Below are 115,343 nucleotides of genomic sequence, written 5' to 3'. Positions count from 1 at the left end.
CCTTGTGCCGAACTTGAGGATCGCAAGACGCGTTTTTCACGGGCGGACAGCGGAAATGGTCGTACCCGCATCCTGATGTGCATGAAGTGCATAGGCGTCCGCACGATTGTGTTGGCTATCAGTATAAGCGGGGTTTCTATCCGTGGCTAAATCACTCGACAGTTTCAACTGCCGGTCCGTCCTGACCGTCGACGGCAAGGACTATGTCTATTACAGCATCCCCAAGGCCGAGGCGAACGGTCTTGCCGGTGTCTCGAAGCTCCCCTACTCGATGAAGGTGCTTCTGGAAAACCTGCTGCGCAACGAAGATGGCCGTTCGGTCACCAAGGCCGATATCGAAGCCTGCGCCGCCTGGCTGGTCAACAAGGGCCTCACCGAAGCGGAAATCGCCTATCGCCCGGCCCGCGTGCTGATGCAGGACTTCACCGGCGTTCCCGCCGTGGTCGACCTCGCCGCGATGCGTGACGGCATCAAGAACCTTGGCGGCGATCCGGAAAAGATCAACCCGCTCGTTCCCGTCGACCTCGTCATCGACCACTCCGTCATCGTCGACGAATTCGGCACGCCGAACGCGTTTGCCCGCAACGTCGAGCTGGAATACCAGCGCAACGGCGAGCGCTACCGCTTCCTCAAGTGGGGTCAGCAGGCATTCAAGAACTTCCGCGTCGTTCCTCCGGGCACGGGCATCTGTCACCAGGTAAACTTCGAATATCTCGGCCAGACCGTCTGGACGAAGGACGAAGACGGCGAAACCATCGCCTATCCCGACACCTGCGTTGGCACGGACAGCCACACCACGATGATCAACGGCCTGGGCGTACTCGGCTGGGGCGTTGGCGGTATCGAAGCCGAAGCCGCCATGCTCGGCCAGCCGGTTTCGATGCTGCTGCCTGAGGTCATCGGCTTCAAGCTGACCGGCACGCTGAAGGAAGGCGTCACCGCGACCGACCTCGTTTTGACCGTCGTGCAGATGCTGCGCAAGAAGGGCGTCGTCTCGAAGTTCGTCGAATTCTTCGGCCCCGGCCTCGATACGCTGCCGGTCGCAGACCGCGCAACCATCGGCAACATGGGTCCGGAATATGGCGCGACCTGCGGCTTCTTCCCGGTAGACTCGGCCACCGTCGGCTACCTCAACATGTCGGGCCGCACCAAGGACCGCATCGCGCTGGTCGAAGCCTATTCGAAGGCTCAAGGCATGTGGCGCGACAATGACGGATCGCAGCTCGTCTTCACCGACACGCTGGAACTGGACCTCAACGACGTTGTGCCGTCCATGGCCGGCCCGAAGCGTCCGGAAGGCCGCCTCCCGCTCGAGACCATCGCACCGAACTTCGCGACGGCCCTCGAAAACGACTACAAGAAGCCGGGCCAGCTTTCCAACCGCTATGCGGTCGAAGGCACGGATTACGATCTCGGCCATGGTGACGTGGCAATCGCCGCCATCACCTCCTGCACCAACACCTCGAACCCGAGCGTGCTGATCGCAGCCGGCCTTCTCGCCCGCAACGCCGTTGCCAAGGGTCTGAAGTCCAAGCCGTGGGTCAAGACGTCGCTTGCACCGGGATCGCAGGTTGTTGGCGAATATCTCGAAAAGTCCGGTCTGCAGAAGGAACTCGACGCGCTCGGCTTCAACCTGGTTGGCTTCGGCTGCACCACCTGCATCGGCAATTCCGGCCCGCTGCCGGCGCCGATCTCGAAGACGATCAACGACAAGGGCCTGATCACCGCAGGCGTTCTGTCGGGCAACCGCAACTTCGAAGGCCGTATCTCGCCGGACGTGCAGGCAAACTACCTCGCCTCCCCGCCGCTCGTCGTTGCCTACGCGCTTGCCGGCTCTGTCCAGAAGGACCTGACCTCTGAACCGCTCGGCGAAGACCAGAACGGCAACCCGGTCTTCCTCAAGGACATCTGGCCGAGCTCTGCCGAAGTGCAGGAATTCATCCAGAAATACGTCACCCGCGAACTGTTTGAATCGCGTTATGCCGACGTCTTCAAGGGCGATGAAAACTGGCAGGCGGTTCAGGTTCCGGAAGGCCAGACCTACGCCTGGGATGACAAGTCGACCTACGTCCAGAACCCGCCTTACTTCGTCGGCATGGGCAAGACCGGCTCGGGTCTGAAGAACATCAAGGGCGCCCGCGTCCTCGGCCTCTTCGGCGACAAGATCACCACCGACCACATCTCTCCGGCCGGTTCGATCAAGGCAGCCTCCCCGGCTGGTGCTTATCTGACCGACAACGGCGTTGCCGTCGCCGACTTCAACCAGTACGGCACGCGCCGTGGCAACCACGAAGTCATGATGCGCGGCACCTTCGCCAACATCCGCATCCGCAACCACATGCTCGGCCCGAACGGCAAGGAAGGTGGCTACACCATCCACTATCCGTCCAAGGAAGAGCTGTCGATTTACGATGCCGCGATGAAGTACAAGGAAGAGGGCACACCGCTCGTCATCTTCGCTGGTGTCGAATATGGCAACGGTTCCTCGCGTGACTGGGCTGCCAAGGGCACCAACCTGCTTGGCGTCAAGGCTGTCATCGCCCAGTCCTTCGAGCGCATCCACCGCTCGAACCTCGTCGGCATGGGCGTCGTACCCTTCACCTTCGAGGATGGCACCACTTGGGCCTCGCTGAACCTGAAGGGCGACGAGATCGTCACGATCGAAGGCCTGGAAGGCGAGATCAAGCCGCGCGAGAAGAAGATCGCCAAGATCACTTACTCCGACGGCACCGAGAAGGACGTCCCGCTTCTCTGCCGCATCGATACGCTGGACGAAGTCACCTACATGAACAACGGTGGCATCCTGCAGACCGTTCTTCGCGATCTGGCCGCCTGATCAGAGCGACCTAAAACCGAAAGCCGCCGGAGCGATCCGGCGGCTTTTGCATGTCCAGCGCGCGACATAGCCAAGCAAATGTGATGCCGGACCTCTCACCCCATCGTGACTTTCCCGAAGTGCCATCTGGCGCTATCAGTCGGTGAGACAATCCCCAGGCCGCTATCCGGCAAAAGGTATGACACGAAAATCCATGGCGACAATGAAGAGCACATTTGCCGCGCTGGCGCAGGCCTTCATCGTCACGACAATAGTCTGGCTGCCATCGACTGCAGGGGCGGGCGAATTTGTGACGCCAAGTGGCGTGGTGGAGCTCTTTACCTCGCAAGGCTGCCGCTCTTGCCCACCGGCTGACCGCGCTTTCGAGAAGGTGGTCAAGCAGGGCAATGTGGTGGCCCTCTCCTACCACGTGGACTACTGGAACTATCTTGGCTGGGCCGACACCCTCGCCCGACCGGAAAATACCGAACGGCAATATGCCTATGCCAAAGCGTTTGGCCGCAGCGGTGTCTACACACCCCAGGCGATCATCAACGGGGTGGAGCATATCAAGGGAACGGATACTGCCGAAATCAACGGCCGCATTCGCAGCCTCAAGGACGAGGGCCATGGCCTCAGGGTTCCGGTCAATGCCACCCGCAAAGACGACCAGCTTTCAATCTCCATAGGTGCAGGCGCCGGCAAGGCAGACGTCGTCGTGGTCTATTTCCGCCAACACCAGACGGTGGAACTGGAGAAGGGCGAGAACGCCGGCCAGACTCTCGATTATTGGCATAGCGTCACCGATATCCAGACCGTGGGCATGTGGCGCGGTGAGCCGATCAATCTTGCATTGCCCGCCAAGGTGATGGGTTCCGACAAGAGTGACGGTTGTGCCATCCTCCTGCAGTCCGTGGATGATGAAGGAAACCCGACGGCGATCATCGGCGCGGCCATGATGATGAAAAAGCGCGCCATACGCTGATGGCTTCACTATGAGGCTGTGCGGTGCAAGTACGGCTGATAGACCCAGCGTTACCCAGGTGGTAATTGGAGCTTTTCGCTGTCACCTTGGAGGACTTGGTGTGGTCCGGCCTAAAGCATTGGGGGGCTGGGGGTAAGGGGTCAATGCGCCAGACCGGACCGTCTTGGCGCCTCGCGCCAACCAAGTTCGTTGTAACAATCGTGAATATGACGTCTGATTTGTTCAAATTGGGGCAGATCGGCAAGGCAAAATTCTGCCGCGTGACGGCTGTCACCTGAGACCTGACAAAAGCCCGGGATACCAGTCATGAGAAAGGCCGTCGTTGAACGCGACGGCCTTCAGGATGTCATTGATGCTCGGCTATCTCAGCGCTTGTCGGTGAGAAAGGCGCGGTAGAGGCTGTTATTCAGCCGATAGCGCGTCATAGGCGGCAACCGCCTTCACCGCACGGCTGCGGATGAGGGCAGCATCGTCGCCAGGCTTGTAGAGGCTGGACCCAAGGCCGAAGGCCCTGACGCCGACCTTCCAGTAATCGGCGAAGTTCGCATCCGAGACGCCACCGACGGCGCCGATCGGCAGGTTCGCCGGCAGGATCGCCTTGATCGCCGAAATGCCGGAGGGGCCGAGCACGCTGGCGGGGAAGAATTTCAGCGCCGCAGCACCGCTTTTTGCCGCAAGCAGAGCTTCGGTGGGGGTGAAGACGCCGGGCATCGTCACCATGCCGTGCGAGACCGCGCGGCTGATAACGCCGGGTTCGACATTCGGCGTTACCAGAAGATTGCCACCTGCATCGTTAAGCCTGTCGACCTGGGCCACCTCAAGCACGGTGCCCGCACCGATTAGAACGTGGCCGGGCGCGCGCTTGCGGGCCTTCTCGATCGAATTGAACGGATCCGGCGAGTTAAGCGGCACCTCGATGGCTTCGAAGCCGGCCTCGACAAGCGCATCGACCGTCGCCTCGATCTCTTCCGGCTTGATGCCACGCAGGATGGCAACGAGGTTGCGGCGAAGCGCCGGCCAGGCGACGGATGCGGTCATGGGTTCAGTCCTTGAATTCGTGATCAAACAGGGAGAGCGCCGACGCCAGGAGGCCTCGGCGCACCAGAAGCCCGCCGTCAAGCATCACGGCCTCACCGCCGGCGATGCCGATGGCGCGGGCGTAAAGCCGCGTCAGCTTGCCTGTGCCGATAATATAGGCCTTGCCGTAACGCACCAGATCGTCACGGATGGCGGCAACCTCTGCGCCGATCAGCATGCCGGAAAGCCGGGCGGCTGCATTCATCTTTTCGCCCGATGACAGCAGGCCTTCTGCGCGGATCGAGAACAAGCTTGCGGTCAGCGCGAAGCCTGGCTGCAAGGCTTGCGAGACGGCGGCGTCGAAAATCTCCGGATCGGCTTCAGCGTCGCTCTCTTCCGGCACGGAAAGGCGGAGAATCGACTGGCGGCTGATCAGTTGGAACAGTTCGCCGGTCATGACGGTGGAGAAGCGGCGCACATGCCCACCTTCGACCAGCGCCCACTTCGAATGGGTGCCGGGCAGGCAAAACAGTGCGGTGTCGAGACCCTGCTCAAGCGCGCCGGCAAGCTGAGTTTCCTCGCCGCGCATCACATCATACGCGCCCCCTGCCCGCTGGCAGACACCAGGCAGGATGTAGACCGTCCGGCTTGCGCCCTCAGGCCGGACTGCGTGCTGAAACAGCCCGATCAGAGGTGCCGGCGTTTCGACATAGGGGGCCTCTTTCCAGCCCGTGCGGGCGCCGGCCATGCCGGCAACGACGACGGGCAGATCAGAGGGTGCAGCGAGGGCCGAGAGATGGCCCTCGAGCACGGCGGGATAGGCATCCCTTTCCAGGGTGCCCATGCCTTCGGCGGACTGCCGTTCAGCGATGATCTCGCCATGGCTGTCTGTCAGCCAGAGACGCAGATTGCTTGTACCCCAGTCAACCAGGGCGGCGAACGGCTGTCCGGTCACGGCAGTCTCCTCAGGCGAGATCAGCCGGCAGCAGGGCAGCCGGGATATCCTGGAAGCAGACCGGCCGCAGGAAGCGACGGATCGACAGCGTGCCGACCGATGTGGCGCCGAAATTGGTCGAGGCCGGGTAAGGACCGCCATGCACCATGGAATCGGCAACCTCGACGCCTGTCGGGAAGCTGTTGGCGAGCACGCGGCCGGCCTTGCGCTCCAAGATCGGCATCAGACGCTTGCCAAGCGCTTCGTCACCGGCATCGATATGCAGCGACGCGGTGAGCTGACCCTGCAGGCTCCGCGCCATGGCCACCATCTCATCTTCGCTTTCCGCGATGACGATGAGGCCAAGCGGACCGAAGACCTCTTCGCCGAGCACGTGGTTGTCGAGCCACTCTTTTGCGGTCGTCTGGAACAGATACGGCGTGGCATTGCGCAGGTCGCAGGTCGATGTGAGGACCGAACGGACACCTTCGGTGCCGGCAATCCGGGTCGCCCCGTCACGGTAAGCCTTGGCGATGCCGTCGGTCAGCATGGTTTGCGGACCGACGCCACGCAGCGCCTCGGTTGCCGTTTCGACGAACTTGTCAGCATCGGCGCCCTTCAGGAGCACGACGATCCCCGGATTGGTGCAGAACTGGCCGGCACCCATGGTCAGCGAACCGACCCAGCCCTTGGCAATGCCTTCGCCACGCGCCGAAACTGCAGCGGGCAGCATGAACATCGGGTTGACCGAGCCAAGCTCGCCGAAGAAGGGGATCGGCTCCGGCCGCTGGGCGCAGAGATCAAAGAGGGCACGACCGCCGCCGAGCGAACCGGTGAAGCCGACAGCCTTGATCAGCGGATGCTGAACCAGCGCCACGCCGACCGTACGGCTTCCGCCGTGAACCAGCGAGAAGACGCCTGGATGAATGCCGCAGCGCTTGATCGCGGCATCTATGGCCGATGCGACGATTTCACCGGTGCCGGGATGTGCATCATGTGCCTTGACGACGACAGGGCAGCCCGCGGCCAGAGCAGCGGCGGTATCGCCACCGGCAGTCGAGAAAGCGAGCGGGAAGTTCGATGCACCGAAAACGGCGACCGGTCCGATCGGGCGCTGGACCATCTTCAGGTCCGGGCGCGGCAAAGGCTTGCGATCCGGCAGCGCCTCATCGTGGCGACGGTCGAGATAATCGCCCTTGCGGATATGCGCGGCAAACAGACGAAGCTGGCCGACGGTGCGCCCACGTTCGCCGATCAGGCGGGCTTCCGGCAGGCCGGTTTCCTGGCTGCCGATTTCGGTGATCGCATCACCGCGCGCATCGATTTCCTCAGCGATTGCATCAAGGAAGGCCGCACGCTCTTCACGCGTCGAATAGCCATAGGTCTCGAAAGCCTCTTCAGCGGCCTTGACCGCCTGATCCACCAGGGCAGGCGTGCCCTTGGAGAACGTGTGCGAGGGGCCCGTGGCCGGCGACGAGGCAAAGGTGTCCGTGCTGGCGATCCAGGTGCCGGCGATCAGGTGTTTTCCGGTCGGTGTATAGGCCATGAAAAGGGCCTCCTTTTCTTAGTCTTCGAAGGAAGCGACTACCTTTCGCTCCCCGCAGAGGAACGAATCCGCCACGATGCGCAGCGGCTGATAGTCAGTGTCGCTCTGGCGAGCGCGGATGAGCTTTGCGAAACGTTCGTAGATGCCCGCATATTCGCGATCCGGGCCCGACGCATGTTCCACGCCCCCGATATAGAGTTCCGAGCCGCCTTTTGAAAGACGCAGTTCGCCAGCATTTGTCTGGACGGTGATGTCCCAGGTCTGCGGGCCTTCCTGGCGCCAGTCGAATTCGGCAGAAATCGGCGCGCCATCGACTGTGCGCATGGCAATCGACGCGGCGATCGGCTGCTTCTTGTTTTCCGGAAACTCGATCACGGATTTCTCGACCATGATATGGCCGGGCACGATTTCGGTCAGAATGGACAGGGCGTTGATACCCGGATCGAACACCCCGAAACCGCCAGGCTCCCAGATCCAGTCCTGGCCGGGATGCCAGCGACGCACATCTTCCTTCCAGACGATCGAGATCGACTGGATGACCTTGTCGGAAAGCCACTGCCGCGCCGGCTCGACGCCGAGAGCGAACCGCGAATGCCAGGTCGCAAACAACGTGACACCGGCATCTTCGGCAAGCTTCGTCAGGGCTTCGGCTTCTCCCAGCGTCGTCGCCGGGGGCTTTTCCATCAGCACGTGACGACCGGCTGCAATGGCAGCCTTCGCCATGTCGAATCGGACTTCTGGCGGCGTGCAGAGAGATACGACCTTGATGTCCGGGCGCGCGGCCAGGAATGCATCGAAATCCGTGAAGTTCTCCGCACCTTCAACCTTTCCGTGGCGGCTGACCGCCACGGAGACGACGAAGTCATTGCCGCCTGCGATCGACGGAATGTGCTGATCACGGGCAATCTTGCCGATGCCGACGAGCGCGAGCGGAATGCGATCTGTCATCGTCAACTCCTCAGTGTGCGTCCTTGCCGACCGGCGAGCCGCGGCAACCCTTCAGGAAGTCGAAGTCGGCGCCCGTATCGGCACCCTCGACGTGATCGTGGAAGAGCTTGGCATAGCCGCTGGCCGGCGGCTCGACCGACGGACGCCAGGCCGCGAGACGGCGCTGCATTTCCTCTTCCGAAATGTCGAGGTGGATGCGACGGGCATCGACGTCGAGCTCGATGAAATCACCGTTCTGGACGATGGCGAGCGGACCGCCGCGCGCGGCTTCCGGCGAGGTGTGCAAAAGCACGGTGCCATAGGCGGTGCCCGACATGCGGGCGTCCGAGATGCGGACCATATCGGTGATGCCCTTGCGCAGAACCTTGGGCGGAAGACCCATGTTGCCGACCTCGGCCATGCCCGGATAACCGCGCGGACCACAGTTCTTCAGCACCATGACGCAGGTCTCGTCGATATCGAGTGCCTCGTCGTTGATCTTCGCCTTGTAGTCGTCGATGTCTTCGAAGACCACGGCCCGACCGCGATGCTTCATCAGGTGCTCGGAGGCCGCGGACGGCTTCAGCACGCAGCCCTTGGGCGCCAGATTGCCGCGCAGAACGACGATACCGCCCTGCTGCGTCAGCGCCTTCTCGACCGGCAGGATGACATCTTCGTTCCAGTTGCGAACGTCCTTGACTTCGTCCCAGATGCTCTCGCCCGATACGGTCAGCGCATCCTTGTGGAGCTTGCCGGCTTCGCCCAGGCGCTTGATGACGACGGGCAGGCCGCCGGCATAGAAGAACTCTTCCATCAGATACTTGCCCGACGGCATCAAGTTGACGATCGTCGGGATGTCGCGGCCGAGGCGGTCCCAGTCATCAAGCGTAAGATCGATGCCGACGCGGCCGGCCATGGCCAGAAGGTGCACGACCGCATTGGTCGAGCCGCCAATCGCGCCATTGACACGAATGGCGTTCTCGAAGGCTTCCTTGGTCATGATGTCGGAAGGCTTCAGGTCATCCTTGACCATCTGCACGATGCGACGGCCCGAAAGCTGCGCCATCACCTTGCGGCGGCTGTCGACGGCCGGGATCGCGGCATTGCCCGACAGCGCCATGCCGAGCGCCTCGACCATGGAAGCCATGGTGGAAGCGGTACCCATCGTGTTGCAGGTGCCGCTGGAGCGCGACATCGAGGCTTCCGCTTCGACGAATTCTTCCTGCGTCATCTCGCCGGCCTTCACGGCTTCGGAGAACTTCCACAGATGCGTGCCGGAGCCGACGCGCTCGCCACGGAAATAGCCGTTCAGCATCGGTCCGCCGGTTACGACGATCGACGGCAGATCGGTCGAGGCGGCGGCCATCACGAGCGATGGCGTGGTCTTGTCACAGCCGACGAGCAGGACAGCACCATCGATCGGCTGGCCGCGCATGGCTTCCTCGACAGCGAGCGCCGCGAGGTTGCGGTACATCATGGCGGTCGGGCGGAAGGTGTTTTCCGACGCGGAGAAGACCGGGATTTCGACCGGGAAACCACCAGCCTCCCAGACGCCGGCCTTCACCTTTTCAGCGAGCTCGCGCAGGTGGCCGTTGCACGGCGTCAGGTCCGACCAGGTGTTCAGGATGCCGATGACCGGACGGCCATCGAAGAGGTCATGCGGGTGACCCTGGTTTTTCATCCAGCCGCGGTGGTAGATCGTGTCGCGGGATGTCCCGCCGTACCAGTGCTGCGATCTCAGTTGGCGCGGCCAAGCCGCCGGTTTGAACTTGCTCATGGCTTTTTCGTCCTGTCTCTGTTGGATGGGCGGGTCGATGACCGATCCGCTCAGAGCATCTTGACCGTTACGGGTTCTGCTGCGGCACGGGCGAGCCGGTTGCGCAGTGGAAGACCGAATTGCGGGGATTGGATTTCGAAGACATCGCCTTCCTGCGTGACGAAGCCGTCGGCGACCGAGAGGGTCGCGGTGCCGTACATGTGCACATGCAGATCGCCGGGCTGGCAGAACAGCGCATACTTGAAATGGTGGTATTCGAGATTGGCGATGGTGTGGGACATGTTCGCCTCGCCGGAGACAAATGCCTTTTCCCAGGCCGTCTTGCCGTCGCGGAGAATGCGCGACACGCCCTCGACGTGATCCGGGAGCGGACCGACGAGGATCTCGGGACCGAAGGATGCCGGGCGCAGCTTCGAATGTGCGAGATAGAGATAGTTGATCTTCTCGGTGACGTGGTCGGAAAATTCGTTGGCGACCGAGAAGCCGAGACGATGCGCCGTGCCATCCTCACCGATGATGTAGTAGCCGGCCATTTCAGGCTCTTCACCGCCGTCGAGGGCAAAGGAGGGCGAGACGAGATCGTCACCCGGCGCAATCGCGTTGACGCCATTGCCCTTGTAGAACCATTCCGGCTGTACGCCGAATTCGCCGGGCTTCGGCTTGCCGCCTTCGATGCCCATGCGGAACATCTTCATGGAATCGCTCATGCCTGCGGTGTCGGCATGCATGCTGTCGCGCGCAGACGCCGAGCCCGTGTGGGTAAGGCCGGTTCCCGTGAGATACATATGTGCCGGATCCGGATGGCGGATCGGACAATCGAGCTTGCCGGCATCGAGAAGGGCCAGAAGATCGACGCTGTCGCCCTCGCCCTGCTTTTCGACGATGGCAGCGACAGAAGCCTTGGCGGCGATGGCTACCTTGGCCAGTTCGTATGTGGAGTTGAACCCCGGGACAAGGCGCGCGGCCTCACCCTGGCGGCAAATGACGCCGCCAGTCTTCAATTGCGAGAGAAACATAAGCCTATCCTCAGACTGCTTTGTTCTTGTTGTAAACGTCGAAGAAGACAGCAGCCAAAAGCACAAGACCCTTGATGAGCTGCTGGTAATCGATGCCGATCCCCATGATCGACATGCCGTTGTTCATGACACCCATGATGAAGGCGCCGATGACCGCACCGGTGATCTTGCCGACGCCGCCGGAAGCCGAAGCACCGCCGATGAAGCAGGCCGCGATGACGTCGAGCTCGAAGCCGACGCCGGCCTTCGGCGTTGCCGAATTCAGGCGCGCCGCGATGATCATGCCGGCGAGCGCTGCGAGCACGCCCATGTTGACGAAGGTCAGGAAGACAAGCTTTTCGGTGTTGATGCCCGAAAGCTTCGCCGCCTTTTCGTTGCCGCCAAGCGCATAGATGCGGCGACCGATGGTCGTGCGGCTCGTGACGAACGCATAAAGTGCAATCAGCACACCCATGACCACCAGAACGTTTGGCAGGCCGCGATAGGTCGCCAGCTGATATCCAAGGAAGATGGCAACGGCGCTGATGATGCCCATCTGCAGGACGAAGAATACGAAAGGCTCGTTCTCCGTGCCATGCTTGTCGTTCAGGCGGCGGTTCTTCATGCCGGAATAGATCGACAGGGCGACAAGGGCGACGATGACGATCAGTGCCACGTAATTCTTGATCAGGCTGGTGGCCGGATCGGTGAACGACAGGAAGTCAGGAATGAAGCCGGTCGACAGAAGCGTGAATTCTTTCGGGAACGGACCGATCGGGCGGCCCTCCAGCACGACATAGGTCAGACCGCGGAAAACCAACATGCCGGCAAGCGTCACGATGAAGGAGGGGATCTTCTGATAGGCCACCCAGTATCCCTGGGCCGCCCCCATCAGGCCGCCGAGCACCAGACACAGCGGCACCACGATCGAGAAATGCCAGCCCCACTTGACCAGCATGATGGCCGCGATCCCGCCGATAAAGGCAACGATGGAGCCGACAGAAAGGTCGATATGCCCGGCAACAATGATCAGCAGCATACCCAGCGCCATGATGACGATGAAGGAGTTCTGCAGCACGAGGTTGGTGATGTTGACAGGACGGAAGAGAACACCGTTGGTCAGCACCTGAAACAGCAGCATGATGACGACGAGTGCGAGCAGCAATCCGTATTCACGAATATTCTTGCGCAGATATTCGCCCACGGAGACCTTGGGGGTTTCGGTTCTTGTGTCGATGGCCATTAGTGTTTCTCCCCAGAGCGCATGATGGCACGCATGATGGACTCTTGGCTTGCTTCTTCCTTGGTGAGTTCCGCGACGATGCGTCCTTCGTTCATGACGTAGATGCGGTCGCAGGTGCCGAGCAGTTCGGGCATTTCCGATGAGATCATCAGAATGCCCTTACCTTCGGCGGCAAGCTGGTTGATGATGATATAGATTTCGAACTTTGCGCCGACATCGATGCCGCGCGTCGGCTCGTCCAGGATGAGGACTTCGGGGCTGGTAAACAGCCATTTCGACAGGACAACCTTCTGCTGGTTTCCGCCGGACAGATTGACGGTCTCCTGATAGATCGAATGCGAGCGGATGCGCAGCATCTGGCGATAGTCTGCGGCGACCTTGGCTTCCTTGCGATCGTCGATGACGCCACTCGTCGATACACCCTTCAGATTTGACAGGGTGGTGTTGTCCTTGATGTTGTTCTGCAGGACGAGACCGAGATGCTTGCGGTCCTCCGTCACGTAGGCAAGCCCGGCATCGATGGCCTTGGGGATGGTCGACACATCCACCGGCTTGCCATGCATCTTGACCTCACCGGTGATCTTGTGACCCCACGACTTGCCGAAGATGCTCATCGCGGTTTCGGTACGACCTGCGCCCATCAGCCCGGCAATGCCGACGACTTCGCCGGCGCGGACGTTGAACGAGACATCGCGCAGGAACTGGCGATCACGATGGTTCTGATGGAAGACGTTCCAGTTCTTGACCTCGAGAAGCATCTCGCCGATTTTCGGCTCGCGCTTCGGATAGCGGTCTTCCATGTCGCGACCGACCATGCCCTTGATGATCCGGTCTTCCGAGATTTCCTCGGTATGACAGTCCAGCGTTTCAACGGTGCCGCCATCGCGCAGAATGGTGATCTGGTCTGCAACCTTGCGAATTTCATTGAGCTTGTGGGAAATGATGATCGACGTCATGCCCTGCTTGCGGAATTCCATCAGCAGGGTCAGCAGCGCATCGGAATCCGTTTCGTTGAGCGATGCCGTCGGCTCGTCGAGGATCAGCAGGCGAACCTTTTTCGACAGCGCCTTGGCAATTTCAACCAACTGCTGCTTGCCCACACCGATATCGGTGATCCGGGTCGTCGGGGCATCCTTGAGGCCGACCTTTGCCAGCAGCTCCTTCGTCCGCGCAAAGGTCTGGGGCCAGTGGATGACGCCCTTTTCGGCGACTTCATTGCCGAGGAAAATGTTTTCGGCAATCGACAGAAGCGGCACGAGCGCCAGCTCCTGGTGAATGATGATGATGCCGAGCTCTTCACTGTCGGAAATCGTGCTGAAACGACGGGTTTCACCATCGTAGACGATCTCGCCCGTGTAGGTTCCGGCCGGGTAGACGCCGCTGAGTACCTTCATCAAGGTGGACTTACCGGCGCCGTTTTCGCCGACGAGTGCGTGGATTTCACCCTCGCGCACCTTGAAGCTGACATTGTCGAGCGCCTTGACGCCCGGGAATGTCTTCGTGATGCCGCGCATCTCGAGAATGATGTTGTCCATGTGCAGAATTCCAGCAGCCATCCAGCGACCTATAGTCTAGCCGGAGGCGCGAGCTCCCTCAATGCGTATAGGAAATGGGTCCGCGACGTATCGCGGACCCGGTAACGAAGCAGGGATCAGTTGTCGATCTGCTCTGCCGTGTAGTAACCGGCGCCGACCAGAACGTCCTTTGCATTGGCCTTGTCGACTGCGACCGGCTTCAGCAGGTAGGACGGCACGACCTTCACGCCGTTGTTGTAGGTCTTCTCGTCGTTCACTTCCGGAGCCTTGCCGCCCATGATCGCGTCAACCATCGAAACGGCAACCTTGGCCAGTTCGCGGGTGTCCTTGAACACGGTCGAGTACTGCTCGTCGGCCAGGATCGACTTGACAGACGGGAGTTCGGCGTCCTGACCGGTAACAACCGGCATGACCATGTCGCCAGAACCGTAGCCAACGCCCTTCAGAGCCGACAGGATGCCGATCGACAGGCCGTCATAAGGTGAAAGAGCGCCGTGCAGCTTGTCTTCGGTGTAGGTCGAGGAGAGCAGGTTTTCCATGCGCGCCTGTGCAACCGTACCGTCCCAACGCAGCGTGCCGACCTGGTCCATGCCCTGCTGGCCCGACTTGATGACGATGTCACCGCTGTCGATCATCGGCTGCAGAACAGACATTGCGCCGTCGTAGAAGAAGAAGGCGTTGTTGTCGTCCGGCGAGCCGCCGAAGAGTTCAACGTTCCACGGCTTGGTGTCCGGGAACTTGGCCTTGAGGCCGTCAACGAGGCTGGTTGCCTGGAGAACGCCGACCTGGAAGTTGTCGAAGGTGGCGTAGTAATCGACATTGCCGGAATCGCGGATCAGGCGGTCATAGGCGATAACCTTGACGCCAGCATCAGCGGCCTTCTGGAGAATGTCGGAAAGTGTGGTGCCGTCGATCGCGCCGATGACGAGAACCTTGGCACCCTTGGTGACCATGTTTTCGATCTGTGCGAGCTGGTTCGGAATGTCGTCGTCAGCAAACTGCAGGTCCGGGGTATAGCCGGCTTCCTTGAACAGCTTTTCCATGGTCTCACCATCGGAGATCCAGCGCGTGGACGTCTTTGTCGGCATCGAAATGCCGACCATACCCTTGTCCTGTGCAAAGGACATGGGCGCGAAAGATGCGATACCGATTGCAAGCGATGCAATCAGGGCGCCAAGTTTCTTCATGGTAACCTCCCTGGTTATACCGTGCGGAGCCAAGCTCCTCCTGGCGTCCGCTGAAACAAAGAACGAGCGACCAACAAGGCGGTCCCCCAGCTCCGCGGCGAGTCTTATCGCGCCCGACATACCGATCAAATGATTATTTTGACTTGTTGCATATCATAGTTGATATATCATTCATGGCAGAAACTCTTATCAATCGATTACAATCGAAACACTTCGCACTCGTGGCCTCGATTGCAGAGCTCGGCCAGCTCAGTCTTGCTGCCCAGGCACTGGCCCTGACACAGCCGGCAGCATCCCGGATGCTGAGCGAAATCGAGCGCTTTGTCGGTTCCGCCATTTTCACCAGAACGCCGAAGGGCATGGAGCCGACGACCATCGGCAGCGCTCTGGCGCGGCGCGCGCAGAACGTTCTGGAGGAGATACGCGAGGCCAGTCGCGAGGTGGAGGCCATACGTCGCGGTCTAACTGGCAAAGTGCGGCTCGGCGCCGTTACGGGCGGTGCGGTTGGTTATGTGGTTCCCGCCATCAAGGCGATGAAGGCGCGATCAGCCGAAGTTGAGATCCACGTGGATGTCGCCTCTAGCGCCGAACTAATCCGCAACCTCCTCTCAGGCCATTATGAATTTATCCTGGGCCGGGTGCCCCCGGGCATTGATGCGCGACAGTTCCACATCGAAGGCTCTGCGATGGAGGAAATGGAAATCGTTGTGCATCGCACGCATCCGCTGGCCAGCATGGACAGCCTTTGCCTATCCGATATGGCGCATTTCCCCTGGATCATGCAGGAACCGGGCACACCTTTGCGTCAGGCCGTCGAAGCCAATTTCATCGATGAAGGCGCGCCCTTGCCGCGCAACATCGTCAACACGACCTCGCTCTTGGTCATGATCGCCATGTTGGCATCCTCCAATGCCATTGCGCCAATGTCACGCGAGGTTTCTGACCTGCTCTGTCGTCAGACCTCGGTCGGCGATCTCCGTACACTGAAGGTGGAAACACCGATTATCGTCGCGCCCTATCATGTGATTTCCGTGCTCGGCAAACATCTGTCGCCCATGGCCTTGCATTTGCGCGACCTTTTGCTGGCAGATCTAGAGGCGCGCGGACGCTGACATATGTAAGGGGTCTGCGCTTGGCATCGGCTTGCTTTTTAATGATGGTCAGGCACACTGTCACCAATCCGTCACGAATTGCAGATGAGGAGCATCGATGACCGAGCCGCCTGAGGGGCAGCGTCGCGAGAGCGATGGCCAGGAAAGACCCGCAAGCGGGGTCGTGGATCTCACACTCTATCGGCAGTCCCTCGATCCCCTGCCCGTCACCTTCCACCGCCTCGAACTCGATGCGATCCTCTGGATTTACGGTCGCATGGTCGGCGAAGGCGAGTGGCGCGATTATGCGATCGACCACCTGAAGGACAAGGCAGTGTTCTCCGTGTTCAAACGCTCAGGTGAGTATCCTCTCTACCGTATAGAGAAGGACCCGAAACTCGCGGCCAAGCAGGGAGCGTTTTCGGTCGTCGCCACCGATGGCCGCATCCTCAAGCGGGGGCACGATTTGAAGCAAGTGCTCAAGGTGTTCGACAAGGCCCTCAAGGCACTGGATTGATCGTTACGACAGCGTACCCGGATAGGCTGCGGGATCGGCAGGCGTTGCAGTCCCTGCCCCAAGTTGCCGCTGCATGAAAACGGTATCCAGCCAACGGTCGAACTTGAACCCTGTGCCGGTCAGGCGGCCGGCATGGTCAAAGCCGCAAGATCGATGCACAGCGATCGATGCTTCGCTCGCACCACCGATAACGGCCACCATCTGACGGAACCCGAGTGCCGTGCAGCGATTGACGAGCGCGTGCAACAGCATCTTGCCGATACCCTTCCCGCGCGCCTCCGGCAAAATATAGATCGAGTCCTCCACCAGCCAGCGATAGGCGGGTCGGGTGCGAAAAGCCGAGGCATAGGCATAGCCGACGAGACGACCGGTGGCCTCGCTGCAGGCAATATAGGGATAGCCCTTGCTGATGATGGCTTCGTAGCGCGCGCGCATCTCTTGAAGGTCGGGGGCGCAAAGCTCGTAACTTGCGGTACCGGTTTCCACCGCATCACGATAGATGTCGGTCACGGCATCAAGGTCGGCCGGGATGAGATCGCGGATCAAAAACGTCATGCTGAATGCTCCAGTCAGTCACGACGTTTTCTCAAGGCAAATCTCCGCCTGCAAGTTCTATTGTACCCCACCGCCCGGATTGCGTGATTTCACCGCCGGCGGCCCTTGTGCGGCTTGACTCCCTGCAAAAACCTTGTCATCCCTCGCCGCGAAGAGGAATTCGGTCCATGCACGCTTTCGAGCAAGCCTTCTCGGTCGAACTTGACCTGCAGCCAAACGCTGCGGGATGCGCATGGCATTCTCTTGCATTCACGACCAAGGCCAAAACCACGACGAAAACCGTCTGACGTCTTCGGCCACCGCTCTCTCCCCGGCACGGCCGGGGACAAGGAAGGTTGCAGCCCTGTCGCAAGCTTCCCCTCACCATCCGCGGAGAGACAGAAAGAGAGCATAGACATGGGTTTCAAGATTGCAGTCGCAGGCGCAACCGGCAATGTCGGTCGCGAAATGCTGAACATCCTTTCCGAACGCGGTTTCCCGGCTTCGGAAGTGATCGCTCTGGCCTCGGCCCGCTCCCAGGGGACTGAGGTTTCCTTTGGCGACAAGGTGCTGAAGGTGCAGAACCTTGAGCACTACGATTTCTCCGACACCGACATTTGCCTGATGTCCGCCGGCGGCGAGACCTCCAAGAAGTGGTCGCCGAAGATCGGCGCGCAAGGCTGCGTTGTCATCGATAACTCGTCGGCCTGGCGCTACGACGCCGAGGTGCCACTGATCGTGCCGGAAGTTAATCCGGACGCCATCGCGGGCTTCAACAAGAAGAACATCATCGCCAACCCGAACTGCTCGACTGCGCAGCTCGTCGTTGCCCTGAAGCCGCTGCACGATGCCGCAAAGATCAAGCGCGTCGTCGTTTCGACCTATCAGTCGGTGTCCGGCGCCGGCAAGGAAGGCATGGACGAGCTCTTCACCCAGACCCGCGCCGTCTTCGTGGCTGATCCGGTCGAAAACAAGAAGTTCACCAAGCGCATCGCCTTCAACGTCATTCCGCATATCGATAGCTTCATGGAAGATGGCTACACGAAGGAAGAATGGAAGGTTCTCGCAGAGACCAAGAAGATGCTTGATCCGAAGATCAAGGTGACCTGCACGGCCGTGCGCGTGCCCGTGTTCATCGGCCACTCGGAATCCGTCAACATCGAGTTCGAAAACGAGATCACCGCCGACCAGGCGCGTGACATCCTGCGCGACGCGCCGGGTTGCCTCGTGATCGACAAGCACGAAAACGGTGGCTACATCACTCCGGTCGAATGCGCCGGCGAGGACGCGACCTTCATTTCGCGCATCCGCGAAGACGCGACCGTCGAAAACGGCCTCAACATGTGGGTCGTCTCCGACAACCTGCGCAAGGGTGCGGCTCTCAACGCGATCCAGATCGCAGAACTTCTGGTCAATCGCGGTCTTATCAAGCCGCGCGCCGCCGCCTGATTGAACCTTTTGGCATCCGCGGGAACACGCCATGCGGATGCCAATCCCGCAAAAGTGAAAACAATCCCTGAAAAAGCCAGGTTCTTGCCCCATGACACTGGCTTCAAACGCTGTCATTGTGCAGCACTTCCCAAGATAACGAAGAGGCATGGATGCGACTGACCTATTTCCTGTCGGCGGCTTTCCTTTCAACCACCGCCGTCCTTTCCACCGTTGGCACTGCACAGGCCGCCGCATGCAGCAACACCTCGGCCGGGTTTGATGACTGGAAGCAGGCCTTCACCCAGCAGGCGGCGTCCCAGGGGATCTCCGGTCGCACGCTCGACCGCGTCATGCCGGCGATCAGCTACAGCAACAGCACCATTCGGGCAGACCGCGGCCAGAAAAGCTTCAAGCTGAGCTTTGACCAATTCATGGAGAAGCGTGGTGGTCAGGTGATCATCAGCCGCGGCAAGACCATGAAGAAGAACAACGCGGCACTGTTCGCCAAGCTCGAGCAGAAATACGGCGTTCCCGCCGGACCTCTGATCGCCATCTGGGGCATGGAGACGGGCTTCGGCTCTTTCCTTGGCAAGGAACACACGCTGTCGGCCGTCGCCACGCTCGCTTTCGACTGCCGCCGCAGCGACTTCTTCACCGACCAGTTCTTCGCAGCCCTTCAGCTTGTCGAAGACGGCAATCTCGACGTGGCGGCGAAGGGTGCGGCGCATGGCGAAATCGGCCAGACACAGTTTCTGCCGCGCAACGTCATTCGCTTCGGCGTCGACGGTGACGGCGATGGCCATATCGACATGGTGCGTTCGCGCGCCGACGCTCTTGCATCGACCGCGAACTTCTTGCGCGGCCATGGCTGGCAGCCAGGCGCCGGCTATCAGCAGGGTGAGCCGAACTACGCCGCCATCCAGGGCTGGAATGCAGCAAGCGTCTACCAGCAGGCGATTGCCTATATCGGCGACAGAATAGACAATTGAGATTCCTGGATATCAGCTGACAGATTGAGGGCGGTGGGAGCGCAAGCTTCCGCCGCTTTTTTCTGGCCGATGAACAATAAGCCCTAAATTCATCAGGTTGCATGTTTTTCCAACTGATGCACTCATAAACTGCATTATGAGCTGCACTGGGGGAGATCAACCATGCTTCGCGCAACGATCAGCCAAACTGCCGCAATCTGTCTTCTTTTCCCGCTCACCGCTGGCGCTTCAGAACCTCTCGTCTATACGGATCAAGGGAAGAACTGGTCGGCCATGGACAGGGCGATGTACTATACCCAGGATCAGGGTTCTCGCCTGATGCCGCTCTCCTGGCTGAAGGCGCTGACCCTGCCAGACGGCTCGCCGTTCCTCAGTCAGTCGCTCAGCCGATATGGCTACCTGCCGATGACCGGCCCCAATCAGGGTCTACCGGTCGGTTTCACCAGCACTGGCCCTGCCGGTCGCGAACAGGTCGGGGTGACCTGTGCCGCCTGCCACACGCGCGAAATCCGGGTATCCGGGACGAAATACCGCGTGGATGGCGGACCCGCCCTTGTTGATTTCCATCGCCTGCTGGTCGATCTCGATGAAGCCACCCAGAAACTTGCCAATGACCCCGCCGCCTTCGACAGTTTTGCCAAGATTGTACTGGGCCCTGACTACGAGGACCCATCCAGCCGCGACCTGTTGAAACTGGAGTTCGATTTGTGGAGCAAACGGTTCCACGCGATCGTCAGCCGCGGCGTACCGAGTGAACCGTGGGGCGTTGGGCGACTTGATGCCGTTGGGATGATCTTCAATCGACTGACGGGTCTCGACCTGGGCGAAACTTCGGATCGGATCATCGAGGCAAACATTCAGTCAGCCGATGCGCCTGTCCGCTATCCGTTTCTCTGGAATGCCGCAGTCCAGGATCGGACCCAGTGGCCGGGCTTTGCCGCAAATGGAAGCGACATCCTCGGCCTCGCCCGCAATGTCGGGGAAGTCTACGGTGTTTTCGGTGAGTTTACGCCGGTCAAGGATTCCTGGTCCTTGTTGGGTATCGATTACCTCAAGGGCAATTCGGTCAATTTCTCGGGATTGTCGACATTGGAAGGCCTGATCAAGAAACTTGGGCCCCCTGCCTATCCCTTCCCTATCGACAAGGCGCTGGCCCAAAAGGGGGAAGCCGTCTTCAAGGCTCCCGGCCCATGGGGGAGCTGCGAGGACTGTCACGGTCAACGCCCAGGCACCCCATCTCTCGGAAACAAGACCTGGGCTACGCCCCTGGTGGATACAGGGACTGACAGCCACCAATATGATGTGCTCAGCTGGGTGGCGCATCCCGGCGTCATGACCGGCGCCCGCATACCATTTCTCAGCGAACGGCTTGCTGAGACATCTCCGGCGATCGACATTTTGACCGTGGCTGTAGAAGGCAGCATTCTGCAACACTACGCTCCCTGGATTTTCGATCTGCGGCTGAAACAGACCGACGCTGTTGAAGTCGCCCTCGACAAGGATCTCAGTGCACTTCTGCCTGAGCTTTATCTCCCCAAAGACCTGAGAGAACTTCGGAATGCCTTTCCGCGATCGCAGGGACTAGGCCTTGCTGATGCGCAACGATCCGCTGTGCCGCCAGCAGAATCGACATCAAAGGTCCCGGAATCGGCAAACTCTCCCACCACTCAGTTCAAGTATGAATCCCGTGTGCTCTACGGCATCTGGGCGACGGCGCCCTACCTTCACAACGGGTCTGTGCCGACGCTGTCGGATCTTCTCAAAGCGGTCGATCAGAGGCCAGAGAAATTTGAAAGTGGCGCGGACTACGACCCAGTCATGGTGGGATTGGCAGCCACTCAGAGCGGACTTCACTCCATCACGGTGACAACGGATTGCACGGAGCGCAATTCCGGCAACAGCCGTTGTGGCCATGAGTTCGGGACGGATCTTTCAGCAGAAGACAAGACTGCGCTACTTGAGTATCTCAAAACACTCTGAGCATGATTTGAACTCAGCTATGACGAAGCCTCCCACGGAAACGTGGGCGGCCACGCACTGTGATTATCTGCTTCCGCGGAAGCTCACGCAGCAGGATCCATACGGAGAAAATCCTGGGACTTCGGATCCATCAGCCACAATTCGCCATTGCTGATATCGAACCATGCACCGTGGATGCGCAGCTTCTGGGCCTCTTCCAACGCCTTGACGTATGGGAATGTCCGCAGATTGGCGATGGAGTTCCGGATCGAAATCCGCTCCAGCGCCGTCTGACGCTCGCCCGAGGTCATTTCGGAATTGCCCTGGATCTGCTCAGCGGCAGGTTTAACCAGGTTCATCCACTTGCCGATGAAATCGCCGGGTGAGAGTGGCTCGGCGTTTGGATCAAGCGCTGCCGTGATACCACCGCAGCGGCCATGCCCCATGACGATGATGTCCTTGACACGCAACGCCTGGACCGCAAATTCAAGGGCGGCCGATGTCGAGTGATACTGACCATCCGGCTCGTAAGGCGGCACCATATTGGCGACGTTGCGGACGACGAACAATTCGCCAGGGCCGGCATCGAAGATCATTTCGGGAGCTGCGCGGGAATCGCAGCAGGCAACCACAAGCGTGTGTGGCTTCTGTCCCTGTTCGGCAAGCTGTCGATAGCGGTCCCGCTGATCGACGTACCGACCACTCATGAAATCGCGATAACCGGTGAGGAGGGCTTCGGGAAACGTGTTCATGCTTTCGCCTTAGCGCGGGATAGGCATCAAGGCAACCGCTACCTCAATTGTCGGTGCGATCTCGTCACCGCCTTGCGGGGTTGCAACAGATTGCGGACCTGAACCGTGGCCATCGGCCTGTGAAGACTGGCGGCTTCGCGCGCCAGCTCCAACTCCCCGGCGCCATCCCTCGCCGAGCGCGAAATGACCTCGAAAATGCTGGCCGTGGCCTTCTCCAGCGCCCGTTCGTCGGCGTCGCCGGCCAACAGCCGGGCGAGATAGACAGCGGCGAAAAGATCACCCGTTCCGCTCGGCGGATGGTCGAGCTTCCGGTGCTCCGCCAAAAGGCAGCGCTTTGCCTGAACCAGCAGGTTCCCCAGACCGCCCGCCATCATCGAATGCGCTGACGTGACCACCACGCGGTCGATCTCCAGCCGGCGTGCCGCATCGATCGTGCCCAGGGTGTCGGACAGGGTCTGTCCCGTCAGCCATTCAAGTTCAAACCGGTTCGGGGTCGCGATATCGGCGATAGGAAGAAGATGATCGCGGATCGCTATTGCCGTTGGCTCAGGTATATAGAGGCCACCCTGATCGCCCAAGACAGGATCGCAGAGATAGAGCGCATCCGGATTGGCGCGCTTGACGGCACCGATGAGTGCGGCAACGGCTTCCGGCTGACCCTTCGAGCCAAAATAGCCGGTGAGAACGGCGCGGACCTCACCAAGCCATGGTGCCCGGGACAGGTCCTCCATGGCGCGGGCGAAATCTCCATCATCGAAGACGAGCCGTGTTGACGGCCCATGGCCCGGATGCCAGGGCATGACGACCGTCGGCACGGACCAGACCCGATGTCCAAGCGTCTCAAGCGCAAACACGGCCGCGCGATTGCCCACGGAGCCACGCATGACCTGGCTGGAAACTACGATGACGGCGTCCGATCGACTTTCACTCATATTCGACTTTTCCCAGTTCTTGGGCGATGATTGCATCAAATTGCACTCTGTCGGGTGCAATTCTTCCAAATTTTCGTGCCGATTGATCAAATTTGATGCGGATTTCGCCCTACATTGGGTCCATACACACTTCGGCAAAACATTTTGATGAACATAGCCGAAAAATCAGCCCTAGGGAGACATGCATGGACACGAAGGCTATCAGTGACCGAGACGCACTGCTTCGATCCGCCGACGAGATGACATCCAAGCAGGCCGGGAATACGATCAATCCCTCGCTTATCTTCGGGCGAGCGAGCAATGACGACCTCGGACGTTACTCGGCCGAAGGCCTTGCAAAGGCATCGATGCGGGCTGCCCAAGACATCGCGGCCTGGGACCGGCAATCTCCGCATGTGGCCATTTCGACCGTCGAAGGCGTTGCACCGGACGATGTTTCCGTCAGCGTCCTCTCCATCGTCGACTACAACAAGTCCTTCCTCTACGACAGCGTCATGGGCGAGGTAACGAGCCTCTATCGCGACATCTACATGGCGATCCACCCGATCCTGGCGATACTGCCCCAGGGTGAAGTCTTGCTGGCGAACCCGGACTCCGACCCGGAGGGCGCCATCAAGGTCAGCTATATTCAGCTGCATCTGGCACCTCTGACGGAAGAACAGGCCGCCAATGTGAAGGAACGGCTGCTACACGTGCTCGGTCAGGTGAAGGTAACTTCACGTGACTGGAAGCCCATGCTTTCCCTCTTGGAAACGGCGCTTTCGGAACTGCGCCAGCTCTCTGCTGGCCGCCTCGAAGCAGACCGCGACGAAGCGATTGCGTTCCTCGAATGGCTGCGCAACAACAATTTCACCTTCCTCGGCATGCGGGAATACAATTACACCGGCGACGGCGAGAACGCGACGGTCGAGCGCGACAAGGGCAGCGGTCTCGGCATTCTGTCGGATCCGAATGTTCTGGTGCTGCGCCAGGGACAAAGCCAGGTCACGACAACACCGGAAATCCTCGCCTTCCTGCAGGGCCCGGATTTCTTGATTGTGACCAAGGCAAACGTGAAATCGGTCGTGCACCGGCGCGCCTATATGGACTATGTCGGCATCAAGCGCTTCGGGCCTGATGGCAAGGTGGTTGGCGAACTGCGCATCGTCGGCCTTTTCACCTCCACGGCTTACACCCGCTCGGTCAACCAGATCCCGCTGCTGCGCGCCAAGGTCGAGAAGGTCGTTTCCTATTTCGATTTCGACCCGCGAAGCCATTCCGGCAGAACGCTGCAGAACACGCTGGAGAACTATCCGCGCGATGATCTTTTCCAGATCACCACGGACATGCTGGCGCGCTTTGCCGAACAGATCAACGATCTGGCCGAGCGCCCGCGTGTTCGCGTCCTGCCACGCATCGACCGGTTCGACAGGTTCGTGTCGCTGATCGTCTATGTTCCGCGCGAGGACTACAATTCCTCGGTTCGCGAGCGCATCGGCACCTATTTCCAGTCAGTCTATGACGGGCATGTCTCGGCTTATTATCCGGCGTTCCCAGAAGGCGGGGTCGCGCGCGTGCACATCATTATAGGCCGCCGCGGTGGATCGACGCCGGAGATCCCGCAAGAGACACTGGAAGAGGCAGTCCGGCGCATCACCGCACGGTGGAGCGATCGCTTCTTGGCGCTCGCAGGCAACGGCAGCGTCAGTCTTCAGGTGAGCCAGGCCTTCGAGGAAGCCTATTCCGCCGATGAAGCCGTGGCCGAGCTGCATCACATCGAGGCCTGCCTCTCCGGCGCACCGCTTTCCATCGCCTTTCGTCAGCAAAACGACGGCAGTGGCAATGCACTGTTCCTGAAGATCTACCACGCCGCCGACCATCTGCCGCTCTCGCGCCGCGTGCCGCTGCTCGAAAACCTGGGTTTCAGCGTCATCAGCGAGCGGACATTCGATATTGGCGTCAAGTCCGCAACCGGCGTGGATCGCGGCACGGTGGTTCTGCACGACATGGAACTCGAGGTAGCCGGCGACACTGCTTTCGACGCGGGCCGCCAGGGCGCGGCGATCGAAGAGACCTTCATTGCCGCCTTCGTCGGCAGCGTCGACAATGACAGCTTCAACCGCCTGGTACTGAGGGCAGGGGTCTCGGCCCGCGAAGCCTCCGTTCTGCGCGCCTATGCCGCCTACCTCCGCCAGGCCGGCTCGGTCTATTCCCCGGAGTATATATCCGAAACGCTGTCCAAGCATCCGGCGATCGCTGCCGATCTCGTCCGTCTCTTCAAGGCGAGTTTTGATCCGGCTCTCAACGCTAGGAAACGCGATGCTGAGCTCAGTGCCTGCAGGGAAGCGTTGGAGACGGAACTCGGCAAGGTGCCAATCCTCGACGAAGATCGCATCCTGCGGCGTCTGATCAACACGATCGACGCGACCCTGCGCACCAACTTCTTCCAGAAGGGCTATCGCGAGAGTGAACGGCCGATGCTGGCCTTCAAGTTCGATCCGCACAAGCTGGAAGGTCTGCCCGAGCCACGCCCCTTCCGCGAAATCTTCGTCTACGGCGTCGAGGTCGAGGGCGTGCACCTGCGCTTCGGCAAAGTCGCCCGTGGCGGCTTGCGCTGGTCCGACCGGGCCCAGGACTACCGGACGGAAGTGCTGGGCCTGGTGAAGGCGCAGCAGGTCAAGAATGCCGTGATCGTGCCCGTGGGCGCCAAGGGCGGCTTCTATCCGAAGCTCCTGCCGGCGCCGAGCAATCGCGAGGCCTGGCTTGCGGCCGGCACCGAAGCCTACAAAACCTACATCCGCACACTGCTGTCGATCACCGACAACATCGTCGGCGGTGAGGTGGTGCCGCCGGCAGACACACTCCGCCCCGATGGCGACGATCCGTATTTCGTCGTTGCCGCCGACAAGGGCACGGCAACCTTCTCTGACACGGCAAACGGCCTGGCGCAGGCCGCCGGCTTCTGGCTCGATGACGCCTTCGCGTCAGGCGGTTCCGCCGGATATGACCACAAGAAGATGGGCATCACCGCCCGCGGCGCCTGGGAAACCGTGAAGCGGCATTTTCGCGAGATGGAAATCGATATCCAGACGACCCCCTTCACCGTCGCCGGCGTCGGTGACATGTCGGGCGATGTCTTCGGCAACGGTATGCTCCTGTCGAGGGCGATCAAGCTCGTCGCAGCCTTCGATCACCGCGACATCTTCATCGATCCGAACCCGGTGCCGGAGGCCTCCTTCGTGGAGCGCCAGCGCATGTTCAACCTGCCGCGCTCCAGCTGGCAGGACTATGATCGCACACAGCTTTCTCCGGGCGGCATGATCATTTCGCGCCAGGAAAAATCCGTGACGTTGACGCCCGAGGCGGCAGCGGCCATCGGCCTGGACAACCTTGTCGCAACGCCCTTCGACATCATGACCGCCATTCTGAAGGCGCCCGTCGATCTGCTCTGGTTCGGCGGTATCGGCACCTACATCAAGGGACCGAGCGAAACGGATGCCGAAGTCGGCGATCGGGCAAACGACCCGATCCGCGTCAATGCGACCGACGTCCGCGCCAAGGTGATCGGCGAGGGCGCCAATCTCGGCACGACGCAGAAAGGCCGTATCGCCTACGGCCTCAACGGGGGCCGCTGCAACTCTGACGCGATCGACAATTCCGCTGGCGTCAATTCGTCCGACCTCGAGGTCAACATCAAGATCGCGCTTACCCCTGCCATGCAGGAAGGCCGCCTGCCGCGCGAAAAACGTAACGTTCTGTTGGCGGAAATGACTGACCAGGTTGCGGAACTCGTGCTGCGCAACAACTATCTACAGTCTCTGGCAATCTCCCTGACCGAGGCCAAGGGCGCCGGAAACCGAGAAGAGCTGAGCCGGCTCATGGATTATCTCGAGGGTCTCGGTCGATTGAACCGCAAGGTCGAAACACTCCCCGACGCAACGGCCGTGGCCGAGCGTTACGTCTCTGGCAAGGGCCTGAGCCGCCCGGAAATTGGCGTGCTTCTGTCCTACGCCAAGATCGTGCTCTTCGATCAGCTGGTTGAGTCAGACCTGCCGGACGACCCTTACTGCGAGACCATCCTCTCCACCTACTTCCCGGAGGGAATGCGGCAGCGGTTTGCAGGCGACATCGCAGGCCACAGGCTGCGTCGCGAGATCATTGCCACCGTGCTCGCAAACCACGCTATCAATCGCGGCGGCCCAAGCTTCGTCGTGTCGGTCTGCGATGCGACTGGCGCCACGCCGGCGGAAGTGGTGAAGGCCGCCTTGGTCACCCGGGACTCACTCGGACTGGTCGGACTGTGGGACAGGATCGACGCTCTGGACGCCAAGATCCCAGGCCAGACCCAGAATCGACTCTATGCCGTCATCTCCAAGGTCTACGCCGCGACTGCGCGTCTTTTGATCGATACGGGCTTTATCTCCGGCCCGGTGGAGACGATCGTCAGCCAATTGCAGCAGGCTTTCGCCCAGGCCCGGACGGAATTCCAGTCCGCCCTGCCCGACGCCCTGCGTCAGCATTTCGGCACTGAAATCGCGGAGTTCGTGGATGCGGGCGCTCCGTCCGATCTCGCCAGTGACGTGATTGAACTGCAGGCCATGCAGCTTCTGCCGGAAGTTCTGCAGATCGCACGGCGCACCGGAGCGACGTTCACGGCGGCCATGGAAAGCTTCTTCGCGGTCACCGAGACCTTCCGCATCGGTCGCCTAATCGACAATGCGGGCCGCCTGCAGCCGGCAGACCACTATGACAGCCTTGCCCTGTCGCGCAGCCTCGACCGAATTGGACAGGCCCGCCGGCAGATCGTCTGTGAGGCGCTGGGAGATGGCCAGAGCGCCGAGAACGCAATCGAGACCTGGCTTGCCAAGGACAGCACGCGAGCCGAACGGATCAGTCGCGAAATCGCGGCGATCGTCGACAGCGGCGAGCCGAGCATCTCCAAACTTGCGGTGGCGGCGGGACTGCTCGGCGACCTTGCGCACGAGCATTCAAGGTGACAGTGTCCGCGCAGACACGCCTTCTGGAGCTGCGCGGCCATGACCACCACCGTCACTGAAAATGCCGGACGCCCTTCGCGGGGCGTCCTTTCCTGGATGATGTTCGACTGGGCGGCGCAGCCTTATTTCACCGTCGTCACCACCTTCATCTTCGGACCCTATTTCGTCTCTCGCATGACCGACGATCCGGTGATGGCACAGACCGCCTGGAGCAATGCCGCGACGATCGCCGGCATCATCATCGCAATCCTATCGCCGATCCTGGGCTCAATTGCCGACCACTCCGGCGCGAGAAAGCCCTGGATCGCCGTCTTTGCCGTCATCAAGATCATTTGCCTCGCGCTTCTCTGGACCGCAGCGCCCGGAAGCTCCGTGGCCTGGGTGATGGCGCTGATCATCCTCACGAGCATCGCCGCCGAATTCTCGATCGTCTTCAACGACTCCATGATGCCGCGACTTGTCTCCCAGGAAGAGGTGGGGCGGGTCTCGAACACGGCCTGGGGGCTTGGATATCTCGGCGGCATGATTGTCCTGATCGCCGTCGTGCTGCTGCTCGCCGGAAGCCCTGAAACCGGCATGACGCTCCTGGGTCGCGAGCCCCTGTTCGGCCTTGATCCACAAACGGGCGAGGATGCCCGTGTCACCGGACCGCTCTCGGCGATCTGGTATTTCGTCTTCATCCTGCCAATGTTTCTCTTCACGCCGGATGCGCCCAAGGCGAAGAAGTTCGGAGCAGCTGTGAGAGCAGGCCTTGGAGAGATCAGCCATACGCTTCACGAACTCAGAGCGCGCCGCAATCTGCTGCGCTTCCTGATCGCGCGCATGATCTACCAGGATGGTGTGAATGGTCTTCTGGTGCTTGGCGGGGTCTTCGCTGCGGCGATGTTCGGTTGGTCGACGATGGAGATCGGCATCTACGGCATCATCCTGAACGTCGTCGCCATCCTCGGCTGTGCCATTGCTGGCAGGATCGATCGGCTGATGGGCTCCAAGACCGTGGTGCTGATTAGCCTCGGAATGCTTCTTGCCGCAACGCTTGGCATCGTCTCGACCGGCGTGGACTTCACCCTCTTCGGCCTTATCCCCCTGCCAATTTCGGCCACGGAGGGACTTTTCGCGACCCCGGCCGAAAAGGCCTACATCCTGTACGGCCTGCTGATCGGCCTGTCCTTCGGTCCGGTCCAGGCTTCGTCGCGATCCTACATGTCGCGCAGTGTCGAGGTCGACGAGGCCGGGCGCTATTTCGGGATCTACGCCCTGTCCGGACGGGCAACCAGCTTCATGGCAACCCTGTCCTTTTCCTTGGTCACTGCGGCCACGGGCTCAGCGCGGCTCGGCATGGCCACCTTGCTGATTTTCCTCATCGTCGGATTCTGCCTGCTCTGGAACACGGCCTATCCGGCGCGCGCCAACGGCAGAACCACTTCATGAAAAAGGCCGGGTTGCCCCGGCCTCTTCCAAATACAACAGGCTGTCCGTCAGTGGCGGAAGTGGCGCACGCCGGTGAAGACCATCGCGACACCATGCGCGTCGGCGGCGGCGATAACCTCGTCATCGCGCATCGAGCCACCCGGCTGGATGACGGCCGTGGCACCAGCGGCAATGGCAGCCAGCAACCCGTCGGCAAAGGGATAGAAGGCTTCAGACGCCACAGCCGAGCCCTTGGTCAAGGGGGTCTCAAGACCGAGTGCCTTGGCCGCCTCTTCCGCCTTCTGCGCCGCAATGCGGGCCGAGTCGATGCGGCTCATCTGGCCGGCACCGATGCCGGCCGTCTGACCGTCCTTGGCATAGATCACCGCATTGGACTTCACATGCTTGGCGATCTTGAAGGCGAACTTCATGTCCTCAAGCTCGGTTGCCGTCGGAGCGCGCTTCGTCACGACCTTGAGATCGAGATCCTCGACCATGACATTGTCGCGCGTCTGCACGAGCAATCCGCCGGATACTGTCTTCGCCATCAGGCCGCGCGAGCGCGGGTCGGGCAGGGCGCCCGTGGTCAGGAGCCGCAGATTGGGCTTTTTCGCAATGATCGCCTTGGCCTCATCAGAAACCGACGGTGCGATGATCACCTCGGTGAACAGCTTGACGATTTCCTCAGCGGTTTCGCCATCCAGATGTTGGTTGAGCGCGATGATACCGCCAAAGGCCGAGGTGGAATCACAAGCGAGCGCCCGGCGATAGGCTTCAGCCAGCGTTGGCCCCGTTGCAACACCACAAGGGTTGGCGTGCTTGATGATGGCGCAGGCCGGGCCATGGGCGGGATCGAACTCGGCAACGAGCTCGAAGGCTGCATCGGTATCGTTGATGTTGTTGTAGGACAGCTGCTTGCCCTGCAGGAGCGTGGCAGTCGCGACACCGGGGCGATTGTCACCGGTGACGTAGAAGCCGGCGCTCTGGTGCGGGTTTTCGCCGTAACGCATGGCTTCCTTGAGGACACCGCCGACAGTGCGGTAGGCAGGCATCTCGATCTCCAGCGCTTCCGAGAACCAGTTGGAGATTGCGGTGTCATAGGCAGCCGTGCGGGCATAGGCCTTGGCTGCCAGCCGCTGGCGCAGCGCATAGGTGGTCTGGCCGTCATGGGCGCTTAAGGCCTCGATGACCTCGGCGTAGTCAGCGGCATCGGTGACGATGGTGACATAGGCATGGTTCTTCGCCGAGGCGCGGATCATCGCCGGTCCGCCGATATCGATGTTCTCGACGGTTGTCGGATAATCGCCGCCGGCTGCGCGAACCTGTTCGAAGGGATAGAGGTTGATGACGCTCAGATCGATCGCCTCGATGCCGTGCGCCTTCATCGCCTCGACGTGGTCGGCGTCGTCACGGATCGACAGAAGGCCGCCATGCACGCGCGGATGCAGCGTCTTGACGCGGCCATCCATGATTTCCGGAAATTCCGTGATCTCGGAAACATCCGTGACTGGCAAGCCGGCTGCAGACAGCGCCTTGTGGGTGCCACCGGTGGAGAGCAGGCGCACGCCACGCTCGTGGAGCGCGCGGGCGAATTCCTCAATGCCCGTCTTGTCGGAAACGGAGATGAGAGCCGTCCGGATGCGGACGAGGTCGGGGGCAGGGATCTTCTTGGAAACAACGGCCATGGTTCAGCTCCGGTCTGGCGACGGGCGCCCGCAGCCTGAGACGGCGGACGCGGATGCCGCCGCCTAGCACAGCTGACCCGAGGATGAAACCAAATAGCGCCCAATATCAGGGGCGCCGGGCAAGAAACCACCGAATTTCAGATGCCTGGAACGCCACTTCAATCTGCTGGGATGGCCTGATGCCCGAGACATCGGCAAAAAACACGTCTTCCGCCAAGACGAGTTCGCCGGCAGGAATGGTGAAGGTCCAGCTTTCTCCGTCCGGCGCCACGAGCCGGACGCTGCGCTGATCGAGACGATCGATGGTGATCGACGGATGAATATGAAAGCGCGCTATCGCCCCCCCAGCAGGAACGGTTGGAGACGGCAAGCCATCTGGAAGCAGCAGGCGATCGCGCCCGGCAATCTTGGTGCCTGGGCCATTGATCCGCAGTTCACGTTCGTGCTCGACCCCAAAACGGTCGATGTAGCCGTCATGTCGAGCGCAGAGACGATCACTGCCATCAGGGCCTGTCTGGCGCTCGACCACAACACTGGACGGCATCGTTGGCATGACGGGTCCGATATAAGACGAGGTGCTGATGCGCGCCGATGAGACATCCGCGATGCAGACTGTCGAATGGGCGGCCGTCGTTCGCGCCAGCTGTCTCAGCCGCTCCCCGGCAAACCGAGGCGAGCCACTGTTGACGATAAAACGATTCTTGCCCGACGAAAGCTCGAACGACAGGCAACCGGCATGGGCAGTTTTCGACAGACGAAGTGAAGCCGGCATGCCGGTATCGACCAGGACGACCGTCTCACCGGCGGCCAGGCGATGGTAGTGTCCATGGGGCAACGCCTTGAAGGGCTGCCCTGATGTCTCATCGTAACGCAAAACGCTGAGAAGATCGGTGGCCAATACCGAACTTGCGCCATTGAACAGAGCGAGATCACCGCTGCTGTGTCGGAAAAAGCGGACTGCCGGATACATACGATCGATGACCGGAATCAGCCGTTGGGGAATATCGTGGCCAAGATTGATATAGGTTTGGCGCAGCGGCAGGAGATCGAACAGAAGGTCGACGCTTGCTTGCGGATTGCGCGAAATGTGGCTGCCGTCCGGCAGGACCTGTCTTTCAAGCTCATGGTCCAATGCGCGCCCGGCGCGGCGCATCGCCCGCGCCGATCCTTCCGTCGCAATCGTGGCCATGGCAAGCGCGATGCGGACTTCCAGACGTGGCAGATCATCAGGCAGATGCTGGACCTGCCGTTCCAGAACGCCGACATGAAAGGCGATGGCCTGGGTGAACCGACGATAGAATCCAGCTTCGGCATCTCTAAGAACAACAGGAGAGTGAGAGAGCCAGCTGATCAGCCGCCTTGCAGCGACTTCCGGCTCCCATGCGATGCCGGTAATCTTGTTGCCGTGAACGGCAATCCATTGACCAACGATCCGCCGGGCATTTTCGCAGGCTTCGGAGGACTTGTTGGCCCGGATGTGCCGAAGCCAACCAAATCCATGCAGACGTACGGCAAAAGGGTGCGACGGTAATTCGAGCGAGAAGGGCGATTGCCCCTCGGTACTGAGGACGCGACCCGCCAGCGGGAACCGCCCGGCCAGAAATTCATCTGCCAGGAAGGGATCGATGGCCCGAAGATCGGTCGGCGCCACCACGATTTTGGAAATGCGGCGCCCCGCAGAAGGAAGCACCACCGACATGCCGCGGCTGATGGCACGACCGGCACGGCGCCTGCCTTCATCAACATACAGAGAAAGCAATCTCCGGCGATCACTGATACGCATTATTGCACTCGTACCGATCCTGTTGGCGAACCCGAATTCGCGTCGGATACACAGTCTGCGACAGCACGCTGGCGATCGCGGAAAACATTGGTGTGTGACACGGGTCACGGGACATAGCGTCAACAGCCATTGCTGCCGAGCACTGCTTGCGTCTCGATCAACTTGCTAACAGATTATTGCGCGAATCGTTAAATTTTAGCGAGCATGCAAGCGTAGAACCCATCAAGGCCGCCTTGTTCGGCAAGCATTGCGGGTGTCGTTCGCACATCACCTCGCGCAGTAATGGCGCCTTCAAGGCCAGGCCACTGCTTTGGGTCGACAGGAAGTAAAGTGATTCCCGCGGTGTCGGCGAGGACGCGGTCAATCATCGCTTCTCCCTCCTGGGGATCAAGGGAGCAGTTCGAAAAGACAAGCCTTCCGCCTGGCTTCAGAAGCGTGAGCGCATGACGAAGAAGCTTTTCCTGCAGTTGCGCAAGCTTGGCAATGTCGGCAGCGTCTTTGGTCCACAAGACGTCGGGATGACGGCGCACCGTCCCTGTGGAGGAGCAGGGCGCATCCAGCAAGATGGCATCGAAGCTGCCGCTCTCATCGAGATCGAGCAGATTGGCGCAGCGAATTTCCGCTGATAGTCCCAGGCGTGACAGATTGCTTTCCAACCGCTTCAGCCGCGTTTTGGACTGCTCAACGGCAACCACCGACCCACCGGCCAGGATAAGCTGGGCCGTCTTGCCGCCAGGCGCGGCACAAAGATCGCCGACACGCTTGCCCGTAAGGTCGCCAAAGAGTTTGGCGGGGATCGCTGCAGCGGCATCCTGAACCCACCAGACACCATCGTCAAAGCCCTCAAGGGCAGTAATCGCGCCACGGAAACGATCCAGACGGACCGTCCCTGTTGGCAAGACCTGTCCGCCAAGCTTCTCGGCCCAAGCCTGAGGGTTCTCTTTGACGGTGAGATCTATCGTTGGCGGCTGAAGATGAGAGTGTGCAATTGCCGCGGCCTGATCGGGACCATACACCTCGACGAGCCGCTGGTAAAACCAGTCAGGCAAACAGGGCAGGGCATCGACTTCCTTGAGAAGCGCATCCTTTTCCCGACCGATCCGTCGCAAGATGGCATTGACCAGCTTGGCGAAGCGACGGGAACGGGGATCGCCATTCGCCTGCTCGACGGCCAGATCGACGGCAGAATGATCCGGAATATCAAGATAAAGCATCTGCGCTGCAGCAACGATCAGCAGATGGTGCAGGGCGCGCGCACCCTCCGGAAGCGGCGTGTCGAGAAGTTGGCCGATGATGTGCTCGATGCGCGGCAGATGACGAAGCGTGCTCTGCAGAATTGCCTTAACGAGTCCGCGATCGGCATCATTGAGAGCGAGATAGGCGGGGTTCCCATGCTCCTGGTCGAGCATGCCATCGAGCGAGGTTTTGCGATCGATGACGGCAGCCAACAAACGACTGGCAGCAATCCGCGCTTCCAGCCCCGGCTTGAGCGATACGGCACTACGCCTGTGATCTGCACCTCTGGACTTGGAAGGTCTGCGTTTGCCCGTCGAATTGTCGTTCAAGACCATGGTCCCTTGGGTGGCTGGTTCTGGCCGCGTCCCCAGCCGGATGCCGGAACAGATCGCGCAGTCCGGCGTGGCATAACAGCGGGAGCCGCCTCCGTCGATCCCCCGGGACGGATATCGGTCATGGCCAGCAAGGCCTCGATACGGTTTCGCGTGTTCGGATGGGTGGAGAACAGATTGTCCATCCGCTGGCCGTTCAAGGGATTGATGATGAACATATGGGCTGTTGCCGGGTTGCGCTCGGCGTCCATGTTTTCGATATGGGATGCATCGCCTGCGATCTTCTGCAAGGCGGAAGCGAGCCAACGGGGTTGACCGCATATCTCCGCACCGCGTCGGTCCGCTGCATATTCGCGCGTCCGGCTGATGGCCATCTGCACCAGCATCGCAGCGAGGGGCGCCACGATCATGGCAACGATAACACCGACAATACCCAGAGGGTTGTTGCGGTCATCACGACCGCTGGAGAACAGAAAGGCAAAGTTCGACAACATCGAAATCGCGCCGGCAAGCGTCGCGGTGATCGTCATCGTCAAGGTGTCACGGTTCTCGATATGCGCGAGTTCGTGGGCCATGACGCCAGCCACTTCCTCAGGCGTCAGGCGCTGCAGGAGACCGGTAGACGCCGCGACAGCCGCATTCTGCGGATTGCGACCTGTGGCGAAGGCATTCGGCTGCGGGTTGTCGAAAACATAGACCTTCGGCATCGGAAGGTTGGCATTGCGTGCCAGATCCCGCACCATCACGTAGAATTCCGGTGCCGTGCGCTCGTCCACCTCCTGCGCGCGGTAGGCACGCAAGACCATCTTGTCTGAATTCCAATAGGAAAAAAAGTTCATTCCGGCTGCGACGACGAAAGCGATCATCATGCCGCCCCTGCCGCCGATGAGGAAACCGACCCCCATGAACAGTGCTGTCATGAAGGCAAGCAGCATTGCAGTGCGCATGGTGTTCATGTCTCACTCCAGGATCAGGGGGCTGTGCCCCATTGCTCATTCCATCCCTTGATTTAAAAAGCGGGTCACCCGATTTCAATGCAAGTCGCAAAAACTTGTCGAAAGGATGCTTCATGTCCGACGATCGTCCGGAAGATCCAACGGTTGCCGAGATGCCTCGGCCTCTATCCGCTGCCGCGCAAAGAGCGCTCGCAGAAGCCGAAGAGCGCCGCCGCAACGAGCGAGTGAAAGAACAGCCGACAGAGATTGGCGGGCGAGGCGGCGCTGATCCCGCTCGCTTTGGCGATTGGGAAATAAAGGGAAGAGCAATCGACTTCTGAGGAATTATTCCTATTGCCTCAATCTGGAACGCGGATTATGTTCCTATTATGTTCCAGATCCGTCCTGTATATGTGATCGCATTCCTCAGTCTGGTTGCTTCGGCACCGGTCGAGGCCGGCTCGACGGACATAACGGGGCCTGTCGCAGCGGAAGTCCTACGCGTCGTCGACGGCGATACGGTCTTGGTCAGTGCCATCCCGTGGCCAGACCACAGGGTTAGCACCTATGTGCGCCTGCGGGGGATCGACGCGCCAGAACTCAAGTCGAGATGTTCGGCATTTCGCCTTGCAGCCAAGCGCGCCAAGGAGAAGTTGAGCAGGCTGATGGAAGGTCATCAGTTCGTCTCTCTGAGCGCGATTTCCGGTGACAAATACTTCGGCCGCGTCGTGGCCGATCTCACGCTCGCCGATGGGACACGTCCTGCAGACGATCTCCTGACCCATGGCCTTGCGGAACCCTATGCCGGTCGGGCGAAACGCAAGCGCCCCTGCCCGGATAGTTGAAAGCGAAAGGGGCTCCCTGACGGAAGCCCCTCGATACTACTTGACGGCCAAGATCAGGCGCTCTTGTTTTGCCTGTTGGCGATCAGATCATCAACAACAGCCGGATCGGCAAGCGTTGAGGTGTCACCGAGAGCGCCAAAATCATCCTCGGCGATCTTGCGCAGGATTCGGCGCATGATCTTGCCAGAGCGGGTCTTCGGCAGACCAGGGGCGAACTGGATCTTGTCGGGCGTCGCGATCGGACCGATCTCGGTACGCACATGCTTTACCAGATCAGCGCGGAGTGCATCATTGCCCTCATGACCTGACATCAAGGTGACGTAACAATAAATGCCCTGGCCCTTAATGGTGTGTGGATACCCAACGACAGCCGCTTCGGAAACCAGATGGTGCGAGACAAGCGCCGATTCGACCTCTGCGGTGCCCAAACGGTGTCCCGAAACATTGAGTACATCGTCGACGCGACCGGTGATCCAGTAATAACCGTCTTCGTCACGGCGGCAGCCGTCACCCGTGAAGTATTTGCCCTTGTAGGTCGAGAAATAGGTCTGCACGAAACGATCATGATCGCCATAAACCGACCGCGCCTGGCCCGGCCAGCTATCGGTGATGCAGAGATTGCCGTCGGTTGCGCCTTCCAGCACCTGACCTTCGTTGTCGACGAGCTCGGGCTTCACGCCAAAGAAGGGCCGCGTTGCCGAACCGGGCTTCAGATTGGTCGCACCCGGCAGCGGCGTGATCATGATACCGCCGGTTTCGGTCTGCCACCAGGTGTCGACGACAGGCGACTGCTGATCACCGACGACATTGTAATACCACTCCCAGGCTTCCGGATTGATCGGCTCACCGACGGAGCCGAGCAGGCGGAGCGACGAACGATCGGACCGCTTCACGAAATCGTCGCCAGCGCCCATCAGCGAGCGAATGGCCGTGGGTGCGGTGTAGAAGATGTTGACCTTGTGCTTCTCGATCACCTCCCAGAAGCGACCCTGATCGGGGAAGGTCGGGATGCCTTCGAACATCAGCGTTGTCGCGCAGTTGGAAAGCGGTCCGTAGACGATGTAGGAATGCCCAGTGACCCAGCCGACATCCGCCGTGCACCAGTAGATGTCACCGTCGTGGTAGTCGAAGACATATTCATGAGTCATCGAGGCATAGACGAGATAGCCGCCCGTCGTGTGCATCACCCCCTTGGGCTTGCCTGTCGAACCTGAGGTATAGAGGATGAAGAGCGGATCTTCCGCCTTCATCTTCACCGGCGGGCATTCCGGCTTCACGGTATGCATTTCCTGGTGATACCAGATGTCGCGACCGGGAGCCCAGCCCGTCTTGCCACCCGTCCGGCGGACGACGAGAACCTTGTTGACGATGACATACTGCTTGGCGGCAATGTCGATCGCGATATCGGTGTTCTCCTTTAGCGGCACCGGCTTGCCGCCGCGGACACCTTCATCGCAGGTGATGACAAAAGTGGATTCGCAGTCGACGATACGACCGGCGAGCGCTTCTGGCGAGAAGCCGCCGAAGACTACGGAATGCACCGCGCCGATGCGCGCGCAGGCCAGCATGGCATAGGCCGCTTCCGGGATCATCGGCATGTAGATGGTGACGCGATCACCCTTCTTCACACCGTGCTTCTTCAGGACGTTCGCCATGCGGCAGACGTGCTCGTAGAGCTCGTTATAGGTAATCTTTTTATCGATATAGGGATTGTCGCCTTCCCAGATGATGGCAGTACGTTCGCCATGCGTCTTCAGGTGGCGATCGATACAGTTGTAGGAAACGTTGGTCAGCCCGTCCTCGAACCACTTGATCGGCACCTTCCCTTTGAAGGATGTGTTTTTGACCTTCGTATAGGGCTTGAACCAATCGATCCGCTTGCCGTGCTTGCCCCAGAACTTTTCAGGATCTTCGACGCTTTCCTGATACCATTTCTGATATTTGTCGTCGTCGATCAGCGCACGCTGCTTGGCCGATTTCAGCACCGGATAGGTTTTGGCTGACATGAACTCCTCCTCAATATTGCAGGGCCACTTAGGGCGACCAGGACCGTCCTCCCCGGTCTTGTGACGCCATACATATCAGGTGCGTGTTGGTCAGCAATTAGACAAAGGTCATTCGCGAGATCGCGAATTGCATTTTCGTTACATAATCGCTATAACGACGCCGAATTCCCGGAAATAGTGGTTTAAACCCACGGCCCGCGACAACCGGCGCGGACCCTCAGAAGGATTGTATCCATGGCCCAGACACTGCTCATGCCGAAGGCGACTGCCGTATGGCTCGTTGACAACACCGCGCTGTCCTTCGACCAGATCGCGCAGTTCTGCAAACTGCACCCGCTGGAAGTGAAGGCAATCGCCGACGGTGAAGCAGCCCAGGGCATCAAGGGCCTCGACCCAATCGCGACCGGCCAGCTTTCGCGTGACGAAATCGGCCGTGGCGAAAAGGACATCAACTACAAGCTCAAGATTTCCGAGCCGAAGGTGCGCGTTCCCGAGAGCAAGCGCCGCGGCCCACGCTACACACCGGTGTCCAAGCGTCAGGATCGACCGAATGCCATTCTCTGGCTGGTGCGCAACCATCCGGAACTGAAGGACGCACAGATCTCGCGTCTCGTCGGCACCACCAAGTCGACGATCGAGCAGATCCGCGAGCGCACCCACTGGAATTCGACCAATCTTACCCCGATGGATCCGGTAACGCTTGGCCTCTGCAGCCAGATCGATCTGGATCTCGAAGTCGAGAAGGCCTCGAAGGGTCGTCCGCTGCCGACCGCTGCCGAGCTCGGCGCAACACTGCAATCTGCCACGGAGACCGAAAACCTCGGCTTCGGCTACGATCGCGAAGAAGAGAAAGAAATCGACGCCAACGCCGTCTTCGCCAAGCTGCAGTCGCTCAAGTCGACGCGCAACGACGATGAGGACGAGGACGACGGTCGCTTCTGATCGCAAGCATTTGCCTTGACAGACAAGCCCCGGTTTTCATGCCGGGGCTTTTTCGTTTCAGGCGACCTTGCCGGCAGATGCGATCTGCCCATGCGCCTTCAGGACGGCGGTGATCTCATCGAGGATCGCCGGATCGTCGATTGTCGCCGGCATCTTCCACGGCAACCCATCGGCGATTTTCTGCATGGTACCGCGCAAGATCTTGCCCGAGCGCGTCTTGGGCAGCCGGTCGACCATCATCACCATCTTGAAGGCGGCAACCGGACCGATCTCGTCGCGCACAAGCTGCACGATCTCGCGGCTGATTAACGCGTGATCGCGGTGGACGTTTTTCTTCAGCACCAGGAACCCGCAGGGGATCTGGCCCTTGAGCTCATCGGCAATGCCGATGACCGCACATTCGGCGACATCCGGATGCATGGCGCAAACCTCTTCCATCGCACCGGTGGAAAGGCGGTGGCCAGCGCAGTTGATGATGTCATCGGTTCGCGCCATGACAAAGACATAGCCTTCCTCGTCAATGATGCCCGCATCCGCCGTCTTGTAGTAGCCCGGAAAATCCTCCAGGCAGGATGTGCGGAAACGCTCATCCGCGTTCCAGAATGTGACCAGACATCCTGGCGGTAGAGGAAGTTTCGCGACGATATTGCCAAGCGTGCCCGGTGGAACCGGATGCCCGGCATCATCGAGAACTTCAAGGGCATAACCCGGCATGGCCTTGGCCGGCGACCCATGTTTCACGGGCAGCAATCCCAAGCCGGCAGGATTGGCAGCAATCGCCCAGCCCGTCTCGGTCTGCCACCAATGATCGATGACAGGAATGCCAAGCATGCGCTCCGCCCATTTGAGTGTCTCGGGATCAGCGCGCTCACCGGCGAGGAACAGCGCCCGCAATCCTGACAGATCGTAGCGGTGGATGTGATCGCCATCAGGGTCATCCCGACGGATCGCTCTAAAGGCGGTGGGCGCCGTGAAAAGCACTTTCACGTCATGATCGCTGACTACGCGCCAGAAGGTTCCGGCATCCGGTGTTCCCACCGGCTTGCCCTCGAAGATCACTGTGGCATTGCCGGCCAGAAGCGGACCGTAGACGATATAGGAATGACCGACGACCCAACCGATATCCGAAGCCGCCCAGAACACCTCGCCGGGCTTGACGCCGTATATGTTTTTCATTGTCCAGTTGAGCGCGACCATATGGCCGCCATTGTCCCGCACCACGCCTTTCGGCTGGCCCGTCGTGCCCGAGGTATAAAGAATGTAGAGGGGGTCCGTGGCCTCAACGGAGACCGGCGCAACGATGCGGCCTTCGGCTTTTTCGACGTCCATGGCCTGGCTGAGGTCGACATCACCATGGTCGTAGCGCAAGGGCGCGTGAAATTGATCCCGCTGCAGGATAAAGCAATAATCCGGTTTCGACTTTGCCATGTCGATTGCCTGATCGAGAAGCGGCTTGTAGGGCACGATACGGCCAGGCTCGAGACCGCAACTCGCTCCGATCACCACCTTCGCCCCCGAATCATCGATACGCGTGGCAAGTTCATGGGCTGCAAAGCCACCGAAAACCACGGAATGCACGGCACCAAGACGCGCGCAGGCAAGCATTGAGAAGACCGCTTCAGGGATCATCGGCATATAGATGATGACGCGATCTCCCTTTCCGACGCCATGATTGCGCAAAACGCCGGCGATTGCAGAGACTTCGACGAGCATTTCATCATAGGTGAAGCGAGACTTCTGGCCGGTCATCGGGCTATCGTAGATGATAGCCGTCTCGCTGCCCCTGCCGGCCTCGATATGCCGATCGACACAGTTGTAACAGGTGTTGGTGCGCCCGCCGGAAAACCAGCGCCCATACGGCCCGTCATCCGGATCAAAAACCACCTGCGGCGGTTCGAACCATGAGATCTGCCTGGACGCCTCGTCCCAGAATGCCTCAGGATCCCGTTTCCAGGACGCGTAGATACCCTCGTATGCGCCGCCCATGCCATCCTCCCGATCTTGCCTGGTTCAGCTAAGTGGGCGTATTTTAGAAGCGGTCGTAGAAGCGGGGAAGCCAGACCAAAGCGCTATATCGAAGGTCTTATGGGGTCACCGGTGACCGAAGATCGCAGAACCGACCCTGACACTGGTGGCGCCGAAGCCTATTGCAGTTTCAAAATCGGACGACATTCCCATCGACAAGTTTTGCAGGTTGTTTTCTGACGCGAGTTTTTGCAAAAGCGCGAAATGCGGGCCGGGATTTTCATCCACCGGTGGAATACACATCAGGCCCCTCACCTGAAGACCGAGCTCCGTGCTGCACAGAGACACGAAGTTGGCTACTTCATCGGGAGCGATACCGGCCTTTTGTGGCTCCGATCCGGTGTTAACCTGGATATAGACAGGCAAATTTCGGCCCTGTCGCTGCATCTCATCCGCAAGGACGCGCGCAATCTTCTCGCGATCCACGCTTTCGATGACGTCGAAAACTGAAACGGCCTCCGCCGCTTTGTTCGATTGCAACGGGCCAATGAGATGAAGTTCGATATCGGATGCGCGCGCGCGAAGCCCCGGCCACTTGGCTTGCGCTTCCTGCACTCGGTTCTCGCCGAACACTCTTTGACCGGCCTCTATGGCCGGCAGAATGTGATCTGCCTCGAAGGTCTTGGACACAGCCACCAGGACAATCCCGTCCGCATCCCGGCCAGCTTCTTCCGCGGCCTTGGCCATCTTCGATTTGATCTCGAGCAAGTTCTCTTCAACCGACATTGCGATCTCTCTTCGTCATCTGTCTCATCAGGGCTTTGCCGAGGGTTAAGTCGCCATCACGGGACAGGCAAGTCTTAGATGCGGATTAGGCGTCTGAGGCCTCAAAAACTTGACGCTCGGGCGGTTTCATGATGAAGGTCAGCCACTCTTTTTCAAGCAATTCCCGGAAATTCGACTGATGGCTATCGAACGTTACAACCCGCGCGACGCTGAACCTCGCTGGCAGGCAAAATGGGCCGAGACCAAGGTCTTCGAAACCGACAATTCCGACCCGCGCGAGAAATACTACGTGCTGGAGATGTTCCCCTATCCATCGGGGCGCATCCATATGGGTCATGTTCGCAACTACGCCATGGGCGATGTTGTGGCACGCTACAAGCGCGCACGGGGTTACAACGTTCTCCACCCGATGGGCTGGGATGCGTTTGGCATGCCGGCCGAGAACGCTGCCATGCAGAACAAGGTACACCCGAAGGACTGGACCTATCAGAACATCGCAACGATGCGCGGTCAGTTGAAGTCCATGGGTCTTTCGCTCGACTGGTCGCGCGAGTTCGCGACCTGCGACGTCGACTACTACCACCGCCAGCAGCATCTCTTCCTCGACATGATGGAAAAGGGGCTCGTGTACAGAAAGCAGTCGAAGGTAAACTGGGACCCGGTGGACCAGACGGTTCTGGCCAACGAGCAGGTTATCGATGGCCGCGGCTGGCGCTCTGGTGCTCTGGTGGAGCAGCGAGACCTGACGCAATGGTTCTTCAAGATCACCGAGTTCAGCCAGGATCTGCTCGATTCCCTCGAGACGCTGGACCACTGGCCGGAAAAGGTCCGGCTGATGCAGAAGAACTGGATCGGCCGCTCGGAAGGTCTGACCCTGCGTTGGGAGCTTGTCGGCTCCACAGCGCCTGAAGGTTTCGATGAGCTGACAGTCTATACGACACGACCGGATACGCTCTTCGGCGCGTCTTTCATGGCAATCGCCGCCGACCATCCCCTGGCAAAAGCAGTCTCGGAAAAGAACGCGGCGCTTGCCGAATTCTGTGACGAATGCCGCCGTGCTGGCACCTCGCTCGCTGCCCTGGAAACGGCAGAGAAAAAGGGCATGGATACCGGCATAAAGGTCAGGCATCCGTTCGATCCGAATTGGGAACTGCCCGTCTATATCGCAAACTTCGTGTTGATGGACTACGGAACCGGCGCGATCTTCGGATGCCCTTCCGGCGACCAGCGCGACCTGGACTTCGCTCGCAAATACGATCTGCCTGTCGCACCGGTGGTCATGCCTGTTGGCGGCGATGCCGCAAGCTTCAAGGTCGGCGACACCGCTTTCGATGGCGACGGCGTAATGATCAACTCCCGTTTCCTGGACGGTCTCACGAACGAAGAGGCTTTCCAGCGGGTTGTTGAAAAGCTCGCTACCATGGAGCTTAACGGCGCCCCTCAGGGCGAACGCAAGGTGCAGTTCCGCCTGCGTGACTGGGGCGTGTCGCGTCAGCGCTATTGGGGCTGCCCGATCCCGGTCATCCATTGCGATGACTGCGGCGTGCTTCCTGTGCCGAAATCAGATCTGCCGGTAAAGCTGCCTGACGACGTGACCTTCGATGTGCCGGGCAATCCGCTGGATCGCCACGCGACCTGGCGCCATGTTGCTTGCCCGCATTGCGGCAAGGAAGCCCGTCGCGAGACAGACACCATGGACACATTCGTCGATTCGAGCTGGTACTACGCCCGCTTCACGGCACCCTGGGAAGACAATCCGACCGACCCTGCGGTCGCCAATCGCTGGTTGCCGGTGGACCAGTATATCGGTGGAATTGAGCATGCAATCTTGCATCTGCTCTACTCCCGCTTCTTCACCCGCGCCATGAAGGCCACTGGCCATGTTGGTCTGGACGAGCCTTTCAAGGGCCTTTTCACCCAGGGTATGGTGGTCCACGAGACCTACCGCCTTGGTTCCGGTGCCGCCGGCCAGTGGATCGCGCCGGCCGATATCCGCATTGAAGAAATTGACGGCCAGCGCAAAGCCTTCTTGCTCGAAGGTGGCGACGAGGTCCAGATCGGCTCTATCGAGAAGATGTCGAAGTCGAAGAAGAATGTTGTCGATCCAGACGACATCATCGCATCGTATGGCGCCGACACCGCGCGCTTCTTCGTTCTGTCGGACTCGCCTCCGGATCGCGATGTAATCTGGTCCGAAGCTGGCGTCGAAGGCGCTCACCGGTTTGTTCAGCGCGTCTGGCGTTTGATTTCGGAAGCTGCCGAGGCCTTGCGATCGGTCGAGAGCAAACCAGCGACGGCCGGCGAGGCACTGGAAGTCTCTCAGGTTGCGCACAAGACACTGAAGGCAGTGCAGACTGACCTGGACAAGCTTGCTTTCAACAAGGCAATTGCCCGCATCTACGAGCTGGTAAACGCACTGGCTGCGCCGCTCACAACAGTCGCTGCCGGGAAAGCTGATGAGCCGTATAAAGCCGCGGTCCGCAATGCAGCTGAAATTCTGGTCCAGCTGATTGCGCCAATGACACCGCATCTGGCCGAAGAGTGCTGGACCGTGCTCGGTCGTCAAGGCCTCGTCGCGCAGACCGCATGGCCGATCTACGAAGAAAAATTGGTTGCTGAAAACGATGTCACACTTCCGATCCAAATCAATGGAAAGAAGCGTGCTGAATTGACAATCAGCCGCGACGCAGACCAGAATGCCGTAAGTGAAGCGGTCCTGGCGCTCGATGCGGTCAAGACGGCGCTCGCCGGTCAAACACCCAAGAAAATCATCGTTGTGCCGCTGAGGATCGTGAATATTGTCGTCTAACCTGAAAAATTCGAAGCTGCTGCGCCGCAGTCTGATTGTTGGTGCGGCAATGCTGTTGGCTGGTTGCCAGGCAAGGCCCCTTTATCTGGATGAAGCGGGGGAAACCCGTGCAAGTCTTGGAGCCATTGCGTTTTCCGAAGCGAAAACACGCGTCGGCCTTGAGACTCGTAACCGCCTCATTTTCCTGGCAGGCGGCGGCGCACAGCCGAAGACGCCAGAATATCGCGTAGACTTGACTGTCACCAGTTCCGTGCAGGGTGTTCTGCTTGATAGAGCAGCTGACCGTCCCAATTCCGGTCGGGCACTGGCAGTGGGCGACTTTAAGCTGACGCGCATTTCTGATGGCGTGGTGATGAAGACCGCGCGGCGTCAGACGGTTGCCCTGTTCGATTACCCGCGCCAGGAATACGCGCGCCTGCGCTCCGTGCGGGATGCGGAGACCCGCGCTGGCCGGGAACTGGCCGAGCTGATCTACGCCGATCTGGCAACGGCTCTGGCCCGCTGACGCGGCGTCATGGTTGAGATAAAATCCCACGAGTTTGACGGGTTTTTGCAGAAATCCGTCAAGCACTATCGGCTTTTCATTGTTTATGGCCCCGATCGTGGTCTCGTGTCCGAGCGAGCCACCCAAATTGCCGGGCTGACTGGTGTCGATCTCGAGGACGGTTTTGCCGTTACCCGACTTGAAGCGGCCGACCTTCAGGGGCAACCCGGTCGCCTGCTTGACGAGATCAACGCGCTTGGACTTTTCGGCGGTGATCGGCTGGTCTGGGTCAAAGGGGCGGCCAACGAAAAGCCGCTCGTCGATGGCCTGCAGATCCTTTCTGCCGATCCACCAATTGGTAGCCATCTCCTCATCGAAGCTGGCGATCTCAAGAAGGGATCGGCATTGCGCAAAGCTGGTGAGACACCGCGTTCTGTTGCGATGATCGCATGTTATCAGGACGATGGACGTGCACTGAATGCATTGATCGATCAGGAATTGGCAGCAGCAGGGCAAAGGATTACCCCTGATGCCCGTGAGCTGCTTCTAAGCCTGATTGGTGGCGATCGCATCGCATCACGCAATGAATTGCAAAAGCTACTTCTCTACTGCCGCGGCGAAGAGCTTGTTGATGAACGTCACGTTTCCGAAATAATTGGCGATGCAAGCGCAATTTCGACAGATGAAGTCATCGACTGCGTTCTGCAGGGCGATCCGGACGGACTGTTGCACGCGGTGCAGAAGATCATCACGTCGAAGACGGCCGTGTTCCTGCTGTTGCAGTCTGCCCTCAAACAATTCCAATTGCTTGAGATTATGCGGCTTGAGATGGATGAGCGAAATTCGCAAGTTGCAAGTGTTATGCAGACCTATGGGCGGGGCATCCATTTTCGCCGGAAGCCACTCGTCGAAAAAACGTTACGAAACTGGAATAGTTACGATCTGAACCGAGAGGCAAGCAGGATGTCTGCTGCAATTCTGCAGAGCCGACAGAGGCAATCCCTGGAAGATAACCTCGTCCTTCAGACACTGCTGGCTACCACATTGCAGGCGGCCAAACGCAATCGCCGCGGCTAACGGCCTTCCAGCAACCGGCAGATCTGTTCAAGCTGGTCCAGGCTCTTGTAATTGATCCGCAGTTGACCACCATCGCCCTTGTGATTGATGGAAACGGCGAGGCCGAGGCGATCCGTCAGGCTGCGTTCCAGGGCAAGCGTATCGGAATCTTTTTCAGCTTTTGGGACTGGCCCACCGGAGGTCTGTGCCTTGATGTGATTTTGCGCCAGCTTCTCGGCATCTCGTACAGACAATCCCTTCGAGACAATCGTCCGAGCGAGGGTAACCGGATCTGGTGTCGACACAAGCGCCCGCGCATGGCCAGCCGAAAGAGACCCTTCAGCCAGCATATCTCGAACGGGATCCGGAAGCTTCAACAGTCGAAGGCTATTGGCGACATGACTACGGCTCTTGCCGATTATTTCCCCGAGATCATTTTGAGTGTAGCCATGCTCGGCGATCAGCTGGTCATAACCCAGGGCTTCTTCAAGAGGATTGAGATCTGACCGCTGGACATTTTCAACGATTGCAAGTTCAAGCGCTGTACGGTCATCCACATCGCGCACGATGACCGGGATGTCGACTAGGCCAGCAAGCTGGGCAGCGCGCCAGCGACGCTCACCCGCAATAATTTCGTAGCGATCTGCGGCGACAGTACGGACCACGACCGGCTGGACAATGCCGTGCTGACGGATCGATCCAGCAAGGTCCTGCAACTCGCTTTCATCAAAGTATCGACGGGGATTCCGAGCTGTCCGGGAGACAAACTCAATCGGCACAGTGCGATCAGGGTTGACGCTGGGCTTCGCTCCCGGAGCTGCAACGGGCTGATCCATCTCTCCAATCAATGCAGCAAGACCGCGCCCAAGTCGACGCTTCGAAATATCTTCACTCATTGGAACCCCTCGTTATTACGGCTTAGGCTGCCTTGCGCTGACGCTCGCGCTGTATCACTTCAGAAGCCAATTGCAAATATGCCTGACTTCCAGCGCACTTCAGATCGTAGAGGATCGCCGGCTTTCCATAGGAGGGCGCCTCCGACACGCGCACATTTCGTGGGATCAAGGTGGTATACACCTTTTCTCCCAGATGCTCCCGCACATCGCTGACAACCTGTTGGGCGAGATTGTTGCGTGAATCAAACATCGTCAAGACGATACCCTGGATATCGAGGGTAGGGTTGACCGACTGGCGAACCTGATTGATCGTTTCCAGCAATTGGCTAAGCCCCTCCAGCGCAAAGAACTCGCACTGCAAAGGAACAAGAATAGAATGGGCCGCCGCCATGGCATTCATGGTCAAAAGATTGAAGGAAGGCGGGCAATCCAGGAGAACATAGCTATATTCTCGCGCATCATCCAGGGCGAGTGCATTCTTCAAGCGAAAGACACGATCTGCTTCCTGGGAGATTTCCATCTCAAAACCCAAAAGGTCCATGGTGGATGGCACAATAGAGAGGTTCGGTACGCTCGTCGCGAGGGCGGCTTCCGTGATTGAGTGATCGCCAACGAGAACATCGTAGGAGGACAGTTTTCGATCCCGGCGATCGATACCCAGTCCAGTGCTCGCATTTCCTTGTGGATCAAGGTCGACAATGAGCACACGCTCACCAATTGCGGCGAGTGCAGTCGCAAGGTTGATTGCGGTGGTCGTCTTGCCGACGCCACCCTTCTGATTCGCGATGGTGATGATGCGATTCTTCTCGAGACTCATAGGGCACCCGACAATTGGCCACTAGCGGCGCTTGAGCGAGGAAATTTCCAGAATTACTGAATCGGTTTCGACGATGCTCTGATGTACTATCAGATCAAATTGCCAGCGACCACGTGCTTTGTTGATTTCAGCCTGATAATCCCGGCCTTTGTGGAGAATAAGTCGCAATTTTTCGTTGGAAATCGCCCAAGGCTCGCAGTAGTCGAAGAGAATATCGAGTTCAGCGAGCGCTCTCGCAGAAATCGCATCGGGTGCCGACAAGGTTTCATGAGCAGATTCGATGCGAATAGGATGAACGGTGCCTCTTGCCTGCGTCTCCGCAAGGGCCATCCGCAGGAAGCTGCACTTCTTCTTGTTGCTCTCAACAAGATCAACCCAACCGGCACCATATTCGGTTAGTGCGATTGCCGTAATGATTCCCGGAAAGCCTCCTCCGCTTCCCAGGTCGATCCAACGATTGGGGCCCTTTAAGATCGACTGGAGTTGCAGCGAGTCTCGTACATGTCGATCCCAGATCTCGTCCAGTGTTGAGGGGGCAACCAGGTTGATCGTGCGTGCCCATTTGCGGAAGAGGTCAACAAAGACATTCAGCTTCTGTTGCGTTTCACGTGAAACATCCACAACTTCTTTCATGGCCATTCCTTCAAGACGCCCGGCGCTGCTTATCTGCTTTTTCCAAATGGGCGATAATCAAAGCAATGGCGGCGGGTGTCATGCCTTCGATCTGCGCAGCCTGTGCCAAATTAGTCGGCCGCATCCCTTCGAGCTTTTGCTTCAACTCGTTGGATAGGCCAGAAATTCCTTTAAAATCAAATAGATAAGGAATTTTCTTCCGTTCTTCCGCACGCAAACGTTCAATATCAGCAGCCTGTCGATCAAGATAGACGCTATAGAGTGCATCTATTGCGACAAGCTCTGCTACGCGCCTGTCCTTGTTCGCGAGATCAGGCCAAAGAACCACAAGATCATCCCAGGTGATGTCGGGATAGGACAAGAGTTCCAACGCTGACCGGCGGCGACCATCCTGGTTGATGACCACTGATCTGGCCTTCGTCTCCGACGGGGTGGTCCTAAGGCCTGCCAACTCAGCATGAAGCGCCTGCCTCTCACGCTGGTAAACGGTGAACTTTTCAGCCCGCAGCTGTCTCACACACCCCAACTCAATACCCTTTGGCGTCAGTCGCATATCGGCATTGTCGGCTCTCAGGGAAAGGCGGTACTCCGCACGGGATGTAAACATCCGGTAAGGTTCTGCCACGCCTCTAGATGTGAGGTCATCGATCATGACGCCGATATAGGAGTCGGTACGGCTGAGAACCCATGTGTCACGACCGGCCGCACGAAGTGCGGCATTGACGCCTGCGACAAGGCCTTGGGCGCCTGCCTCTTCGTAGCCCGTCGTGCCGTTGATCTGGCCCGCCAAAAAGAGGCCCTTAGCGTTTATAACTGACAGATCGTGGTTCAGCTGCCTAGGATCGACGTAGTCATACTCGATGGCATATCCCGGCTGCAGGATCACCACGTCTTCCAGCCCTGGGATGGACCGGATGAAAGCCTCCTGAACGTCGGCAGGCAGCGAGGTCGATATGCCGTTTGGATAGATCGTATGATCATCCAGTCCCTCTGGCTCAAGGAAGATCTGATGGCCGTCTCGGTCGCCAAAACGACTGATCTTGTCTTCGATCGAGGGGCAGTAGCGCGGCCCCACTCCCTCGATCTTTCCGGAATACATTGCCGACCGCTGGAGATTGTCACGGATGATGCGATGCGTTTCAAGCGTGGTGCGGGTAATGCCACAGGAGATCTGTGGTACCTGGATGCGATCGGTCAGTAAGGAAAATGGTATCGGTTCTGCATCAGCTTCCTGCTGTTCCAGCCGCTCCCATTTGATCGTTCGCCCATCAAGACGTGCGGGTGTCCCTGTCTTCAAACGACCAAGCTGCAAGCCCAGCGCTGCAATGTCATCGCTCAGGCCAATCGCAGGCGGTTCGCCGATACGGCCGCCCGGTGTCGTCTCGTCACCGATGTGAATCACACCGCGGAGGAAGGTGCCAGTGGTTAGTACGACCGCATTGGCCTTCAGGCGTCGCCCGTCTGCAAGCACAACGCCGCCGACAAGACCTTCCTCGCGAATAAACGCCTCGACCGCGCCACCGATCAGAACAAGATCTTCATACTCTCCCAGGAGCCTGTGAACCGCTTCACGATAGAGCCTGCGGTCCGCCTGTGTACGCGGACCCCAGACCGCCGGACCCTTTTTCCGGTTCAGCATGCGGAACTGGATACCGCTCAAATCAGCAGCGCGGCCCATGATACCGTCGAGCGCATCGATCTCGCGAACTAGATGACCTTTGCCGAGACCCCCAATCGCAGGATTGCAGGACATGGTGCCGATCTTGGTGATATCGTGGGTGACAAGGGCCGTGCGGGCACCCATACGCGCAGCAGCGGCCGCCGCTTCCGTTCCGGCATGACCGCCACCAACGACGATTACGTCGAACTGATCATCATCAAGCATTGTGCACCCTCACAGGGTTCGTTTCACGTGAATCACTTGCCGACACAGAATTCGGAGAAGATTTTTCCCAAAAGTGTTTCGGTATCGATACGGCCGGTAATCCGCGCCAATTCTTCGGCGGCGTGTCGAAGATATTCCGCCCTGAGTTCAAGCGGCAGTTCCGATCTCTCCAGGCAATCGCTCAAACTGGAGCGCGCTGCCAACAGTCGCTGTGCATGCCTCAAACGGCTTGGGATTGCAAGACTGCCGACACGTGTGCGGGCAACAACGCTTTCCAGGATCATGCGACGGAGCAGGTCTATCCCCCGCCCATCGATAACTGAAACCGCCAGGCTTTCGGCGCTTTCGAACGGGTAGACCTCATCGCGCAAATCGAGCTTTGTCGAAACGTCAATCACGGGAATGGCGTTCTCCGGGAGATCGACCTCGCCCGCCACACCTGGAGCCCTCAGGCGCAGTATCAAATCCGCATCAGCGATCGTCGTTAACGCACGACGGATGCCTTCCTGCTCGACGCGGTCCTCCGTGTCACGCAGGCCTGCCGTATCGTAAAGATGTATCTTGTAGCCCTCGAGATCGAGCTCGCAATGCAGGACATCGCGCGTGGTGCCGGCGACGTCCGTGACAATGGCTATATCGCGCCTTGCAAGTGCATTCATGAGGCTGGATTTGCCGGCATTGGGCGGGCCCGCCAGAACCACCCGGAAGCCGTCGCGGATGATCTCTCCGGTCTTGATGGAATCGATTACCGTATCGATCTCAGATTGAAGCTTGGCGACCTCAGACCAAACACGGTCTGAGACAGAGCCCGGAATGTCGCCCTCATCGCTAAAATCGAGTTCGGCTTCGATCATGGCACGAGCGAAGATCAGACGTTCACGCCAGCCTTCATACAGAGAAGATAGATGACCGGCGGATTGTTCTGCAGCGAGTCGGCGCTGCATTTCGGTTTCGGCAGAGAGTAGATCGGCAAGCCCCTCGATTTCCACCAGGTCGAGCTTGCCGTTTTCGAAAGCGCGGCGGGAAAACTCGCCGGCTTCCGCAAGGCGCAAACCTTCGAATCCGGCTAACTCATTCAGAACCGCGTTCACAACGGCCTTGCCGCCGTGCAGATGCAATTCCGCGCAGTCTTCGCCGGTAAAGGAATGGGGCGCTGGGAAGAGAAGAACAAGGGCTTTGTCAAGGAGCTGTCCCGATCGTCCGACGATGGACCGCAGCGCGGCATATCGCGGTTTAGGCAGCGGCTGTGCCGTAATCCGCTGTGTTGCATCCAGGCTCAAAGGGCCGCTGATGCGAATGACCGCGACACCGGCAGGTGGCGCTCCCGAAGCGAGTGCGAAGATAGTCTCTTTGGCCGCGGTCATCAATCATGTCTCCTGACAAGGGAACCGGCGCAAGGCCGGCTACCATCAGGTGTTCATCGAATCGAAGAAATCGCCGTTGTTCTTCGTCTGCTTCAGCTTGTCGATGAGGAACTCGATCGCATCGGTCGTTCCCATCGGCGCGAGGATACGACGCAGGACAAAGATCTTCTGCAGGTCCTGGCGTGGGACAAGGAGGTCTTCCTTACGCGTGCCGGACTTGAGAATATCCATGGCCGGGAAGATTCGCTTGTCGGCAACCTTGCGATCCAGAACGATTTCCGAGTTGCCGGTGCCCTTGAATTCTTCGAAGATAACTTCGTCCATGCGGCTGCCGGTATCGATCAAAGCCGTCGCGATGATTGTCAGCGAACCGCCTTCCTCGATGTTACGAGCTGCACCGAAGAAGCGCTTCGGACGCTGCAAGGCGTTCGCGTCCACACCACCGGTCAAAACCTTGCCAGAAGACGGCACAACAGTGTTGTAGGCGCGTCCGAGGCGGGTGATGGAGTCGAGCAGGATAACAACGTCGCGGCCATGCTCTACGAGGCGCTTGGCCTTTTCGATGACCATTTCAGCAACCTGAACGTGGCGCACTGCCGGCTCATCGAAGGTCGAAGAAACAACTTCACCCTTCACAGAACGCTGCATATCGGTCACTTCTTCCGGACGTTCGTCGATCAGCAGAACGATCAGGTAGCATTCCGGATGGTTGGCTGTGATCGAATGCGCGATGTTCTGCAGGAGAACCGTCTTACCTGTGCGGGGAGGGGCAACGATCAGGCCGCGCTGTCCCTTGCCAAGCGGCGCCACCAGATCGATGACGCGTGCAGAGTTGTCCTTCGAGGTCGGCACATCAAGTTCCATCTTGAAGCGCTCGTTTGGATAGAGCGGCGTCAGATTGTCGAAATGGACCTTGTGGCGGATCTTTTCCGGATCCTCAAAATTGATCGTGTTGACTTTCAGAAGAGCGAAATAGCGCTCTCCCTCTTTCGGTCCGCGGATCGGACCCTCGACAGTATCACCTGTTTTCAGCGAGAAGCGGCGAATCTGCGAAGGCGAAATGTAGATATCGTCAGGACCTGGCAGATAGTTGGCATTTGCCGAACGCAGGAAGCCGAAGCCATCCTGCAAGACTTCCACAACCCCCTCGCCGATAATCTCAACATCCTGGCTGGCCAGCATCTTGAGGATCGCAAACATCAGCTCCTGTTTGCGCATCGTGCTCGCGTTCTCGACTTCGAGCGATTCAGCAAAGGTCAGAAGGTCTGTTGGCGATTTGCTCTTGAGTTCTTGTAGCTTCATTTCAGCCATGAAGGGGACCATAGGGATAGAGTTTTGGGAAGGATCGGCGTGCGGCAGGAATTCTGAACGATTGCGAAAGCCGCAATTCACGGAATGTTACGCAAGCCAAGGAGGAGAGTGGCGCAAAAATAGCGACTTCAACCCTGCACCGCAAGTGAAAAGCAGCAGGGGCGAAAATTAACAGTCGCGACCACTTAAAACGGCTTCACCACGGCGAAGACGACAATTGCGATCATGAGAAGGGTAGGGACTTCGTTCATACCGCGCCAGAACCGCGGCGTTCGGATGTAGCGCCCTTCACCGAAAGACCTAACGGCTTTGGCGAAATATCCATGAACGCCAGAAAGCGCGATGACACAAGCCAGCTTCGCATGCAGCCAGCCACCCGAGAAGTCGAACATCGACCAGGCGAGGTAGAGCCCCAGTACCCAGGAGACGACCATGGCCGGCGTCATGATTACGCTCATGAGCCGGCGTTCCATGACGGCAAAGGTCTTCGCCTGTTCGGAGGCGGGATCAGCATCGCTGTGATAGATGAACAGCCGCGGCAGATAGAGCATGCCCGCCATCCAGGAGATCACGGCGATGATATGCAGCGCCTTGATCCAGGGGTAGGCGACATCCGGCCCCGCGATCATGATGCCTGCCGCAACAAGACCGAAAAAGATCAGCGCTCCGGCGGCCTTGCGGCCCGCCCGCTGACCGGGCTTCAAATCCGTCTGACGCATCTCCATGTCAGCCAAAACTCCGAACGCGGCGCACGAGGTCGGTCACATGATCCGGATTGGCCTGGGGGGTAATGCCGTGGCCAAGATTGAAGATCAGAGGCCCATGACCCAAAGCCTGCAGGATGGCATCAATTCCCTCTTCCAGCGCAGCACCACCAGCGACAACCCGCATCGGATCAAGATTGCCCTGGACCGGGCCGTCCTTCTGCAGTTCAGCAGCAAAACTCAAGGGCACCGACCAGTCGAGGCCGATCGCATCGGCACCAGTCTTCTGCCGATAGGTTTGCAGCAGCAGACCTGCGCCCTTTGCAAAGGCAATGATCTTGGCGTGAGGCCGGCGTGCCTTCACGGATGCAATCATGCGGGCAACGGGGGCCACGCAAAATTTGGCAAATTCTTCTTCGCCAAGAACACCAGCCCAGGAATCGAAGATCTGCACCGCGTCAGCACCCGCATCAATCTGCGCCACGAGATAATCGGCTGAAACCTCTGCAAGGAAATGCAGGAGTTGCTCGAAGGCTTGCGGATGGCGATAGGCAAAGAGGCGAGCCGGCGCCTGATCGGGGGTCCCATGGCCAGCAATCATATAGGTCGCAACGGTCCAGGGCGCGCCACAGAAGCCGAGCAGGGTGGTTTCCGCCGGGAGCTCCGCACGCAGCTTCGCAACCGTCTCCATGACGGGACGCAAGTGCTCTGTCACCCCATCTGGAGAAAGAGCCCTGATCTCCGCCTCGTCGATCGGATCCATCTGGGGACCATGCCCTTCAGTGAAACGAACATTACGTTTGAGTGCGTCGGGGATGACCAGGATATCGGAAAAAAGGATGGCCGCGTCAAAACCGTAACGTCGGATCGGCTGAAGCGTCACCTCGGTGGCAAGCTCTGGGGAGTAACAGAGATCAAGGAAGCTTCCTGCTTCCGCTCTCGTTGCGCGATACTCTGGAAGGTAGCGACCAGCTTGTCTCATGAGCCAAATGGGCGGCGGGGTAATTGTCTTGCCGTTCAATACGTCGAGCAATTTCCGGTTCACATCGGTCAAGGCCATGCCCCTTCATAAAAGAAAAGATATTATTGAATCTTCTTCTATTTCTAAGAGTCTGTGGCTATCAAGGTTTAATAGAAGTCCACAGCCAAGTCCCCGTCAGCGATTTGTCGCAGGTTTCTCGGCAAGAGTCTTGCGGGTTCGCGGCGATCTGTGGACAGATCGATATTAACCCGCAATATCAAATGGCTGCGAGAGCCGTTAATCAAATGGTCCTGTGGATGAATGGTTCAAATAGGAAGGTCTATTTCCCTTCTCCTCATTATCCACAGCCCTCGCTTTTCGATGCCAGGCTCGGTTAGGGATGTGGATAAATCGAGGGTTTTCCCGGAGCCTCCGACTGGCGCCGGTCTAAGCGTTCGGTTATCCCGGGATATCAACAGGGGGGTCAGAACATCGTGGAGAACCGGAAAAGCTTCTTCCATCTTCACATGATTTCTGACTCAACGGGCGAGACATTGATCTCTGCCGGTCGAGCCGCCACGGCACAGTTTCGCGGCGTTACGGCTATCGAACACGTCTACCCTCTCATTCGCAGCAAAAAGCAGGTCAAGTCCCTCATCGAGGCAATCGATCGCGAACCAGGTATCGTCCTCTACACTCTGGTAGATCCTGATCTGACAGCTTTGATTGAGGCGGGATGCCACGAACTCGGTCTTCCCTGCGTGAACGTTCTCGCCCCGATCGTTGATACCTTTCACAATCACTTGGGAGCCCCCTATCGTGGTAGAGTGGGGGCACAGCACGTCTTAAACGCTGATTATTTTGCCAGGATCGAAGCGTTGAATTTCGCCATGGACCATGATGACGGTCAGGCGACAGAGGATTACGACGATGCAGATATCGTGGTCATCGGTATCAGCCGCACGTCAAAGACGCCCACCAGCATCTATCTGGCTTACAGAGGCTACAAGACCGCCAATCTTCCGATCGTGCCCGACATGCCGCTGCCTGCGGCATTGCTGACGGCAACGCGCCCCTTGATTGTCGGCTTGATCGCGACCTCTGACCGGATTTCGCAGGTACGGGAAAACCGGATTCTCGGGTCGACGCCTGGTTATGACAGGCGGGACTATCTTGATCGTGCGACTATCACGGAGGAGCTGAAATATATGCGGGCGCTTTGCGCGCGCAACAATTGGCCCGTCATTGACGTGACACGCCGCTCCATTGAAGAGACAGCCGCCGCAATCATTGCCCTGCGTATGAAGGTGGGCTAACCGATGTCTGTCTTGTTTCACTGAAGGATTGATGATGGCGCATCCCCTGATCCTGGCCTCAGGCAGTCTGGCGCGGAAAAGCTTGTTGGCGAATGCAGGCCTCGACGTGGCGGTCGTACCGGCAAGCATTGATGAGCGGCAGGTTGAGGCAGACCTTCCTCTCGATGATAGAAGCCCGGAAGGGATTGCCCTTCACTTGGCGATCGCGAAAGCTAAGGCCGTTTCGGTCGATCATCCCGGTGCTCTCGTGATCGGATGCGATCAAACCATGTCCTTGGACAAAACCATTTTACACAAGGCGGCGAGTTTGGATGCGGCCCGTGAGACACTCCGCCTCTTGAACGGAAAGGGACATCGCCTTAACAGCGCTGTCTGCCTGGTTCAGAGCGGCGACGTCGTCTGGCAGCATGTTGGAATTGCGACCATGCAGGTGCGGAGATTATCTGAAAGCTTCATGGAGAGCTATCTCGATCGGAACTGTCCGGCAATTCTCTCAAGTGTGGGTTGCTATCAGCTTGAGGGTGAAGGCGTGCAGCTGTTCGAGGCGATCGAAGGCGACTATTTCACAGTGCTCGGTCTGCCGCTTTTGCCGCTCCTTGGCGCCCTTCGTAAACTTGGGGTTAACCATGAATGATTCACGTGAAACAATCGACGCGAAAGCATTTGTCGCCGGCTATCCGATTGCCCATTCGCGGTCTCCTCTCATCCACCGCTATTGGCTGAGCCAGCTTGGAATTGCGGGAAGCTACGAGAAGATTGCTGTGACACCCGAGGCCTTCCCGGATTTCCTCGACGCTCTGCGGTCTGGTGAATTTCGTGGCGGCAACATCACCATTCCCCACAAGGAAGCTGCTCTTAAACTGAGCGATGTGGTCGATCCTGTTGCGGAGGCCATTGGAGCGGCGAATACGCTCTGGGTCGAAGACGGCCTGATCCACGCGACCAATACCGACGAGACGGGCTTTCTTGCCAATCTGGATGCGTCTGCTCCTGGCTGGGACGCGTGTGACACAGCCGTGGTGCTCGGGGCAGGCGGCGCAAGTCGCGCGATACTTCATGGCCTTTGTGAACGCGGCATCAAACAGATCTACGTTGTCAACCGAACCATCGAAAGGGCGAAGGAGCTCGCCGACCGGTTCGGTGGCGCGATTTCAGCGCATCGCCTTGAGGCATTGGACGAGCTGCTTGTGGGAGCTGGATTGTTCGTCAACACGTCATCACTCGGCATGGACAACTCCCCTGTTCCGACCCTCGGGTTCGACCACATGCTGCCGCACTCGGTGGTGACGGATATCGTCTACGTGCCGTTGAAGACGCCGTTCATGCTGGCCGCGGAAACGGTTGGGATGAGGACGGTTGATGGCTTGGGCATGTTGCTTCATCAGGCTGTGCCTGGATTTGAAAAATGGTTTGGTGTGCGTCCAGAGGTCACGCCGGAACTCCGCAATCTTGTACTCTCTGACATCGGCCAGCATTCATGATCATAATCGGCCTGACCGGCTCGATCGGCATGGGGAAATCCACGACGGCAGCTTTGTTTGCCGCTGAGGGGGTTCCTGTTAACGACGCCGATCAGGTGGTTCACGATCTTTATCGCGGCTTGGCCGTTCCCCTGATCGAAGCCGCTTTCCCCGGTGTCGCGACATCGGGCGAAGTAGACCGTCAGAAGTTGGTAGCTGCGCTGGCGCAGAATCCGGCTAACTTCTCGAAACTTGAATCAATCGTGCATCCGATGGTTCGCGAGCACGAGCGGGAGTTTCTGAGGCAGCAGGCGGCAAGGGGGACGGATATCGTCTTGCTTGATATTCCGCTGTTGTTTGAAACCGCTGGCGAAGATCGCGTCGATGTCATCGTTGTTGTGAGCTGCGATGCATCTATCCAGCGTCAGCGCGTTCTTTCTCGTCCTGGTATGACACCCGAGAAGTTTGAGCTCATTCTTGCACGGCAACTGCCTGACGCCGAGAAACGAATAAGGGCGGATTATATCATCGATACGGGCCATGGTATCGAGGATGCGAGACGACAGGTTCAAAGCCTACTTGCGCAAATCCGCGCACAAACAGGAGAGAACAAGGATGCGTGAGATCGTTTTCGATACGGAAACCACGGGACTTGAGAACAAGGCCGATCGCGTTATCGAAATCGGCGGCGTTGAACTGCTGAATCATTTTCCGACTGGACGGACGTTCCACGTCTATATCAATCCAGGTGACCGCAAGGTTCACCCGGACGCGCTTGCCGTTCACGGGATCACCGATGATTTCCTTAAAGACAAGCCGAGCTTTGCCGAGATCGTTGGCGCGATGCGGGAATTCTTCGACGGAGCCAAATGGGTCGCGCACAACGCCAACTTCGACATTGGGTTTATCAATGCGGAATTCGACAGGCTAAGCCTGCCGCCGGTGGCGCCGGATCTTGTGGTCGATACGCTGGCGTTGGCTCGCCGCAAGCACCCCATGGGGCCGAATTCACTTGATGCGCTGTGCCGTCGTTATGGTATCGACAATTCGCACCGTACCAAGCATGGCGCACTTCTCGATTCCGAACTGCTGGCAGAAGTGTATATCGAAATGCTTGGCGGCCGACAGGCGGCCCTCGGATTTGGGGTCTCGGATACACGTCAGTCGCGTTCGGACGAGATCATCGAGATCGTCGAAGTGTCTTATGAGCGGCCCCGCGCTTTGGTTCCAAGAGTTTCGGAGGCAGAGGCAGCCGGACACAGCAAGCTTCTGGCGCGCCTCGGCGACAAGGCAATCTGGTCACGGTACCAACAATAAAAAAGGGGTCCAACGGGACCCCTTATTCACTCTCAGTTTCGGCGGACTTAGTTTGGTGCCGAAGTCTTGGCGCGTCCCTGTTCTTCGGCCACGCGCTGCGCAAACATCTGCGAAAAATCGATCGGGTCGATCATCAATGGCGGGAAGCCGCCGTTGCGGGTTGCATCGGCGATGATCTGACGCGCGAAGGGGAAGAGCAAACGCGGGCATTCAATGAAGAGAACAGGCAGCATGTGCTCCTGCGGGAAGCCGGCAATCCGGAAGACGCCGCCATACACAAGTTCTGTCACAAACACGACCTTATCGCCGTCTTTGGCTTCTGCGCTCAATGTCAACACGACGTCGAAGTCGGTTTCAGACAGCGGATTGGCGTTGACGTTGACATTGATGTTGATGGCCGGTGCCTTGTCTCGAGCCTGAAGCGAACGCGGCGCACCCGGATTCTCAAAGGAAAAATCTTTGATGTACTGAGCAAGGATATTGAGGGACGGAGAAGTCGTTCCCGAATTGTTGTCGGCCATAGGGCGTGTCCTCGAAGATGAATGCTAAGGCCATCTAACATTTGAACCCTGCGCTTACAACCCTCGCGCTCCCTCGTGAACCGTCGTCAAGATCAACGACCGATACGCGGATCGCGCCAGGGAGTGTCATGCCGGGGTTCTTCGCTGCTGTAATCATCCTCGCCAAGATCAATGACATCCGCATCTCCGGAAGTGCGGGTATAGCCGGACGAAAAATTGGTCCGCACCACGAAGCGATCGCTGACGATCTTCCAAGCGAGATCCCGAATGGCCGGGATGAAGAGAAGAAGACCTATGATGTCTCCGACAAAGCCCGGAATGATCAGCAGGAAGGCCGCGACCACCAGAAGCGCGGCATGGACGAGCTGGGAGCCCGGGTTTGCTCCGCGTCGGGTCTCTTCCTGCAGCTTTCTGAGGATACCCGTCCCCTGGTGACGCAAAAGCGCGATGCCGATGATTGCCGACAGAACCACGAGCCCGATGGTTGATAGTATGCCGATAGCTTGCCCTACAACAATAAAACCCGCAATTTCGACAAGAGGTGCGATAAGAATGAGCACCAGAGGCAGGCGCATAAGGAGGCTCCAGCTATGTTGAATCGCCGTTTGCCATTGCTGTGGGCAGAACGGACGAAAGAATGCGTGACGACATTTGAATGATTGTTCTCACAAGACTATATGGGGAAGTGAAAATGCAAATCAATCGAACCGGCGGATTTCATGCAGTCTAGCGATTTTGTCACTCTGTTCTTTCTCGTTGCGGCGGTGCTGATTTTCTTCCAGCTGCGCAGCGTCCTCGGACGACGGACGGGCCATGAAAAACCGCCCTTCGATCCCTTCTCGCAACGGGAGCAGATCCGAGATCAGGGGGGAGATGACGGAAAGGTGGTAACACTGCCGCGTCGCGAAGAAGGTGCCCCCGATGAGCGGTTTTCCGAGATTGACGCCTATGCCGCTGTTGGAACGCCGCTGAATGAACAGCTGCGGGCACTGGCTGGCCATGACCCGAGCTTCCGACCAAAGGAATTCCTCAACGGCGCAAAGATTGCTTATGAGATGATCGTCATGGCCTATGCCGATGGCGACCGGAAAACTCTGAAGGGTCTGCTGTCCCGAGACGTGTTCGAAGGCTTTGAGGGCGCGATCGCAGAGCGCGAGAGCAGGGGTGAGGTTATCAAGTCAACCTTTGTCGGCGTTGAAAAAGCCGACATCATCCAGGCCGGTGTTCGTGACAATGAAGAGCAGATTACCGTGAGGATCGCCAGTCAGCTGATCAGCGCCACTTATGACAACGAGGGCAAGCTTGTGGAAGGCGATGCCGAAGCGGTCGCGGATGTGAATGATATGTGGACCTTCGCGCGCGACATCCGATCGCGGGATCCAAACTGGAAGCTGGTTGCGACTGAAGCCGAACAATGACGGAGTCCGGCCAGTCGTATCACCTCGTTGAAGCGCGTTTCGAGGATTTGCCTGGCTGGGCGACGGATGATCCCTCAGCGCTCTGGCCCGCTCTGGCCGATTGCTTGCGCCAGATTGATGAGGTCAAGCAGTATCGCACGGGTACCTTGGGACTGACTGCGGAAGACCTCCGTCCCCTGCTGTTGGCGGCAGCCTGTCACGTGCCAGCCAACCCGCAGGAGGCGAGACGCTTCTTCGAAACGCATTGCGTGCCGCTTCGCATCGTTCCGGATGACGGCCCTGCGGGATTGGTGACGGCGTTCTACGAGCCTGAAGTTCTGGTGTCTGATCGACCCACACCTGAATATGCCCATCCCTTCTACAGACGGCCAGACGACCTGATCGATGTAAGCGATGCCAATCGGCCTGCGGCAATTGATGGATCATACGCTTTTGCGCGAATGGTCGGATCGACGATCGATCTCTACCCGGATCGGCAGGCTATCGATGGCGGTTATCTGGAGGGAAAAGGCCTCGAGATTGCCTGGGCACACTCGAAAGTCGACGTCTTCTTTGCCCATGTCCAGGGGGCGGCCCGCCTCAGATACCCTGATGGTCGGATCAGGCGAATTACCTATGCCGCCAAGGCGGGGCATCCCTTTTCCGCCATCGGTCGCAAGCTCATCGATCTCGGTGAAATCGATGAGACCGAAATCTCGATGCAGTCCATCCGGGCTTGGCTCTCGGCCCATCCCGAGCGGATGGATGAGATCCTTTGGCACAACAGATCCTACATATTCTTCCGCGAGGCGGAGGTCACGGATCTATCACGTGGCCCCATTGCCGCAGCCAAGGTGCCTTTGATTGCTGGCCGTTCGCTCGCAGTGGATCGAAGCATTCATACCTTTGGGTTTCCCTTCTTCATTGTGGCACCAACGCTGCGCCGTCTGGACAAGGGCTCAAGTTTTGCTCGATTGATGCTGGCGCTGGACACAGGTTCGGCGATTGTCGGGCCCGCGCGGGGGGATATCTTTACAGGTTCCGGAGATCTGGCCGGAGAGCTCGCAGGCGCCGTGCGCAATGCAGCTGACTTCTATATACTGTGCCCCAAAGCTGCAGCTGAGAGGTATCGGTGAGCGGATCGGGGTCGAAGCTAAAGAAGGAAGATCGGGTTCTCTGGGGCAAGGTGGCGCGCACCACACGTCCGCTTCCCGGTCGCATGGAAGACCTTGTCGAATTCGACGATGTTATCGAGCAGGACAAGACGGAGGCTGCAGCACGGCAAGCCTTGCCAGAGAAGCCTGTCGCGGACCCCAAATCGGACAACGTCAGTAAAAAGCCTGACGGTCAGCGGCATCACCCCTTGGAACGACCGGTCAAACGCAAGCTCTCCAAAGGACATCTGGCGCTCGAGGCACGGATTGATCTGCACGGCCTTTTTCAAAGCGAGGCGCATGGCATGCTCCTCGACTTTCTCATGAGGGCACATGAGCGCGGTTTGCGCCACGTTCTTGTCATTACCGGAAAAGGCAGTTCGTTTGGCAGCGAGGGCGCGTTAAAGCGCGCCGTACCGCTCTGGTTCTCACTGCCAGAATTCAGGTTCCTGATCTCGTCCTACGAGCCAGCCGCCAGAAAACATGGCGGCGACGGCGCGCTCTATGTGCGGCTGGCGCGACAGGGGCCGCGATGACGCCGTTCGGGGATGCAATGCGGGAGCTGCGCCGGATCAAGGGCGTGTCTCAGAAGCAGATGGCTGAAGCGCTGCAGGTTTCCCCAGCCTATCTATCGGCGCTGGAGCATGGCAGGCGCGGTCAACCGAGCTTCGACTTCCTCCAGCGCGTCGCAGGCTATTTCAATGTCATCTGGGATGAAGCGGAAGACCTCTTTGCGGCGGCAGGCCTGTCTCACCCGCGCGTGGTGGTTGATACCTCAGGACTTCCCTCAGATTACACCGCTTTTGCCAATGCATTGGCCAAGGTGATTCGCCACCTTCCCCCGGACGTGATAGAAGACATGCAAATGGCTCTGGATAGGGGAAGAAAACGGTCGTAATCACGTCCCAGGCCCTGTCTATCCACGGGAAACGGCGCTCGCGCCTTTGGAACTCAACCCGAAACACCTATAGTCGAAGGTCTCGGAGAAGCCTGATTCGCATTAGGCTAATGCTTCGCAGATCGATTGGAAAGAATTGCTGAATGACCGACATGCCGACCACGGAAACAGGTGTACCGGCCGAATACGGCGCGGACTCGATCAAGGTGCTCAAGGGGCTCGACGCCGTTCGTAAGCGTCCGGGCATGTATATCGGTGATACCGATGATGGTTCCGGTCTGCACCACATGGTCTATGAAGTGGTCGATAACGCCATCGATGAAGCGCTTGCGGGCCATGCGGATATCGTCACGGTTACGATCAATGCCGATGGTTCCGTCACCGTGACCGATAACGGCCGCGGCATTCCGACCGACATCCACACGGGTGAAGGGGTGTCGGCTGCTGAAGTTATCATGACGCAGCTCCATGCCGGCGGCAAATTCGATCAGAACTCCTACAAGGTTTCCGGCGGTCTGCACGGCGTTGGCGTCTCTGTGGTGAACGCCTTGTCTGTGAGCCTCAGCCTGAAGATCCGCCGCGCTGGCAAAATCCACGAGATGAGCTTCACGCATGGTGTTGCCGATGCGCCGCTGAAGGTGACTGGCGAATACGAGGGCCGTTCCGGCACGGAAGTCACGTTCCTTCCGAGCCCGGAAACTTTCACCAAGACAGAATTTGACTACAACACGCTCGAGCACCGCCTGCGCGAACTTGCCTTCCTCAATTCAGGCGTTCGGATCGTTCTCACCGATCGGCGGAAGTCTGATATCCGCCAGGAAGAGCTGCTATACGATGGCGGCCTAGAGGCGTTTGTCCGCTATCTCGACCGCGCGAAAAAGCCGCTGGTCGATACGCCTGTTGCCATTCATGGCGAAAAGGACGGGATTACGGTCGAAGTGGCGTTGTGGTGGAACGACAGCTATCACGAGAACGTCCTTTGTTTCACCAACAACATTCCGCAGCGCGACGGTGGCACGCATATGGCGGGCTTCCGTGCGGCGCTGACGCGCCAGGTGACCTCCTACGCTGACACCTCCGGTATTCTGAAGAAGGAAAAGGTGTCGCTGCAGGGGGAAGACTGCCGCGAAGGGCTGACCGCCGTGCTTTCGGTTAAGGTGCCGGACCCGAAGTTCTCGTCCCAGACCAAGGACAAGCTCGTTTCATCTGAAGTTCGGCCGGTGGTCGAAAATCTCGTGAACGAAGCGCTGAGCACGTGGTTTGAAGAGCATCCGACACAGGCAAAGGTTCTTGTCGGGAAGGTCGTCGAAGCCGCAATTGCACGTGAAGCGGCGCGCAAGGCGCGTGAGCTGACCCGCCGCAAAGGTGCTCTCGATATTGCATCTTTGCCGGGCAAGTTGGCGGATTGCTCTGAACGTGATCCGGCTAAGTCCGAACTCTTCCTCGTCGAGGGTGACTCCGCAGGCGGTTCGGCAAAGCAGGGTCGTTCCCGGGAAAGCCAGGCCATTCTTCCGCTGCGTGGTAAAATTCTCAACGTCGAGCGCGCGCGCTTTGACAAGATGCTCTCGAGCCAGGAAATCGGCACGCTGATCACCGCGCTTGGCACGTCGATCGGCAAGGATGAGTTCAACGCCGACAAGTTGCGTTATCACAAGATCATCATCATGACAGATGCTGACGTCGACGGCGCCCATATTCGCACCCTGCTGCTGACCTTCTTCTTCCGTCAGATGCCGGAACTGATCGAGCGCGGACATCTCTATATCGCCCAGCCGCCGCTTTATAAGGTCGCGCGTGGGAAGTCCGTCCAGTACCTGAAGGACGAAAAGGCGCTGGAAGACTATCTGATCACGATGGGCCTCGAAGAAGCGACGCTCACGCTGACAAATGGTGAAGTCCGTGCCGCCCAGGATCTGCGCGACGTCATCACCGATGCCTTGCGTCTGCGGTCATTGGTTGACGGTCTGCATTCCCGCTACAATCGTAATGTTATCGAACAAGCCGCTATCGGCGGAGCCTTGAACCCCGAGCTTACGGGCAACCGGGAGATGGCGGAACAGACAGCGGCAAAAGTTGCGCAACGACTTGATATGATTGCCGAAGAAACCGAACGTGGCTGGCAAGGCTTCGTTACGGAAGAAGGCGGCTTGCGCTTTGAGCGTATGGTTCGCGGCGTGAAGGAAGTCGCTTCAGTCGACAACGCGTTGATCGGCTCTGCCGACGCGCGCCATATGGATCAGATGTCGGCTCGGCTACGGGAGATTTATGCCGAGCCTCCTGTGCTTTCTCGTAAGGAGGGACGTACGGAAATTTCAGGCCCGCGCGCTCTCCTGGATCAGATCTTCGCTGCGGGGCGTAAAGGCCTGTCGATGCAGCGCTATAAAGGCTTGGGCGAAATGAATGCCGAGCAGCTGTGGGAAACCACGCTTGATCCAAATGTGCGCTCGCTGCTGCAGGTCAAGGTGCACGATGCGACAGATGCCGATGGCTTGTTCTCAAGGCTGATGGGGGATGAGGTCGAGCCGCGGCGTGACTTCATTCAGGAAAATGCGCTGAGCGTCGCCAACCTCGATATCTAGTTCTGAAGGCCGCTCTCGCGGCCTTCTTTTTTGCGCAAAATGTTTCACGTGAATCATCGTTAACGTGATTCACGTGAAACCGTTAACGCCTATTGCTAGAGGTGGCCCTCGAACGCCACCTCAACAACGGACCGCCGGTCGCTCGGTTTCTCGCGTTCCTGCAGCGCTGCGGGCAGGGCATCCAGGGGGCCTTGATGCCCTATGGCAATTGCTGCCTCAAAATGAAGGTCGTCCTCAGAAGCACGCAGCACTTCATGCACGCGGTCAAAATGGACACCGGTCATGGCATGCGCAAAATATCCCATCTTCAGAGCTTGAAGGGCGAGATAGCCCCAAGCCGTTCCGCAGTCGAAGCTGTGGTTGCGCAGTGGTCGCGGCTCAGAATCGGGCCTCTTCGAGGTCATGGCGGAGAATAGGAAGACCAGCGCTGAGGCATTCTTGACCCACTCTTGATTGAAGGGCACCAAGAGCTCAAGCATCGTCGCGAACGCGTCTGTATCCCGATGCGCGTAGACAAAGCGCCAGGGTTGCGAGTTTGATGCTGAAGGGGCCCAGGTCGCTGCCTCAAGCATCGTGAGCAGATCGTCCCTCGAAATGGGCTTGGCGTCAAACGCCCGTGGGGACCAGCGGTCCAAAAACATGGAATCGATTTCAAATCGAGCGTGGCGATCATTGCTGGTGGTCATGGCATCTCCAAGTGTTTTGGCTATTCGTCAGGTGGTGCGGATTTATCTGGCGGCAAGACTTAAGCCCCAGAAAGCTAGAGCCAAGCTTTAACGAATATGCTTCATCCTGGCGTTTGAACGGGCCAAAAGACATTTGCCCTTTAAAAGGCTGTTGCAGTGCAAAAACTCTGATAGTCTGTTCTACTTCTGGCAGATTGTCCGCTGGATTGAGGTACGCGATGTTCTATCAACTTTATGAACTGAACCATGCCATGATGGCTCCGTTTCGCGCATCCGCGGATGCGATGAATCTGGCCTGGCGTAATCCATTAAATCCTTGGGCACACACGGTTGTGGGACGCAGTCTGGCTGCGGGTTTCGAAGTGTTTGAAAGGATGACGCGTCGCTACGGCAAGCCGGAGTTCGGTCTCCCCTTTACCAAAGTCGACGATGAAAAGGTTGCCGTTCATGAAGAGATCGTCTGGCGGAAACCCTTTTGTGACCTCATTCATTTCAAACGCGATTTGCCGGCGGGAAGCGAAAAGGGTCCTCGCATCCTGATCGTCGCGCCGATGTCTGGTCACTACGCAACGCTGCTTCGCGGCACGGTCGAAGCCTTAATACAACAGGCCGACGTCTACATCACCGACTGGATCGATGCCCGCATGGTGCCGGTGACTGATGGTGATTTCGACCTAGATGATTACATCGACTATGTGATCGAGATGCTCCGACACCTTGGGCCGGACACCCATGTTGTTGCGGTGTGTCAGCCATCCGTGCCTGTGCTGGCTGCCGTCGCCGTCATGGAAGCGGACAAGGATGTTTGTGCTCCAGCCTCAATGACATTGATGGGTGGACCGATCGATACACGGATCAATCCGACAGCCGTGAATCAGTTGGCGCAAGACCGTCCGCTGGAGTGGTTCAGGGACAACGTCATCATGCAGGTGCCCTGGCCGCAGCCGGGTTTCATGCGCAATGTCTATCCGGGCTTTCTCCAGCTTTCGGGTTTCATGTCTATGAACCTTGATCGACACATGATCGCGCATAAGGACTTCTATATGCACCTCGTGAAGAACGATGGTGAGCCGGCCGAAAAGCACCGCGATTTTTATGATGAATATCTGGCTGTGATGGATCTGACTGCGGAATTCTATCTGCAGACCGTCGATACCGTGTTCATCAAGCACTCGCTCCCCAAGGGCGAAATGATGCATCGCGGAAAACGGGTCGATACCTCGGCGATCCAGACAGTCGCGCTTCTGACGGTCGAGGGTGAGAACGACGACATCTCAGGGGTGGGGCAGACGCACGCGGCACAGACCATTTGCACCAATATTCCAGAGGACAAGCGAATGCACTATGTGCAGCCGGATGTCGGTCACTACGGCGTCTTCAACGGCTCCCGCTTCCGCCGCGAAATTGCACCGCGCATCATCGAATTCGCGAAGGCACATTCCAAGCGCGGTCAGACAACGCCGGTCAAACGGATCATCCGAGGAGGGAAGACGGGCTGAAAGTCCGTTTCCTCGATTTAAGTCAACAGTTCCAGCTATTTCAACGATTGCTTGCGTTCATTTCTTGAACCCGGGGCTTGCCTTTCCCACATCGGTGTCATGGGCATTTCCGCCCCTGATAGAGGAATGGACAATGAACCAGTCAGCAATGCTCCGACCGGATTGGACTCCGGCTACCGTCGCACTGATGGTGCTCGGCTTTGTGGTTTTCTGGCCTCTCGGCCTTGCCATGCTTGCCTACATCCTGTTTGGAGAAAAGTTCCAGACATTCAAACGCGATGCCAATCGTAAGGCAGACGAAGCATTCAATTGGTGCCGCAGCGCCCGGGCGGGGACGCCATTCAGTTCCACTGGAAACGTCGCCTTTGACGACTGGCGCAAGGCCGAACTGGAACGCCTCGATGAGGAACGTCGCAGGCTTGATGAGATGCGCGCCGACTTCGACGCTTATGCGCGTGAACTACGCCGCGCCAAGGATCAGGAAGAGTTCGATCGCTTTATGCGTGATCGGCGCAATTCGCCCGCCAATGCGGATCAAACGCCGCCTACCTATCCGACGACCGCGTAAAGGCATAAGCTACCGACAAGTGAACTGGGCCGGCGTGTTTAAGCGCCGGCCTTTTTCATGTCTTTTCTGACTGCGAATCGGTTAAAACTCGCGCATGCTTCCACTACTTCGAAAGCGAAAACCGCAGCAAAGCTCTGCCCTTGTGCTTGAGCGCAATGTTCCCGTCGATGGCCGGAGCATTCCCTTGACCATCCGCCGACACGATCGGGCGACCCGAATTACGCTTCGGATAGAACCGGGTGGGCGGGCGCTCAAGATGACAGTGCCGATGGGTTTGCGAGATCGAGACATCGACGATTTTCTCGATCGTCATCAAGGTTGGCTCAGCAACCGCCTGAAGCGGCAAAAACACGTCGGGCTGATCGAGGACGGCAGCGACATCATGCTCCGAGGTGTCCCGCACCGGATCGTTCATACTGGTGAAATGCGCGGTTTGACGCGGTCGATCGACAGTGAGATCGGGCATGTACTGAGCGTCAGCGGTCTCGAGGATCATCTGCCCAGACGGGTAGCGGATTTTTTGAAGAAGGAAGCGCGCAGGGATCTTGAACCCTTGGTGGCCAGGTACGCTGCCCAGGTAGGTAAACCGGCTCGAAGCATGACGCTCAAGGATACGCGGAGCCGCTGGGGATCCTGCTCCTGGGATGGCAAGTTGAGTTTTTCCTGGCGTATCGTCATGGCTCCGCCTTCCGTCATCGACTACCTGGCGGCCCATGAGGTGGCGCATCTGCGCGAGATGAACCATGGGCCGGCATTCTGGTCTTTGTGCAAGGAGCTTTGTCCTGAGATGGACGAGGCGAAGGCTTGGCTCAAGCGAAATGGATCGGCTCTTCACGCGATCGACTTTGCCTGAGCGGTGACACCGGTGCAGCATGCGTCGCAATTTGGCTCGACTCTTTCGACATTTCGTGCGACTTCGCTGCCATGAGACCCGAAATCAAGATCTGCGGATTGAAAACGCCGGAGGCGGTCGATCGTGCTGCCGAGCGCGGAGCGAGCCATATAGGCTTCATCTTTTTCGACAAGAGCCCGCGCAACATCGAGCCGGATATTGCCGGCGCACTGGCTGATCGGGTGAGAGGCCGGGTCAAGTCAGTCGCCGTGACAGTCGATGCCGACAATGACGAACTCGATGAAATCATTGCACTGATGCGCCCGGATATTCTTCAGTTCCACGGCAAGGAAAGCCCCGAGCGTGTACTGACCATCAAGGCTGTCACCGGCTTACCGGTCATGAAGGCATTTTCCATTCGTGACGCTGATGATTTGAAGCGTATCGAGCCCTATATCGGGATTGCGGATCGCTTCCTTTTTGATGCGAAGCCGCCTGCGGGATCGGATCTGCCTGGGGGCAACGGCGTGAGCTTCGATTGGTCCTTGCTGGGTTCGCTTGACGAGAGCGTTGATTACATGCTTTCCGGTGGACTCAATAAGGACAACATTGCCGCCGCATTGTCCGAAACCGGTGCGCGGGCGATTGATGTTTCGTCAGGTGTCGAAAGTGCGCCTGGCGTTAAGGATCTGCAGTTGATGGACGAATTTTTCGCGGCTGTTGCCGAGGCCTCTCGGCAGCGGGCGCATTCAGGGAGCGTCAAGTGAACCAGTCACCGAAACCGAATTCCTTCCGCGAAGGACCTGATGAAGATGGCCGCTTTGGCATCTTTGGCGGGCGCTTTGTCGCCGAAACCCTGATGCCGCTCATCATTGATTTGCAGGCGGAATGGGAAAAGGCCAAGACGGACGAGGCGTTTCAGGCGGAACTGGCCCATCTCAACACCCACTATACGGGCCGACCAAGCCCGCTTTATTTTGCCGAGCGGCTGACCGAAGAGCTGGGCGGCGCGAAGATCTATTTCAAGCGCGACGAGCTGAACCACACCGGTTCGCACAAGATCAACAACTGCCTCGGCCAGATCCTTCTGGCCAAGCGCATGGGCAAGACACGTATCATCGCTGAAACCGGCGCCGGCCAGCACGGAGTTGCTTCCGCGACCGTGGCTGCCCGCTTCGGGATCCCCTGTGTTGTCTATATGGGTGCGACGGATGTCGAGCGTCAGGCTCCGAATGTCTTCCGCATGAAGCTCTTGGGTGCGGAAGTGAAGCCGGTGACGGCAGGACATGGCACCCTGAAGGACGCCATGAACGAGGCGCTTCGCGATTGGGTCACCAATGTCGACGACACTTACTACATGATCGGCACGGCTGCCGGCCCGCATCCCTATCCGGAAATGGTGCGAGACTTCCAGTCGGTCATCGGCCGCGAAACGCGCGAGCAGATGCTGGCCGCGGAAGGTCGTCTGCCTGACATGCTGATCGCAGCCGTTGGCGGCGGATCCAACGCGATCGGTCTCTTCCACCCATTCCTCGATGATGACAGCGTCCGTATCGTTGGCGTCGAAGCCGGTGGTAAGGGCCTTGAAGGCGAAGAACATTGCGCCTCCCTGACGGCTGGTTCACCGGGCGTCTTGCATGGCAACCGCACCTATCTGCTTCAGGATGGTGACGGCCAGATCAAGGAAGGCCATTCGATCTCGGCCGGCCTCGATTATCCGGGTATCGGTCCTGAGCATTCCTGGTTGAAGGACATGGGCCGTGTCGAATATGTACCGATCAAAGATGACGAGGCGCTCGCTGCGTTCCAGTTGCTGACCCGCACGGAAGGCATCATCCCGGCTCTGGAGCCGAGCCACGCGCTCGCCGAAGTGATCAAGCGTGCACCAACCATGCGCAAGGATCAGATCATCGTCATGAATCTCTGCGGACGCGGAGACAAGGACATTTTCACCGTTGGCAAAATTCTGGGAATGGGGCTCTGATCATGACGGCGCGCATGGACAAACGGTTTGCCGACCTGAAGGCTGAAGGCCGCCCGGCACTGGTCACCTATTTCATGGGCGGCGATCCGGATTACGCGACCTCGCTTGAAATCATGAAGGCACTGCCCGCGGCAGGTTCCGATGTCATCGAACTCGGCATGCCTTTCTCGGATCCGATGGCAGATGGTCCAGCGATCCAGCTGGCCGGTCAGCGCGCGCTAAAGGCGGGCCAGACCCTGAGGAAGACCCTCGAACTTGCCCGTGAGTTCCGCAAGGACGATCAGGACACGCCGATCGTTCTCATGGGGTACTACAACCCGATCTACATCTACGGTGTTGAATCCTTCCTGGACGATGCGCTCGCAGCTGGCATCGACGGCTTGATCGTCGTCGACCTGCCGCCTGAAATGGATGATGAATTGTGCATCCCGGCGCGCAGCCGCGATATCAATTTCATCCGTCTGGCCACGCCGACCACCGATGACAAGCGCCTGCCGACTGTTCTGCAGAACACCTCCGGTTTCGTCTACTATGTTTCGATGAATGGCATTACCGGCTCGGCACTGCCTGATCCGTCGCGCGTGGCAGGCGCGGTCCAGCGCATCAAGGCCCATACCGATCTGCCAATCTGTGTTGGCTTCGGTGTGAAGACAGCTGAACATGCGCGCCTGATCGGTGCCAATGCCGACGGTGTTGTTGTCGGCACCGCAATCGTCAATCAGGTTGCAAACAATCTCACTGCCGATGGGAAAGCTACCGCCGATACCGTTCAGGCTGTGGCCACCTTGGTTCGGGGGCTCTCCACGGGTGTGCGCAGTGCGCGCCTTGCCGCTGCCGAATAAACGTCCCACATAAGGCTGACAAAGTCAGGAGTAACTCGCGTGAACTGGATCACCAACTATGTGCGCCCGCGCATCAATTCCATGCTGGGCCGTCGAGAAGTTCCAGAAAACCTCTGGATCAAGTGCCCTGAAACGGGCGAGATGGTCTTCCACAAAGACCTCGAAGAGAACAAGTGGGTTATTCCGGCCTCCGGCTACCATATGAAGATGCCGGCGAAGGACCGTCTGATCGATCTCTTCGATGGCGGTGACTTCGAGGCGCTGCCTCAGCCGAAGGTCGCACAGGATCCTCTGAAGTTCCGTGACTCCAAGAAGTACACGGACCGTCTGCGCGACAGCCGTCTGAAAACCGAGCAGGAAGATACAATTCTCGCGGGTGTGGGCAGGGTCCGGGGCTTGAAACTCGTTGCCGTCGTGCATGAGTTCAGCTTCATGGGTGGATCGCTTGGCATCGCAGCCGGTGAGGCTATCGTGAAAGCCTTCGAGCGGGCCATCAAGGAAAAGTGCCCGCTGGTGATGTTCCCGGCTTCGGGCGGTGCCCGCATGCAGGAGGGTATTTTGTCCCTGATGCAGTTGCCCCGTACGACAGTTGCCGTGAATATGCTCAAGGAAGCCGGGCTTCCCTATATTGTTGTTCTGACCAACCCGACCACCGGCGGGGTCACAGCCTCCTATGCGATGCTTGGTGATCTGCACATTGCCGAACCGGGGGCTGAGATCTGCTTCGCTGGCAAGCGCGTCATCGAGCAGACGATCCGCGAAAAGCTGCCCGAAGGCTTCCAGACCTCGGAATATCTCCTGGAACACGGCATGGTCGACATGGTGATCAGCCGTCATGAGATCCCCGACACGCTTGCGCGGGTCCTCAAGATCATGATGAAGCAGCCTGTCGAAAGACTTGCAATCAAGGGTCCTGCCGCAGCAGTTCAGGCATCTGCCTGAACTGAAAATTCCATATGAACAGCGTTCGCGGCAAAGATGACGATGACAATCCCCGAAGCGAGCCAGGCTGAGGCCGAGATTGAAAAGCTTCTGGGCTTGCATCCCAAAGGCTTTGACCTCTCGCTCGACAGAATCACGCGCCTTTTGGCCGTGCTTGGCAAGCCGCACCTGAAGCTGCCGCCCGTCATCCACGTGGCGGGCACCAATGGCAAGGGATCGGTTTCTGCCTTTTGCAGAGCGCTGCTTGAGGCCCAGGGTCTCGCTGTTCACGTACACACCTCTCCGCATCTCGTGCGCTGGCATGAACGCTATCGCATTGGCCGCAAAAATGGTCGTGGGCAAATCGTCGAGGATGACCTTTTTGCCGATGCTCTTCGGCGTGTGGCATTAGCCAATGCCGGCCAGAAGATTACAGTGTTCGAGATCCTGACTGCGGTTACCTTCATCCTGTTTTCAGAGCAGCCAGCGGACGTTGTTGTTCTGGAAGTCGGCCTTGGCGGCCGTTTTGATGCGACCAATGTCATTGCAGCCCCTGCGGTTTGCGTCATCCAGCCCATATCGCTCGATCATCAGGCTTATCTAGGCGATCGTGTCGAGCTGATCGCTGCAGAAAAAGGCGGTATCATTAAACGCGGCGTGCCGGTTGTCATCGGCCATCAGGAATTTGATGCCGCCCGCGATGTCTTGATCTCAATTGCCGAGCGGCTGTCCTGCCCGCTCAGTGTCTATGGACAGGATTTTCTGGCTTTCGAAGAATTTGGCCGAATGGTCTACCAAGATGAATTTGGTCTGATGGACCTGCCGTTGCCACGACTTCCCGGCCGGCATCAGCTTGGCAATGCCGCAACGGCAATTCGGGCGGTCAAGGCAGCCGGTTTCGCCGTTTCGGATGCCGTCGCAGAGACGGCCATGCAAAGCGTTGAATGGCCCGGACGCCTGCAAAGGCTTGGTGAAGGTGACCTGGTTGCCCTGGCGCCTGCGGGAGCAGAGATCTGGCTCGACGGTGGTCACAACCCCGGTGCCGGCGAAGTTATCGCCGAGGCAATGGCTGGAATGGAGGAGCGCCAGACGAGGCCGCTCTACCTCGTTTCGGGCATGATCAACACCAAGGATCCGGTCGGCTACTTCAGACCCTTTGTCGACCTCGCCCAGGCCGTCTATACCGTGCCAATTGAAGGCTCTGATGTGGGGCTCGATCCCGTCGCACTTGCGCAGTCCGCAGCCGAGGCAGGACTGCGGGCCCGGCCTGCAAGTTCTGTTGGCGAAGCCTTGCGGTTGATTGCCGAAGCAACCACCGCCGGACCAGCACCGCGTATTCTCATTGGTGGATCACTCTATCTTGCCGGAAATGTGCTGGCGCAAAACAACACGATCCCCACATGAAAAAAGCCCGGTATTGCCGGGCTTTTCACTCGTGTCTAAGCAGAGAAGAGATCAGGCAGCACCTGCAATCCAGCTGGACAAGGCAGTCTTCGGGGCCGCGCCGACCTTGATGTCAGCGACTTCGCCACCCTTGAAAACGGCAAGCGTTGGGATCGAACGCACGCCGAACTGGGCCGCCAGTTCCGGGTTTTCGTCGATGTTGAGCTTGGCGATCTTCACCTTGCCGGCGAGTTCGTTGGAAATTTCCTCAAGGCTTGGCGCAATCATCTTGCATGGACCGCACCATTCGGCCCAGAAATCCACAACGACCGGTTCGGCGGCGTCGAGAACTTCGGCCTGAAAGTTGGACTTGTCGACTGTTACGGTAGCCATAGGGCTCTCCTTCGTGATTTGGACTTGCACCATATGTGATGCCGCGCAGGTGTCATTTCAATAACCGGGTATCTCACGACGTCTCGATATCGGCAAGGGATCGGTTCAGCGTTGCATCATCCAGCCGAAGCGTTGTCCCGGATTCTGTATAGACCAACCAGCATTCCACCGTTTTTTGCGGATAAAGCGGTTTCAGAATGTCGCGGTAGATGGCGAGTTGTACCCGGTGAGACAATGGTGCCTGCTCGGCGGTTTCCGGAGACTGCCGATTGGTTTTGTAGTCGGCAATGATGACCTTGTCGGCCAGAACAGCCATTCGGTCGACCCGGCCCGACACGGCGCGGGGCTCGCGATTAAGCTCGATCGTGCCCATCACGGAAACTTCCGCTTCGCTGTTTTCGGCAAACAGGGCTGAAAGTTCCTCTGATTCAAGGACACTCATCACAGTCTCCACCAGCCTCAGGCGCTCCGCTGCCGGCCAGAAGCGCGCCGCACGCTCGGCATAACGCTCCGCAGCCTCCCGCCTCTCGTGCTGTGGGATGGCTGGAAGGTTTTGCAGCATGCGATGAACCAATCGGCCTTTCTGCAGTGCGATCCCTGCTTTTTCCGTGGCGGTGAAAAGTCTCGATGTCGTTAGGACTTCGGGTGTCTCGTCAAGCACCAGACTTCCTGCGGTCGATGGACTAAGCGGGCGCGGCAGGCGAGGTGGTGGCGGCAGCGGACGCCATAGGGTTGGGGGCAAGCTGTGTTCGGACTGAAACTCTGTGGATTCCGCGTCGAATGGCAGCTGCAGTTCGGGCTCTTCGAATTGCCAGCGTAAACCGCTCCATGTGCCATCCGGTCCAGAAAGTTCCACCTCAGTCGAATGGACCTCATCGGCGCCTAAGGCCTCCGAGACCATGCGATGCCAGATCTCGCCGGTATCCAGCACGCCACGATAGCCTGCTATGATCAGCTGGTCGGCGGCCCGCGTCATGCCGACGTAAAGGAGGCGACGATATTCTTCCTCAGCCTGACCGCGACGCCGATCGGTATCGTGCTGCACGAGCGAATTTGCCTGGGTTTTTGACGGCACCCAGATAGGGATGGGAGCACCATTGGAGCCTTCCAGCAGGCGGAGCTTGGCAAGGTGATTGGGGTTGAAAGGCTTGGAACCGCCATCGACCAGGAAGACGATCGGCGCTTCCAGACCTTTCGAGGCATGAACCGTCATGATGCGGACTTCGTTTCGCTCCTTGTCCTGCTCACGCTTGACTTCTGGTGCTTCCAATTCAAGCGTCGAGACGAAGGACTGGAGGCCCGGCAGGCCACTGGTCTCGAAGGCAAGCGCAAAGCCCAGAAATTCATCAAGAATATCGCTTACTTCGGAGCCGAGGCGGCCGAGATAGGCTTTGCGACCGCCGTGAAGACCCAGAACGCGCGCATAGAAGTCGTGCACCGAAAAGGTCTTCGATTTATCGATAAACATCTCAATTTGGGTAACCGTCACTTTGAAGGGCGAGCCCGGGACTTCTGATATCTCCTTCAGGCGGTGAAACAGCGATTGCTGGTCTTGACGGTCAGCAGCCAAAGCCATCAACTCGTCTTCGCTATGGTTGAACAGCGGGCTTTTGAGCAGGGCTGCAAGCGAGAGATCATCTGCGGGCAAAAGGAGAAATCGACCAAGCGCTAGCAAATCCTGAACAGCTATATGGCTGGTCAGTTTCAGGCGGTCCGCGCCGGCAACGGGGACATTGTAAGGGCGTTTCAAGGCGCGCGTCAGCCCGTTGACAAAGCCATCGCGCTTGCGAACGAGGACCAGGATGTCGCCAGGTTGAACCAGACGTTTGCGGCCTTTCTCAATAATCATCTCGCGACCCACCATTTCTGAAATCCGATGGGCAATGCGTCGGGCGAGACGGGCTGAAGGCGCGCTTTCCGGTGTCGAATCGAACGGTGCCGTCCAGTCCTCGCTTTTTTCCTGCTTTTCAGCGGCAATCATCTCCCAGACTTCGACGGTCCCGGGATGACCAATGCGGCTCGACTGGTGATCGACAGCCTCTCCCGCAGCACTCAAGCCTCTGCGGTTCTGCGGTGCCTCGAAGACCTTGTCGACGGCCCCAAGCACCGAGCGCGTCGAGCGAAAGGAGAGGGGAAGACGAACTGTGTTGAAGGTTTGGCCGCCGTTGAGAACTGCCCTTTCTGTCTGCAGTGCTTCTTGCGAAAACTGCTCTGGCCTTGCCCCCTGAAAAGAATAGATCGATTGCTTCTCATCGCCGACCGCAAAGAAGGTTCTGAGAACAGGCCTTGCACCAAGCCCACTGAAAAAGTCCTGGCGCAGCGAACGGATAACCGACCATTGCACCGGGCTCGTATCCTGGGCTTCGTCCACGAGAATATGATCGATCCCCTGGTCGAGCTTGTAGTGGACCCATGGACCGACATCTCCTCGCTTCAGGAGATCGGAAGTCCGAACAATCAGATCTTCAAAGTCGAGCTGTGAGCGGCGCTTCTTGAGTTCCTCATAGTCCCGGTCAAGCCGGCCTGCGAGGGTGAGAGCTGCAACAGTTGCCTGATACATCCGGTAGATCCGCAACCGATCACGCATCAGCATCACATGGTCACGGGCAATCGCCAACGCATCCTTCAGCTGCGGGACTACTTTTGCCATCGCGGCTGAAACCAGTGAACTGTCTGCTTTTGGCGTTTCCGATTTTGTGAGGAAGGCCCGTTCGGTCAGAAGCGCACGTGTCAGTGGCTCCCGCTCCAGGAAGGCGCGTTCCAGTGCTTCGGCGCTGTCCCTGACCTTTTCGCCGCCCTTTTCAAAGGCAAGCTCCAAATAGACAGGCAGAACCTCCGAAGTGAGGCCGGGGAGCGGCCAGAAATCCAGAGCCCTCGAGAGTTCCGTTTCGGATTGCCCAATGCCCAGCGCCTGGCGAAGGGTGGTGTCCACGCCACCGTTTAACGCGGCTGACTGTTCAAAGTGTCTCAAGGCGTGCCGGTTCGAAACGACATCGGCCAGAAGACCCTCAAGTCCGGTTTCATCGGCAGTGCTCAAGACATGCGCGAAGGCCTCCGCAAGCTGGGCATCGCCCTCGCTGGATGTTGCTGTCAGAAGCGATCGCCTGGCCTCGGCAAGCAGGCTTGAGGCGGCCCGATCATCAAGAACGCTGAAATGGCCGGCAACATTGGCTTCCAGCGGAAACTGGTGCAGCAAGGCCTCGCAGAAGGCGTGAATGGTTTGGATCTTCAAGCCGCCTGGCGTCTCTAGCGCTTTGGCAAAGAGCTGCCGGGCCTTGGCAAGCGTTGCCCGATCTGGCTGCTTTTGTTCGATCGCGCTAAGGCGTGACGCAAGTGCCTCATCGTCAAGCGTGACCCATTCCGCCAGCCGTTCAAACACGCGGTTCGACATCTCCGAGGCGGCGGCTTTGGTGTAGGTGAGGCACAAGATCGAGGACGGTCGCGCGCCCGCGAGCAGCAGACGGATTACCCGTTGGGTCAGCACGTGGGTTTTGCCGGAACCGGCATTTGCCGAAACCCAGGCGGAATGCTCCGGATGGGAGGCGCGCGACTGCTGTGTCGTTGTCCAATCGAGCCACTTTTTGGGATCGGCATCGCCAGCCAGGACATCCGGTTCGCTGTTCACATCAGTCATAGCCGCCTGCTTCCTCCGGTTCGGCCGTTGACCACTCTGCAACACGAGCAAGGTGATCATATTCCCCGCCGAAACTATTTTGTTCTGCTGGGATCAGGCGCGAGACATAGCCGCGTTCGCCGCTTTGCAACGCATGAACAAAGCGACCGAGCTCATCGACGGATTGCTGAGCCAACTCAACTGCGGATTTCTTGTTGTCCGTGCGGGTAGCGAGTTCATTATTGACCTGATCGACATCAAAGCGGTCTGAGGGGCGCAGCCGGACATACAGCAAGTTTTCCGGCACCGCCTTGCCGACGGGTTTGAAGGCGCCCTGCATCAGGGCTGCCGCCTCCAGGGCCAGCTGTGGATCGAGCAGGCTTCTGGCCTGGGGCGCGCTGGGGCTGATGCCGGTTTTGTAGTCGATGATATCGACGTGATTGGCAGCCTTGATGTCTATCCTGTCGGCAATGCCGCTGATGGTGATGCCGACGGGTTCCAGCAAGACACTGCCCCGCAATTCCGTCAGCGAGCGGCGAATGGTTGGCTTGCGTTCCCGTTCCCAGGCCAGGAAAGATCGGGCCACATCATGAAACCGTTGCCGCCAGACGATGTCGATGTGCAAAGGAAGCCGCTCCCGATCGAATTCCTCGTCGGTGATATCGCGAAGCAGCTTTTCTGCATCGAGTCGTGCCGGATCGTGACCCTCACGAACAAAACGTTCGACGATACGGTGATAGAGCGTGCCCCGTTCGGCCGCACCCGGATCCTGATTGAACGGATCTACCGGGTCGAGTTTCAGGATACGGCGGGCATAGATGGCATACGGATCGCGTCTGAAGCGTCCTACTTCGGAAAAACTGAAGGCACGCGGCTGGAGTTCCGCCGGAGGGCGTGGTGCGGGGCGCTGGGCGGGGGCCTGGCTTCCCCCCTGGTCAATCAGGTCGGCATAGTGCCGCAGCAGGGCTCCTCGATCCCGCATCGCCTTTTCAAGCTCATGGCCGCCCAAGGCCAGCAATCGCTGCAGCCAGCGCGACGAAACCGTCGGAGCCGAACCGGAGCGAAGCGAACGCGAGAAGATCAGCTGACGCGTGCCGCAGGCCATCTGGAAGTCGTGGGCCACCTGGCCGATCTGTCGTTCCGGCGGCTCAAGACCGATCTCGGTCTTCATCATGCGCGACAGAAAGGGGTTGTTCTTCGTCTGGCTTGGCCAGCTTCCTTCATTCATGCCGCCGATAACCATCATGTCGACATTCTGAAGCCGTGCTTCGAGCGTACCGAATATGAACACGCGTGGATGGCGCATGGCCTGTGGCTTCACCGCTTGGCCTGCCATCAGCGCGACAAGGATGTCGACCCATTCCGGCCCGTCGGCCTCGATCTGGCCCTCAGCCTCGATAACTTGGCCGAGCAGGCCGGCAAGCGCTTCGCCCGCGGGATTTCCCCAAAGTCCTTCCAGGCTTTCCTTGTCGTCGACAGTAACCGCCTCGAGCACGCGGCCAGTGCGCTCGGCCCAGTCTTTGAGTGGGAGCCGCATGCTGGTCGCGCGCCCCGACGGTGTGCGGGCGAGGGCGGATACCAGCGGCTCGACCGCTGCCGCGATGCGCGTTGCCAGAAGGCGTGCCAATTCCAGGGCTTCGGCAGAAGCGCTGCGACGCCAATGGGGTTGATGCCGGTCTTCAAGATGGGCCGCAAGCCCCTCCTCGAATAGCATCGAGATCTCTGCCAGATCAAGCGGGTTCTTACCCCCACGCAGCGCGATCACTTCAAGCGTGTCGGCAGCCAACTTGGCTGTCTCCGCATCGAAACCGAACCGCGCAAGGGGGTGCTTGATCAGTGAAACGATTGCCACCGGATCTCCCGGACGGAGGCAGGCTTCCGTTACAACCTGTGCCAGCATGGCTTCTTGCGTGCCGGTCAAGGGTGTGCCGGCTGAATCGTCCGCGTCAATATCGAACCGTGCAAGCTCCGCCATCACGCGACGGGCGAGCGCCCGGTCGGGCGTGATCAGCGCCACCCGGCTGTCTGGGATTTCAGAATTGCTGAGGCCAAGCCTGAGCGCAATCGCAATGGCCGTCGCCTCCTCGCGTTCATTGGCAGCCTCAATCAGGCTCACATCCGCAAAAGCATCAAGGACGCGTTGTGTCGCAATCCCTTCTCGCCATGCCTTCCAAGTGTCGGTGGCTTGAGCAGGTGCCATGGCTTGCGACAGAATTGCAGCACGATCGGCCAGATCGTTGGGCGATGCCTCAAGCGTTTTCACGTCGTCGCGATAGACCCGCATTTCACGAAGAAGATGGGCCAATCCATATTGCGGATGGCCACGCAACGCGGGATCAGGACGCAGCAGCGCAGACGTCCTGTCATCGAGCTTGCTCCAATCGTCTTCAGCCATGTCCAGATCAAGCCCCGGCAAGACCACAACGCCCTGCTCGAGTTCGGCAATGGCCGCGATCAGCTCGGCCGCTGCCGGGATAGAGCCGGTAGAGCCGGCGACGATGATCGGGCCGGTCGAGCCTGTCCTTCGAATGCGATCTGCTTCCGCTCGCAACACAGCATCCCGGTGACGAGCGGGAGAGGAGCGGTCGAGTTCATTGAGGCGCTCGGGCCAGAAAGCCGATGCGATCTTCAGGAACGCGAGGGTGAGCTGCCACCAGGAGCCAAAATCGGCCGATTGCAGATTTTCGAGATTGGACCAGTCACAGCCCTCTGTCTCGGCGGCTTCGATCAGTTCGGTCAGCGCCCGGCCAAGCCAGACGGCATCGGCAGGGCTTGCGGGCGCAACCAGTGGCGTATCTGAGTGGATGGACCGCACGATTTCCGGCAGCTGATTGCGCCAGGCGAGAATGAGGCGCGCCAGCTCAAGCAGCATCACAGTGCCGCTGACGGGCGGCGCGAGATCCATCAAGGATGGCGTTTCAACATCGAAATAGCCGCTGTCATCGTCGGTTTCACCGAGAGGGCGAATATTGGGAAGAATGGCAGAGCGCCCGCCCAGGAGATCAACGAACTCGGAGCGCAACACGCGGGCCGCACGACGGGTGGGCACGAGGATCGTAACACCGGCCAGTGCCAGTGGGGTGTCAGGATCATACCGATACGTCTCGATCAGCCGACCGTCGAGGAGCGCTCGGGCAAGACTGTTCAGGAAGGGACGCCCGGGCGGAATGGTGAAGAGCCGCGGCTGCCGCGCGACCATCGTCAAGCGCCTTTCCGATAGCGTTGAACAACGGCTTCCGCAGGCGCGATGGCATCAGGCGTGCCGACGGTCAGCCATTCCCCGTGCAAGCGCATGCCGTATAGGCGCCCCGCTCCGATGGCACGATCAAAGTAGCGGTTGAGATTGAAGGGCTCTTTCGGCGCATCCGCCAGGAAGCTTGGCATGAGAGCGAAGGCACCAGCATAGACCACTGGGTCTGTAGCGCCCTCCACATAACGTGTCAGCCTGCCGTCAGGTGATAACGAGAAATCTTTCTTGCCGTTGTGTCCTGTTGTCTTTTCCAGCCCTACACAGAGCATCGCCATATCCATACGCTCAGGGTCGAACCACCGCGAAAGCCGGGCGAGATTGGATTGCGATCCCCCCTCGTCGCCGACCCAGAAGAGGTCGGCATTCATCACGAGGCAGGGCAGATCCTGCTCAAGCAGCGATAATCCTTTGGCAAGGCCGCCGCCCGAATCCATCAGTTGGCTGCGTTCGTCCGAAATCAGGATCCGCATATCTGTGATGGAGACCAGATGATCCTCCATCTGGTCAGCGTGGTGGTGCACATTGACCACGAGCGTTTCGACGCCGGCGTCTCGCAATGCCTCGATGGCGTAGTCAATCATCGGCTTTCCGCCGATTTTGACCAGGGGCTTCGGAAGGCGATCGGTAATAGGCCGCATTCGCGTGCCCAGTCCGGCCGCTAGGATCATGGCTTGTCTGATGGTCATCTGGCTTACGTCGGTGATTCGGATGGATTGATTCCAACCCGTGCATACCAGGCGCGCAAGGGGGCAAGCACCGGATGTTCGAAAGCGATGCCAAGATGGCGGATCGTGCGCGGCATGTGAGCCATATAGCCGGGTTTGCCGTCCCGGTCTTTCAGCCTTACCCAGAGGCCAAGAAGTTTGCAGGACCGCTGCGCGGCCATGATGGCAAAGGCCTTGTGGAACGATGCAACATCAAAGGCCGGATCAGCACTGCGGGCCTCTACATAATCTGAAAGAAGGTTGTCCATGAGCGCACGGTCAACCGTTACCCTGGCGTCCTGAACCAGCGAGGCCACATCATAAGCGGCCGGGCCAATCATGGCGTCCTGGAAATCGATGAGGCCCACCCGGTCAGTCCCAATTTTGTCGGCACGCCAGATGATGTTCGGGGAGTGAAAGTCACGAAGCACAATCGAGCGCTCGCAATCTGCGAGGTGGTCAATCAGGCCGTTCCAGATTTCGAGGTAATCCGCGCGTTCTTCAGCGGTCGCGGCCCCCCCGCCACGACGATGCGGAATGTACCAGTCCAGCAGCAATTCCGTTTCGAACTTCATCGCCGCCCGGTCGAAATCCGGAATGACGTGCATTTGCCCGCCTGGCAGAGCGATCCGCGTTTCAAGCGGCGCCTGATGAATGGCTGCAAGGCAGAGAACGCTTTCGCGGTAGCGCTCTGCGATCGGCTTCCTTTCGGCATCGATGACACCATCGCTGCCCAGGTCTTCAAGCAACAATATACCTTGATCGAGATCTGCAGCATGAATGGCAGGCGCGGCGAAGCCCCAGCCGCGAAGCAGCTGATCGATAGCGATGAAGGGCAGCAGGTCTTCTGCCAGATGAACCAGCTGGGAATAGGGTTTTCCGTCGCGGATTGGCGGTCCGTTCGGCCGCTTCGGCGCGTCCATCAGCACCAGGCGCTCTGCGCCATCGCCGGGATAGATCACCTCATAGGCTCGGCTGGAGGCATCGCCCGTCAGATGCCGTCGCTTGGCCGTTGCCAATTCATTGTCTACCAGAAAGGACCGGATCGTCAGGACACGCCGGATCCGCGCCAATTTTGGCTCAGGTGCCACAACCGTCACCGTGCGCCCACCGGATGATGGAAAGGCAAAGCTGATCGAGATGGTTTCTTTCGGCAGCGAACGTGCAGCCTTGCTTGGCCACTCGACCAGACAAATGCCCTCACTCAGGGCATCATGAAAGCCGAGTTCATCCAGTTCGCTTTCGTCGGACAGGCGATATAGGTCGAAATGTGCGACCGGCAGACGCAAATGATAACTCTGAACCAGGGTGAAGGTCGGGCTTGGCACTTCCAGTTCGGGATCATCCGCCATCGCCCGCAAGAGGGCGCGGGCGGTGGTCGATTTCCCGGCGCCGAGATCGCCTTCCAGCGCGACGCAGTCGCCGATCGACAATGCCAGTGCCAGATCTTCGCCGAACTGGATGGTTGCCGGTTCATCGGCCAGATGGATCGTGATCGGCGCCGTCTGCTCGTTCATTCTGCCGCGACGATCAGATGCGGTGCCGCGGCTGATGGAATACGGCAATTCACGGTTGTGCCATTGCCCGGAGTGCTCTCGATCGAAACCTTGCCATGATGCAAGTTGACGAAGCTCTGGACGATGGAAAGTCCGAGCCCGGGACCGCTGCGTTTTCCGCCCCGAGAATTGGTCGAAAAGCGATCGAAGACCGTCGCCAAGACGTCAGGGCTAATGCCACAACCGGCGTCGGACACGGAGAAGACGAAGTCTGACCCCTCGCGCCAGCATTTCATCGCAACGGTGCTTCCTTCCGGCGCGAAATTGACGGCGTTGGTGAGGATCTTGATCAGGATCTGTTTGAGACGCTGCCGGTCAGCAATCAGATGACCGAGCTGCGATGAGGCCGCAATTTCGAGTGTTACGCCACCTTCCTGAAGGCGATCGGTCATCTGCATCGACACGTCATCTAGCAGATCGCTGAGATCAATCTCGGAATAATCGAGCTGCATGATGCCTGCATCAACGGTCGCGAGATCCAGGATGTCGTTGACGATGGTCAGCAGCACGGCAGAGGATGTCGAGATATGGTCCACATACTCGGCCTGGCGTTCGGTCAACGTGCCCGTCGACGGCGTTTTCAGGAGATCGGTGAACCCGATGATATTGGTCAGCGGCGAGCGCAGTTCGTACGAGACGTGCTGAACGAAATCGTTCTTCAACTCATCCGCCTTGCGCAATGCGTCGTTCTTTTCCTTAAGCGCACGTTCAGCACGCACGCTGTCGGTCATGTTGACGAAGGTCAGCATCGTCTGGGCATTCGGGAGCGGCGTGACAGCATAGTCAAGCACCAGGCCGGAGAAGAGTTCGAGCGTTCCCTGACGGGACGGCCGCTCATCCTCGAAACTGGTAATCATGCTGCCAAAGGCTTTCCAACCATCGGCGCGATCATAGGACGGCGTACAGGCGGCCTCGATGAGGCGGATATGCGTGCCGACAGCCGTTTGCTCTTCCGTCACACCCCAGAGTGCGCGGAAGGCCGGGTTCGACAGCTGAATGCGACCGTCGGGCCCGAACACCGCGACACCTTCCGAGAGGTGGTCAATCGTTTCGCCCTGCACCCTGAGCAAGGTGTTGTAGCGTGTTTCCAGGCTGACCTGTTCGGTGAGGTTTTCGAATACCCAGGTCGCGCCGCCTTGGGGGTGCGCCGAGGCAATCACCCGCAAAGTCTGTCCATCCGGCAGATGCCAGATATCGGTTTGTGTCTCGATGCTGCGATAGACGGAAAGAGTATTCTCCTTCCATGACTTCCAACTCAGCTCTTCCGGCAGTTTGTGCGCAGCGCGCAGCTTATCGAGCAGCTCGCTGTGATCCGGACGAGAATCGAGGAATTTCTGGTCGAGTTCCCACATCTGGCAGAAAGCCTGATTGTAGAATTGTAGGCGCCTGTCGCCATCGAAGATCGCAACCGGGGTGGCCAAATGGTCGAGCGTCTCGGCGTGGCTCTTTAGCGTCCGAAGCAATTCTTCGCGAAGCCCTTCGGCCGAAGACACGTCTACCGCCATGCCGCAGGAGCCAGCAGGACTGCGAACGTCGACAACGTCGAAGAATGTCCGGGCACCGCGAACGGCCGTCGACACGGTGTCGTGGAACGGCGATTCTGCCGTTGCCGTCGCTTTGATCTTTTGGCGCGCAAGCGTCGGCAGGATCTCGCGACCCTCGCCGATAACCTGCTCCGACGAATTGGCCTCGGCGGCTTCGCAATAGGCCTGGTTGACCCAGGTCAGGCGACCTTCGCTGTCGCGCTGCCAGACAGGCTGCTCGATCGAGTTCAGCAACGATTCGAAATTGGCGATCGAGTTACGCAGACGGTTGCGCTCGATCTTCAGTTCGGCCAGCTCCGCACGCAGGTTGTTCAGTGCGAGAAAATGGGCGAAGGCCCGACCGCCGGAAAGGCGTCCCTGGACTTCGATCACTTCGCCGCGAAGCGTTTCGACGACAAGGTCGAAGCTTCTGGCATCGGTGCGCAGGGCCTCGATGGATTTGTCGACTTCCGCCGCGGAATGCGGTTTCAACCAGCGGCCAAAGGCAAGAAAATCGACATCAGCCTGGGGTGCGCCGGTTTCCGGAGGCAGCTGGCCCAGGAATTCAGGCTTGCCGGTATGGCCATCCCAAATGACGATCCGTCTGTTCTTGTCTGCGATAAAGGCCTGATAGCGCGAGATCTTCTGCTGAGTGTCCGAAAGGGCGGATCGCAGATCCTGGCTTTCGCTCTCAAGTCGATTGCGCTGCCGCAGCAACCACAAAGCCGAAACGAGTGCAGCCGACAGAGCCCCGCCAACGAGGGCATAGCCCGCCATGTCGACACTGGTGACCGAACCCAGCACGGGATAAATCTGCTGGGCAATGGCCGTTTGCGGAAACAAAGCGGCAGGCGCCAGTGCGCTGACACTTGAAAACAGCTGCTTACGGGTGAAGCGCTGCCAGAGGCCAGCCTGACTGGCCTCGATCACGGTCCAGAGCGACCGATAAACAGGAATACCGGCCATCATAGCCGTTGCCCGCGCAAGCGGGGTGCGTTGATCTACCGACATTCTCGGTCTGTCTCCGTCTTATTATGTGCCGCATCGTCGACAAGACATCCGTGTTCGCGAGGCGCGAAATCCCCACGAATCAAGTGTTTAAACAATACCGCTGAAGCCCAAGGTCGGGAAGGCCAGACGCCAAAAAAGAAGGCGCGACCTTTGTCAAGGTCGCGCCCACTAGATGTAGTTATTGTACAGCTATTTATTAATAGCGGTAGTGCTCTGCCTTGAAGGGACCTGCTGGCGTGACGCCGATATAGCTGGCCTGCTCTTCCGAAAGAGTCGTCAGCTTCGCGCCCAGCTTGTCGAGGTGCAATTTGGCAACCTTTTCATCGAGATGCTTCGGCAGGACATAGACACCTGGCTTGTATTCATCGGTCTTGGTGAACAGCTCGATCTGACCCAGGACCTGGTTGGTGAAGGAGGCTGACATCACGAAGGACGGATGACCTGTGGCATTGCCGAGGTTGAGAAGACGACCTTCCGACAGCAGAATCATGCGGTTACCCTTGGGGAACTCGATCATGTCGACCTGCGGCTTGATATTGGTCCACTTCAGATTGCGCAGGGCGGCAACCTGGATCTCATTGTCAAAGTGGCCGATATTGCCGACGATGGCCATATCCTTCATCTCGCGCATGTGCTCGATGCGGATGACGTCCTTGTTGCCGGTGGTGGTGATGAAGATATCGGCCGAGGAGACGACGTCTTCCAGCGTGACAACTTCAAAGCCGTCCATGGCGGCCTGCAGGGCGCAGATCGGGTCGACTTCGGTCACCTTGACGCGCGCGCCGGCACCACTCAGAGAGGCGGCCGAGCCCTTGCCCACATCACCGTAACCACAGACCACGGCAACCTTGCCGGCCATCATCACGTCGGTGCCGCGGCGGATACCGTCGACCAGCGATTCCTTGCAGCCATACTTGTTGTCGAACTTCGACTTGGTGACGCTGTCATTGACGTTGATGGCCGGGAAGGGAAGGAGGCCCTTCTTGGCGAGTTCATAGAGACGGTGCACGCCTGTCGTCGTTTCCTCGGTCACGCCCTTGATGGCATCACGCTGCTTGGTGAACCAGCCCGGCGAAGCCTGAAGCCGCTTCTTGATCTGCGCGAACAGGATTTCCTCTTCCTCGGAACCCGGAGTCGACAGCACGTCTTCGCCAGCTTCGGCGCGCGCGCCGAGCAGGATGTACATGGTCGCATCGCCACCGTCGTCGAGGATCATGTTGGATACGCCGCCATCGGTCCACTGGAAGATCCGGTCGGTGTAGTCCCAGTATTCGGTCAGGCTCTCGCCCTTCACGGCAAAGACTGGAACACCAGTGGCCGCGATCGCAGCTGCGGCATGATCCTGGGTCGAGAAAATGTTGCAGGAGGCCCAGCGGACGTCAGCGCCAAGAGCGACCAAGGTTTCAATCAGAACAGCGGTCTGGATGGTCATGTGCAGGGAGCCGGTGATGCGGGCGCCCTTGAGCGGCTTGCTCGCGCCGAACTCGTCACGGCAAGCCATGAGGCCCGGCATTTCGGTTTCGGCGATGCTGATTTCCTTGCGGCCGAACTCGGCAAGGCCGATATCGGCGATAACGTAATCGTGCTGGCTCATAAAATTCTCCGGCTGTTCTGGATGGCGCAAGGCCACCGATCACTGCCCGCAGAGACATCCGCGGATCTGATCGCCTTCTATCAGGGAACAGCGGACCACGCAATCTGACATAAAGAAGTCTTTATGTCTTTATGTCAGCAGGGTTACATTTCTTCGCCGAAGCGGTCTGCAACCAACTGCGTCAGTGCATCGAGCACATCTTGAGCCTGAACCCCGGTCGCCGAGACGGTGATGAAACAGCCGGGGCTGGCTGCGAGCATCATCAACCCCATGATCGACGAGCCACCGACCGTCGTGCCGTCCTTTGAAACGCTGACATGGGCGTCGTAGCCGCCAACGGTCTGTACGAACTTGGCGGACGCACGAGCATGCAGCCCGCGCTTGTTGATGATCAGAAGATCCCGGGTCAGATCGCTCGACATGTTCACTTCCCGCTCAGAACGCGGCTGGCAACATTGATGTATTTGCGACCGGCTTCCGATGCGTCAATCAGGCATTTGTCCATGTCGTTGCCGCCACGAATACCGGCAAGCTTGATCAGCATCGGCAGGTTCACGCCAGCAATGACTTCAACTTTGCCACTGTTCATGATCGAGATGGCGAGATTGGAAGGGGTTCCGCCGAACATATCGGTCAGGATGATCACGCCGTTTCCGTCATTTGCACTTGCAACTGCCGCGACTATATCGTCTCGACGGCGATCCATATCGTCCTCGGGACCGATCGACACCGTCTCGATGAGTTTTTGAGGTCCAACGACGTGCTCTACCGCATGAAGAAACTCTTCAGCCAGCTTGCCATGGGTGACAAGCACAAGTCCGATCATTCTCAACTGTCCCTTAGCACAATTTTTGCCAGTTAGCGGATGAAGCGAGCTGCATCTACCGACCGCCGGCCATCATGTCCATGAATATGCGAAGTGCAAGCCAAAAGCGCGCATTATACGTCAAAAGAAGCGCGGCTCTTCAACAATGCGAGCGCCAAAGAAAGCGGGTTGCGGCTCCAGGCTGGTATTCTGAGCAAAGGAAGCGCAATGCGCTCGGTCAGCTGGAAGACTTCATTTTCGCGCGGCAGGCGTTGTTTTTCGTCCGGCGGAACAAGGGTGGCGACCGCGTGTAGCATCGCTTCGTCGACGGCAGGAAGCTGTACAATGCCTGCATAGCGCAACTCGAGAAAACCTCGGATTGTGTCAGGCGCTCGTCCCTTGATGCCATCCCTATCGGCGTGAACCAGCAGCTGGTCGTCTGAAATCAGCCGGGCTTCAAGACCGAGCATTTTTGCCTCGCACAGGCAGTCGAACGCTAGTGAAGACTTGCCGCTCCCGGAGGGACCGACAAAAACGAGGCCAATCCCGCCAACGGAGATCGCTGTGGCATGAACGTTTTGCCAATCGCTCATGTCACGGAGCCGGATTGACGGGCAGGGTCAGGATGAAGCGAGCACCTGTGACATTGCCATCCGGGCCGGCAACATTCTCAGCCCGCAAGGTACCGCCATGGGCTTCGGCAATTTGGCGACTGATTGAGAGGCCGAGGCCTGAATTCTGGCCAAAGCTCTCGCTGCCGGGGCGGTCCGTATAGAAGCGCTCAAAGATCCGGTCGATATCTTCAGCCTGGATCCCTGGACCATTGTCTTCAATCTGAATCTTACAGGCCGCTTTGGTTCGCGATAGTCGGACGACGATCCTGCCCTCATTGTCAGGAACGAAAGAGCGTGCATTTTCAATCAAGTTGGTGACGATCTGGCCCAGGCGAAGATCGTGGCCGTGTACGATGTATTTCTGCCTCGGGCTTCCCGGCTTCCTATCCAGAACATAGTCGATGGTGACCGCGCGCTTGCCGCTGCGGATCTCTCTCGAAATGTCGACCAGGCTAGACAGCAGAACCTCCAAGTCCACAGGTTTCGCGTCCGAGCGCGCCAATTCGGCGTCCAAACGGGAAGCGTCGGAGATGTCGCTTATCAAGCGATCCAGCCGGCGCACATCGTGCTGGATAATGTCCATCAAGCGCTGACGCGATTGATCGGTCTTGGCAAGCGGCAAGGTTTCCACAGCCGAGCGTAGCGAGGTCAACGGGTTCTTGAGCTCGTGGCTTACATCGGCCGCAAAGCTCTCGATCGCATCGATTCGGTCGTAGAGCGCTGTTGTCATTTCGCGAAGCGCAATCGAGAGATTGCCGATCTCATCCTGGCGCACGGAGAAATCGGGGATCTCTTCGCGTTCTTTTGCCCCGCGTCGCACACGGATGGCCGCCGCTGACAGTCGGCGCAACGGGTTTGCAATGGTCGAGGAGAGCAAAAGGGAGACCACGATGTTGACCAGGGTCGCAACGCCGAAGACTCGCAGGATTGCAAGGCGCTCGGCATGAACGATCTTGTCGATGTCGCCTGCCTGCGTCGACAGAAGAAGCACGCCGAGCACGGCGCGGGACCGCTGGACTGGTACGGCGACGGAAACGATCAATTCGCCCTGGTCCGTCACGCGAACAACTGCGCCGCGCACCCCGGTCAGTGCATTCATGACTTCAGGATAAATCGACCCGTCTCCGCCGGGCGCTTCGCGATAGACCGGCAAGTTTCCGGGCTGCAGGATCGTATTGAAAAGTCTCGTAATCCAGTCGGTGATGCTGGTGGTGTCATTGTCGACAGGTGGCAAGTCGAAACGCAACACCTGACCGCGCGAATAAAGATGCCGGGAATCGAGGAGCAGTGTGGCATCCGCATCGAAAAGCCTGGCCCGGATGCGCGTGGGTGTAATGAGACGTCTAAGGACCGGAGCGACACGCTCCGGGTTGATCGGAAACTCAAGGTTTTCGTCATTTGGCAGCGGCGTGATGCTCTGTCCAGCCTGGAGTTCGAGCAGCTTCTCAGGGTCGATGGTGATCGAATTCGTATCGACGGAGGCCGACGCGGAAACCGCAGCTGCGATGATCTCACCCTGCGTCAGCAGACTTTCGACGCGGGCATCGATCAGTCCCTCGCGGAACTGATTGAGATACATGATGCCACCGACAAGGACGATCAGAGCTGCGAGGTTGAAAAAGACGATACGTCTGGTCAGGCTCGAGAAAAGGGCGTGACCGAAGATCCGGCGAATGAGCGTAAAGGGATGCGCATAGGGCCGCGACCGTTCCGAGGAGCCTTCAAACTCCTCCAGATTTCCCTCTTCAACCGGTGTGGCCAAGTGTTACCCCTTCATCTGTCGTCCGGTCCTGCCGGCCCATAGTACGGCAGGACCGGAAGAACAGAGACTATGCCGCTTCGCGGAAGCGGTAGCCGACACCGTAGAGCGTTTCAATCATATCGAAGTCCGTGTCGACCATCTTGAACTTCTTGCGCAGTCGCTTGATGTGGCTGTCGATCGTGCGATCATCCACATAGACCTGCTCATCATAGGCTGCATCCATCAGCGCGTCACGGCTCTTTACGACACCCGGACGCTGCGCCAGAGATTGCAGGATCAGGAATTCGGTGACGGTAAGCGTTACGGCATCCCCCTTCCACGTGCAGGTATGGCGTTCCTGGTCCATCACCAGCAAACCACGCTCAAGCGTCCGTGCCTGAACTTCGCCACCGGCCTTGGGCCCGTTGCCGCCTGATGCGAGATTCTCGCGGCTTGCCGCGCGACGCAGGATTGCCTTAACGCGCTCAACCAGCAGGCGCTGAGAAAAGGGCTTGGTGATGAAATCGTCAGCACCCATTTTCAGACCGAACAACTCGTCGATCTCTTCGTCCTTGGACGTCAGAAAGATGACGGGCAGGTCCGATTTTTGCCGCAGGCGTCGAAGAAGCTCCATACCGTCCATCCGCGGCATCTTTATATCGAAGATTGCCAGATGAGGCGGGCGCGCCACAAGTCCATCAAGCGCCGAGGCGCCGTCCGTGTAGGTTTCAACCTTGTAGCCCTCGGCTTCGAGGGCGATCGAGACCGAAGTCAAAATGTTACGGTCGTCGTCCACGAGCGCGATCGTTTGCATGTTGTATGTCTCCATCATGTTCTAGGCGCTGCTCCTGGTAATCCCAGCCCCAGCCCGCGTCCATTCCTGCGCTTATTGGGGGTAAAGGTGGAACAAATTGTGGCAAAGGGAAAGGCTGATTTTCTCGCTGTCAGAGTTTTGGCCTCGACATGCACGAAGATGACCCGGAATAAACGACGAACTAAACGATTTAAAAGTGAACTTCACATTTTTAAATCGATTAAATATATGATTTTATTGCGTATTTTCTAACTTCTTCTTGCATTTTCGAATGTCTGTATCTAGTTTCCGCGCATTCATCGTCACCGCCAGGCAAGAGGAAGGCGTCCTATGGAGGAACTCGGCATTCGGAACCCGGCTATGGGTCTCGCTCACATTGGTTTGGGTAAGGCCGCCAGTGTTCGCTACAATTTCCTGGAAGCCGCGCTCTACGAGGAAGCACTTCGTCGCGGAGAGGCAGAGCTGACGGCCGATGGCGCGCTGCGCGCGCTCACGGGTCAGCACACGGGGCGTTCGGCCAAGGATAAGTTCGTTGTCCGTGATGCCGCGACCGATGGACAGATCTGGTGGGACAACAACAAGCCGATGACGCCGGAGCATTTCGACGTTCTGCTTCAGGACATGCTGGATCATGTTGCGGGCATGGATCTGTTTGTCCAGGATCTGATCGGTGGTGCGGATAGCGAGAATGCCCTGCCCACCCGCGTCGTCACGGAGTTTGCCTGGCATTCGCTTTTCATCCGCAACCTGTTGATTCGCCCGGCGACAGAAGCGCTGAACAATTTTCAGGCGAAGCTGACGATCATTGATCTGCCGAGCTTCCGCGCCGATCCGGCGCGCCACGGCTGCCGGACGGAAACGGTCATCGCCTGTGATCTCAACCGCGGTATCGTGCTGATCGGCGGGACGTCCTATGCCGGTGAAATGAAGAAGTCGGTCTTCACGATGCTGAACTACCTCCTGCCGGAGAAGGGCGTCATGCCAATGCATTGCTCGGCGAATGTCGGGCCCGACGGCGACGCCGCCGTATTCTTCGGCCTTTCCGGCACGGGCAAGACCACGCTCTCGGCCGATCCGAACCGCACGCTGATTGGCGACGACGAGCATGGCTGGGGCGAAAACGGCATCTTCAATTTTGAAGGTGGATGCTACGCCAAGACCATTCGTCTCTCGGCCGAAGCGGAGCCGGAGATCTTCGCCACCACGAAACGCTTCGGCACAGTGCTTGAAAATGTCGTTCTCGACGAAAACCGCGTTCCGGACTTCAATGACGGCTCACTGACCGAGAACACCCGGTGCGCCTATCCGCTGCATTTCATCCCGAATGCCTCGGAAACCGGCATTGCGCCTCACCCGACGACCATCATCATGTTGACGGCGGATGCCTTCGGCGTCTTGCCGCCGATCGCCAAACTGACGCCTGAACAGGCAATGTACCACTTCCTTTCGGGCTACACCGCAAAGGTGGCGGGCACGGAAAAGGGTGTTACCGAGCCAGAAGCGACGTTCTCGACCTGCTTCGGTGCGCCCTTCATGCCACGCCATCCCGCAGAATACGGCAATCTGCTTCGGGATTTGATCGCGCGCCACAACGTCGATTGCTGGCTGGTGAACACCGGCTGGACCGGCGGTGCCTACGGCACGGGGCGGCGCATGCCGATCAAGGCGACGCGCGCCCTGCTGGCGGCGGCACTGCATGGCGACCTGAAGGCGTCGCAGATGCGTGTCGATCCGAACTTTGGCTTCGAAGTGCCCGTCGCGGTCGAGGAAGTCGATGCCACGATTCTTGATCCGCGCTCCACTTGGGCGGATGCGACGGCCTACGATGCGCAGGCCAAGAAGCTTGTCGGCATGTTCAACGACAACTTTGCCAAGTTCGAGGATCACGTCGATGGTAAAGTGTTGGACGCGGCACCCGGACTGCGTCTGGCGGCTGAATAATAGGCGGCTATTCTTCATTGTCCGAGAGGCCCGGCAATTCTGCCGGGCCTCTTCTGCTTCTGCCTTGCCTTTGCCGACCTGGCGGCCGATATGGAAGCGGACAACGAGAATGGACGCCATGGCCAGTGACCCGCTAGAGATCAATTCCCGAATTACCATCGCCGGCTGGGAACTGACGGAGCAATTCGTGCTGGCAGGCGGTCCGGGTGGCCAGAACGTCAACAAGGTTTCCACTGCCGTTCAGCTCTATTTCAATCTTCTCGGCTCTCCTGCGCTCAATGACCGGGTCAAGCAGAATGCTGCCAAGCTCGCCGGTCGACGCATGTCCAAGGACGGCGTGCTGATGATCGAGGCCAGCCGCTTCCGCAGCCAGGAGCGCAATCGCGAAGCCGCCCGCGAACGTTTAAAGGAGTTGATCCTCGAAGCGGCCAAGCCGCCCCCGCCGCCGCGCAAGAAGACCAAACCCTCCAAGGGCGCAATTGAACGCCGCCTGAAGGAAAAGTCCGGACGGTCCGAGGTGAAGAAGATGCGGGGCAAGCCGCTCGGAGATTGAGATGGCAGGTGTACCAACCGAAATCGAACTTCAGTCCGGCCTTCGTTATCTGCCAGGTCGTTTGACGCGCGACGAGCAGGAAGCACTGGTCGAGACAATCCGCGGGATCGTGACGGAGGCACCGCTTTATGTTCCTGTCATGCCGGGTTCGGGCCGGCCTATGTCGGTAAGGATGACGAATTGCGGCTCGCTGGGCTGGGTTACCGACAAGGAGCGCGGCTATCGATATCAGCCGCTCCATCCGCTAACCGGCAAACCCTGGCCGCCGATCCCGCCATCACTGATCGCACTTTGGCAGGACGTCACCGGCTATCCGCTCGATCCCGAGGCCTGCCTTGTGAACTTCTATGCGAATGATGCCAAGATGGGCCTGCACCAGGATCGCGACGAGGCAAACCTCGGAGCGCCGGTACTGTCCATCTCGCTTGGCAACACATGCCTCTTTCGCATCGGCGGCTTGGTAAGGACGGACCGGACGAAGTCCCTGAAGCTGGCAAGCGGTGACGTCTTCGTGCTGGGCGGGGAGGGGCGGTTGTGCTTTCATGGTGTCGACCGCATCTATCCTGGGACGTCGACGCTTTTGAAAGCGGGTGGCCGAATCAATCTGACCCTGCGTCGCGTCAACCCTTGACCCCCGACGCAGGCCGGACAAGCGCCTAAAGCTTGCGCAGGGCCACTGTCTCGACCAGGTGATTGTCGCCCTTGCGCAAGATCAGATCGGCCCGAGGCCGGGTCGGCAGAATGTTTTCCCTGAGGTTCTTCAGGTTGATGTTTTCCCAGAGACCTTCGGCAGTTGCGAGCGCTTCTTCCTCGCTGATCGTCGCATAGCGATTGAAGTACGAACTCGGATCGCGGAACGCCGTCTGGCGAAGATTCATGAAGCGCTTGACATACCAGCGATGGATCTCCGCCTCATCGGCATCGATATAGATCGAGAAGTCGAAGAAGTCCGAAACCATGGGAACGATCTTGCCATCCGCCGGCAGGTCGCGGGACTGGAGAACGTTGATACCCTCGAAGATCAGGATATCGGGTCTGTCGATCACCTGATGCCGGTCTGGCAGGACATCATAGGTCAGGTGCGAATAGGAGGGGGCCTTGACGTTCGGCAGGCCTGCCTTGATCGCCGATAGGAAGCGCAAGAGCGCGCCGATGTCGTAGCTCTCGGGAAAGCCCTTGCGATTGAGAATGCCATTTTTGATCAGGTGAGCATTCGGATAGAGAAAGCCATCCGTAGTGACGAGATCGACCTTTGGACTTGACGGCCAGCGGGCCAAAAGCTCTTTCAGGATACGCGCTGTGGTCGACTTGCCGACGGCAACAGAACCGGCGATTCCAATGACAAAGGGCGTCTTCAGAACGTCGGACATGCTGAGAAAGCGGTTGCGCTGCTCGAACAGAAGCTGAGAGGATTCCACATGCGCCGACAGGAGTCGGGACAGAGATAGATAGATCCGCCGCACTTCGTCGAGGTCGATCGGGTCGTTGAGCGAGCGCAGCCGGCGCAGTTCATCCGCCGTTAGCGTCAGCGGCGTATCCGCACGAAACTGTGCCCACTGCTGGGACGTGAAAAAGTGGTAGGGCGAATAACCGTCAGCCTGAAAATGATCGAGGACTTCTGGCGTCTCGGATTCCCGCATAGCTATCGTCATCGATCCCGCCGACTGGCCTTCTCGCTCAGGCCTGTCTGAGAGGTCCGGCGCTCGAGTTCCTGCATCACCGTTTGTAGCGGGATGTCAGCAATATTCAATACGACCATCAGATGATACAGCAGATCGGCGCTCTCATAGACGAGGTTGTCGCGGTCCTGGGTAACGGCGGCCATGACAGCTTCGATCGCCTCTTCGCCGAGTTTCTTGGCCGCCTTCGGCTGGCCACCGGCCACGAGCTTGGCGGTCCAGGATTCGTCTGGGCTCGCCTTTGCCCGTTCAGCGACGATCGCTTCAAGGTCGGTCAAAGAAAAAGAGGTCATGGTTCGATCTCCCTCAGTCCAGTCGCATGGCAAGTCCGGCCGCAGCCATGTGCGCCTTTGCCTCGGCGATGGAATAGGTGCCAAAATGGAAGATGGAGGCGGCCAGCACGGCGGTGGCATGGCCATCGCGGATACCCGCAACGAGATCATCGAGCGTTCCCACACCGCCGGAGGCAATGACCGGCACACGCACGCTGTCGGCAATGGTTCGCGTCAGGCCGATGTCATACCCGCTCTTTGTCCCGTCGCGATCCATGGAAGTCACGAGCAGTTCGCCAGCACCGCGTTCAACCATTTTGATGGCGAATTCAACGGCATCGATGCCGGTTGGTTGGCGCCCGCCATGGGTGAAGATTTCCCAGCGGTCGCTTTCGTTTTCACGTGAAACCTTCTTCGCATCGATCGATACAACGATGCATTGATTGCCGAACTTGTCCGCTGCTTCGGCAACAAAATCCGGGTTCTTTACCGCTGCCGAATTGATCGACACCTTGTCGGCGCCGCAAAGCAGCAGTTTGCGGATATCGGAAACGGCGCGCACGCCGCCGCCGACAGTCAGCGGCATGAAACAATGGTCGGCCGTCTCAGCGACGACGTCAAAAATCGTGTCGCGATTGTCGGAAGATGCGGTGATGTCAAGAAAGCAGAGTTCGTCTGCACCGGCGGCATCATAGGCTTTGGCAGCTTCTACAGGATCTCCGGCATCGATGAGATCGACAAAATTGACGCCCTTGACGACACGACCGTCCTTGACGTCGAGGCAGGGAATTACGCGGGCCTTCAGGGTCATGGGTCTACCTCAGCCTCTTGCTGCCTTGATCAGGGTAAGCGCTTCTTGCGGGTCGATGCGGCCATCATAAAGTGCCCGGCCTGAAATCGCACCTTCGAGCTTGCGTGCATCGGGTTCCAGCATACGCCGGACATCGTCGATCGAGGCGAGCCCACCCGAGGCGATGACCGGGATCGAAACGGCTTCGGCCAGTTCAAGCGTTGAGGCCCAATTGATGCCAGTCAAAATGCCGTCGCGGTCAATATCGGTGTAAATGATCGCGGCAACGCCCGCACCTTCGAAGCGTTGGGCCAACTCGATCACACCAAGTTCGGAGGCTTCCGCCCAGCCCTCGACGGCCACCTTGCCCCCCTTGGCGTCGATGCCGACTGCAACCTTGCCCGGGAAACGTTTGCAGGCCTCGATGACAAGGGCCGGGTCACGGACGGCAACCGTGCCGAGGATGACGCGGGACAGGCCACGCGAAAGCCAGTTTTCGATATGCTCAAGCGTGCGTATACCACCGCCAAGCTGCACGGGGTTTTTGGTCGCCTTGAGAATGGCGTCGACGGCATCGCCGTTGACGCTTTCCCCGGCGAAGGCGCCGTTGAGATCAACCACATGCAGCCATTCAAAGCCCTGCTCTTCGAACGCGAGAGCCTGGGCCGCCGGATCCGGATTGTAAACGGTTGCCTGATCCATGTCGCCCAGCTTGAGGCGAACGCACTGGCCGTCCTTGAGGTCGATGGCGGGAAAAAGAATCATGGCGCAGTCCTTGCGGAAATTCAGGGCTTCCAGTTGAGGAAATTGGCGATCAGCTTCAGGCCGAGTGCCTGGCTTTTCTCGGGGTGAAACTGGGCGCCGACCATGTTGTCGCGCCCGACGAAGGCGGTCATGGCGCCACCGTAGTCGGTCGTCGCGATCACCTCGTCGGCATTCTCAGCTGCCAGATGGTAGGAATGCACGAAATAGGCGTGCAGGCCGGTCTCACCTGTCGCAATGCCGTCGAACAGCGGATGCGTCCGATTGAGGTTCAGCGTGTTCCAGCCGATCTGCGGAATTTTCAGGCTGGCATCGGAAGGCGTCATCTCGACCACATCGCCCTTGATCCACCCGAAGCCTTCGGTCACGGTCTTCTCAAGCCCGCGCGACGACATGAGCTGCATGCCGACGCAAATCCCGAAAAACGGGCGTGCTTTCAGTTCGACAGCTTCAGCGATGGCGTCATGCATGCCGGAGACGGCATCGAGGCCCTTGCGGCAGTCAGCATATGCGCCGACGCCCGGGAGAACGATGCGGTCGGCAGTGGCAACGCGCTCCGCTTTATCGGTCAGTTCTATTTCAGCATCCACGCCCGCTTCACGGGCTGCTCGCTCAAAGGCCTTGGTAGCAGAGCGCAGATTGCCCGAACCATAGTCGATGATTGCCACACGCATAGTCTTGTCCTTTCAGCTCAACGACCCCGATATCAAATCGGTCGGAGCAAAGTGGCATCCTTCCGTCGGAGATCTACCTTAAACCAAGCTACCCTTGGTGGAGGGAACGCGGTTGGCCTGTCGCGCATCAATCTCTGTTGCCGTCCGAATAGCACGGGCCACAGCCTTGAAGCAGGTCTCAGCAATATGATGGTTGTTGGCACCATAGTGATTGAGAACATGCAGCGTGATGCCGGCATTCTGCGCAAAGGCCTGGAAGAACTCCCGCACCAGTTCGGTATCGAATGTGCCGATTTTAGGCGCGCTGAAATTGACGTTCCAAACCAGGAACGGTCGGCCGGAGACATCGATTGCTGCCTTGGTCATCGTCTCGTCCATGGCAAGATCGATGGAGGCGTAACGCGTGATCCCCTTGCGGTCACCAAGTGCCTTGGAAAGGGCCTGCCCAAGTGCGATACCCGTGTCTTCGACGGTGTGGTGATCGTCAATGTGAAGATCACCCTTCACCTCGATCTCCATGTCGATCAGGGAATGACGGCAAAGCTGGTCAAGCATATGATCGAAAAAGCCTACACCGGTCGAGATCTTGCCCGTTCCGTTGCCGTCGATATGGACGGAAACGGCAACCGACGTTTCGTTGGTTTTGCGGGAAATTTCGCCTTTACGCTCGGCCATTTGGCTGCTCCATCGGACTATTGGCCCTCCCTTATCAGCCAAGCGCAGAAATATCCAGAAGTTACATTGCGTTGCCGCAAAGCGGACTGACCGCGCCTGCACCAGATTGCAATCGACCGAAGGCCACTTACATAGGTTTCGACAAAAGAGCGGCGATGCCGCTTGCTAGAGGGCCTGCGCAGGCAGGCGAACAGGTGACGGATGACAACGATTATTACCGTACGCAAGGGCGGCAAGGTGGTGATGGCTGGTGATGGCCAGGTGAGCCTTGGCCAGACCGTGATGAAGGGCAATGCCCGCAAGGTTCGCCGCATCGGCAAGAATGGCGATGTGATCGCCGGTTTTGCGGGGGCAACTGCGGATGCCTTCACGCTCCTGGACCGGCTGGAAAAGAAGCTCGAACAGTATCCCGGCCAGTTGATGCGGGCGGCCGTTGAGCTCGCCAAGGATTGGCGCACAGACAAATACTTGCGCAATCTCGAAGCGATGATGCTGGTCGCCGACAAGACCATCACACTGGCAATTACCGGCAATGGCGACGTTCTTGAACCAGAACATGGCACGATAGCAATCGGCTCGGGCGGCAATTTTGCCTATGCGGCTGCACGCGCGCTGATGGATACGGATACGCCTGCCGAAGACATCGCCACACGCGCACTCACCATTGCCGGTGAAATTTGCGTTTATACCAACACCAACATGGTCGTCGAAACGTTCGACGCTGCCTGAGTGGACTAGCGGCCACAGCAGGCCGTGAACCTTGCAGGCAGGCTGAACTCAATTCGATGCGCGTGCGCCGCCGCATCGCCAGGAGCAAGTCAAATGACGAATTTTTCCCCGCGCGAGATCGTTTCCGAACTCGACCGACATATCATTGGTCAGCACGATGCCAAGCGTGCCGTCGCGATTGCTCTGCGCAACCGCTGGCGTCGGCAGCAGCTTCCGGAAGATCTCCGTGACGAAGTGATGCCGAAGAACATTCTGATGATCGGCCCGACCGGCGTCGGCAAGACGGAGATTTCCCGCCGCCTGGCGAAGCTCGCAGGCGCGCCCTTCATCAAGGTCGAGGCGACGAAGTTCACAGAGGTCGGCTATGTCGGTCGTGACGTGGAGCAGATCATTCGAGACCTGGTGGAAGTCGGGATCACGCTGGTTCGCGATCGCAAGCGCCAGGAGGTTCAGGCCAAGGCCCATGCTCTTGCCGAAGAGAGGGTCCTTGACGCTCTGGTGGGTGCGACGGCATCGCCCGCAACGCGTGACAGCTTCCGCAAGAAGCTGCGCGACGGCCAACTCGACGACAAGGAAATCGACATCGAGGTGGCCGATAGCGGCTCCGGCATGCCGGGTTTTGAGATTCCGGGCATGCAGGGAGGCAATGTCGGCATCCTCAATATCTCGGAAATGTTCGGTAAAATGGGCAATCGCACCAAGAAAGTCCGTACCACCGTAAAAGCCTCGTACGATGATCTCATCCGTGATGAGTCCGATAAATTGATCGACAACGAGGTCATCCAGCGGGAAGCCGTGCGGTCGGTCGAAAACGATGGGATTGTCTTCCTGGACGAAATTGACAAGATCGCAGCACGCGAAGGAGCCATGGGCGCTGGCGTTTCCCGCGAAGGCGTACAGCGCGATTTGCTGCCGCTTGTTGAGGGGACGACGGTTTCGACCAAGTACGGTCCGGTCAAGACCGACCACGTTCTCTTTATCGCATCCGGTGCGTTCCACGTCTCCAAGCCGTCCGACCTCCTGCCGGAATTGCAGGGTCGTCTTCCCATTCGTGTCGAGTTGAAACCGCTGTCGAAGGAAGACTTCAGACGCATCCTCACGGAAACCGAGGCAAGCCTTATTCGGCAGTACAAGGCCCTTATGGCGACCGAAGACTTGAACCTCGATTTCACCGAGGATGCGATTGACGCTCTGGCTGATGTTGCCGTTCAGCTAAACGAGTCAGTCGAAAACATTGGCGCCCGCAGGCTGCAGACGGTGATGGAGCGGGTCTTGGATGAGGTCTCGTTCCATGCGCCCGATCGCAGCGGCCAGGATGTCATGGTTGACAGGGCCTATGTTCAGCAGCATGTCGGCGATCTCGCGTCGGACACGGATCTCAGTCGCTACATTCTGTGATCTTTGTGCATCTACCGGTCACTTTCCAAAAGGGGTGCCAGGAAAGTGAGGGCTGGTCGTGTCGACAATCCAGCCCTTGCTTATGTATGGAATGCCGTCACAAAACGGCCATTCGACCTCTGCAGATCATCCCCGTGATTGGCCCTGTCCAGGATTGTGGAACGTGCATCGATTTTCGAAAATCCTTCTTCTGCTCGTCGGGCTTCAGGCCGGACTTACCCAGACGGCCATTGGAGCCCAGGCCGTCCCGCCCGGCAATCGTCATGCTGAGCAGCCAGCGGTTCCCGGCGCCTCGGTGCGTCGCACGAAGGCCGGCAAGACATCATTCGATGTCAAATACGAGAAGGTTCTCGATCTCCTGCGCAACGACAAAGCGCTGATTGGTAAGATCAAGAAGACTGCCGCCGACTATGGCATTGCTCCGGTGCACATGATCGGGGCGATTGTTGGCGAGCACACCTATAACGTCGATGCCTATGACAGCCTGCAAAGTTACTACGTCAAGGCAGCGTCTTATGCTGGGAACAGCTTCCGCTTTGCCCATGACAATGAAAGCGTTTCAGAATTCGTGGCCCGGCCGGAATTTTCCAGCTGCAACGGCCTGTCCGACTCCTACCGGCTCTGGACCTGCCGGGAACAGGTGTGGGAGGCGACATTTCGCGGCAAGACGGTGGGTGGTCAATCCTACCCGAACAATCGCTTCAGCGCAGTGTTCTTCCAGCCATTTTACGCGGGCCAGACTTTCGGCCTCGGTCAGATCAATCCTCTGACAGCGCTGATGCTGTCGGATCTAGTCAACCAGAAATCCGGCTACAAGAAGCTTGATGAAAAGGATGCTGCCGGTGTCTACAAGGCAATCATGGATCCGGATATTTCGCTGGCCTTTATGGCCGCCGTCATCCGCAAATCCATCGATGACTACAAGCAGATTGCCAACGTGGATATCTCCAACAATCCCGGATTGACGGCGACGCTCTTCAACATCGGAGGTTCCCAGCAGAGGGCGCGTGCACTGGCTGCCAAGCGCGCAGGTGGTGGATCGGCCTGGCCGGAAGAAAACTATTACGGCTGGCTGATCAACGATCGACTGGACGACCTCAAGGGTCTGCTCTAACTCCTCGGGAGCGTTTTGCTCCCTGGAGACATGGCATGGATGCAAAAGTGAAGCGTGCACGGTTCGAACCGCCGGCACCGATTCCGCGGACGATACCGCCAAGCCGGCTCGAGATCATTCGTACCGTCTTGCGCAATCCCCTCGAGCTGTGGGGGCTGCCGTCCTATACTTGGCCGTGGATCGTTACGCGCTTCTTTGGCCAGACGACGATCATTGCAAATGATCCAGGCCTCATTCGCCATGTGCTGGTCGACAATGCTGCAAATTATGAGATGTCGGAAATCCGCCAGCTGGTCTTGCGGCCGATCCTGCGCGACGGCTTGCTGACGGCTGAAGGCCCGATCTGGAAACGATCGCGCAAAGCCATGGCGCCCGTGTTCACACCTCGCCATGCCCGCAGCTTTTCCCGGCAGATGCGTGAACAGTCCGAACTTTTTGCCATTCGCTATGTCTCTGACGATAGCGGTGTGGTCCGAGATATTGCGGTCGATATGACAGACCTGACCTTTGCGATCCTGTCGGAGACCCTGTTTTCTGGTGGAATCGTCTCCGAACAAGGCGATTTTGCCCATGATGTCGAAGACTTGCTGCACTCCATGGGCCGTATCGATCCACTCGATTTGTTGCGTGCACCCAAATGGCTACCGCGTCTGACGCGTATCCGCGGGGCCAGCGTCTTGAAGAAATTTCGCGCCATTGTTCGGCAGACGATGGATCAGCGCCGCCACGTCATGGAAAGGGATCGCGATAGTGCGCCTGACGATTTTCTGACGCTGATGTTGGAATTGGAGCGACCCGACGGCCTCACGGCTACAGAAATCGAAGACAATATCCTGACCTTTATCGGGGCAGGGCATGAGACAACGGCCCGGGCATTGGCATGGACACTCTATTGTGTTGCCCATTCACCGGATGTTCGTGCCGCCATGGAAGAGGAAATTGATGCCGTCCTGTCGGAGGGCGCAGATCCCGTTGACTGGCTGGACCGTATGCCGAATGTACGGGCGGCCTTTGAAGAAGGCATGCGGCTTTATCCGCCGGCTCCCTCCATCAATCGGGATGCTGTTGCTGACGATCGCTACGTTGCCGCCGATGGCACGGTGGTGGAGATCGCCAAGGGGACCACGGTGTTGGTGATGCCGTGGACGCTCCATCGCCACGAGCTTTATTGGGAAAGTCCGCGCGTCTTCGATCCCAGCCGTTTTCTGCCGGAGAACCGTGAGGAGATCGGTCGCTTTCAGTATCTTCCCTTTGGCGCTGGACCGCGCGTCTGCATCGGCGCGACATTCGCCTTGCAGGAAGCTGTCATCGCTCTAGCCGTTCTGATGCGCAGCTACCGGTTTGACGTAACGCCGGACACCAACCCATGGCCGGTTCAGAAGCTGACCACTCAACCTGCCGGCGGGCTTCCGATGCGGGTCACAGCGCGCCGGCTCTAAAACCGGCATCAAGTCGACGCGACTGCGCTGGAAACCGGCACCAACCCCATGCATAACTGCGCGTAAGGATTTTCATGCGGGGAAGAGCGTGTCTGCGGATTTTATGCTGGGTATCGATACCGGTGGCACCTATACCGATGCCGTCATCTACAGCGAAACGACAGGATTGGTTGCCAAGGCCAAGGCACTGACGACGCGTCACGATCTTGCTGTGGGGATTTCCGAAGCATTTGAGAATGTGCTGACAGCATCCCGCATTGGTCCTGACGACATAGGACTAGTCTCGTTGTCGACCACCCTCGCCACAAATGCCCTGGTGGAAGGACAAGGCGGACGAGCCGCTCTCGTCATGATCGGCTTTGGCCCAGAAGATCTGAAACGCGACGGTCTCGCAGACGCTCTTGGCTCCGATCCCGTGATCTTCATCGCCGGGGGGCACGATGTTCACGGCAACGAAACGCCTCTGGACATCGGCTCGCTTGAAGAAGCCCTCAAGGTGCTTGGCCAATCAGTGTCGTCCTTCGCCGTTGCAGGCTATTTTGCCGTGCGCAATTCCAGCCACGAAATCCGGGTGCGCGATCTCATCCGGGCGCGAACAGGCCTGCCCGTTACCTGCAGTCATGAACTTTCGTCAAAACTCGGCGGACCGCGTCGTGCCTTGACGACACTCCTCAATGCACGTCTGGTCGCCATGATTGATCGGCTGATAGGGTCGGCGGAGCGCTATCTGGCCCATCGCGGCATCGGCGCGCCACTCATGGTGGTCCGGGGTGACGGTGCCCTGATTGCCGCAGCCGAGGCACGCTTGCGGCCCATTGAAACCATCCTATCCGGCCCGGCCGCAAGCCTTGTGGGTGCGCGCCATCTCACCGGACATGCCCATGCGGTGGTATCCGACATTGGCGGTACGACGACGGATGTTGCCGTGATGGAAGATGGCTTGCCAAGGCTTGATGGCGACGGTGCTGTCGTCGGCGGATACCGTACGATGGTCGAGGCGGTGGCCATGCGCACGTTTGGACTCGGAGGAGATTCAGAGGTCAGGATCGATGACCGAGGCCTGCAAGGGCGCATCGACCTCGGCCCGCGCCGGCTCATCCCCTTGAGCCTTGCCGGTGCTTTGCACGGCGAAGTGATTGTCTCGCATCTGGAACGTCAATTGCGCGCGAGTTTCCTTGGCCGCTGGGACGGTCGATTTGCCGTCAAAACCGGGATGCCGGATGCCCTTGCAGCCGGGCTGCAGCCGCAGGAAGCAAGCCTGTTTGCTCGACTTGGGTCAGAGCCGATGCCGCTTGACCAGTTGATTACCGTTACGCAGCAGGTCGCGACGCTTGATCGTCTGGTCGCAAGAGGCTTGGTGCATATTTGCGGTCTGACCCCATCGGACGCAATGCATGTCCTTGGGCGGCAGGCGCAGTGGGATACGAAAGCCGCCGAACTTGGAACGCTGCTCGCAATCCGCCGCAAGGACGGCTCAGGCAAGCCGATTGCCGCATCCCCGCAAAAAATGGCGGAGAGCATCATCGCCCGCCTGACCCGACAGTCCGCCGAGGTCATTCTGGCATCGACATTGGCTGAAGACGGATTGGCGGAAATCGATCCGGCGAAATCCACCTTGCTGGACCGCGCGCTGACCCGCAGCAGTGGCATCACTCGCCTCAGCGTGTCGCTTGATCGTCCCTTGATAGGCCTCGGTGCCTCCGCCGGTGTCTATTATCCGGCAATCGCCGACATGCTTGGTGCTGTTTGCAGCATTCCAGCCGATGCCGATGTCGCCAACGCGATTGGTGCTGTGGTGGGGCAGGTCCGCACCAGCGCCACCTTGCTGATATCGTCACCGGAAGAGGGCATCTACATTCTCTCCGGGGATGGCACAACAGACCGATTCACAGATGAGGAGGAAGCCCTTCAGATCGCTCGCAAGCGTGCTTCTCACCTCGCGACCCAACGGGCAGAAGCGAATGGCGCCCTTGACGTTTCACTTCATCTTGTCGAGCACATTGAAGCACCTGAAATTGAAGGACGAAGGCGCCTTATCGAAGCGCGGCTGACGGCCACCGCCAGTGGTAGGCCTCGGCACGCTCGAGATTCATAGTTTCTGTTATGGAAACAATCTTTCGCATTTGTGCCGGATTGACTGTAAACCCTCCGCGGGGATGACTGTGAAGAACTCAGAGAGCGAGGAGCGACAATGGCTTACGTACAGGAAAACGGTCTATCGATTGACAAAGGGCTTCACGATTTCATCGTCGTCCAGGCCATCCCGGGCACTGGCGTCGATCCCGACACGTTTTTTGCTGGCTTGTCATCAATCATCCATGACCTCGCGCCGAAGAATAAAGCCCTGCTGACAAAGCGCGACGAATTTCAGAGAAAGCTAGACGGCTGGTATCGGCAAAATGGCGCACCGATCGACCTTAAGGCCTATGAGGCTTTTCTCAGGGAGATTGGATACATCCTGCCGGAAGGACCGGAGTTCAAGATCGAAACGACCAATGTCGATCCTGAAATCGCAACCATTGCCGGCCCCCAACTCGTCGTTCCCGTCATGAACGCGCGCTATGCGCTAAACGCAGCCAATGCCCGCTGGGGGTCGCTCTACGATGCACTCTACGGCACCGATGCGATTTCGGATGATGGCGAGGAAGCCAAGGGCGGAAGCTACAATCCCACGCGCGGCCACAAGGTCATTGCCTGGGCACGTGATTTCCTCGATCGCTCAGCGCCCCTGGCTGCCGGCGCCTGGGCCTCAGTCACTGATCTCTCTATTCAAGACGGCGCGCTTGCTGTTACGCTCACTGACGGATCGCTGACCGGCCTCGCGGATCCCATGCAATTTGCTGGATATCATGGGGCATCGGAGCAGCCGGAAGCACTTCTTCTGCGCAAAAACGGGCTCCATATCGAACTCGTTGTCGATCGTGCCGGTACCATAGGCCGGGATGATCCCGCTGGCATCAACGACGTCAGGCTGGAATCGGCTGTCACCACCATCATGGACTGCGAGGATTCTGTCGCTGCTGTCGATGCGGAGGATAAAGTTGTCGTCTATGCCAACTGGCTGGGACTGATGAAGGGCGATCTGACAGAAGAAGTGACCAAGGGCGGAAAGACCTTCACTCGCGCCCTGGCGGATGACCGCACCTTCATCGGTCCGAATGGAGAAGAGAGCACATTACCCGGTCGTTCGCTGATGCTCGTTCGCAATGTCGGCCATCTGATGACCAATCCCGCGATCCTCGATCGGGAAGGCGATCCTGTGCCGGAGGGCATTATGGATGGCGCCATCACCGCGCTAATCGCCCTGCATGATATTGGCGCCAATGGCCGGCGGAAGAATTCGCGGGCGGGCTCGATGTATGTGGTCAAACCCAAAATGCACGGGCCGGAAGAAGTCGCCTTTGCCTGTGAAATCTTCTCGCGCGTCGAAGCATTGCTTGGCATGGCGCCGAACACCATCAAAATGGGCATTATGGACGAGGAGCGCCGAACCACGGTCAACCTCAAGGAATGCATTCGCTCCGCACGTGAGCGCGTCGTCTTCATCAACACGGGCTTTCTCGACCGTACGGGCGATGAGATGCACACCTCGATGGAAGCAGGCCCGATGATCCGTAAGGGCGACATGAAGCAGGCAGCCTGGATCACTGCTTATGAAAACTGGAATGTCGATATCGGGCTCGAATGCGGGCTTTCCGGACATGCCCAGATTGGCAAGGGTATGTGGGCAATGCCAGATTTGATGGCAGCGATGCTGGAACAGAAGATCGGACATCCGAAGGCCGGCGCGAACACGGCCTGGGTTCCGTCTCCGACCGCGGCCACGCTGCATGCCACGCATTACCACAGCGTCAATGTTGCAGCTGTTCAAAAGACGCTTGCTACCCGCCCTAGGGCATCGCTCTCCGATATCCTGTCGGTTCCGGTCGCTAGTCGCCCGAACTGGACGGCAGACGAAATCCAGCGCGAACTGGACAATAACGCGCAAGGGATTCTCGGCTACGTCGTCCGCTGGGTCGATCAGGGCATCGGATGCTCGAAGGTGCCGGACATCAATAATGTCGGCCTTATGGAAGACCGCGCAACGCTTCGCATTTCGGCGCAGCATATCGCCAACTGGCTCCATCACGGGATCGTCTCGGAGGCCCAGGTTGTCGAAACAATGAAGCGAATGGCAATCGTTGTGGATGGCCAGAATGCCGCTGATCCCGCCTATCGCTCGATGGCCGCAGATTTCGAGGCATCAATCGCCTTTCAGGCCGCACTTGAGTTGGTCCTGAAAGGACGTGAGCAGCCCAACGGATATACGGAGCCTGTTCTCCACCGCCGCCGCCTGCAGCGGAAGGCGAGCCTCGCCGCCTGACATAGCATTCTGAACTCGGCAACAGAATAGCCGCCGGTAATGCCGGCGGCTTTTGCAATGCTTGCTATTTAAATTCAGCGCTTACTGCTGCACGATGACCTTGGTGCCACGGCCCGGCTTCACGCGGTCGTAGAGGTCAATGATATCCTGATTCATCAGACGGATGCAGCCCGAGGATGCGGCCGTACCAATGGAGCGCCATTCCGGTGTGCCATGCAGACGGAAAAGGGTATCCTGACCCTTTTCATTGAAGAGATACAGCGCGCGCGCGCCAAGGGGATTCGTCAGACCCGGCTCCATGCCCTTCTCGACATATTTCGCGACATCCGGCTTCCGCTCGGCCATTTCCTTCGGTGGATGCCAGGTCGGCCAGGCCTGCTTCCAAGCGATATAGGCCTCGCCGCCCCAAGCAAATCCCTGTTTGCCAACGCCGATACCGTAACGGACAGCCTTGCCGCGCGGCAGAACATAGTAGAGGAAGCGTTCGCGCGTGTTGACAACGATTGTGCCGGGCTTCTCACTCGTCTTATAATCGACAATCTGTCGATGATACTTCTTATCAAGCTTTTCGACTGGAATTGACGGCAGAGCAAATCCTGCATCCGTGACCTTCCCGTAGGAGTCGCTGAAGATCTGCACCTTCGTCGTCTCGGCGACTTCCTTGTTGTCACCGGAGGTCGTGGTGCAGCCTGCAAGGCCGATTGTCAGTGTGAAGGCAAGCGCGGTCGAGAGTGTGCGGAAGCGCATGTGAAAGCTCTTGAAGTGTGATGGGAAATGGCTCGGTGACCATCTTTGATTATGGTTTATTTTGGATTAACGGCAGACAGGCAAGTGTCATCTGTCACCAAAACCCAGGCCAGCCAGCAAAGTGACGGCGCATTGCTTTTTTGCAACATGCTGATGTGGGGAAGGGGACTCTATCCATGACGATAGTTTCGATCGGGGTTAGCAATCCGTTAATTGACGGCCGCCAGTCGGATCGTGCCGTCCTGATTCGGCGTGGTGTGCAAGTTCTCTTTTCCAACATGGGATTGGCGCTCCTGCCAGAGCTTACCCTGGCGAACGGACGCCGCGCCGATCTTGTGACACTGTCAAGCAAGGGCGAGATTTGGATTATCGAGATCAAGTCATCGATCGAGGATTTCCGTGTCGACAGGAAATGGCCGGAATACCGCAACTATTGTGACCGGCTCTTTTTCGCCACGCATCCAGGTGTGCCGGAAGACATCTTCCCGCCGGATTGCGGCCTGATTGTTTCGGACGGATATGGCGCACATTTGTCGCGCGAAGCCCCCGAGCATCGCCTTGCACCGGCCACGCGAAAATCGATTACGCTGACCTATGCAAGGGTTGCGACGCAACGCCTGATGCAGGCAGAAATCTCCGCTCGCCCATTTTCCTGAAAGTCAGCGCGGCGCACGTTTGGCAAGGATACGCTGCAGCGTGCGCCTGTGCATGTTCAACCGACGTGCCGTCTCCGAGACATTGCGCTCACAGCTTTCGTACACTCGCTGAATGTGCTCCCAGCGTACGCGGTCCGCTGACATCGGATTTTCGGGAACTTCCGCTTTCTCACCGGGCCGCTGGGTGAGAGCCAGAAAGATGTCGTCCGCATCGGCAGGTTTCGACAGATAGTCGAGCGCGCCAAGCTTGACCGCTGTGACGGCGGTCGCGATGTTGCCGTAGCCGGTCAAGACAATGATCCGCGTATCGTCGCGTTTTTCCCGAATTGCCTCGATCACATCCAGGCCATTGCCATCGCCGAGGCGAAGATCGACCACAGCATAGCTGGGAGGCGCGTGGCGCGCTTTTGCGATTCCTTCAGCGACGGATTCCGCCAGATCGACCTTGAAACCGCGTGTCTCCATGGCGCGCGCCAGCCGCCGCAAAAACGGTGCGTCGTCGTCAACGATCAGCAGCGAAGGGTCTTCACCCAAAGCCTCCGCGTTCTCGCGAGAAGATGTGTTGCTTGTGGCAGTCCCGGAGAAAGTCGTTGTCATACTGCGTACCCTGGAATTGTTCTACCGTATCGCCATTGCTCTATATGGTGCGAATGGCACGAAGGTAAAGCACTAAGGGGCACCGCCCTCCATGTCGGCGCGCGCCCAGGTCACGAGAACGCGGGCACCAGTCCCGGGCGCTTCGCCGTTTTCGAAGCGCAGCGAGGCGCCGGATCTCTCAAGCAGGGTCTTGGCAATGAAAAGCCCCAGTCCTAGGCCTCCAGCGCGCGCGTTTTGCTGGCGATCGGTGACATAGGGGTCTCCGATACGCTGCAACACACCGGGTGCAAAACCTTCACCGTCATCGGCAATCGTCACGCGCACATGGGTGGGGGAGTGTTCGGTACTGACCGTGACCTTCGAGCGAGCGTAGTCTACCGCATTCTCCAAAAGATTTCCAAGGCCATAGAGGATGCCGGGATTGCGAATGCCGACAGGCTCTTCGGATCGGTCGCTCTGTTCGATCAACTCAATCTCTACGCCAAATTCGCGTTGCGGTGCGATGACTTCCTCGATCATGGATGACAGAGGCAACTGGCGCATATGCGCCTCGTCTTCATTAGCCAGTGTCGTCAGACGCCGAAGGATGTCGCGGCAGCGCTCGCTCTGGCTCCGCAACAACTGCACATCTTCCCGGTAACGCTCGTCCTGTCCGAGCTCACGCTCCATTTCCTTGGCAACGACGCTGATGGTGGCCAGAGGTGTCCCAAGCTCATGCGCCGCAGCCGCTGCTAGCCCATCGAGCTGGTGCAGGTGCTTTTCGCGCTGAAGGATGAGCTCTGTGGCGGTCAATGCATCGGCGAGCAGGCTGGATTCGCGGGAGACACGATAGGCATAGAAGGCGGCAAACGCCATCATCGAGACAATCGAGCACCACATGCCGAGCTGCAGCAACGGGTGGACGGTCAAGGCCTGACCCTCGAACCAGGGAAGAGGCGAGGTGGTGAAGGCAAGCAGCGTGATAAAGGCAAGTGCTGTGACAAAAAGCGCGATTGAATGGCGAGTGGGCTGTGAGGCGAAGGATATGATCACAGGAATACAGATCAAAGGTGCAAACGGGTTGCTAAGGCCACCTGTAATGAAGAGCAGCGCGCCCATCTGGAACAGATCAAGCGACAACACGGCAAAAGCAGCAAAGGGTTCCAATCGATAGGTCGCCGGAAAACGCAGCCAGAGCACGGTATTGGCCGCGGCCAGCGCAGAAATCAGACCAAGGCATGCCGCCAACGGGAGCGAAAACTCGAACCAGAACGCTACAAGCAGCACGGTCACCAGCTGGCCTGCAACGGCGACCCACCGCAAGCGGATGAGCGTCTCGAGGCGAAGCCTACGGCTTGAAGGCTCGAATTTGGCGGCGAGATCCGTGCCCATTGAAGTCTGTCCTTTCATTATGTGCCGCGCGGCTTGGCACGATGCGTTGGCGTCGCAGAAGCGGGATCCTCCGGCCAGGGGTGTTTCGGATAGCGCCCGCGCATCTCTGCCCGAACGTCCTTCCACGAGCCACTCCAGAAACCGGGAAGATCCCTGGTCGTCTGGATGGGCCTGTGAGCCGGCGACGTCAACTCCAGCAGCAGCGGCAGTTTGCCGCCGCCGATCGTGGGATGAACCTTCAAACCGAAGAGTTCCTGAACACGAATCTGCAGAACCGGCTCATCGCCTTCGTAGTGAATCGGATGGGATTGCCCTGTTGGGGCGGTAAAGTGCGTCGGCACGAGAGCTGCGAGATCGCGCGACAGGCCATGCGGAACGAGCGATGCCAATCCGGCTTGCAGGCTGTCGGGGGAGATATCGGACAGACTTCCGACGCCGCTTTGAAAGGGAACAAACCAGTCTTGCAGACCGGCCAAGAGGGCCGCATCGCTGACATCGGGCCAGGGCTCCCCGAGCGTGCGATGCAGGAACGCCAATCGCTGACGAAACTGTCGGCTCGCTTTGGAAAAAGGCAGGCATCCCGGACCAAGCTGAGCGACACCCTTTGCCAGTGCAAGGGCTGCTGCCTCTCCTTTGGGCTTTGGTAAGGGCGCGTTCTCAAGGACAATGGCGCCGATACGGGTAGTCCGCCGCGCTCGAACCTCTCGCGAGGCCAAGTCGAAGCCAGTCTCATCCTGCTGTTCTATCAGGTCTGGCATGTGTTGCTGGATCTGCTCCAGCGAGATTTCGGCAGCCGCAAGAATTCTGGCGCGTTGTGCCCTGCCGGTGAGATCTGCGACCACAAGCATTGCAGCTCCGGCGAGACGCTCGGTCTCTGCGATTTCAGCACCACGGCCATTGGCCAGTACAAACCGGCCACGCCCTCCACGTTGTTTTGCAATCCTGTCTGGAAATGCACGAAGCAACAGCGGGCCGGGAAGCTCGTCGGACTCTGAGGTTGCGGCCGATGTTTCTCCCACAGCTTGAGCCGCAATCCGCGCGGCCCAGCGGCGGGATGCCTTGGCGCGCTCGCTGCCATCGCGGCGGAAGCGCCGCAAACGCTCCTCGAGATCGATATCGGGTCCGCCCAAACCAGTTTCACTCATGACCACGGCCAATTCCACTGCGGCCTCTGCCTTGCCTTCCCCTGCTGCCGCAAGCACCATGGCTGCAAGTCGCGTGGGAAGCCCCAGGTCGCGCATCCGGCGGCCATACCTGGTCAGGTGCCCATGCTGATCAAGGGCGCCGAGACGCATCAAGAGCTCGCGCGCCTCCGCAAGCGCCGGCCCCGGCGGCTGATCCAGCAGCGAAAGCGAAGCCGGATCGTGCACGCCCCAGAGGGCAAGATCGAGCAGAAAACCGGTCAAATCGGTCGCGAGAATTTCTGGCGGCGTCTGCGCCGGCAAGGCCGCAGTCTGCCCGGCATGCCAAAGCCGAACTGCGATCCCCGGTTCGGTACGCCCGGCACGACCTGCACGCTGATCGGCGGAAGCGCGCGAGACGCGTACGGTTTCGAGCCGGGTAATGCCGGTTGACGGCTCAAAGACCGGCAGTCGCTGCAAGCCGCTGTCAATCACGACACGCACTCCGTCGATCGTGATGGATGTCTCGGCAATCGAGGTCGCCAGCACCACTTTGCGCTTGCCGGAACGGCAGGGCTGGATGGCCGCATTCTGTTCGGCCTGATCGAGATTGCCGTAGAGCGGCGCGACAGCGACGTCGCCGGGAAGCAGTCCCTCGAGTCGCTCTGCCACCTTGCGAATTTCGCCCTGGCCTGGAAGAAAGGCGAGGACCGACCCCTGTTCCTGTTGGATAACCTCCGCGATTGCGGAGACTACGGCGTCCTCTATGCGTTCGAGACCCCCTCGATCCCTATAACGGATTTCAACCGGATGCGTGCGCCCGTCGCTCTTCACGACAGGAACATCGCCAAGCAGTCGCACAACGCCCGCAATATCGAGGGTCGCCGACATCACCATCAGTCGAAGGTCAGGTCGCAGTGCTCCCTGGGTGTCGAGGGAGAGGGCCAGGCCAAGATCAGCATCGAGCGATCGCTCGTGAAACTCGTCAAAGAGAACCGCCGCAATGCCCGAGAGTTCAGGATCCGCCAAGATCATTCTGGCGAAAACACCTTCCGTCACGACCTCGATGCGGGTCTTTGCAGAAATGCGCGTATCGAGCCGGATGCGGTAACCGACGGTTTCTCCCACCGTCTCACCCAGAAGCGAGGCCATCCGGCCAGCCGCAGCGCGGGCTGCAAGCCGTCGAGGCTCAAGCAAGATAATTTTCTGATCATCGCGCCATGCGCTCTTGAGCAGGGCAAGGGGAACGAGCGTGGTCTTGCCAGCCCCGGGAGGCGCGGAAAGCACAAGCCTGTTGCCTTGCTCTAGATGACGAGTGATCTCTCCCAGCTTTTCGCGGATGGGCAGAGACGGGAGATCGGGAAATTCCTTGCTCATGGCGTTGTGGAAGGATCCGGCTGAACCGTTCGTTCATAAGCAAGTATCGCTCCGGCCAGATCTTCAAGCGCCGCACCGACCGACTTGAAGAGCGTAATGTCATCGCTCGACTGTCGACCTTGGACCTTGCCCAGCAGAAGCTCTTTCATATCGCCCAGAATGGCATCCGGCGTGATCGCGCCCGATTGCAGAGCCTGCAGAATGTCGCCGGCCTCTCCAAGTGCGCCGCTGCGGGTGTCGACAAAGATCCTCGCTCTTTGCATCGCGAGATCGTCACTCTCCCGCATGGTCGCGTTGAAGGCGCCGATCAAATCGAGATGGCAACCCGGCTTCAGCCAGGCACCTTGAATCAGGGGTTCGCTGGAGAGTGTGGCACAGCTGATGATATCCGCAGCGCGCGCTGTTCCTTCAAGATCGACGACGGCGTCTGCCTCAAACCCCTTAGCCCGGGCTTCCGCCGCAAGTGCCTGTGCCTTGGCGGCGGAGCGACCCCAGACCGAAATGCGCGAGATTGCCCGAGCTTCGCAATGCGCCTCGATAAGATTGAGTGCGAGCCGGCCGGTGCCAACCACCAGCAGATGACTGGCATCCTCCCTGGAGAGGCAACGCGCCGCAAGCGCCGATGCCGCAGCCGTGCGTCGTGCCGTCAATTCTCCACCGTCGATCAGGGCAAGCAGCGCCCCGGTTTTGCCGGAGGACAGGAGATAGCCGCCGGAAACCGCGGGCAGGCCGCGAAGATGATTGTCCGGAAAAACGGTGACCAGTTTCACCCCTATATAGATCCCAGGCGTCCAGGCAGGCATCAGCAGCAGCGTCGCAGCCGTTTCGCCTGGGACCTCTACCGCGTGGTGGTGGCGAACCGGCATGACGCAATCGCCAACAAACATCTGCTCCAACGCATCAATGAGCGACTGCCAAGGCAGCGCCTGTTCGGTGGCGTCACGATCAAGAATCCGCATGGTCTAACTCTCCCCTAAGTGCACGCCGACACTAGCCAGCCGACGCGCTCCCACGCAAGGCGAACAAGCCTATGGAGCCAGGGAGGCAGAAACCTCAAAGCGGTCCCCTTTGAGACCATCCAACGGCACCCATTCAAAACACTGCATAAAATCAATGGGATGTC

At 58.8% G+C, this 115,343-nt stretch carries 96 protein-coding genes; 43 read left to right on the top strand and 53 right to left on the bottom strand.

The features are described 5' to 3' along the window. Positions 1 to 142: 142 nt before the first annotated feature. The gene (acnA, locus tag FAA97_RS12900) at positions 143 to 2,836 is read left to right on the top strand and encodes an aconitate hydratase AcnA (RefSeq protein ID WP_136598964.1); all 2,694 of its coding nucleotides are present in this window, start codon (positions 143 to 145) and stop codon (positions 2,834 to 2,836) included. A gap of 202 nt (positions 2,837 to 3,038) precedes the next feature. Continuing rightward, positions 3,039 to 3,800 (top strand): DUF1223 domain-containing protein, encoded by a 762-nt coding sequence (locus FAA97_RS12895; RefSeq protein WP_425467424.1) that lies wholly within the window; start codon positions 3,039 to 3,041, stop codon positions 3,798 to 3,800. Positions 3,801 to 4,202: 402 nt separating this feature from the next. On the opposite strand, the gene FAA97_RS12890 is transcribed toward FAA97_RS12895, so the two are convergent. The 9 genes from FAA97_RS12890 to chvE all read right to left on the bottom strand — a co-directional run bounded on the left by FAA97_RS12890 (position 4,203) and on the right by chvE (position 14,961). Further along, the gene (locus FAA97_RS12890) at positions 4,203 to 4,838 is read right to left on the bottom strand and encodes a 2-dehydro-3-deoxy-6-phosphogalactonate aldolase (protein WP_136598962.1); all 636 of its coding nucleotides are present in this window, start codon (positions 4,836 to 4,838) and stop codon (positions 4,203 to 4,205) included. Between the two features lie 4 nt (positions 4,839 to 4,842). Beyond that, a complete protein-coding gene (locus FAA97_RS12885) occupies positions 4,843 to 5,772 on the bottom strand; it encodes a 2-dehydro-3-deoxygalactonokinase (protein ID WP_136598961.1) in 930 nt (309 codons plus the stop codon). Between the two features lie 10 nt (positions 5,773 to 5,782). Further along, positions 5,783 to 7,297 (bottom strand): aldehyde dehydrogenase (NADP(+)), encoded by a 1,515-nt coding sequence (locus FAA97_RS12880; protein ID WP_136598960.1) that lies wholly within the window; start codon positions 7,295 to 7,297, stop codon positions 5,783 to 5,785. Between the two features lie 18 nt (positions 7,298 to 7,315). After that, positions 7,316 to 8,245, bottom strand: coding sequence for a Gfo/Idh/MocA family protein (locus FAA97_RS12875; protein WP_136598959.1), 930 nt, complete (start codon positions 8,243 to 8,245; stop codon positions 7,316 to 7,318). 10 nt (positions 8,246 to 8,255) lie between these two features. After that, positions 8,256 to 10,001: an L-arabinonate dehydratase gene (gene araD, locus FAA97_RS12870; protein WP_136598958.1), complete on the bottom strand. Its 1,746-nt coding sequence runs from the start codon at positions 9,999 to 10,001 to the stop codon at positions 8,256 to 8,258. A gap of 50 nt (positions 10,002 to 10,051) precedes the next feature. Further along, positions 10,052 to 11,017, bottom strand: a complete 966-nt coding sequence (gene araD1 / locus FAA97_RS12865; protein ID WP_136598957.1) for an AraD1 family protein — start codon at positions 11,015 to 11,017, stop codon at positions 10,052 to 10,054. Positions 11,018 to 11,027: 10 nt separating this feature from the next. Further along, a complete protein-coding gene (mmsB, locus tag FAA97_RS12860; protein WP_136598956.1) occupies positions 11,028 to 12,239 on the bottom strand; it encodes a multiple monosaccharide ABC transporter permease in 1,212 nt (403 codons plus the stop codon). Continuing rightward, on the bottom strand, positions 12,239 to 13,774 hold the full coding sequence (mmsA, locus tag FAA97_RS12855; RefSeq protein ID WP_136599302.1) for a multiple monosaccharide ABC transporter ATP-binding protein: 1,536 nt from the start codon (positions 13,772 to 13,774) through the stop codon (positions 12,239 to 12,241). Before mmsA ends, mmsB begins: the two co-directional genes overlap by 1 nt. A 116-nt stretch (positions 13,775 to 13,890) precedes the next feature. Then, entirely contained in the window at positions 13,891 to 14,961 is a 1,071-nt protein-coding gene (gene chvE / locus FAA97_RS12850; RefSeq protein ID WP_136598955.1) for a multiple monosaccharide ABC transporter substrate-binding protein, read from the bottom strand. 173 nt (positions 14,962 to 15,134) lie between these two features. Here chvE and FAA97_RS12845 point away from each other — a divergent pair, with 173 nt between their 5' ends. Together FAA97_RS12845 and FAA97_RS12840 are read left to right on the top strand one after the other, a co-directional pair. After that, entirely contained in the window at positions 15,135 to 16,073 is a 939-nt protein-coding gene (locus FAA97_RS12845) for a LysR substrate-binding domain-containing protein (protein WP_136598954.1), read from the top strand. Positions 16,074 to 16,170: 97 nt separating this feature from the next. Continuing rightward, positions 16,171 to 16,569, top strand: a complete 399-nt coding sequence (locus tag FAA97_RS12840; RefSeq protein WP_136598953.1) for a DUF2794 domain-containing protein — start codon at positions 16,171 to 16,173, stop codon at positions 16,567 to 16,569. Positions 16,570 to 16,572: 3 nt separating this feature from the next. Here the strand turns inward: FAA97_RS12840 and FAA97_RS12835 are convergent, their stop codons facing one another. Further along, on the bottom strand, positions 16,573 to 17,124 hold the full coding sequence (locus FAA97_RS12835) for a GNAT family N-acetyltransferase (RefSeq protein WP_136598952.1): 552 nt from the start codon (positions 17,122 to 17,124) through the stop codon (positions 16,573 to 16,575). A gap of 396 nt (positions 17,125 to 17,520) precedes the next feature. Here FAA97_RS12835 and FAA97_RS12830 point away from each other — a divergent pair, with 396 nt between their 5' ends. The 3 genes from FAA97_RS12830 (at position 17,521) to FAA97_RS12820 (ending at position 21,503) form a co-directional block, all read left to right on the top strand. Beyond that, a complete protein-coding gene (locus FAA97_RS12830) occupies positions 17,521 to 18,552 on the top strand; it encodes an aspartate-semialdehyde dehydrogenase (protein WP_136598951.1) in 1,032 nt (343 codons plus the stop codon). Between the two features lie 152 nt (positions 18,553 to 18,704). Further along, positions 18,705 to 19,523, top strand: a complete 819-nt coding sequence (locus FAA97_RS12825; protein WP_136598950.1) for a lytic murein transglycosylase — start codon at positions 18,705 to 18,707, stop codon at positions 19,521 to 19,523. Positions 19,524 to 19,685: 162 nt separating this feature from the next. After that, entirely contained in the window at positions 19,686 to 21,503 is a 1,818-nt protein-coding gene (locus FAA97_RS12820; RefSeq protein ID WP_246041450.1) for a di-heme-cytochrome C peroxidase, read from the top strand. 83 nt (positions 21,504 to 21,586) lie between these two features. Here the strand turns inward: FAA97_RS12820 and FAA97_RS12815 are convergent, their stop codons facing one another. Together FAA97_RS12815 and pdxY are read right to left on the bottom strand one after the other, a co-directional pair. Then, positions 21,587 to 22,234, bottom strand: a complete 648-nt coding sequence (locus FAA97_RS12815; RefSeq protein ID WP_136598949.1) for a carbonic anhydrase — start codon at positions 22,232 to 22,234, stop codon at positions 21,587 to 21,589. Between the two features lie 38 nt (positions 22,235 to 22,272). Further along, entirely contained in the window at positions 22,273 to 23,166 is an 894-nt protein-coding gene (gene pdxY, locus FAA97_RS12810; RefSeq protein ID WP_136598948.1) for a pyridoxal kinase PdxY, read from the bottom strand. 185 nt (positions 23,167 to 23,351) lie between these two features. Between pdxY and FAA97_RS12805 the strand changes: the two genes are divergently transcribed. After that, positions 23,352 to 28,142, top strand: a complete 4,791-nt coding sequence (locus tag FAA97_RS12805; RefSeq protein WP_136598947.1) for an NAD-glutamate dehydrogenase — start codon at positions 23,352 to 23,354, stop codon at positions 28,140 to 28,142. A 39-nt stretch (positions 28,143 to 28,181) separates the two neighbouring features. Beyond that, the gene (locus FAA97_RS12800) at positions 28,182 to 29,573 is read left to right on the top strand and encodes an MFS transporter (RefSeq protein WP_246041448.1); all 1,392 of its coding nucleotides are present in this window, start codon (positions 28,182 to 28,184) and stop codon (positions 29,571 to 29,573) included. Between the two features lie 47 nt (positions 29,574 to 29,620). On the opposite strand, the gene purH is transcribed toward FAA97_RS12800, so the two are convergent. From purH to htpX, 4 genes are all read right to left on the bottom strand, one after another. Then, positions 29,621 to 31,237 carry a bifunctional phosphoribosylaminoimidazolecarboxamide formyltransferase/IMP cyclohydrolase gene (purH, locus tag FAA97_RS12795; RefSeq protein ID WP_136598946.1) on the bottom strand — a complete coding sequence of 539 codons (1,617 nt, stop codon included), beginning with the start codon at positions 31,235 to 31,237 and terminating at the stop codon, positions 29,621 to 29,623. Between the two features lie 106 nt (positions 31,238 to 31,343). After that, positions 31,344 to 33,020, bottom strand: coding sequence for a heparinase II/III family protein (locus FAA97_RS12790; protein ID WP_136598945.1), 1,677 nt, complete (start codon positions 33,018 to 33,020; stop codon positions 31,344 to 31,346). A gap of 188 nt (positions 33,021 to 33,208) precedes the next feature. Further along, positions 33,209 to 34,591 carry an RsmB/NOP family class I SAM-dependent RNA methyltransferase gene (locus tag FAA97_RS12785; protein ID WP_136598944.1) on the bottom strand — a complete coding sequence of 461 codons (1,383 nt, stop codon included), beginning with the start codon at positions 34,589 to 34,591 and terminating at the stop codon, positions 33,209 to 33,211. Beyond that, complete coding sequence (gene htpX / locus FAA97_RS12780) at positions 34,582 to 35,544, bottom strand: zinc metalloprotease HtpX (protein ID WP_136598943.1); 963 nt, start codon at positions 35,542 to 35,544, stop codon at positions 34,582 to 34,584. The genes FAA97_RS12785 and htpX overlap by 10 nt, the downstream gene beginning before the upstream one ends. 113 nt (positions 35,545 to 35,657) lie before the next feature. Between htpX and FAA97_RS12775 the strand changes: the two genes are divergently transcribed. Together FAA97_RS12775 and FAA97_RS12770 are read left to right on the top strand one after the other, a co-directional pair. Then, entirely contained in the window at positions 35,658 to 35,864 is a 207-nt protein-coding gene (locus tag FAA97_RS12775) for a DUF1674 domain-containing protein (RefSeq protein WP_136598942.1), read from the top strand. Between the two features lie 48 nt (positions 35,865 to 35,912). Continuing rightward, the gene (locus FAA97_RS12770) at positions 35,913 to 36,368 is read left to right on the top strand and encodes a thermonuclease family protein (RefSeq protein ID WP_168800993.1); all 456 of its coding nucleotides are present in this window, start codon (positions 35,913 to 35,915) and stop codon (positions 36,366 to 36,368) included. Between the two features lie 53 nt (positions 36,369 to 36,421). Here FAA97_RS12770 and acs read toward each other — a convergent pair whose 3' ends face one another. Beyond that, positions 36,422 to 38,374, bottom strand: a complete 1,953-nt coding sequence (gene acs, locus FAA97_RS12765; RefSeq protein ID WP_136598941.1) for an acetate--CoA ligase — start codon at positions 38,372 to 38,374, stop codon at positions 36,422 to 36,424. Positions 38,375 to 38,608: 234 nt separating this feature from the next. On the opposite strand from acs, the gene FAA97_RS12760 reads away from it, so the two are divergent. Beyond that, on the top strand, positions 38,609 to 39,316 hold the full coding sequence (locus tag FAA97_RS12760; protein WP_136598940.1) for a DUF1013 domain-containing protein: 708 nt from the start codon (positions 38,609 to 38,611) through the stop codon (positions 39,314 to 39,316). Positions 39,317 to 39,373: 57 nt separating this feature from the next. Here the strand turns inward: FAA97_RS12760 and FAA97_RS12755 are convergent, their stop codons facing one another. Together FAA97_RS12755 and FAA97_RS12750 are read right to left on the bottom strand one after the other, a co-directional pair. Further along, a complete protein-coding gene (locus FAA97_RS12755; protein WP_136598939.1) occupies positions 39,374 to 41,302 on the bottom strand; it encodes a propionyl-CoA synthetase in 1,929 nt (642 codons plus the stop codon). A 105-nt stretch (positions 41,303 to 41,407) separates the two neighbouring features. Further along, positions 41,408 to 42,067, bottom strand: coding sequence for a YggS family pyridoxal phosphate-dependent enzyme (locus FAA97_RS12750; protein ID WP_136598938.1), 660 nt, complete (start codon positions 42,065 to 42,067; stop codon positions 41,408 to 41,410). A gap of 178 nt (positions 42,068 to 42,245) precedes the next feature. Here FAA97_RS12750 and leuS point away from each other — a divergent pair, with 178 nt between their 5' ends. The 3 genes from leuS to holA are packed head-to-tail and all read left to right on the top strand — an operon-like array spanning position 42,246 to position 46,437. Further along, positions 42,246 to 44,876, top strand: coding sequence for a leucine--tRNA ligase (leuS, locus tag FAA97_RS12745; protein WP_136598937.1), 2,631 nt, complete (start codon positions 42,246 to 42,248; stop codon positions 44,874 to 44,876). Beyond that, positions 44,866 to 45,381 (top strand): hypothetical protein, encoded by a 516-nt coding sequence (locus FAA97_RS12740; RefSeq protein WP_136598936.1) that lies wholly within the window; start codon positions 44,866 to 44,868, stop codon positions 45,379 to 45,381. The genes leuS and FAA97_RS12740 overlap by 11 nt, the downstream gene beginning before the upstream one ends. 9 nt (positions 45,382 to 45,390) lie before the next feature. After that, entirely contained in the window at positions 45,391 to 46,437 is a 1,047-nt protein-coding gene (gene holA, locus FAA97_RS12735) for a DNA polymerase III subunit delta (RefSeq protein WP_136598935.1), read from the top strand. Here holA and FAA97_RS12730 read toward each other — a convergent pair. From FAA97_RS12730 to hemE, 8 genes are all read right to left on the bottom strand, one after another. Next, positions 46,434 to 47,312, bottom strand: coding sequence for a ParB/RepB/Spo0J family partition protein (locus FAA97_RS12730; protein ID WP_136598934.1), 879 nt, complete (start codon positions 47,310 to 47,312; stop codon positions 46,434 to 46,436). The two genes, holA and FAA97_RS12730, sit on opposite strands and share 4 nt — an antisense overlap. 22 nt (positions 47,313 to 47,334) lie before the next feature. Beyond that, positions 47,335 to 48,129, bottom strand: coding sequence for a ParA family protein (locus FAA97_RS12725; protein WP_136598933.1), 795 nt, complete (start codon positions 48,127 to 48,129; stop codon positions 47,335 to 47,337). A 21-nt stretch (positions 48,130 to 48,150) separates the two neighbouring features. Beyond that, on the bottom strand, positions 48,151 to 48,762 hold the full coding sequence (rsmG, locus tag FAA97_RS12720) for a 16S rRNA (guanine(527)-N(7))-methyltransferase RsmG (protein WP_136598932.1): 612 nt from the start codon (positions 48,760 to 48,762) through the stop codon (positions 48,151 to 48,153). 10 nt (positions 48,763 to 48,772) lie between these two features. After that, complete coding sequence (gene mnmG, locus FAA97_RS12715; RefSeq protein WP_136598931.1) at positions 48,773 to 50,647, bottom strand: tRNA uridine-5-carboxymethylaminomethyl(34) synthesis enzyme MnmG; 1,875 nt, start codon at positions 50,645 to 50,647, stop codon at positions 48,773 to 48,775. Positions 50,648 to 50,679: 32 nt separating this feature from the next. Further along, a complete protein-coding gene (gene mnmE, locus FAA97_RS12710) occupies positions 50,680 to 52,011 on the bottom strand; it encodes a tRNA uridine-5-carboxymethylaminomethyl(34) synthesis GTPase MnmE (protein WP_136598930.1) in 1,332 nt (443 codons plus the stop codon). Positions 52,012 to 52,056: 45 nt separating this feature from the next. Next, positions 52,057 to 53,322 carry a transcription termination factor Rho gene (gene rho / locus FAA97_RS12705; protein WP_136598929.1) on the bottom strand — a complete coding sequence of 422 codons (1,266 nt, stop codon included), beginning with the start codon at positions 53,320 to 53,322 and terminating at the stop codon, positions 52,057 to 52,059. Positions 53,323 to 53,507: 185 nt separating this feature from the next. Beyond that, positions 53,508 to 54,047, bottom strand: coding sequence for a protoporphyrinogen oxidase HemJ (hemJ, locus tag FAA97_RS12700; RefSeq protein ID WP_136598928.1), 540 nt, complete (start codon positions 54,045 to 54,047; stop codon positions 53,508 to 53,510). A gap of 1 nt (position 54,048) precedes the next feature. Beyond that, the gene (hemE, locus tag FAA97_RS12695; protein WP_425467420.1) at positions 54,049 to 55,086 is read right to left on the bottom strand and encodes a uroporphyrinogen decarboxylase; all 1,038 of its coding nucleotides are present in this window, start codon (positions 55,084 to 55,086) and stop codon (positions 54,049 to 54,051) included. 395 nt (positions 55,087 to 55,481) lie between these two features. Here hemE and FAA97_RS12690 point away from each other — a divergent pair, with 395 nt between their 5' ends. The 5 genes from FAA97_RS12690 to dnaQ are packed head-to-tail and all read left to right on the top strand — an operon-like array spanning position 55,482 to position 59,080. Next, positions 55,482 to 56,303: a pyruvate, water dikinase regulatory protein gene (locus FAA97_RS12690; RefSeq protein ID WP_136598927.1), complete on the top strand. Its 822-nt coding sequence runs from the start codon at positions 55,482 to 55,484 to the stop codon at positions 56,301 to 56,303. Positions 56,304 to 56,337: 34 nt separating this feature from the next. Next, a complete protein-coding gene (locus FAA97_RS12685) occupies positions 56,338 to 56,937 on the top strand; it encodes a Maf family protein (protein WP_136598926.1) in 600 nt (199 codons plus the stop codon). Next, positions 56,930 to 57,784, top strand: coding sequence for a shikimate dehydrogenase (locus FAA97_RS12680; protein ID WP_136598925.1), 855 nt, complete (start codon positions 56,930 to 56,932; stop codon positions 57,782 to 57,784). The genes FAA97_RS12685 and FAA97_RS12680 overlap by 8 nt, the downstream gene beginning before the upstream one ends. Beyond that, positions 57,781 to 58,386 (top strand): dephospho-CoA kinase, encoded by a 606-nt coding sequence (coaE, locus tag FAA97_RS12675; RefSeq protein WP_136598924.1) that lies wholly within the window; start codon positions 57,781 to 57,783, stop codon positions 58,384 to 58,386. The genes FAA97_RS12680 and coaE overlap by 4 nt, the downstream gene beginning before the upstream one ends. Then, entirely contained in the window at positions 58,379 to 59,080 is a 702-nt protein-coding gene (gene dnaQ / locus FAA97_RS12670) for a DNA polymerase III subunit epsilon (protein WP_136598923.1), read from the top strand. Before coaE ends, dnaQ begins: the two co-directional genes overlap by 8 nt. 47 nt (positions 59,081 to 59,127) lie before the next feature. Here the strand turns inward: dnaQ and secB are convergent, their stop codons facing one another. Further along, positions 59,128 to 59,601, bottom strand: coding sequence for a protein-export chaperone SecB (secB, locus tag FAA97_RS12665; protein WP_136598922.1), 474 nt, complete (start codon positions 59,599 to 59,601; stop codon positions 59,128 to 59,130). Positions 59,602 to 59,693: 92 nt separating this feature from the next. Beyond that, a complete protein-coding gene (locus FAA97_RS12660) occupies positions 59,694 to 60,176 on the bottom strand; it encodes an FxsA family protein (RefSeq protein WP_136598921.1) in 483 nt (160 codons plus the stop codon). Positions 60,177 to 60,320: 144 nt separating this feature from the next. Here FAA97_RS12660 and FAA97_RS12655 point away from each other — a divergent pair, with 144 nt between their 5' ends. The 5 genes from FAA97_RS12655 (at position 60,321) to gyrB (ending at position 65,629) form a co-directional block, all read left to right on the top strand. Next, entirely contained in the window at positions 60,321 to 61,019 is a 699-nt protein-coding gene (locus tag FAA97_RS12655) for a Tim44/TimA family putative adaptor protein (protein WP_136598920.1), read from the top strand. Further along, entirely contained in the window at positions 61,016 to 62,134 is a 1,119-nt protein-coding gene (gene mltA, locus FAA97_RS12650) for a murein transglycosylase A (RefSeq protein ID WP_136598919.1), read from the top strand. The genes FAA97_RS12655 and mltA overlap by 4 nt, the downstream gene beginning before the upstream one ends. Continuing rightward, positions 62,131 to 62,688, top strand: a complete 558-nt coding sequence (locus FAA97_RS12645) for a Smr/MutS family protein (protein ID WP_246041447.1) — start codon at positions 62,131 to 62,133, stop codon at positions 62,686 to 62,688. Before mltA ends, FAA97_RS12645 begins: the two co-directional genes overlap by 4 nt. Further along, positions 62,685 to 63,050, top strand: a complete 366-nt coding sequence (locus FAA97_RS12640) for a helix-turn-helix domain-containing protein (RefSeq protein ID WP_136598918.1) — start codon at positions 62,685 to 62,687, stop codon at positions 63,048 to 63,050. Before FAA97_RS12645 ends, FAA97_RS12640 begins: the two co-directional genes overlap by 4 nt. Before the next feature lie 143 nt (positions 63,051 to 63,193). Further along, positions 63,194 to 65,629 carry a DNA topoisomerase (ATP-hydrolyzing) subunit B gene (gene gyrB / locus FAA97_RS12635; RefSeq protein ID WP_136598917.1) on the top strand — a complete coding sequence of 812 codons (2,436 nt, stop codon included), beginning with the start codon at positions 63,194 to 63,196 and terminating at the stop codon, positions 65,627 to 65,629. A gap of 95 nt (positions 65,630 to 65,724) precedes the next feature. Here gyrB and FAA97_RS12630 read toward each other — a convergent pair whose 3' ends face one another. Next, a complete protein-coding gene (locus FAA97_RS12630) occupies positions 65,725 to 66,315 on the bottom strand; it encodes a nitroreductase family protein (RefSeq protein ID WP_136598916.1) in 591 nt (196 codons plus the stop codon). Positions 66,316 to 66,533: 218 nt separating this feature from the next. Between FAA97_RS12630 and FAA97_RS12625 the strand changes: the two genes are divergently transcribed. The 8 genes from FAA97_RS12625 to FAA97_RS12590 all read left to right on the top strand — a co-directional run bounded on the left by FAA97_RS12625 (position 66,534) and on the right by FAA97_RS12590 (position 74,365). Continuing rightward, positions 66,534 to 67,814 carry a polyhydroxyalkanoate depolymerase gene (locus FAA97_RS12625; protein WP_136599296.1) on the top strand — a complete coding sequence of 427 codons (1,281 nt, stop codon included), beginning with the start codon at positions 66,534 to 66,536 and terminating at the stop codon, positions 67,812 to 67,814. A 133-nt stretch (positions 67,815 to 67,947) separates the two neighbouring features. Beyond that, positions 67,948 to 68,382, top strand: a complete 435-nt coding sequence (locus FAA97_RS12620; protein WP_136598915.1) for a DUF2852 domain-containing protein — start codon at positions 67,948 to 67,950, stop codon at positions 68,380 to 68,382. A 94-nt stretch (positions 68,383 to 68,476) separates the two neighbouring features. Then, a complete protein-coding gene (locus FAA97_RS12615; protein ID WP_136598914.1) occupies positions 68,477 to 69,235 on the top strand; it encodes a M48 family metallopeptidase in 759 nt (252 codons plus the stop codon). 71 nt (positions 69,236 to 69,306) lie between these two features. Then, positions 69,307 to 69,981, top strand: a complete 675-nt coding sequence (locus tag FAA97_RS12610) for a phosphoribosylanthranilate isomerase (RefSeq protein ID WP_136598913.1) — start codon at positions 69,307 to 69,309, stop codon at positions 69,979 to 69,981. Beyond that, positions 69,978 to 71,198 carry a tryptophan synthase subunit beta gene (gene trpB / locus FAA97_RS12605; RefSeq protein WP_136598912.1) on the top strand — a complete coding sequence of 407 codons (1,221 nt, stop codon included), beginning with the start codon at positions 69,978 to 69,980 and terminating at the stop codon, positions 71,196 to 71,198. The genes FAA97_RS12610 and trpB overlap by 4 nt, the downstream gene beginning before the upstream one ends. A gap of 2 nt (positions 71,199 to 71,200) precedes the next feature. Beyond that, positions 71,201 to 72,040 carry a tryptophan synthase subunit alpha gene (gene trpA, locus FAA97_RS12600; RefSeq protein WP_136598911.1) on the top strand — a complete coding sequence of 280 codons (840 nt, stop codon included), beginning with the start codon at positions 71,201 to 71,203 and terminating at the stop codon, positions 72,038 to 72,040. A gap of 39 nt (positions 72,041 to 72,079) precedes the next feature. After that, the gene (gene accD, locus FAA97_RS12595; RefSeq protein ID WP_136598910.1) at positions 72,080 to 72,982 is read left to right on the top strand and encodes an acetyl-CoA carboxylase, carboxyltransferase subunit beta; all 903 of its coding nucleotides are present in this window, start codon (positions 72,080 to 72,082) and stop codon (positions 72,980 to 72,982) included. A 42-nt stretch (positions 72,983 to 73,024) separates the two neighbouring features. After that, the gene (locus tag FAA97_RS12590; RefSeq protein WP_136599295.1) at positions 73,025 to 74,365 is read left to right on the top strand and encodes a bifunctional folylpolyglutamate synthase/dihydrofolate synthase; all 1,341 of its coding nucleotides are present in this window, start codon (positions 73,025 to 73,027) and stop codon (positions 74,363 to 74,365) included. 51 nt (positions 74,366 to 74,416) lie between these two features. Here FAA97_RS12590 and trxA read toward each other — a convergent pair whose 3' ends face one another. From trxA to FAA97_RS12530, 12 genes are all read right to left on the bottom strand, one after another. Continuing rightward, positions 74,417 to 74,737: a thioredoxin gene (trxA, locus tag FAA97_RS12585; protein WP_136598909.1), complete on the bottom strand. Its 321-nt coding sequence runs from the start codon at positions 74,735 to 74,737 to the stop codon at positions 74,417 to 74,419. Positions 74,738 to 74,810: 73 nt separating this feature from the next. Next, complete coding sequence (gene addA / locus FAA97_RS12580; protein WP_136598908.1) at positions 74,811 to 78,371, bottom strand: double-strand break repair helicase AddA; 3,561 nt, start codon at positions 78,369 to 78,371, stop codon at positions 74,811 to 74,813. Beyond that, positions 78,364 to 81,549 (bottom strand): double-strand break repair protein AddB, encoded by a 3,186-nt coding sequence (gene addB, locus FAA97_RS12575; RefSeq protein ID WP_136599294.1) that lies wholly within the window; start codon positions 81,547 to 81,549, stop codon positions 78,364 to 78,366. Before addB ends, addA begins: the two co-directional genes overlap by 8 nt. 2 nt (positions 81,550 to 81,551) lie before the next feature. Next, positions 81,552 to 82,286, bottom strand: coding sequence for a nucleotidyltransferase family protein (locus FAA97_RS12570; RefSeq protein ID WP_136598907.1), 735 nt, complete (start codon positions 82,284 to 82,286; stop codon positions 81,552 to 81,554). A gap of 5 nt (positions 82,287 to 82,291) precedes the next feature. Then, positions 82,292 to 83,821 (bottom strand): tRNA (adenosine(37)-N6)-threonylcarbamoyltransferase complex ATPase subunit type 1 TsaE, encoded by a 1,530-nt coding sequence (gene tsaE / locus FAA97_RS12565; RefSeq protein WP_136598906.1) that lies wholly within the window; start codon positions 83,819 to 83,821, stop codon positions 82,292 to 82,294. Further along, positions 83,818 to 86,352: a PAS domain-containing sensor histidine kinase gene (locus FAA97_RS12560; RefSeq protein WP_136599293.1), complete on the bottom strand. Its 2,535-nt coding sequence runs from the start codon at positions 86,350 to 86,352 to the stop codon at positions 83,818 to 83,820. Before FAA97_RS12560 ends, tsaE begins: the two co-directional genes overlap by 4 nt. Before the next feature lie 238 nt (positions 86,353 to 86,590). Next, positions 86,591 to 87,988, bottom strand: coding sequence for an adenosylhomocysteinase (gene ahcY, locus FAA97_RS12555; RefSeq protein WP_136598905.1), 1,398 nt, complete (start codon positions 87,986 to 87,988; stop codon positions 86,591 to 86,593). 143 nt (positions 87,989 to 88,131) lie between these two features. Further along, entirely contained in the window at positions 88,132 to 88,410 is a 279-nt protein-coding gene (locus FAA97_RS12550; protein ID WP_136598904.1) for an HPr family phosphocarrier protein, read from the bottom strand. A gap of 2 nt (positions 88,411 to 88,412) precedes the next feature. Beyond that, entirely contained in the window at positions 88,413 to 88,814 is a 402-nt protein-coding gene (locus tag FAA97_RS12545) for a PTS sugar transporter subunit IIA (RefSeq protein WP_136598903.1), read from the bottom strand. Between the two features lie 113 nt (positions 88,815 to 88,927). Beyond that, positions 88,928 to 89,386: an HPr kinase/phosphorylase gene (locus FAA97_RS12540; protein ID WP_136598902.1), complete on the bottom strand. Its 459-nt coding sequence runs from the start codon at positions 89,384 to 89,386 to the stop codon at positions 88,928 to 88,930. 1 nt (position 89,387) lies between these two features. Further along, on the bottom strand, positions 89,388 to 91,169 hold the full coding sequence (locus tag FAA97_RS12535; protein ID WP_136598901.1) for a sensor histidine kinase: 1,782 nt from the start codon (positions 91,167 to 91,169) through the stop codon (positions 89,388 to 89,390). A 67-nt stretch (positions 91,170 to 91,236) separates the two neighbouring features. Continuing rightward, a complete protein-coding gene (locus FAA97_RS12530) occupies positions 91,237 to 91,962 on the bottom strand; it encodes a response regulator transcription factor (RefSeq protein WP_206110017.1) in 726 nt (241 codons plus the stop codon). A 330-nt stretch (positions 91,963 to 92,292) separates the two neighbouring features. Between FAA97_RS12530 and FAA97_RS12525 the strand changes: the two genes are divergently transcribed. The 3 genes from FAA97_RS12525 to FAA97_RS12515 all read left to right on the top strand — a co-directional run bounded on the left by FAA97_RS12525 (position 92,293) and on the right by FAA97_RS12515 (position 95,087). Beyond that, entirely contained in the window at positions 92,293 to 93,903 is a 1,611-nt protein-coding gene (locus FAA97_RS12525) for a phosphoenolpyruvate carboxykinase (RefSeq protein WP_136598899.1), read from the top strand. Positions 93,904 to 94,021: 118 nt separating this feature from the next. Next, the gene (gene arfB / locus FAA97_RS12520; protein WP_136598898.1) at positions 94,022 to 94,456 is read left to right on the top strand and encodes an alternative ribosome rescue aminoacyl-tRNA hydrolase ArfB; all 435 of its coding nucleotides are present in this window, start codon (positions 94,022 to 94,024) and stop codon (positions 94,454 to 94,456) included. Position 94,457: 1 nt separating this feature from the next. Continuing rightward, positions 94,458 to 95,087, top strand: a complete 630-nt coding sequence (locus tag FAA97_RS12515) for an alpha-ketoglutarate-dependent dioxygenase AlkB family protein (protein ID WP_136598897.1) — start codon at positions 94,458 to 94,460, stop codon at positions 95,085 to 95,087. Positions 95,088 to 95,112: 25 nt separating this feature from the next. Here FAA97_RS12515 and coaA read toward each other — a convergent pair whose 3' ends face one another. The 6 genes from coaA to hisB form a co-directional block, all read right to left on the bottom strand. Beyond that, complete coding sequence (gene coaA, locus FAA97_RS12510; RefSeq protein ID WP_168800992.1) at positions 95,113 to 96,108, bottom strand: type I pantothenate kinase; 996 nt, start codon at positions 96,106 to 96,108, stop codon at positions 95,113 to 95,115. Next, the gene (locus tag FAA97_RS12505) at positions 96,105 to 96,428 is read right to left on the bottom strand and encodes a phosphoribosyl-ATP diphosphatase (RefSeq protein ID WP_136598896.1); all 324 of its coding nucleotides are present in this window, start codon (positions 96,426 to 96,428) and stop codon (positions 96,105 to 96,107) included. The genes coaA and FAA97_RS12505 overlap by 4 nt, the downstream gene beginning before the upstream one ends. Positions 96,429 to 96,441: 13 nt before the next feature. Next, complete coding sequence (hisF, locus tag FAA97_RS12500; RefSeq protein WP_136598895.1) at positions 96,442 to 97,218, bottom strand: imidazole glycerol phosphate synthase subunit HisF; 777 nt, start codon at positions 97,216 to 97,218, stop codon at positions 96,442 to 96,444. A gap of 9 nt (positions 97,219 to 97,227) precedes the next feature. Beyond that, positions 97,228 to 97,962 carry a 1-(5-phosphoribosyl)-5-[(5-phosphoribosylamino)methylideneamino]imidazole-4-carboxamide isomerase gene (gene hisA / locus FAA97_RS12495; RefSeq protein ID WP_136598894.1) on the bottom strand — a complete coding sequence of 245 codons (735 nt, stop codon included), beginning with the start codon at positions 97,960 to 97,962 and terminating at the stop codon, positions 97,228 to 97,230. A gap of 20 nt (positions 97,963 to 97,982) precedes the next feature. Beyond that, positions 97,983 to 98,633 (bottom strand): imidazole glycerol phosphate synthase subunit HisH, encoded by a 651-nt coding sequence (gene hisH / locus FAA97_RS12490; RefSeq protein WP_136598893.1) that lies wholly within the window; start codon positions 98,631 to 98,633, stop codon positions 97,983 to 97,985. A gap of 78 nt (positions 98,634 to 98,711) precedes the next feature. Beyond that, positions 98,712 to 99,308, bottom strand: coding sequence for an imidazoleglycerol-phosphate dehydratase HisB (gene hisB / locus FAA97_RS12485; RefSeq protein ID WP_136598892.1), 597 nt, complete (start codon positions 99,306 to 99,308; stop codon positions 98,712 to 98,714). A 201-nt stretch (positions 99,309 to 99,509) separates the two neighbouring features. Here hisB and hslV point away from each other — a divergent pair, with 201 nt between their 5' ends. The 6 genes from hslV (at position 99,510) to FAA97_RS12455 (ending at position 108,351) form a co-directional block, all read left to right on the top strand. Then, positions 99,510 to 100,037: an ATP-dependent protease subunit HslV gene (gene hslV / locus FAA97_RS12480; protein WP_136598891.1), complete on the top strand. Its 528-nt coding sequence runs from the start codon at positions 99,510 to 99,512 to the stop codon at positions 100,035 to 100,037. A 93-nt stretch (positions 100,038 to 100,130) separates the two neighbouring features. Continuing rightward, on the top strand, positions 100,131 to 101,435 hold the full coding sequence (gene hslU / locus FAA97_RS12475; RefSeq protein WP_136598890.1) for an ATP-dependent protease ATPase subunit HslU: 1,305 nt from the start codon (positions 100,131 to 100,133) through the stop codon (positions 101,433 to 101,435). A gap of 181 nt (positions 101,436 to 101,616) precedes the next feature. Next, positions 101,617 to 102,549, top strand: a complete 933-nt coding sequence (locus FAA97_RS12470; protein ID WP_246041482.1) for a DUF1402 family protein — start codon at positions 101,617 to 101,619, stop codon at positions 102,547 to 102,549. Between the two features lie 35 nt (positions 102,550 to 102,584). Continuing rightward, a complete protein-coding gene (locus FAA97_RS12465) occupies positions 102,585 to 103,988 on the top strand; it encodes a cytochrome P450 (RefSeq protein ID WP_136598888.1) in 1,404 nt (467 codons plus the stop codon). An 88-nt stretch (positions 103,989 to 104,076) separates the two neighbouring features. Next, entirely contained in the window at positions 104,077 to 106,083 is a 2,007-nt protein-coding gene (locus FAA97_RS12460) for a hydantoinase/oxoprolinase N-terminal domain-containing protein (RefSeq protein ID WP_136598887.1), read from the top strand. A 96-nt stretch (positions 106,084 to 106,179) separates the two neighbouring features. Further along, entirely contained in the window at positions 106,180 to 108,351 is a 2,172-nt protein-coding gene (locus FAA97_RS12455) for a malate synthase G (RefSeq protein ID WP_136598886.1), read from the top strand. Positions 108,352 to 108,432: 81 nt separating this feature from the next. On the opposite strand, the gene FAA97_RS12450 is transcribed toward FAA97_RS12455, so the two are convergent. Further along, positions 108,433 to 109,098 carry a L,D-transpeptidase gene (locus tag FAA97_RS12450; protein ID WP_136598885.1) on the bottom strand — a complete coding sequence of 222 codons (666 nt, stop codon included), beginning with the start codon at positions 109,096 to 109,098 and terminating at the stop codon, positions 108,433 to 108,435. A 176-nt stretch (positions 109,099 to 109,274) separates the two neighbouring features. Between FAA97_RS12450 and FAA97_RS12445 the strand changes: the two genes are divergently transcribed. Then, the gene (locus FAA97_RS12445; RefSeq protein WP_136598884.1) at positions 109,275 to 109,754 is read left to right on the top strand and encodes an MmcB family DNA repair protein; all 480 of its coding nucleotides are present in this window, start codon (positions 109,275 to 109,277) and stop codon (positions 109,752 to 109,754) included. Between the two features lie 3 nt (positions 109,755 to 109,757). Here the strand turns inward: FAA97_RS12445 and FAA97_RS12440 are convergent, their stop codons facing one another. The 4 genes from FAA97_RS12440 to lhpI all read right to left on the bottom strand — a co-directional run bounded on the left by FAA97_RS12440 (position 109,758) and on the right by lhpI (position 115,179). Next, positions 109,758 to 110,351 carry an ActR/PrrA/RegA family redox response regulator transcription factor gene (locus FAA97_RS12440; RefSeq protein ID WP_136598883.1) on the bottom strand — a complete coding sequence of 198 codons (594 nt, stop codon included), beginning with the start codon at positions 110,349 to 110,351 and terminating at the stop codon, positions 109,758 to 109,760. A 72-nt stretch (positions 110,352 to 110,423) separates the two neighbouring features. Next, positions 110,424 to 111,722 (bottom strand): ActS/PrrB/RegB family redox-sensitive histidine kinase, encoded by a 1,299-nt coding sequence (locus FAA97_RS12435; RefSeq protein ID WP_136598882.1) that lies wholly within the window; start codon positions 111,720 to 111,722, stop codon positions 110,424 to 110,426. 17 nt (positions 111,723 to 111,739) lie between these two features. Next, complete coding sequence (gene hrpB / locus FAA97_RS12430) at positions 111,740 to 114,220, bottom strand: ATP-dependent helicase HrpB (protein WP_136598881.1); 2,481 nt, start codon at positions 114,218 to 114,220, stop codon at positions 111,740 to 111,742. Then, the gene (lhpI, locus tag FAA97_RS12425) at positions 114,217 to 115,179 is read right to left on the bottom strand and encodes a bifunctional Delta(1)-pyrroline-2-carboxylate/Delta(1)-piperideine-2-carboxylate reductase (protein ID WP_136598880.1); all 963 of its coding nucleotides are present in this window, start codon (positions 115,177 to 115,179) and stop codon (positions 114,217 to 114,219) included. The genes hrpB and lhpI overlap by 4 nt, the downstream gene beginning before the upstream one ends. Positions 115,180 to 115,343: the final 164 nt, after the last annotated feature.

Source organism: Peteryoungia ipomoeae, from assembly GCF_004912165.1.
Classification (GTDB): Bacteria; Pseudomonadota; Alphaproteobacteria; order Rhizobiales; family Rhizobiaceae; genus Allorhizobium; species Allorhizobium ipomoeae.
Note: the sequence above shows the minus strand (reverse complement) of the source record. Positions and strands in the feature narration are given on the sequence as shown.

Excerpts from the sequence above, each read along its gene's own strand:
- hemJ (WP_136598928.1), bottom strand. The coding sequence starts at position 54,047 with ATGGAGATGCGTCAGACGGATTTGAAGCCCGGTCAGCGGGCGGGCCGC.
- ahcY (WP_136598905.1), bottom strand. The coding sequence starts at position 87,988 with ATGAGCCAGCACGATTACGTTATCGCCGATATCGGCCTTGCCGAGTTC.
- FAA97_RS12775 (WP_136598942.1), top strand. The coding sequence starts at position 35,658 with ATGTCCGACGATCGTCCGGAAGATCCAACGGTTGCCGAGATGCCTCGG.
- FAA97_RS12805 (WP_136598947.1), top strand. The coding sequence starts at position 23,352 with ATGGACACGAAGGCTATCAGTGACCGAGACGCACTGCTTCGATCCGCC.
- FAA97_RS12445 (WP_136598884.1), top strand. The coding sequence starts at position 109,275 with ATGACGATAGTTTCGATCGGGGTTAGCAATCCGTTAATTGACGGCCGC.
- trpA (WP_136598911.1), top strand. The coding sequence starts at position 71,201 with ATGACGGCGCGCATGGACAAACGGTTTGCCGACCTGAAGGCTGAAGGC.
- lhpI (WP_136598880.1), bottom strand. The coding sequence starts at position 115,179 with ATGCGGATTCTTGATCGTGACGCCACCGAACAGGCGCTGCCTTGGCAG.
- chvE (WP_136598955.1), bottom strand. The coding sequence starts at position 14,961 with ATGAAGAAACTTGGCGCCCTGATTGCATCGCTTGCAATCGGTATCGCA.
- FAA97_RS12755 (WP_136598939.1), bottom strand. The coding sequence starts at position 41,302 with ATGGGCGGCGCATACGAGGGTATCTACGCGTCCTGGAAACGGGATCCT.
- leuS (WP_136598937.1), top strand. The coding sequence starts at position 42,246 with ATGGCTATCGAACGTTACAACCCGCGCGACGCTGAACCTCGCTGGCAG.
- FAA97_RS12570 (WP_136598907.1), bottom strand. The coding sequence starts at position 82,286 with ATGACCATCAGACAAGCCATGATCCTAGCGGCCGGACTGGGCACGCGA.
- FAA97_RS12835 (WP_136598952.1), bottom strand. The coding sequence starts at position 17,124 with ATGACGTTTTTGATCCGCGATCTCATCCCGGCCGACCTTGATGCCGTG.
- FAA97_RS12660 (WP_136598921.1), bottom strand. The coding sequence starts at position 60,176 with ATGCGCCTGCCTCTGGTGCTCATTCTTATCGCACCTCTTGTCGAAATT.
- mltA (WP_136598919.1), top strand. The coding sequence starts at position 61,016 with ATGACGGAGTCCGGCCAGTCGTATCACCTCGTTGAAGCGCGTTTCGAG.
- holA (WP_136598935.1), top strand. The coding sequence starts at position 45,391 with ATGGTTGAGATAAAATCCCACGAGTTTGACGGGTTTTTGCAGAAATCC.
- FAA97_RS12875 (WP_136598959.1), bottom strand. The coding sequence starts at position 8,245 with ATGACAGATCGCATTCCGCTCGCGCTCGTCGGCATCGGCAAGATTGCC.
- FAA97_RS12465 (WP_136598888.1), top strand. The coding sequence starts at position 102,585 with ATGGATGCAAAAGTGAAGCGTGCACGGTTCGAACCGCCGGCACCGATT.
- FAA97_RS12560 (WP_136599293.1), bottom strand. The coding sequence starts at position 86,352 with ATGATGGCCGGTATTCCTGTTTATCGGTCGCTCTGGACCGTGATCGAG.
- FAA97_RS12730 (WP_136598934.1), bottom strand. The coding sequence starts at position 47,312 with ATGAGTGAAGATATTTCGAAGCGTCGACTTGGGCGCGGTCTTGCTGCA.
- FAA97_RS12820 (WP_246041450.1), top strand. The coding sequence starts at position 19,686 with ATGCTTCGCGCAACGATCAGCCAAACTGCCGCAATCTGTCTTCTTTTC.
- FAA97_RS12545 (WP_136598903.1), bottom strand. The coding sequence starts at position 88,814 with ATGATCGGACTTGTGCTTGTCACCCATGGCAAGCTGGCTGAAGAGTTT.
- FAA97_RS12525 (WP_136598899.1), top strand. The coding sequence starts at position 92,293 with ATGGAGGAACTCGGCATTCGGAACCCGGCTATGGGTCTCGCTCACATT.
- mmsB (WP_136598956.1), bottom strand. The coding sequence starts at position 12,239 with ATGGCCATCGACACAAGAACCGAAACCCCCAAGGTCTCCGTGGGCGAA.
- FAA97_RS12685 (WP_136598926.1), top strand. The coding sequence starts at position 56,338 with ATGGCGCATCCCCTGATCCTGGCCTCAGGCAGTCTGGCGCGGAAAAGC.
- FAA97_RS12680 (WP_136598925.1), top strand. The coding sequence starts at position 56,930 with ATGAATGATTCACGTGAAACAATCGACGCGAAAGCATTTGTCGCCGGC.
- FAA97_RS12610 (WP_136598913.1), top strand. The coding sequence starts at position 69,307 with ATGAGACCCGAAATCAAGATCTGCGGATTGAAAACGCCGGAGGCGGTC.
- FAA97_RS12515 (WP_136598897.1), top strand. The coding sequence starts at position 94,458 with ATGGCAGGTGTACCAACCGAAATCGAACTTCAGTCCGGCCTTCGTTAT.
- trxA (WP_136598909.1), bottom strand. The coding sequence starts at position 74,737 with ATGGCTACCGTAACAGTCGACAAGTCCAACTTTCAGGCCGAAGTTCTC.
- FAA97_RS12790 (WP_136598945.1), bottom strand. The coding sequence starts at position 33,020 with ATGCGTATCAGTGATCGCCGGAGATTGCTTTCTCTGTATGTTGATGAA.
- FAA97_RS12785 (WP_136598944.1), bottom strand. The coding sequence starts at position 34,591 with ATGGTCTTGAACGACAATTCGACGGGCAAACGCAGACCTTCCAAGTCC.
- coaE (WP_136598924.1), top strand. The coding sequence starts at position 57,781 with ATGATCATAATCGGCCTGACCGGCTCGATCGGCATGGGGAAATCCACG.
- acs (WP_136598941.1), bottom strand. The coding sequence starts at position 38,374 with ATGTCAGCCAAAACCTATCCGGTGCTGAAATCGGCCAAGCAGCGTGCG.
- FAA97_RS12590 (WP_136599295.1), top strand. The coding sequence starts at position 73,025 with ATGACAATCCCCGAAGCGAGCCAGGCTGAGGCCGAGATTGAAAAGCTT.
- FAA97_RS12550 (WP_136598904.1), bottom strand. The coding sequence starts at position 88,410 with ATGTCGAGCGATCTGACCCGGGATCTTCTGATCATCAACAAGCGCGGG.
- rho (WP_136598929.1), bottom strand. The coding sequence starts at position 53,322 with ATGGCTGAAATGAAGCTACAAGAACTCAAGAGCAAATCGCCAACAGAC.
- FAA97_RS12760 (WP_136598940.1), top strand. The coding sequence starts at position 38,609 with ATGGCCCAGACACTGCTCATGCCGAAGGCGACTGCCGTATGGCTCGTT.
- mmsA (WP_136599302.1), bottom strand. The coding sequence starts at position 13,774 with ATGGACAACATCATTCTCGAGATGCGCGGCATCACGAAGACATTCCCG.
- hslV (WP_136598891.1), top strand. The coding sequence starts at position 99,510 with ATGACAACGATTATTACCGTACGCAAGGGCGGCAAGGTGGTGATGGCT.
- FAA97_RS12455 (WP_136598886.1), top strand. The coding sequence starts at position 106,180 with ATGGCTTACGTACAGGAAAACGGTCTATCGATTGACAAAGGGCTTCAC.
- FAA97_RS12840 (WP_136598953.1), top strand. The coding sequence starts at position 16,171 with ATGACCGAGCCGCCTGAGGGGCAGCGTCGCGAGAGCGATGGCCAGGAA.
- hemE (WP_425467420.1), bottom strand. The coding sequence starts at position 55,086 with ATGGCCTTGACCGATGTGAACCGGAAATTGCTCGACGTATTGAACGGC.
- purH (WP_136598946.1), bottom strand. The coding sequence starts at position 31,237 with ATGGCCGTTGTTTCCAAGAAGATCCCTGCCCCCGACCTCGTCCGCATC.
- araD (WP_136598958.1), bottom strand. The coding sequence starts at position 10,001 with ATGAGCAAGTTCAAACCGGCGGCTTGGCCGCGCCAACTGAGATCGCAG.
- hisH (WP_136598893.1), bottom strand. The coding sequence starts at position 98,633 with ATGCGTGTGGCAATCATCGACTATGGTTCGGGCAATCTGCGCTCTGCT.
- dnaQ (WP_136598923.1), top strand. The coding sequence starts at position 58,379 with ATGCGTGAGATCGTTTTCGATACGGAAACCACGGGACTTGAGAACAAG.
- FAA97_RS12615 (WP_136598914.1), top strand. The coding sequence starts at position 68,477 with ATGCTTCCACTACTTCGAAAGCGAAAACCGCAGCAAAGCTCTGCCCTT.
- FAA97_RS12815 (WP_136598949.1), bottom strand. The coding sequence starts at position 22,234 with ATGAACACGTTTCCCGAAGCCCTCCTCACCGGTTATCGCGATTTCATG.
- FAA97_RS12800 (WP_246041448.1), top strand. The coding sequence starts at position 28,182 with ATGACCACCACCGTCACTGAAAATGCCGGACGCCCTTCGCGGGGCGTC.
- FAA97_RS12505 (WP_136598896.1), bottom strand. The coding sequence starts at position 96,428 with ATGACCTCTTTTTCTTTGACCGACCTTGAAGCGATCGTCGCTGAACGG.
- addB (WP_136599294.1), bottom strand. The coding sequence starts at position 81,549 with ATGGTCGCGCGGCAGCCGCGGCTCTTCACCATTCCGCCCGGGCGTCCC.
- FAA97_RS12880 (WP_136598960.1), bottom strand. The coding sequence starts at position 7,297 with ATGGCCTATACACCGACCGGAAAACACCTGATCGCCGGCACCTGGATC.
- tsaE (WP_136598906.1), bottom strand. The coding sequence starts at position 83,821 with ATGAACGAGCAGACGGCGCCGATCACGATCCATCTGGCCGATGAACCG.
- mnmE (WP_136598930.1), bottom strand. The coding sequence starts at position 52,011 with ATGACCGCGGCCAAAGAGACTATCTTCGCACTCGCTTCGGGAGCGCCA.
- FAA97_RS12530 (WP_206110017.1), bottom strand. The coding sequence starts at position 91,962 with ATGCAAACGATCGCGCTCGTGGACGACGACCGTAACATTTTGACTTCG.
- FAA97_RS12435 (WP_136598882.1), bottom strand. The coding sequence starts at position 111,722 with ATGGGCACGGATCTCGCCGCCAAATTCGAGCCTTCAAGCCGTAGGCTT.
- FAA97_RS12890 (WP_136598962.1), bottom strand. The coding sequence starts at position 4,838 with ATGACCGCATCCGTCGCCTGGCCGGCGCTTCGCCGCAACCTCGTTGCC.
- FAA97_RS12450 (WP_136598885.1), bottom strand. The coding sequence starts at position 109,098 with ATGCGCTTCCGCACACTCTCGACCGCGCTTGCCTTCACACTGACAATC.
- FAA97_RS12895 (WP_425467424.1), top strand. The coding sequence starts at position 3,039 with ATGAAGAGCACATTTGCCGCGCTGGCGCAGGCCTTCATCGTCACGACA.
- addA (WP_136598908.1), bottom strand. The coding sequence starts at position 78,371 with ATGACTGATGTGAACAGCGAACCGGATGTCCTGGCTGGCGATGCCGAT.
- FAA97_RS12630 (WP_136598916.1), bottom strand. The coding sequence starts at position 66,315 with ATGACCACCAGCAATGATCGCCACGCTCGATTTGAAATCGATTCCATG.
- hrpB (WP_136598881.1), bottom strand. The coding sequence starts at position 114,220 with ATGAGCAAGGAATTTCCCGATCTCCCGTCTCTGCCCATCCGCGAAAAG.
- htpX (WP_136598943.1), bottom strand. The coding sequence starts at position 35,544 with ATGAACACCATGCGCACTGCAATGCTGCTTGCCTTCATGACAGCACTG.
- FAA97_RS12640 (WP_136598918.1), top strand. The coding sequence starts at position 62,685 with ATGACGCCGTTCGGGGATGCAATGCGGGAGCTGCGCCGGATCAAGGGC.
- FAA97_RS12620 (WP_136598915.1), top strand. The coding sequence starts at position 67,948 with ATGAACCAGTCAGCAATGCTCCGACCGGATTGGACTCCGGCTACCGTC.
- FAA97_RS12825 (WP_136598950.1), top strand. The coding sequence starts at position 18,705 with ATGCGACTGACCTATTTCCTGTCGGCGGCTTTCCTTTCAACCACCGCC.
- pdxY (WP_136598948.1), bottom strand. The coding sequence starts at position 23,166 with ATGAGTGAAAGTCGATCGGACGCCGTCATCGTAGTTTCCAGCCAGGTC.
- FAA97_RS12655 (WP_136598920.1), top strand. The coding sequence starts at position 60,321 with ATGCAGTCTAGCGATTTTGTCACTCTGTTCTTTCTCGTTGCGGCGGTG.
- FAA97_RS12845 (WP_136598954.1), top strand. The coding sequence starts at position 15,135 with ATGGCAGAAACTCTTATCAATCGATTACAATCGAAACACTTCGCACTC.
- araD1 (WP_136598957.1), bottom strand. The coding sequence starts at position 11,017 with ATGTTTCTCTCGCAATTGAAGACTGGCGGCGTCATTTGCCGCCAGGGT.
- FAA97_RS12770 (WP_168800993.1), top strand. The coding sequence starts at position 35,913 with ATGTTCCAGATCCGTCCTGTATATGTGATCGCATTCCTCAGTCTGGTT.
- FAA97_RS12625 (WP_136599296.1), top strand. The coding sequence starts at position 66,534 with ATGTTCTATCAACTTTATGAACTGAACCATGCCATGATGGCTCCGTTT.
- coaA (WP_168800992.1), bottom strand. The coding sequence starts at position 96,108 with ATGACGATAGCTATGCGGGAATCCGAGACGCCAGAAGTCCTCGATCAT.
- rsmG (WP_136598932.1), bottom strand. The coding sequence starts at position 48,762 with ATGAAAGAAGTTGTGGATGTTTCACGTGAAACGCAACAGAAGCTGAAT.
- arfB (WP_136598898.1), top strand. The coding sequence starts at position 94,022 with ATGGCCAGTGACCCGCTAGAGATCAATTCCCGAATTACCATCGCCGGC.
- secB (WP_136598922.1), bottom strand. The coding sequence starts at position 59,601 with ATGGCCGACAACAATTCGGGAACGACTTCTCCGTCCCTCAATATCCTT.
- hisB (WP_136598892.1), bottom strand. The coding sequence starts at position 99,308 with ATGGCCGAGCGTAAAGGCGAAATTTCCCGCAAAACCAACGAAACGTCG.
- FAA97_RS12750 (WP_136598938.1), bottom strand. The coding sequence starts at position 42,067 with ATGTCGGTTGAAGAGAACTTGCTCGAGATCAAATCGAAGATGGCCAAG.
- FAA97_RS12830 (WP_136598951.1), top strand. The coding sequence starts at position 17,521 with ATGGGTTTCAAGATTGCAGTCGCAGGCGCAACCGGCAATGTCGGTCGC.
- hisA (WP_136598894.1), bottom strand. The coding sequence starts at position 97,962 with ATGATTCTTTTTCCCGCCATCGACCTCAAGGACGGCCAGTGCGTTCGC.
- mnmG (WP_136598931.1), bottom strand. The coding sequence starts at position 50,647 with ATGCTTGATGATGATCAGTTCGACGTAATCGTCGTTGGTGGCGGTCAT.
- hisF (WP_136598895.1), bottom strand. The coding sequence starts at position 97,218 with ATGACCCTGAAGGCCCGCGTAATTCCCTGCCTCGACGTCAAGGACGGT.
- FAA97_RS12440 (WP_136598883.1), bottom strand. The coding sequence starts at position 110,351 with ATGACAACGACTTTCTCCGGGACTGCCACAAGCAACACATCTTCTCGC.
- hslU (WP_136598890.1), top strand. The coding sequence starts at position 100,131 with ATGACGAATTTTTCCCCGCGCGAGATCGTTTCCGAACTCGACCGACAT.
- FAA97_RS12725 (WP_136598933.1), bottom strand. The coding sequence starts at position 48,129 with ATGAGTCTCGAGAAGAATCGCATCATCACCATCGCGAATCAGAAGGGT.
- gyrB (WP_136598917.1), top strand. The coding sequence starts at position 63,194 with ATGACCGACATGCCGACCACGGAAACAGGTGTACCGGCCGAATACGGC.
- FAA97_RS12540 (WP_136598902.1), bottom strand. The coding sequence starts at position 89,386 with ATGAGCGATTGGCAAAACGTTCATGCCACAGCGATCTCCGTTGGCGGG.